At 62.5% G+C, this 113972-nt stretch carries 102 protein-coding genes, 2 tRNA genes and 4 pseudogenes (2 of these 108 only partly in view); 57 read left to right on the top strand and 51 right to left on the bottom strand.

What is annotated here, in order from left to right; all coding sequences use genetic code 11:
- Both ON753_RS21945 and ON753_RS21940 read right to left on the bottom strand, forming a co-directional pair.
- A protein-coding gene (locus tag ON753_RS21945; RefSeq protein ID WP_265965464.1) for a YqaA family protein crosses the window boundary here: on the bottom strand, positions 1-190 show its 5' portion. It extends 389 nt beyond the left edge of the window; the window shows 190 of its 579 coding nt (coding positions 1-190); its start codon is at positions 188-190; its stop codon lies off the left edge, out of view.
- 198 nt (positions 191-388) lie between these two features.
- Positions 389-473, bottom strand: a tRNA-Leu gene (locus tag ON753_RS21940).
- Positions 474-750: 277 nt separating this feature from the next.
- Here ON753_RS21940 and ON753_RS21935 point away from each other — a divergent pair.
- From ON753_RS21935 to ON753_RS21920, 4 genes are all read left to right on the top strand, one after another.
- The gene (locus ON753_RS21935; protein WP_265965462.1) at positions 751-1305 is read left to right on the top strand and encodes a cupin domain-containing protein; all 555 of its coding nucleotides are present in this window, start codon (positions 751-753) and stop codon (positions 1303-1305) included.
- 252 nt (positions 1306-1557) lie between these two features.
- On the top strand, positions 1558-3117 hold the full coding sequence (locus ON753_RS21930) for a CYTH and CHAD domain-containing protein (RefSeq protein ID WP_265965459.1): 1560 nt from the start codon (positions 1558-1560) through the stop codon (positions 3115-3117).
- 80 nt (positions 3118-3197) lie between these two features.
- Entirely contained in the window at positions 3198-3728 is a 531-nt protein-coding gene (locus tag ON753_RS21925; RefSeq protein ID WP_265965457.1) for a dihydrofolate reductase family protein, read from the top strand.
- Between the two features lie 194 nt (positions 3729-3922).
- The gene (locus ON753_RS21920) at positions 3923-4663 is read left to right on the top strand and encodes a dienelactone hydrolase family protein (protein WP_265965455.1); all 741 of its coding nucleotides are present in this window, start codon (positions 3923-3925) and stop codon (positions 4661-4663) included.
- 178 nt (positions 4664-4841) lie between these two features.
- Here the strand turns inward: ON753_RS21920 and phnF are convergent, their stop codons facing one another.
- Positions 4842-5585 (bottom strand): phosphonate metabolism transcriptional regulator PhnF, encoded by a 744-nt coding sequence (gene phnF, locus ON753_RS21915; RefSeq protein ID WP_265965453.1) that lies wholly within the window; start codon positions 5583-5585, stop codon positions 4842-4844.
- Positions 5586-5716: 131 nt separating this feature from the next.
- On the opposite strand from phnF, the gene phnG reads away from it, so the two are divergent.
- The 10 genes from phnG (at position 5717) to phnN (ending at position 13427) form a co-directional block, all read left to right on the top strand.
- Entirely contained in the window at positions 5717-6190 is a 474-nt protein-coding gene (gene phnG / locus ON753_RS21910) for a phosphonate C-P lyase system protein PhnG (RefSeq protein WP_265965451.1), read from the top strand.
- Positions 6190-6813 carry a phosphonate C-P lyase system protein PhnH gene (phnH, locus tag ON753_RS21905; RefSeq protein WP_265965449.1) on the top strand — a complete coding sequence of 208 codons (624 nt, stop codon included), beginning with the start codon at positions 6190-6192 and terminating at the stop codon, positions 6811-6813. The genes phnG and phnH overlap by 1 nt, the downstream gene beginning before the upstream one ends.
- Positions 6814-6817: 4 nt before the next feature.
- Positions 6818-7942, top strand: coding sequence for a carbon-phosphorus lyase complex subunit (locus ON753_RS21900; RefSeq protein ID WP_265965448.1), 1125 nt, complete (start codon positions 6818-6820; stop codon positions 7940-7942).
- Positions 7939-8367 (top strand): FosX/FosE/FosI family fosfomycin resistance hydrolase, encoded by a 429-nt coding sequence (gene fosX, locus ON753_RS21895; RefSeq protein ID WP_265965446.1) that lies wholly within the window; start codon positions 7939-7941, stop codon positions 8365-8367. Before ON753_RS21900 ends, fosX begins: the two co-directional genes overlap by 4 nt.
- Positions 8364-9293 (top strand): alpha-D-ribose 1-methylphosphonate 5-phosphate C-P-lyase PhnJ, encoded by a 930-nt coding sequence (locus ON753_RS21890; protein ID WP_265965444.1) that lies wholly within the window; start codon positions 8364-8366, stop codon positions 9291-9293. The genes fosX and ON753_RS21890 overlap by 4 nt, the downstream gene beginning before the upstream one ends.
- Positions 9290-10078, top strand: a complete 789-nt coding sequence (gene phnK / locus ON753_RS21885; RefSeq protein ID WP_265965443.1) for a phosphonate C-P lyase system protein PhnK — start codon at positions 9290-9292, stop codon at positions 10076-10078. The genes ON753_RS21890 and phnK overlap by 4 nt, the downstream gene beginning before the upstream one ends.
- A gap of 11 nt (positions 10079-10089) precedes the next feature.
- Complete coding sequence (phnL, locus tag ON753_RS21880; protein WP_265965442.1) at positions 10090-10794, top strand: phosphonate C-P lyase system protein PhnL; 705 nt, start codon at positions 10090-10092, stop codon at positions 10792-10794.
- Between the two features lie 170 nt (positions 10795-10964).
- Positions 10965-11714 carry a DUF1045 domain-containing protein gene (locus ON753_RS21875; RefSeq protein WP_265965441.1) on the top strand — a complete coding sequence of 250 codons (750 nt, stop codon included), beginning with the start codon at positions 10965-10967 and terminating at the stop codon, positions 11712-11714.
- Positions 11711-12856 (top strand): alpha-D-ribose 1-methylphosphonate 5-triphosphate diphosphatase, encoded by a 1146-nt coding sequence (locus tag ON753_RS21870; RefSeq protein WP_265965439.1) that lies wholly within the window; start codon positions 11711-11713, stop codon positions 12854-12856. The genes ON753_RS21875 and ON753_RS21870 overlap by 4 nt, the downstream gene beginning before the upstream one ends.
- On the top strand, positions 12849-13427 hold the full coding sequence (gene phnN, locus ON753_RS21865) for a phosphonate metabolism protein/1,5-bisphosphokinase (PRPP-forming) PhnN (protein WP_323054770.1): 579 nt from the start codon (positions 12849-12851) through the stop codon (positions 13425-13427). Before ON753_RS21870 ends, phnN begins: the two co-directional genes overlap by 8 nt.
- A gap of 92 nt (positions 13428-13519) precedes the next feature.
- Here the strand turns inward: phnN and ON753_RS21860 are convergent, their stop codons facing one another.
- The 5 genes from ON753_RS21860 to ON753_RS21840 form a co-directional block, all read right to left on the bottom strand.
- A complete protein-coding gene (locus ON753_RS21860; protein WP_265965437.1) occupies positions 13520-16432 on the bottom strand; it encodes an AsmA family protein in 2913 nt (970 codons plus the stop codon).
- Positions 16433-16560: 128 nt separating this feature from the next.
- The gene (locus ON753_RS21855; RefSeq protein WP_265965435.1) at positions 16561-17718 is read right to left on the bottom strand and encodes a DUF1513 domain-containing protein; all 1158 of its coding nucleotides are present in this window, start codon (positions 17716-17718) and stop codon (positions 16561-16563) included.
- On the bottom strand, positions 17718-18791 hold the full coding sequence (locus ON753_RS21850) for an imelysin family protein (RefSeq protein ID WP_265965433.1): 1074 nt from the start codon (positions 18789-18791) through the stop codon (positions 17718-17720). Before ON753_RS21850 ends, ON753_RS21855 begins: the two co-directional genes overlap by 1 nt.
- Entirely contained in the window at positions 18791-20317 is a 1527-nt protein-coding gene (locus ON753_RS21845) for a di-heme oxidoreductase family protein (protein WP_265965431.1), read from the bottom strand. The genes ON753_RS21850 and ON753_RS21845 overlap by 1 nt, the downstream gene beginning before the upstream one ends.
- Before the next feature lie 123 nt (positions 20318-20440).
- Positions 20441-21703 (bottom strand): imelysin family protein, encoded by a 1263-nt coding sequence (locus ON753_RS21840; RefSeq protein WP_265965429.1) that lies wholly within the window; start codon positions 21701-21703, stop codon positions 20441-20443.
- Between the two features lie 312 nt (positions 21704-22015).
- Between ON753_RS21840 and ON753_RS21835 the strand changes: the two genes are divergently transcribed.
- The 3 genes from ON753_RS21835 to ON753_RS21825 all read left to right on the top strand — a co-directional run bounded on the left by ON753_RS21835 (position 22016) and on the right by ON753_RS21825 (position 23921).
- Positions 22016-22492: a tellurite resistance TerB family protein gene (locus ON753_RS21835; protein ID WP_265965427.1), complete on the top strand. Its 477-nt coding sequence runs from the start codon at positions 22016-22018 to the stop codon at positions 22490-22492.
- Between the two features lie 106 nt (positions 22493-22598).
- Positions 22599-23354 (top strand): glutamine amidotransferase, encoded by a 756-nt coding sequence (locus ON753_RS21830; RefSeq protein WP_265965425.1) that lies wholly within the window; start codon positions 22599-22601, stop codon positions 23352-23354.
- Between the two features lie 42 nt (positions 23355-23396).
- Positions 23397-23921 (top strand): DUF1697 domain-containing protein, encoded by a 525-nt coding sequence (locus tag ON753_RS21825; RefSeq protein ID WP_265965423.1) that lies wholly within the window; start codon positions 23397-23399, stop codon positions 23919-23921.
- A gap of 126 nt (positions 23922-24047) precedes the next feature.
- Here ON753_RS21825 and pyc read toward each other — a convergent pair whose 3' ends face one another.
- The gene (gene pyc / locus ON753_RS21820) at positions 24048-27491 is read right to left on the bottom strand and encodes a pyruvate carboxylase (protein ID WP_265965422.1); all 3444 of its coding nucleotides are present in this window, start codon (positions 27489-27491) and stop codon (positions 24048-24050) included.
- A 185-nt stretch (positions 27492-27676) separates the two neighbouring features.
- Complete coding sequence (locus tag ON753_RS21815) at positions 27677-27940, bottom strand: hypothetical protein (protein ID WP_265965421.1); 264 nt, start codon at positions 27938-27940, stop codon at positions 27677-27679.
- A 557-nt stretch (positions 27941-28497) separates the two neighbouring features.
- Here ON753_RS21815 and ON753_RS21810 point away from each other — a divergent pair.
- From ON753_RS21810 to ON753_RS21790, 5 genes are all read left to right on the top strand, one after another.
- Positions 28498-31629 (top strand): DEAD/DEAH box helicase, encoded by a 3132-nt coding sequence (locus ON753_RS21810; RefSeq protein WP_265965418.1) that lies wholly within the window; start codon positions 28498-28500, stop codon positions 31627-31629.
- The gene (locus ON753_RS21805) at positions 31629-32030 is read left to right on the top strand and encodes an RNA-binding S4 domain-containing protein (protein WP_265967229.1); all 402 of its coding nucleotides are present in this window, start codon (positions 31629-31631) and stop codon (positions 32028-32030) included. The genes ON753_RS21810 and ON753_RS21805 overlap by 1 nt, the downstream gene beginning before the upstream one ends.
- 222 nt (positions 32031-32252) lie before the next feature.
- Positions 32253-32585 (top strand): ferredoxin FdxA, encoded by a 333-nt coding sequence (gene fdxA / locus ON753_RS21800; RefSeq protein ID WP_265965415.1) that lies wholly within the window; start codon positions 32253-32255, stop codon positions 32583-32585.
- 474 nt (positions 32586-33059) lie between these two features.
- Positions 33060-33650 (top strand): CarD family transcriptional regulator, encoded by a 591-nt coding sequence (locus tag ON753_RS21795; protein WP_265965412.1) that lies wholly within the window; start codon positions 33060-33062, stop codon positions 33648-33650.
- Positions 33651-34117: 467 nt separating this feature from the next.
- A complete protein-coding gene (locus ON753_RS21790; protein ID WP_265965409.1) occupies positions 34118-34981 on the top strand; it encodes an RNA polymerase factor sigma-32 in 864 nt (287 codons plus the stop codon).
- 115 nt (positions 34982-35096) lie between these two features.
- Here the strand turns inward: ON753_RS21790 and ON753_RS26760 are convergent, their stop codons facing one another.
- The 3 genes and pseudogenes from ON753_RS26760 to ON753_RS21780 all read right to left on the bottom strand — a co-directional run bounded on the left by ON753_RS26760 (position 35097) and on the right by ON753_RS21780 (position 37324).
- Positions 35097-35993 carry a M48 family metalloprotease gene (locus tag ON753_RS26760; RefSeq protein ID WP_323054769.1) on the bottom strand — a complete coding sequence of 299 codons (897 nt, stop codon included), beginning with the start codon at positions 35991-35993 and terminating at the stop codon, positions 35097-35099.
- A 136-nt stretch (positions 35994-36129) separates the two neighbouring features.
- A pseudogene (locus ON753_RS26755) lies at positions 36130-36312 on the bottom strand (M48 family metalloprotease); the annotation flags it as partial.
- A gap of 289 nt (positions 36313-36601) precedes the next feature.
- A complete protein-coding gene (locus tag ON753_RS21780) occupies positions 36602-37324 on the bottom strand; it encodes a hypothetical protein (RefSeq protein WP_265965407.1) in 723 nt (240 codons plus the stop codon).
- A 415-nt stretch (positions 37325-37739) separates the two neighbouring features.
- Between ON753_RS21780 and ON753_RS21775 the strand changes: the two genes are divergently transcribed.
- Positions 37740-37816: transfer RNA gene (locus tag ON753_RS21775), tRNA-Arg, on the top strand.
- A 1120-nt stretch (positions 37817-38936) separates the two neighbouring features.
- On the opposite strand, the gene ON753_RS21770 is transcribed toward ON753_RS21775, so the two are convergent.
- Positions 38937-39617, bottom strand: coding sequence for a hypothetical protein (locus ON753_RS21770; protein ID WP_265965405.1), 681 nt, complete (start codon positions 39615-39617; stop codon positions 38937-38939).
- A gap of 485 nt (positions 39618-40102) precedes the next feature.
- Between ON753_RS21770 and ON753_RS21765 the strand changes: the two genes are divergently transcribed.
- The gene (locus ON753_RS21765) at positions 40103-40423 is read left to right on the top strand and encodes a hypothetical protein (protein WP_265965402.1); all 321 of its coding nucleotides are present in this window, start codon (positions 40103-40105) and stop codon (positions 40421-40423) included.
- Positions 40424-40584: 161 nt separating this feature from the next.
- Here the strand turns inward: ON753_RS21765 and ON753_RS21760 are convergent, their stop codons facing one another.
- Complete coding sequence (locus tag ON753_RS21760) at positions 40585-41769, bottom strand: MFS transporter (RefSeq protein ID WP_265965399.1); 1185 nt, start codon at positions 41767-41769, stop codon at positions 40585-40587.
- An 80-nt stretch (positions 41770-41849) separates the two neighbouring features.
- Between ON753_RS21760 and ON753_RS21755 the strand changes: the two genes are divergently transcribed.
- Complete coding sequence (locus ON753_RS21755) at positions 41850-42839, top strand: AraC family transcriptional regulator (protein WP_265965396.1); 990 nt, start codon at positions 41850-41852, stop codon at positions 42837-42839.
- Positions 42840-42986: 147 nt separating this feature from the next.
- On the opposite strand, the gene ON753_RS21750 is transcribed toward ON753_RS21755, so the two are convergent.
- From ON753_RS21750 to ON753_RS21735, 4 genes are all read right to left on the bottom strand, one after another.
- Positions 42987-44165 carry an AI-2E family transporter gene (locus ON753_RS21750; RefSeq protein WP_265965393.1) on the bottom strand — a complete coding sequence of 393 codons (1179 nt, stop codon included), beginning with the start codon at positions 44163-44165 and terminating at the stop codon, positions 42987-42989.
- Between the two features lie 117 nt (positions 44166-44282).
- Entirely contained in the window at positions 44283-44990 is a 708-nt protein-coding gene (locus ON753_RS21745) for a DUF6064 family protein (RefSeq protein WP_265965392.1), read from the bottom strand.
- A complete protein-coding gene (locus ON753_RS21740) occupies positions 44990-45916 on the bottom strand; it encodes an aldo/keto reductase (RefSeq protein WP_377047095.1) in 927 nt (308 codons plus the stop codon). Before ON753_RS21740 ends, ON753_RS21745 begins: the two co-directional genes overlap by 1 nt.
- Before the next feature lie 79 nt (positions 45917-45995).
- Positions 45996-46700, bottom strand: coding sequence for a phosphatase PAP2 family protein (locus ON753_RS21735; protein ID WP_265965389.1), 705 nt, complete (start codon positions 46698-46700; stop codon positions 45996-45998).
- Between the two features lie 493 nt (positions 46701-47193).
- On the opposite strand from ON753_RS21735, the gene ON753_RS21730 reads away from it, so the two are divergent.
- Both ON753_RS21730 and ON753_RS21725 read left to right on the top strand, forming a co-directional pair.
- The gene (locus ON753_RS21730) at positions 47194-47520 is read left to right on the top strand and encodes a hypothetical protein (protein ID WP_265965387.1); all 327 of its coding nucleotides are present in this window, start codon (positions 47194-47196) and stop codon (positions 47518-47520) included.
- Positions 47521-47524: 4 nt separating this feature from the next.
- Positions 47525-47944, top strand: a complete 420-nt coding sequence (locus ON753_RS21725) for a hypothetical protein (RefSeq protein ID WP_265965385.1) — start codon at positions 47525-47527, stop codon at positions 47942-47944.
- A 95-nt stretch (positions 47945-48039) separates the two neighbouring features.
- Here the strand turns inward: ON753_RS21725 and ON753_RS21720 are convergent, their stop codons facing one another.
- Positions 48040-48255, bottom strand: a complete 216-nt coding sequence (locus ON753_RS21720) for a TFIIB-type zinc ribbon-containing protein (RefSeq protein WP_377047094.1) — start codon at positions 48253-48255, stop codon at positions 48040-48042.
- A 222-nt stretch (positions 48256-48477) separates the two neighbouring features.
- Here ON753_RS21720 and ON753_RS21715 point away from each other — a divergent pair, with 222 nt between their 5' ends.
- A complete protein-coding gene (locus ON753_RS21715) occupies positions 48478-49566 on the top strand; it encodes an AI-2E family transporter (RefSeq protein WP_265965382.1) in 1089 nt (362 codons plus the stop codon).
- Between the two features lie 85 nt (positions 49567-49651).
- On the opposite strand, the gene ON753_RS21710 is transcribed toward ON753_RS21715, so the two are convergent.
- Both ON753_RS21710 and ON753_RS21705 read right to left on the bottom strand, forming a co-directional pair.
- The gene (locus ON753_RS21710) at positions 49652-49798 is read right to left on the bottom strand and encodes a hypothetical protein (RefSeq protein ID WP_265965381.1); all 147 of its coding nucleotides are present in this window, start codon (positions 49796-49798) and stop codon (positions 49652-49654) included.
- 155 nt (positions 49799-49953) lie between these two features.
- A complete protein-coding gene (locus ON753_RS21705; RefSeq protein ID WP_265965378.1) occupies positions 49954-50685 on the bottom strand; it encodes a FadR/GntR family transcriptional regulator in 732 nt (243 codons plus the stop codon).
- Between the two features lie 150 nt (positions 50686-50835).
- On the opposite strand from ON753_RS21705, the gene ON753_RS21700 reads away from it, so the two are divergent.
- The 3 genes from ON753_RS21700 to ON753_RS21690 are packed head-to-tail and all read left to right on the top strand — an operon-like array spanning position 50836 to position 53278.
- The gene (locus ON753_RS21700; RefSeq protein ID WP_265965375.1) at positions 50836-51630 is read left to right on the top strand and encodes a DUF2182 domain-containing protein; all 795 of its coding nucleotides are present in this window, start codon (positions 50836-50838) and stop codon (positions 51628-51630) included.
- A 10-nt stretch (positions 51631-51640) separates the two neighbouring features.
- The gene (locus ON753_RS21695) at positions 51641-52261 is read left to right on the top strand and encodes a DUF1326 domain-containing protein (RefSeq protein ID WP_265965373.1); all 621 of its coding nucleotides are present in this window, start codon (positions 51641-51643) and stop codon (positions 52259-52261) included.
- Between the two features lie 24 nt (positions 52262-52285).
- Complete coding sequence (locus ON753_RS21690; RefSeq protein WP_265965372.1) at positions 52286-53278, top strand: MDR family oxidoreductase; 993 nt, start codon at positions 52286-52288, stop codon at positions 53276-53278.
- A 16-nt stretch (positions 53279-53294) separates the two neighbouring features.
- Here the strand turns inward: ON753_RS21690 and ON753_RS21685 are convergent, their stop codons facing one another.
- Positions 53295-54200 carry a LysR family transcriptional regulator gene (locus tag ON753_RS21685; protein ID WP_265965370.1) on the bottom strand — a complete coding sequence of 302 codons (906 nt, stop codon included), beginning with the start codon at positions 54198-54200 and terminating at the stop codon, positions 53295-53297.
- A gap of 96 nt (positions 54201-54296) precedes the next feature.
- On the opposite strand from ON753_RS21685, the gene ON753_RS21680 reads away from it, so the two are divergent.
- From ON753_RS21680 to ON753_RS21650, 7 genes are all read left to right on the top strand, one after another.
- Entirely contained in the window at positions 54297-54911 is a 615-nt protein-coding gene (locus tag ON753_RS21680; RefSeq protein WP_265965368.1) for an FMN-dependent NADH-azoreductase, read from the top strand.
- Positions 54912-55120: 209 nt separating this feature from the next.
- Complete coding sequence (gene rpmI / locus ON753_RS21675) at positions 55121-55318, top strand: 50S ribosomal protein L35 (RefSeq protein WP_265965366.1); 198 nt, start codon at positions 55121-55123, stop codon at positions 55316-55318.
- Positions 55319-55343: 25 nt separating this feature from the next.
- Positions 55344-55703 (top strand): 50S ribosomal protein L20, encoded by a 360-nt coding sequence (gene rplT / locus ON753_RS21670; RefSeq protein ID WP_265965364.1) that lies wholly within the window; start codon positions 55344-55346, stop codon positions 55701-55703.
- 480 nt (positions 55704-56183) lie between these two features.
- Positions 56184-56456, top strand: a complete 273-nt coding sequence (locus ON753_RS21665; protein WP_265965362.1) for a hypothetical protein — start codon at positions 56184-56186, stop codon at positions 56454-56456.
- Positions 56457-56677: 221 nt separating this feature from the next.
- The gene (locus tag ON753_RS21660) at positions 56678-56995 is read left to right on the top strand and encodes a hypothetical protein (RefSeq protein WP_265965360.1); all 318 of its coding nucleotides are present in this window, start codon (positions 56678-56680) and stop codon (positions 56993-56995) included.
- Positions 56996-57181: 186 nt separating this feature from the next.
- A complete protein-coding gene (locus tag ON753_RS21655; protein ID WP_265965358.1) occupies positions 57182-58009 on the top strand; it encodes an IS5 family transposase in 828 nt (275 codons plus the stop codon).
- Positions 58010-58271: 262 nt separating this feature from the next.
- Positions 58272-59219, top strand: coding sequence for an IS110 family RNA-guided transposase (locus ON753_RS21650; RefSeq protein WP_265961312.1), 948 nt, complete (start codon positions 58272-58274; stop codon positions 59217-59219).
- Positions 59220-59352: 133 nt separating this feature from the next.
- Here ON753_RS21650 and ON753_RS21645 read toward each other — a convergent pair whose 3' ends face one another.
- Positions 59353-60738 (bottom strand): multicopper oxidase family protein, encoded by a 1386-nt coding sequence (locus tag ON753_RS21645; protein ID WP_265965356.1) that lies wholly within the window; start codon positions 60736-60738, stop codon positions 59353-59355.
- Between the two features lie 99 nt (positions 60739-60837).
- A complete protein-coding gene (gene ggt / locus ON753_RS21640; protein ID WP_265965354.1) occupies positions 60838-62433 on the bottom strand; it encodes a gamma-glutamyltransferase in 1596 nt (531 codons plus the stop codon).
- A gap of 382 nt (positions 62434-62815) precedes the next feature.
- Here ggt and ON753_RS21635 point away from each other — a divergent pair, with 382 nt between their 5' ends.
- Positions 62816-63250 (top strand): GlcG/HbpS family heme-binding protein, encoded by a 435-nt coding sequence (locus ON753_RS21635; RefSeq protein ID WP_265965352.1) that lies wholly within the window; start codon positions 62816-62818, stop codon positions 63248-63250.
- A gap of 14 nt (positions 63251-63264) precedes the next feature.
- On the opposite strand, the gene ON753_RS21630 is transcribed toward ON753_RS21635, so the two are convergent.
- Positions 63265-63735 carry a GNAT family N-acetyltransferase gene (locus tag ON753_RS21630; protein WP_265965349.1) on the bottom strand — a complete coding sequence of 157 codons (471 nt, stop codon included), beginning with the start codon at positions 63733-63735 and terminating at the stop codon, positions 63265-63267.
- Positions 63736-63806: 71 nt separating this feature from the next.
- A complete protein-coding gene (phaR, locus tag ON753_RS21625) occupies positions 63807-64394 on the bottom strand; it encodes a polyhydroxyalkanoate synthesis repressor PhaR (protein WP_265965347.1) in 588 nt (195 codons plus the stop codon).
- A gap of 282 nt (positions 64395-64676) precedes the next feature.
- Between phaR and ON753_RS21620 the strand changes: the two genes are divergently transcribed.
- Together ON753_RS21620 and phbB are read left to right on the top strand one after the other, a co-directional pair.
- Entirely contained in the window at positions 64677-65858 is a 1182-nt protein-coding gene (locus ON753_RS21620; protein ID WP_265965346.1) for an acetyl-CoA C-acetyltransferase, read from the top strand.
- A gap of 117 nt (positions 65859-65975) precedes the next feature.
- The gene (gene phbB, locus ON753_RS21615; RefSeq protein ID WP_265965344.1) at positions 65976-66704 is read left to right on the top strand and encodes an acetoacetyl-CoA reductase; all 729 of its coding nucleotides are present in this window, start codon (positions 65976-65978) and stop codon (positions 66702-66704) included.
- 44 nt (positions 66705-66748) lie between these two features.
- Here the strand turns inward: phbB and ON753_RS21610 are convergent, their stop codons facing one another.
- Positions 66749-67480: a DUF3299 domain-containing protein gene (locus ON753_RS21610; RefSeq protein WP_265965341.1), complete on the bottom strand. Its 732-nt coding sequence runs from the start codon at positions 67478-67480 to the stop codon at positions 66749-66751.
- A 247-nt stretch (positions 67481-67727) separates the two neighbouring features.
- Between ON753_RS21610 and ON753_RS21605 the strand changes: the two genes are divergently transcribed.
- A complete protein-coding gene (locus tag ON753_RS21605) occupies positions 67728-68369 on the top strand; it encodes a septation protein A (RefSeq protein WP_265965340.1) in 642 nt (213 codons plus the stop codon).
- 36 nt (positions 68370-68405) lie between these two features.
- Here the strand turns inward: ON753_RS21605 and ON753_RS21600 are convergent, their stop codons facing one another.
- From ON753_RS21600 to ON753_RS21580, 5 genes are all read right to left on the bottom strand, one after another.
- Positions 68406-68828, bottom strand: coding sequence for a hypothetical protein (locus ON753_RS21600; protein ID WP_265965337.1), 423 nt, complete (start codon positions 68826-68828; stop codon positions 68406-68408).
- Positions 68829-69119: 291 nt separating this feature from the next.
- On the bottom strand, positions 69120-69305 hold the full coding sequence (gene rpmF / locus ON753_RS21595) for a 50S ribosomal protein L32 (RefSeq protein WP_265965334.1): 186 nt from the start codon (positions 69303-69305) through the stop codon (positions 69120-69122).
- A 179-nt stretch (positions 69306-69484) separates the two neighbouring features.
- Complete coding sequence (gene mtgA / locus ON753_RS21590) at positions 69485-70198, bottom strand: monofunctional biosynthetic peptidoglycan transglycosylase (RefSeq protein WP_265965332.1); 714 nt, start codon at positions 70196-70198, stop codon at positions 69485-69487.
- Entirely contained in the window at positions 70191-71405 is a 1215-nt protein-coding gene (locus tag ON753_RS21585; protein WP_265965330.1) for an SAM-dependent methyltransferase, read from the bottom strand. Before ON753_RS21585 ends, mtgA begins: the two co-directional genes overlap by 8 nt.
- Before the next feature lie 126 nt (positions 71406-71531).
- Positions 71532-72755, bottom strand: a complete 1224-nt coding sequence (locus tag ON753_RS21580; protein ID WP_265965328.1) for an SAM-dependent methyltransferase — start codon at positions 72753-72755, stop codon at positions 71532-71534.
- Between the two features lie 254 nt (positions 72756-73009).
- Here ON753_RS21580 and ON753_RS21575 point away from each other — a divergent pair, with 254 nt between their 5' ends.
- A complete protein-coding gene (locus tag ON753_RS21575; protein ID WP_265967227.1) occupies positions 73010-73918 on the top strand; it encodes a polyprenyl synthetase family protein in 909 nt (302 codons plus the stop codon).
- Here ON753_RS21575 and ON753_RS21570 read toward each other — a convergent pair.
- The 3 genes from ON753_RS21570 to ON753_RS21560 are packed head-to-tail and all read right to left on the bottom strand — an operon-like array spanning position 73902 to position 76881.
- Positions 73902-74846, bottom strand: a complete 945-nt coding sequence (locus ON753_RS21570) for a prephenate/arogenate dehydrogenase family protein (protein WP_265967226.1) — start codon at positions 74844-74846, stop codon at positions 73902-73904. The two genes, ON753_RS21575 and ON753_RS21570, sit on opposite strands and share 17 nt — an antisense overlap.
- Before the next feature lie 17 nt (positions 74847-74863).
- Positions 74864-75994, bottom strand: a complete 1131-nt coding sequence (hisC, locus tag ON753_RS21565; protein WP_265965327.1) for a histidinol-phosphate transaminase — start codon at positions 75992-75994, stop codon at positions 74864-74866.
- On the bottom strand, positions 75991-76881 hold the full coding sequence (locus ON753_RS21560) for a chorismate mutase (protein ID WP_265965326.1): 891 nt from the start codon (positions 76879-76881) through the stop codon (positions 75991-75993). Before ON753_RS21560 ends, hisC begins: the two co-directional genes overlap by 4 nt.
- Positions 76882-77108: 227 nt before the next feature.
- Between ON753_RS21560 and metX the strand changes: the two genes are divergently transcribed.
- Positions 77109-78311, top strand: coding sequence for a homoserine O-acetyltransferase MetX (metX, locus tag ON753_RS21555; RefSeq protein WP_265965325.1), 1203 nt, complete (start codon positions 77109-77111; stop codon positions 78309-78311).
- Positions 78312-78315: 4 nt separating this feature from the next.
- The gene (gene metW / locus ON753_RS21550; RefSeq protein ID WP_265965324.1) at positions 78316-78948 is read left to right on the top strand and encodes a methionine biosynthesis protein MetW; all 633 of its coding nucleotides are present in this window, start codon (positions 78316-78318) and stop codon (positions 78946-78948) included.
- Positions 78949-78997: 49 nt separating this feature from the next.
- On the opposite strand, the gene ON753_RS21545 is transcribed toward metW, so the two are convergent.
- A complete protein-coding gene (locus ON753_RS21545) occupies positions 78998-79795 on the bottom strand; it encodes a class I SAM-dependent methyltransferase (RefSeq protein ID WP_265965322.1) in 798 nt (265 codons plus the stop codon).
- Positions 79796-79932: 137 nt separating this feature from the next.
- On the opposite strand from ON753_RS21545, the gene gloB reads away from it, so the two are divergent.
- The 3 genes from gloB (at position 79933) to ON753_RS21530 (ending at position 81548) form a co-directional block, all read left to right on the top strand.
- The gene (gloB, locus tag ON753_RS21540) at positions 79933-80715 is read left to right on the top strand and encodes a hydroxyacylglutathione hydrolase (protein WP_265965321.1); all 783 of its coding nucleotides are present in this window, start codon (positions 79933-79935) and stop codon (positions 80713-80715) included.
- Between the two features lie 119 nt (positions 80716-80834).
- Positions 80835-81056, top strand: coding sequence for a hypothetical protein (locus ON753_RS21535; protein WP_265965319.1), 222 nt, complete (start codon positions 80835-80837; stop codon positions 81054-81056).
- Positions 81057-81101: 45 nt separating this feature from the next.
- Entirely contained in the window at positions 81102-81548 is a 447-nt protein-coding gene (locus ON753_RS21530) for a cupin domain-containing protein (RefSeq protein WP_265965317.1), read from the top strand.
- Positions 81549-81919: 371 nt separating this feature from the next.
- Here ON753_RS21530 and ftsY read toward each other — a convergent pair whose 3' ends face one another.
- The 3 genes from ftsY to dapF all read right to left on the bottom strand — a co-directional run bounded on the left by ftsY (position 81920) and on the right by dapF (position 85485).
- On the bottom strand, positions 81920-83203 hold the full coding sequence (ftsY, locus tag ON753_RS21525; protein WP_377047374.1) for a signal recognition particle-docking protein FtsY: 1284 nt from the start codon (positions 83201-83203) through the stop codon (positions 81920-81922).
- A 105-nt stretch (positions 83204-83308) separates the two neighbouring features.
- On the bottom strand, positions 83309-84577 hold the full coding sequence (gene mtaB, locus ON753_RS21520; RefSeq protein ID WP_265965315.1) for a tRNA (N(6)-L-threonylcarbamoyladenosine(37)-C(2))-methylthiotransferase MtaB: 1269 nt from the start codon (positions 84575-84577) through the stop codon (positions 83309-83311).
- Complete coding sequence (dapF, locus tag ON753_RS21515; protein ID WP_265965313.1) at positions 84574-85485, bottom strand: diaminopimelate epimerase; 912 nt, start codon at positions 85483-85485, stop codon at positions 84574-84576. Before dapF ends, mtaB begins: the two co-directional genes overlap by 4 nt.
- A gap of 269 nt (positions 85486-85754) precedes the next feature.
- On the opposite strand from dapF, the gene ON753_RS21510 reads away from it, so the two are divergent.
- Complete coding sequence (locus tag ON753_RS21510; RefSeq protein WP_265965311.1) at positions 85755-86231, top strand: C40 family peptidase; 477 nt, start codon at positions 85755-85757, stop codon at positions 86229-86231.
- Positions 86232-86309: 78 nt separating this feature from the next.
- On the opposite strand, the gene ON753_RS21505 is transcribed toward ON753_RS21510, so the two are convergent.
- Positions 86310-86849, bottom strand: coding sequence for a L,D-transpeptidase family protein (locus tag ON753_RS21505; RefSeq protein WP_265965309.1), 540 nt, complete (start codon positions 86847-86849; stop codon positions 86310-86312).
- Between the two features lie 192 nt (positions 86850-87041).
- Here ON753_RS21505 and ON753_RS21500 point away from each other — a divergent pair, with 192 nt between their 5' ends.
- Together ON753_RS21500 and ON753_RS21495 are read left to right on the top strand one after the other, a co-directional pair.
- Positions 87042-87725, top strand: a complete 684-nt coding sequence (locus tag ON753_RS21500; RefSeq protein ID WP_265965307.1) for a response regulator transcription factor — start codon at positions 87042-87044, stop codon at positions 87723-87725.
- A 25-nt stretch (positions 87726-87750) separates the two neighbouring features.
- Complete coding sequence (locus ON753_RS21495; protein ID WP_265965304.1) at positions 87751-88257, top strand: Crp/Fnr family transcriptional regulator; 507 nt, start codon at positions 87751-87753, stop codon at positions 88255-88257.
- Between the two features lie 87 nt (positions 88258-88344).
- Here the strand turns inward: ON753_RS21495 and ON753_RS21490 are convergent, their stop codons facing one another.
- The 4 genes and pseudogenes from ON753_RS21490 to ON753_RS21475 form a co-directional block, all read right to left on the bottom strand.
- A complete protein-coding gene (locus tag ON753_RS21490) occupies positions 88345-89217 on the bottom strand; it encodes a protein-methionine-sulfoxide reductase heme-binding subunit MsrQ (protein WP_265965302.1) in 873 nt (290 codons plus the stop codon).
- Positions 89218-89424: 207 nt separating this feature from the next.
- Positions 89425-90030: a 3-isopropylmalate dehydratase small subunit gene (gene leuD / locus ON753_RS21485; RefSeq protein ID WP_265965300.1), complete on the bottom strand. Its 606-nt coding sequence runs from the start codon at positions 90028-90030 to the stop codon at positions 89425-89427.
- Positions 90031-90067: 37 nt separating this feature from the next.
- Positions 90068-91017, bottom strand: a pseudogene (gene argC / locus ON753_RS21480) (N-acetyl-gamma-glutamyl-phosphate reductase).
- A 193-nt stretch (positions 91018-91210) separates the two neighbouring features.
- Positions 91211-91777 (bottom strand): peroxidase-related enzyme, encoded by a 567-nt coding sequence (locus tag ON753_RS21475; RefSeq protein WP_265965297.1) that lies wholly within the window; start codon positions 91775-91777, stop codon positions 91211-91213.
- Between the two features lie 94 nt (positions 91778-91871).
- Between ON753_RS21475 and ON753_RS26865 the strand changes: the two are divergent.
- Positions 91872-96682: pseudogene (locus ON753_RS26865) on the top strand (NAD-glutamate dehydrogenase).
- A 314-nt stretch (positions 96683-96996) separates the two neighbouring features.
- Entirely contained in the window at positions 96997-98385 is a 1389-nt protein-coding gene (locus tag ON753_RS21465; RefSeq protein WP_265965295.1) for an MFS transporter, read from the top strand.
- A gap of 79 nt (positions 98386-98464) precedes the next feature.
- On the opposite strand, the gene ON753_RS21460 is transcribed toward ON753_RS21465, so the two are convergent.
- The 5 genes from ON753_RS21460 to htpX all read right to left on the bottom strand — a co-directional run bounded on the left by ON753_RS21460 (position 98465) and on the right by htpX (position 106800).
- A complete protein-coding gene (locus ON753_RS21460) occupies positions 98465-100576 on the bottom strand; it encodes a methyl-accepting chemotaxis protein (protein ID WP_265965293.1) in 2112 nt (703 codons plus the stop codon).
- Positions 100577-100749: 173 nt separating this feature from the next.
- Positions 100750-102366, bottom strand: coding sequence for a bifunctional phosphoribosylaminoimidazolecarboxamide formyltransferase/IMP cyclohydrolase (gene purH, locus ON753_RS21455; RefSeq protein WP_265965291.1), 1617 nt, complete (start codon positions 102364-102366; stop codon positions 100750-100752).
- Between the two features lie 73 nt (positions 102367-102439).
- Positions 102440-104140: a heparinase II/III family protein gene (locus tag ON753_RS21450; protein WP_265967224.1), complete on the bottom strand. Its 1701-nt coding sequence runs from the start codon at positions 104138-104140 to the stop codon at positions 102440-102442.
- A 209-nt stretch (positions 104141-104349) separates the two neighbouring features.
- Entirely contained in the window at positions 104350-105717 is a 1368-nt protein-coding gene (locus ON753_RS21445; protein WP_265965289.1) for an RsmB/NOP family class I SAM-dependent RNA methyltransferase, read from the bottom strand.
- Positions 105718-105870: 153 nt separating this feature from the next.
- On the bottom strand, positions 105871-106800 hold the full coding sequence (gene htpX / locus ON753_RS21440; RefSeq protein ID WP_265967222.1) for a zinc metalloprotease HtpX: 930 nt from the start codon (positions 106798-106800) through the stop codon (positions 105871-105873).
- A gap of 155 nt (positions 106801-106955) precedes the next feature.
- Between htpX and ON753_RS21435 the strand changes: the two genes are divergently transcribed.
- On the top strand, positions 106956-107219 hold the full coding sequence (locus tag ON753_RS21435) for a DUF1674 domain-containing protein (RefSeq protein ID WP_265965287.1): 264 nt from the start codon (positions 106956-106958) through the stop codon (positions 107217-107219).
- Positions 107220-107221: 2 nt separating this feature from the next.
- Here the strand turns inward: ON753_RS21435 and ON753_RS21430 are convergent, their stop codons facing one another.
- Positions 107222-107878 carry an SGNH/GDSL hydrolase family protein gene (locus ON753_RS21430; protein ID WP_265965286.1) on the bottom strand — a complete coding sequence of 219 codons (657 nt, stop codon included), beginning with the start codon at positions 107876-107878 and terminating at the stop codon, positions 107222-107224.
- A gap of 255 nt (positions 107879-108133) precedes the next feature.
- Here ON753_RS21430 and ON753_RS21425 point away from each other — a divergent pair, with 255 nt between their 5' ends.
- From ON753_RS21425 to ON753_RS21415, 3 genes and pseudogenes are all read left to right on the top strand, one after another.
- The gene (locus tag ON753_RS21425; RefSeq protein ID WP_265965284.1) at positions 108134-109885 is read left to right on the top strand and encodes a cation:proton antiporter domain-containing protein; all 1752 of its coding nucleotides are present in this window, start codon (positions 108134-108136) and stop codon (positions 109883-109885) included.
- Positions 109886-110067: 182 nt separating this feature from the next.
- Positions 110068-111290: pseudogene (locus ON753_RS21420) on the top strand (aminotransferase class I/II-fold pyridoxal phosphate-dependent enzyme).
- On the top strand, positions 111287-113972 hold the 5' portion of the coding sequence (locus ON753_RS21415) for a DNA translocase FtsK (RefSeq protein WP_265965283.1). 47 nt of this gene lie beyond the right edge of the window; 2686 of the gene's 2733 nt are visible here — the first part of the coding sequence; it begins with the start codon at positions 111287-111289; its stop codon lies off the right edge, out of view. Before ON753_RS21420 ends, ON753_RS21415 begins: the two are co-directional and overlap by 4 nt.

Below are 113972 nucleotides of genomic sequence, written 5' to 3'. Positions count from 1 at the left end.
CCGACGTGACGGTACAAAGCAGCGCGTACCACCAGGCCTTCTCCCGGCGGGCGATCACCATCGGGATCAGCAGGATGTCCGGCGGGATCGGAAAGACGGAGCTTTCGATAAAGGAAATGGACCCCAAAGCAGCGGGCGCGCGTGGACCGGCGGCAAGGGCAAGGGTCCAGTCATAAAGGCGTCTGATCATGGCGCTCCGCTCAATTGCGTCAACCTAAACTCATCAGGCTCTAACCGCCGCCGTGGCAAAAGTCACCTGCGGAAATCCGGGAGTCAGGGCTAAATCCCGTGCAAAGCGAAAATAAGTCCGAAAGGAGAAGAATTCGGGCAGGCAGTAGCCATCAACCCCGCGCTCAGGCAGACGATCGCCGCTAGCGCACTGTAAAGATGGTGCCCCCCGCCGGAATCGAACCGGCACTCCCGAAGGAACGGGATTTTGAATCCCGCGCGTCTACCAGTTCCGCCAGAGGGGCAAACTGACACCGGAGGGGTGCGTATCATGCAGCTTTTGAGGATGCAAGCGGATAGAAACACCGCGCCCTCAAACAATCCACCGGACTTCCGGGCGCCGCGGCCCGCGGCAATGGCCGGCGGGCCGACCGGATCGGGCCGGCGGTTAACCCTGCTTTTACCTTGAGGCGAAAAACTGCAACCTTTCCGCGCACGCCCTGTGAAAACCCGCCGAAAATTAAGACGGTTTCAATTCACCCGCTTCCAGATTGAGTCAAAATTTCCGGAAGGGATGAGTTTATGGCGATAACGGAAGACGCGACTTCGCACAAGAAGCACAAAGACCGGGCGACAGGCCGCTCGGACGGTTCACAAAGCCTTCCCGAAAAGCTCGGCTTTCTGTCAGCCCCGGAAGCGCGCAGCATTCCGCAGACCGGGATCTTCCAGTTCGCCCAGCTCGACAAGAATGTTCTTGAGCCTTCACCGATCAACCCGGACTGGATCCTGGAAGGAAATCCGGAGGCGATGTGCAAGGAGTTATCCTCCTTGAGTGATCATCGAGGAAATACCTGTCATTGGTCTTGTACCTCGGGAAGATTCGACTGGCACTACGGATGGGACGAGGCTGTGCTGTTCCTGGAAGGTCTCGCAGAAATCACGGATGAAAACGGCAACGTTTATGTGGGGCAGCCCGGCGTGAGCCTATTTTTCCCTGCCGGAACATCTGCGGTGTGGCACGTTCCGAACTACGTCCGCAAGATAGCCTTCAATCACAACCCGGTACCTCGGTACCTGCACATCTTGTCCCGCATCGTAGACAAGACCTGGTCGAAAGTGAAAAGAACGACAGGCTGAATTCCCCGACACGAGTTCGCCTACTCAATGGCCCGGATCGTAAACGCAAGCATCTGCGATTTATTCCGGACAAGTAATTTTTGCCCGTCTGATCCACCACACAGACAACTCAACGCCAGGGGTGAGATCGCAGGGCCATCGGCGTTATGCCGCTGCTTACTCACATCGTGCTGCGTGACTCGCTTGACCAAATGAGCCGCGTCTGCTCATCAAATGGTTCAATTCAACCGAAAGACGCCCTAAAACTGCGAGATGAGCAAATCGGGACGTGAAATCGAGCTCAAGCTCGAACTGGATCCGGCCGCGCAGGATGTGATCAAACGCACCGGCACGATCGAAGGCTTCGCCGCCGGGCGTGCGGTCAGCAAGACGCTGCGATCGATCTATTTCGACACGTCCGATCAGGCCCTGCGCAAGGCCGGGATCTCTCTCAGGGTGCGCAAATCGGGCCGGAGCTGGCTGCAGACGGTCAAGATCGGGACGGGCGTCAAGGGTGGATTGTCCTCCCCCGTGGAAGCCGAACATCCGGTCACGGGCCGGGCGCTCGATTTTTCCGTCATTGACGATCCAGCCGTCACGGACAAGCTGGCGGAAACGATCGGAACGGCACGGCTGACCGAATGTTTCGAGACGGTGATGAAGCGAACGACCCGGCAGCTCACCCGGCACAGCGACGGCGCAAGGATCGAACTGGCGTTCGATACCGGAACCATTCTTGCCGGCAACGGCAGCCAGCCGTTGAGCGAACTGGAAATGGAACTGAAATCCGGGCCCAGCCTTGCCCTGTTCGAGGCGGCAAAGGCCGCCCTGAAGGACGCGCCCTTCCGGTTCTCGCCCTTCAGCAAGGCCGAACGGGGATACCGGTTCGCGGAGGGCCGGGAGCTGCAGGAAGACGCGCCCTGTTTCGCCGGCTCGCTCACCCTCGCAACCGGGATAAGTGTCGAGATCGCCTTCCGCGACGTGCTGCGCTCCTGCCTGGCCCAGATTTCGGAGAACCGGCTGGCGGTGCTGGCCGGCGACCACCCGCAAGGTCCGCACCAGTTGAGGGTGGGCCTGCGCCGGCTGCGCAGCGCATTCCGCCTGTTCAAGCCGGTCCTCAATCCGGCGACGATGGCGCCCCTGGACCGGGTCGCCCGTGCCATTGCCGCCGAAGCAGGCGCGTTGCGCGACCTCGACGTGCTGATCGACGAGATCGTGACGCCGCTGGCGGAAAAGGCGCCGGAAAGCATTTCCTTCCAGGCGCTGCTCGAACACCTGAGCGCGTCCCGCGGCGACGAGGCCCGCGAGGCCTTGAGGGGCCATCTCAGGTCCGCGGAAGTCAGCGGCTTTCTGCTCGACCTTGCCGCCTATACGGAGTGCCGGGGCTGGCTCGATCCGCAAAATCTGGACCAGAGCGCGCTGCTTGCCCAGCCGATCGAAACCTATGCCGGCAGGGCCATGGCCAAGCAGTGGAAGAAGGTCCTCAAATACGGCAAGCGCCTGGAGGACCTCTCGATCCCCGAACGCCACGAAATGCGCAAGGCGCTGAAAAAGATGCGCTACGGCGTGGAGTTCTTCGGCTGCCTCTACCCGCGCGACAGGGTCAAGCCGTTCCTGAAGCGCATGAAAAAGCTGCAGGACGTTTTCGGCTATCTCAACGACGTCGCCATGGCCGAGAAGCTGCCGCAGACATACGGCACGTCCGGCGAACGGCAAGCAATCCAGGCGATCGGCTTCGTCATCGGCTGGCACGAAGCGCAGAGCCAGGCCATGTGGCAGCACGCCAGGGGCTACTGGGAAGACACCCGGAAAACACCGAAATTCTGGAAGTGAAGGCTTCGTTTTGTTCGGAGGCTCATCACTGCAACTCGTGGTAGCCTCGGAATCAGAATCCGGGAGGGAGATCTTGCAGCATGGCGAAGATTGTTTTCGGAATGAACCAGTCCCTGGATGGCTATGTCGATCACGAGGGATTTGCGCCTGATGCCGCGCTCTTCCGTCACTGGATCGAGCACGTGCGCGGCCTGGCCGGCAGTGTGTACGGCCGCCGCATGTACGAGATCGTGCGCTACTGGGACGAAGACCTTCCTGAGTGGGATGCGGAGCAGCGCGCGTTTGCGGAGGCGTGGCGGCGCCAGCCGAAATGGGTCGTGTCGCGCACGTTGAGCTCCGTCGGCCCCAACGCCACACTTGTCGGGAACGACGTCGAGGACGTGGTCCGTGACCTCAAGGCGCGACTTGATGGGGAGGTTGCGGTCGCCGGGCCAGATCTTGCGGGAAGCCTGACCGATCTTGGTCTCATTGACGAATATCGCCTCTACTTCCATCCCGTCGTTCTCGGTCGGGGCACGCCGTTCTTCGCCGGTCCCCGGCCGCCTCTCCGCCTTGTGGCCAGCGATCGGATCGGCGAGGAGGCGATCAGATTGACCTACGTTCCTGCTTGATCCGCAAGTCGACGACAGCCCGCGCCGAGGCCTCAAGGCCGCTTCCGGGTGGCCGGCTGTCGTCGCGGGGCTTTCCGGCGTGGGCCGCGCCACGCGCGGTGGAGCCAGTTGCCGGAAACAGCCTCTGGCCCATATTCCCCAATACCGCTGCCTGTTTTGATGCGGATGAAATCAATCTGAGATGGGGAACAAAGATGCGACTGAAATCGATTTTCCTGGCGTCACTCTTCTTTACCACGCCCGCGCTGGCGGAGGACGTGGCCTATGAGGTGGACGGCGAAGCGTTCACCGGATATTGGGCGGAAGCAGAAAGCCCCAAGGGTCTGGTGCTGATCGTCCAGGACTGGGACGGCATGAACGACTACGAGCGTCAGCGTGCCGATATGCTGGCCGAGATGGGCTACAACGCATTCGCCCTGGACATGTTCGGCAACGATACGCCCACCGAAACCATGGATCACCGGCGTGCCGCGACCGGCGCGCTCTACCAGGACCGGGAGCGCATGAGGTCGCTGCTACAGGCCGGCATCGAACAGGCGCAGGAACGCTCCAGCGTCGATCAGATGGTGGTGATGGGCTATTGCTTTGGTGGCGCTGTCACGCTCGAAATGGCGCGCAGCGACGACATGGCCGGGATGGCCAGCGGCTTTGCGACCTTCCACGGCGGGCTGTCGACCCCCGAGGGCCAGTCCTGGGATGGAGACGAGCCTCCGCTCCTGATAATGCACGGCGGTGCTGACACGTCCATCACATTGCCGGATGTCGCCACCTTCGCCAGCGAACTGGAAGAGGCCGGCAACACCTACACGATCGAGATCTATTCCGATGCCCCACACGCCTTCACGGTATTGGGCTCGGACAGCTACCAGGAGCGGGCCGATACCGCCAGCTGGAATGCATTTTCGGACTTTCTGTCCAAACAGTTTCCTGGCTAGCCGGTGATTTGCGGCGGCGTTCCGCAGTGTCGCAAGATTGCGGGGCGCCGCACGCCAGCCAGGGCCGGGTCGCCAGGCGCCGGCAAAGCGACATGGCATTACCGGAAGCCAGGCAAACCCGCTTCATCCATGGAGCGGTGACAAGCGAGCGAGACGGCGAACGTCCACGCGGCCTGGCTCACACCCCGCCTCCATCAACAACAAGCTGCATCCGGTCGGCGGCAAGGCGTGCGCGCGTGTACTGGATCGGGCGGCCCGCCATATCGAGGTTCAGGCTCTCCACAACAAGCACCGGCTGCCCGAGGGCAAGGCCGAGCTGCCGGGCGTCCCGGGCTTCGACGAGTTCGGCCGTGATCCGCGTCTCCTTGCGCCGGTAGTCGTCGATGCCGGCTTTTTTCAGCGCCGCGGTGATCGACCCGCTTTCCGCGTAATCGGCAACGAAATTCGGCACGCGGGCCTGTTCGAACCAGCTGGTGCCGACAATCATCGGCACGCTGTCGGCAACGCGCAGCGTCGCCACCCGCAAGAGCGGCGTGCCAAGCGGAACGTCGAGCTGGTGGGCGAGCAGCGCGTCCGCCTCCTCGATCTCCGAGCCGATGAGCCGGCCGCTCGGCGACCGGTCCTGCCCGGAAACAATCTCCGAAAAACGCGTGCGCGGGCCGATCGGATAGCTCAGCGGAGCCGAGGCGACGAATGTCCCGCGCCCCTGGTCGGCCCGCAGGATGCCTTCCGACGTCAGCGCGGCGATCGCCCGGCGCACCGTGTGCCGGTTGACGCCGAAACGCGCGGCCAGCTCGGATTCGGGCGGCAGGCGCCGGTCCTTCTCGAAGGCGCCGCTGACGATTTCCGCCTTCAGCGTTTCCATGATCTGGCGCCAGACGGCAATGCCCGCGCTGCGGTCGAATGTGGTGATCGTCGTCATGCTCTCGTCATCAAATTTCGGTACCCAGGAGTCAACCTGATTATTTGTATAGACAAATAGACAAATCGAGTCTAGACAATACGCAGATTTGGCGACCCACCAATGACCGCCCCAGCAAAAAGGCGCGCTTCATGACCGAAACCACAGCCCAAGATCCAACCAAGAACGCTTCTGATGCCCGCCGGAAGATCATGGCGGCCCTGGCCGCGGCAACGCCCGAAGCCGTCGCCGAGAAGTTCCAGGCCCTGACCCCGCCCGCCTATGAACTGGTGCGCCAGCCGGAAACCGGACTGGTGATGGTGCGAGGCCGCATGGGCGGAACGGGAAGCCCGTTCAATCTTGGCGAGGTGACCGTGACACGCTGCGTGGTCCGCCTGGAAACCGGGGAAACCGGCAGCGCCTACAGCCTCGGCCGAAACAAGCAGAAGGCGCTGCAGTCGGCCGTGATCGACGCCCTGTGGCAGCGCCCGGATGCGCGCGGGCGGATCGAAAAAGACGTCATCGCTCCGCTCGAAGCCGCCCAGGCGGACGCCAAAACGACCGTCAGGGAGGAAACCGAAGCGACCAAGGTCAGCTTCTTCACCATGGTGCGGGGAGACAACTGATGACCATGTCCCACGATACCGCAGCCGCCACGCCGCTTGCCCCCGGTTTTCAGGACCCGGTTCATGACGCGCAGGCCTGCTTCCGCGCTATCATGAACGCCATGGCCCGGCCGGGAACGCTTCAGGCGGCAACGGCGACCGGCCTGACACCCCCGGCGCCGCTCACGCCGGTCGCGGCCGCGCTTGCGCTCACCCTCTTCGACTACGACACGCCGGTCTGGCTCGACCGGTCGCTGATGAAGTCGGAAGCGGTGAAGGCGTTCCTGCGCTTCCACACCGGCGCGCCGATCGTCACCGAACCGGTGGAGGCGGCCTTCGCCCTGGTCGGCGACCCGCTTTCGATGATCCCGCTGGCAGGTTTCAACCAGGGATCCGCCGAATATCCGGACCGCTCAACAACCGTCATCCTCCTTGGCCAGGACTTCGGCGCGGCACAGACCGTGACGCTGACGGGGCCCGGCATCAAGGACAGCCGGACCTTCGCATCCGGCCCGCTGCCGCCGGTCTTCTGGGATCAGGTCATCAGCAACAACAAGCAGTTTCCGCGCGGCATCGACGTGATCTTTGCCGGCGGCGACCAGATCGCCGCGCTTCCCCGCTCCACCCGCATCACGGAAGGCTGACCCAATGTATGTTGCCGTCAAGGGTGGCGAAAAGGCCATCCGCAACGCCCACAACCTTTTGGCCAGGCGCCGCCGGGGCGACACGTCCCTGCCCGGCCTGACCCTCGAACAGATCGCCCAGCAGCTCTCGCACTCCGTTGCCAGGGTGATGGGCGAAGGCTCGCTCTATGACGAGACGCTGGCCGCGCTCGCGATCAAGCAGGCGCGCGGCGACCTGATCGAGGCCGCCTTCCTGATGCGCGCCTATCGCACCACCTTGCCGCGCTTCGGCTACAGCCAGCCGGTCGACACGGGCCGGATGCTGGTCGAACGGCGGGTGTCCGCCACCTACAAGGATCTGCCGGGCGGCCAGGTCTTGGGCCCAACCTTCGACTACAGCCACCGGCTCCTGGATTTCGCCCTCGCGGCCGAGGACGACGGCGTGCAACCGCCCGTCGAGACGGCACCGGCGGAAGACGAAAGCATGCCGCGGGTGACCGACCTTCTGGGTGACGAAGGCCTTATGGAACCGGACCCGGTCTCCGATGAGGACGCGCCTGTCGGCGATCTCACCCGCGAGCCCCTGGCCTTCCCGGCGGATCGGGACCTGCGCCTGCAGAACCTTGCCCGCGGCGACGAGGGCTTTCTGCTCGCACTCGCCTATTCCACCCAGCGCGGCTACGGCCGCACCCACCCCTTCGCCGGCGAGATCCGCTACGGCGAGGTGGAGGTCGAGTTCTTTGCCGAAGAACTCGGCTTCGCCGTGACGCTCGGCACCATCAAGGTGACGGAGTGCCAGATGGTCAACCAGTTCCAGGGATCAGCCAAGGCCGCCCCGGCCTTCACCCGCGGCTACGGTCTGGTATTCGGCCAGGTGGAACGCAAGGCCATGTCCATGGCCATGGTCGACCGGTCCATGCGCTGGCAGGAACTCGGCGAGGAGCAGGTCGCCCCGGCCCAGGACGTCGAATTCGTGCTCTCCCATTCCGACAACATCCAGGCGACCGGTTTCGTCGAACACCTGAAACTGCCGCATTACGTCGACTTTCAGGCCGAACTCGACCTGGTGCGGCGCATGCGTGCGGAATGGTTCGAGAAACGCCGTCAGCAAGTAGAAGACGGCGACGCCGCGCAGGAGGCCGCACAATGAGCAGCGGCCTCAGCCATATCACCTTCATCGTCAACGATCTGGAGCAAACGACCCGACTGCTGAAAGACGTGCTGAAGGCCAGGGAGGTTTACGCCAGTGGCGAGAATACGTTCTCCCTATCTCCGGAAAAATTCTTTCTGGTCGGAGATGTCTGGATCGCGATCATGAAGGGCGAAGCGTTGCCTGGGCGGACCTACAATCACGTGGCGTTCAAGATCGAGGACAGCGAGTTTGATGACAGGCTGGCCGCAATCGAGCGACTCGGTCTGGAAATCAAGCCACCCAGACCGCGCATCGAGGGCGAAGGCCGGTCCATCTACTTCTACGACAACGACAATCATCTCTTCGAGCTGCATACGGGCACGCTGGAAATGCGGCTCGAAAACTATCGCCAAATCCTGCAAGAGCGGAGGTCCGCCGAATGAATGGCACGGCTGAGATCTACGGCCAGGGGGAATACAACTTCGCCTACCTGGACGAACAGACCAAACGCATGATCCGACGCGCGATCCTGAAGGGCATCGCCATACCGGGCTACCAGGTTCCCTTCGCCTCGCGCGAGATGCCGATGCCCTATGGATGGGGCACGGGCGGCGTGCAGGTGACGGCCTCGATCCTGGGCAAGGACGACTGCCTGAAGATGATCGACCAGGGCTCGGACGACACGACCAACGCCGTATCCCTGCGCGGCTTTTTCGAAAAGACCGCCGGTGTCAAAACCACGTTCGAGACAGCCGAGGCGACCATCATCCAGACCCGCCACCGCATTCCGGAAAAGACGCTCACGGAAGACCAGATCCTGGTGTTCCAGGTGCCGATCCCCGAGCCATTGCGCTTCCTGGAGCCGCGCGAGACCGAGACGCGCAAGATGCACGCCCTGGAGGATTACGGCCTCATGCATGTAAAGCTCTACGAGGATATCGCCAGGAACGGCCACATCGCGACCACCTATGCCTACCCGGTCAAGGTGAACGGCCGCTATGTGATGGATCCCTCGCCCACGCCGAAATTCGACAATCCCAAGATCGACAACATGGCCGCGCTTCAGCTTTACGGCGCCGGCCGGGAAAAACGCATCTATGCCGTGCCTCCCTATACCAAGGTGAAGAGCCTCGACTTCGAGGACTACCCGTTCGAAATCCAGAAATTCGACAAGCCCTGCGGGCTGTGCGGTGCGGAGAATGTTTATCTCGACGAGGTCATTCTCGATGACAGGGGCGGGCGCATGTTCGTCTGTTCCGACAGCGACCATTGCGAGGAGCGCCGGGCCGAGGGCCATCTCGGCCCCATGGCGGCGGATCCCGCCGCGGCGCAGATCGGCGGCGCGAAGACAGAGGAGACAGCCGGATGAGCGTCTTTCAATCGGATGAACCGCTCCTGCAGGTTCATGACGTCACCCGCTATTACGGCGACCGGATCGGCTGTTCGAATGTCTCCTTCGATCTGTGGCCCGGCGAAGTGCTGGCGGTCGTCGGCGAGAGCGGATCGGGCAAGACGACCCTGCTCAACTGCCTTTCCACCCGCCTGGCACCGACCGCCGGCGCCATCGAGTACCGCATGCGCGACGGCACCATGCGCAATCTCTACCAGCTAACCGAAGCCGAAAGGCGCCTGCTGATGCGCACCGACTGGGGCTTCGTGCACCAGAACGCCGCCGACGGGCTGCGCATGAACGTCTCCGCCGGCGCCAATGTCGGCGAGCGGCTGATGGCCGTGGGCGAGCGGCACTACGGCAATATCCGCTCCACGGCGGATGACTGGCTCGGCCGGGTGGAAATCGAAAGCGACCGGATCGACGACGATCCGCGCTCCTTCTCCGGCGGCATGCGCCAGCGCCTGCAGATCGCCCGCAATCTGGTGACCCGCCCCCGGCTGGTGTTCATGGACGAGCCGACCGGCGGTCTCGACGTCTCGGTTCAGGCGCGCCTTCTGGACCTCCTGCGCCGGCTGGTGGCCGATCTCGGCCTGTCCGTGGTGATCGTCACCCACGATCTGGCCGTCGCCCGGCTGCTGTCGCACCGGATCATGGTGATGCGCCACGGCAACGTCATCGAAAGCGGCCTCACCGACCAGGTGCTGGACGACCCGCGCGAGCCCTATACGCAGTTGCTCGTCTCTTCCATTCTCCAGGTGTGAGGAAAATCCAGATGGCTGTCCGTCTCTATCTCAACAATGTCGGCAAGTCGTTCACCATGCATCTGCAGGACGGCACCGTCATTCCCGTGGTCGAAAAGGTCGAATTCTCGGTCGATGCCGGAGAATGCGTGGTTCTCGGCGGGCCGTCAGGTGCCGGCAAGAGCTCGATCCTGAAAATGATCTACGGCAATTACCGCTGCGACGAAGGCCAGATCCTGGTCACGCTCGGCGACGAAATCGTCAACGTGGCCGGCGCCCAGCCGCGCGAGATCCTGAAGCTGCGCGAAAATACCATCGGCTATGTCAGCCAGTTCCTGCGCACGATCCCGCGTATCTCGGCCGAAGATGTCGTCGCCGAACCGCTGATCGCCCAGGGCACGAGCGAGGCGGAAGGCGTCGACGCCGCCCGCACACTGCTCGCCCGGCTTAACGTGCCGGAGCGGCTGTGGGGCCTGCCTCCGGCAACGTTTTCCGGCGGCGAGCAGCAGCGGGTCAACATTGCCCGCGGCTTCATCGCTCACTATCCGATCCTGCTGCTGGACGAGCCGACCGCCTCGCTCGACGCGGCCAACCGCGCCGTCGTCGTCCGGCTGGTGGAAGAGAAGAAGGCCAGGGGCGTCGCCATGGTCGGCATTCTGCATGACCAGGACGTGCGGGAGGAAATCGCCGACCGCATTATCGACGTCACCCGGTTCAGCACGGAGGCCGCGGCCTGACGGGAACCGGAGAGGAAAGTCTTGCGGGCGGGCGCGAACTGTCACAGAAAGGGCGTCGCCCGTCTTTAGGCCGTCATGTCGCCAAGCCGCGATTTGTCCGGGCCACTTTTCTCCGGGCCATCATTTCGCGGACCCTTCTCGGGTCAACCCCATTTTAGAACCGTGACACCATGCGCTACGCCATCTATTTCGCCGCCGATGCCGACGACCGCCTGATGCAGCTGGGCAATGCCTGGCTTGGCCGCGACCCGTTCAGGGGAACCGACCTGCGGCAGGCGGCCATGCCCGGCCTGACGGCTGCGCAGGTTCAGAGCCTCACCTCCAGCCCGCGCCGCTACGGATTTCACGGCACGCTGAAGGCGCCGTTCACCCTCCGCGCCGGGGAGAGAGAACAAGCGCTCCTGGAAGCCTGCGAGGCCTTTGCCGGCGAGATTGCTCCCTTCAATATCGAGGGGCTCGATGTCAACCGGCTCGGAAAATTCCTGGCCCTGACGCCGAACCAGCCGGAAGCCGCGCTGAATGGTTTTGCGGCGCTGTGCGTGCGCAGCTTCGAGCCCTTCCGCGCACCGCTGACGGAGGCGGACCTGGAACGCCGCCGCAGGAGCGGGCTGACGCCCAGGCAGGACCTCTATGTGACCGAGTGGGGCTATCCTTACGTTTTCGACGAATTCCGCTTTCACATGACCTTGTCCAACAAGCTGGAGGATGAGGCGCAAGCCGGTCTGTTGGCGGACGCCGCCAGAACCTTTTTTGCCGAGGTAACAGGCCATCCGCGGCGCTGCGGCAGCTTCGGCCTTTATGTCGAGCCGGAAGCCGGCGCCCCGTTTGACGTGCATACGGTGTTCAGGCTCACCGGCACGACCGCACCTTTGGAAGCAGCCCCTGATGCCGGCCGCCTCACCCGCAAGGAGACCCTATGAGTACGCACCCGAAAGTCTTCAGGAACGCCAGGCTGGTTCTGGCCAACGAGGTCATCGACGGATCGCTGACGGTGGATGCGGCCGGCCGCATCGGCGACATCTCCGCGCCGACCGGAGCCGACGGACATGATTGCGAGGGCGACTACCTGCTGCCCGGTCTGGTCGAGTTGCACACCGATCATCTGGAAACCCACTACGCCCCGCGCCCGAAAGTCCGCTGGAATGCGGTTTCGGCCGTTCAAGCCCATGACGCCCAGATCGCCTGTGCCGGTATCACCACCGTCTTCGACGCGCTGCGGGTCGGCATGGATGAGGATGCGGATCTGCGCTACACGGACATGCGCATTCTGGCGGATGCGATCGAGACCGGCCAGAAGGAACAGCGCCTCAGGGCCGATCACTTCATCCACCTGCGCTGCGAAGTGTCCGCTCCGGACGTTCTGGAGGCTTTCAAGGTGTTTGAGGATGATGACAGCATCCGGCTGATTTCCCTTATGGACCACACGCCGGGCCAGCGCCAGTTCGTCTCGCTCGATTCCTACCGGATCTACTATCAGGGCAAGAAGGGCTTTTCGGACGCCGAGATGGACGAGTTCATCACGCGCCGTCAGGAACGCGCCAGCGGCCTGGCGCCGCAGAACCGCAAGGATCTCTCGGCCATTGCGGGCAAGCGCGGCATCACCATTGCCAGCCATGACGACGCCACGCGCGATCACGTCGACGAAGCCATCGAACTCAATACCAGGATCGCCGAATTCCCGACGACGTTCGAAGCCGCCAGGGCGTCGCACGAAGCCGGCATGGCGGTGCTGATGGGCGCGCCCAACGTGGTGCGCGGCGGCTCCCACTCCGGCAATATCTCCGCAGCTGAACTGGCGGAAGCCGGATATCTCGACGTGCTCTCCTCGGACTATGTACCGGTCTCGCTGATCCAGGCGGCCTTTCAGCTGGCCGAAGACATCGAGGCGATTTCCCTGCCGAAAGCCGTCGCCATGGTGACCTCGACCCCTGCAAGGGCCATCGGCCTCACGGACCGCGGCGTGCTGCAGCCGGGCCTCAGGGCGGACCTCATCCAGGTCAGGCTTGCGGGCGGCATTCCGATCGTCCGCGGGGTCTGGCGGGAAGGACGGCGCGTTGCCTGACACCGTGAAGGACACATCGGAAAAGCTCGGCCCGGGCCGCATGGTCCTGGTCGTCGGCCCCAGCGGCGCCGGCAAGGACACGCTGATGGCGGCGCTGAGGGATCGGCTGGAACACCGCGACGACGTTATCTTCGCCCGGCGCGCGATCACCCGCCCGGCCGACGCCGATGCCGAAGACCACGACACGCTGAGCCAGGCGGAGTTCGAGCGGCTGGTTGCCGCTGGCGAGGTCGCGCTTTCCTGGAAAGCCCATGGTCTCGGCTATGTCATCCCGAAACCCTATGACAATGTCATCGCCTCCGGCGGCACGGTCATCGCCAACGGCTCCCGCCGCGTCCTGAAACGGGCCGCGGAGAAATACGAGAACGCCTGCGTTCTCCTGATCACCGCCCCTGTCGAGGTACTGGCCGAACGCCTGGCGGCCCGGGGCCGGGAAAGCAGGGAAGACATCCTGGCGCGCCTGGAACGGGCTGACCTGGAGCCGGACAACGTTCCCAACCTGATCCGGATCGAAAACACAGGCACGGTCGAGACAGCCGTCGCGACGATGATGGACGCCCTGGGCTTTTAGAGCGTAACGCGGGACCAGCGGAACTAGTCCGGACGAATGCAGGGCAAGCTGCGCGCGGATCTGGAATGACGGTGTATCAACCGGGACGCGCTCTAATTCTCGTTCTCGTCCTCTTTCTTTTTCTTGCCCAGAAAGGTGCCCAGCAGACCGGAGGGCAGGCCGAAGCCTTCTTCAACGGCTTTGAGGACTTCCTCATCGTCCACCTCGCCGTCGATGACTTTCTGAACATCGATCTGCGTGTTTCCGCCGGTCGCGCGCTCGATGACCTGGTTGGCGGTGTCGACCAGTTGCTCCGACGGATCCTTTTTGCCCTGAAGGATCGAGATCAGTTCACCGCCGGATTTCTGCAGCTGCTCGTAGGCGGCTTCGGGATCTTCCAAGATCCCCTTTATGTCCGGATAGATGCGCGGATCACTCCACGAGCCTTCGATCACGATCGGCACGCCCAATCCGGCAAGTTTCTTGTCTTCGCCCTTGCGGCGCGGCTGCGGCGCCTGGCCCTGCAGGGTGGGCACGATTCTCGGTTCCACGCGCAAGGCAAGCCTTTTCGCCGGCATATCCGTCGTGCCCTTGCCGGTCATGTGCAGCAAGGGGCCGACAAGCAGCAGGTCTTCCGTCCGGGCGATGCCGTTTTCGATCAGGAAGGTTGCTTCGAGCGTACTGAAGTCGGTCTTCGCGGACGGGTTTTCCTGCCAGCCCAGCAGGGTGTCGATGGAAAGCCCGCGCACCATCTGGGGTATATTGATGCCGCGCAACGCGCCATCGGCGAACTGATAGCTCGCCGTGCCGTTCAATCCCTGGACGAGCGCCTGCTCGCTGGCGCCCTGCGACGTCACGTCGAGGTCGATGGCCGCCTTGCCCTCGATCCAGTCGAACTCCGCTGCGTCCCGCAGCAACGGATAGGCATTCAGTTGGGAGAGCGAAACCTTTGCGGCAATCTCGGGCGTTGCCGCCGCGCCGTTCAGCGTCACGGTGCCCGTGCCGGAGCCGCCATAAAGCGAGAGGTTCTCGAGATTGGCCGTCAGGACGCCGTTCTCAATGGTGGTCGAGAGGGCGCTTTCGTCGATCTTGATCTTGTCCCAGCGGATTTCGCGGGTGGTCACCTTGAAATCGACATCCACCGCCTGCAGGCCGGAGAAATCAATCGCCGCCGTGCTCCAGCCGGAGGGGCCGGATCTCTTGCCGCCATTTCCGCCGTTTCCACTACCACCGCCGGAAGACGAAGACGGCCTGGATGCGCCTTCGCCCGCTCCGGAAGGGTCGCCGAGATAGGGATCGAGAACCAGTTCGCGTAGCGCCAGACGTGCGGTGACCTTGGGCTTCTTGCCGAGCACGATCTTGCCGTTTGCCTCGCCCGACGTGTCGTCCAGCGTGAAGCGGGTTTCCTCGAACGTGATCGCCTCGCCCTGCATTCCGAAGATGCCGGACGCCTTGAAGGTCTTCAGACCGCCGCCCGCGCCGATCGGCTGGCCCATCCAGGCCATCAGCCCGCGCAGATCGGCCGTCTCCAGCCGCACCGCGCCGTCGAGATTTCCCGACATCGCCGCCCGGCCGTCAAAGCCGGCACTTACCCGGTTGCCCTTCAGGCTCACCGAGAGGGGAGCCGCGTCGCCCGCCAGCAGCCGCGCCGTGTCCGCCTCGCCCGTCAGGCTGAAGGCTTCCCCGCGCCAGGAGAGCGCTCCGCTCAACGCGATCGGCTCCTCGAGCCCCTGCAGATCCACCTCCATGGCGAGATTGGTCAGCCGGTCCGCTTCCGGGTCACCGCCGACGGCGGATGCCAGCCCGAGGCCCCCGATCTCGCCGTCCGCAATCGAGATGGAACCGTTGATATCGAGCCCGGCCACCAGTTCCTCGGCGGTCAGGCCGACGGTCTCAAAGCCAAGGTCGGCACTCAGTTTTCCGCTGGCCGGAAGATCCCGCCCGGCAAGCAGGAGCAGGTCGGCAATCGATCCGTCTTTCAGGATCAGCCGCCCGGATACCTCCGGCACCAGTCCGGCAAGATCGGCCTCCGCCGCGCCGCCGAGAGACAGCTGGCCGAGGGTGAGATGAAGATCGGCGACCGAAACCGCCGCTTCGGTTCCCGATACTTTCGCGTTCACGGTAAACGCACCCGGATCCGTGGCAAGCTCCTGTCCGGCAAGCGCGGCCAGTGCCTTCAGGGAGGGACCGGATCCTTCGACCGCCAGTTCCCCGCGCACCGGCGCCAGTCCGGTTTCACCCGAAACCTCTATCGTGTTTTCGCCGGAGGATACCGTCAGGTTGACCGGTGTTTGCTCGCCCGCCGCCAGACCAAGCGGATTGGTGAGGTGCCCGGCAACATTGAAGGGAATGTCCTGCAGCGTGAAGCTGGACGCCAGAGAAACGTCCCCGGCAAGATCCGGTGCCTGCAAGGTCAGGTTCAGACCGCCGATCCTGACCGGCTGGTCCGAGGATTGATCCCTGTAGGTGACCGTGCCGCCGGTGATCTCAAGGCTGTCGACGCCAATGCTCTTCAGATAGCCTTCCGAAACCTTCTGCTGTTCGGGGGCGGCGGGCGCCTCCTGCGGTGCCGTTTCGCCGGCTGGGGAGGCAACGTCTCCTTCGCCGGAAGCCGTGACCGCTTCCTCAAGCGGCAGGTCCTTGCGCGGCTCCCAGCTGGTGGTGCCGTCCGGCCCGACCTCCAGGTAGATGTCCGGCTTGTCGAGCGCGATGCCCGTCACCCGGATATTGCCGGATACGAGGCCGCCCCAGGCGAGACCGAACTCGACGCGCTCCGCCTTGGCAAATTCGATTCCGTCGGCCCCCGCCTCACCGGAGAGGCCGACATTCTCCGCGACAAGGGAAAAACCGGGCAGGAGCGACAGGGACACCGGCCCGTCCAGCCGGACGCGCCAGCCCAGTCGCTTATCGACTTCCGCCACGACCTGCCGCTTGATCTCGTCCTTGGGCAGGAATAGCGGCGCCACCAGAACGATGGTCGCCAGCACGAACACAAGGCTGCCCAGTCCGATCAAAAGCCGTCGCATATTCAGCGTCTCCCTTTCGCGAATCGGTCCAATGTAGACCAATCCCGGCGCAAAGATGCCTGTCGAATTTGACAAAAGCGGGAAAGGCACCTGCGTCGAGCTTTATCCGAACGCGGCCCGTATCTCAATCAGGACAAGGCAAACATGTGATTGTCCCAGGAAACGCCCGGCGGACGGGAAAGCACTTCGGCGGGCGCCGACGGACCGCTCACCAGCGACAGCGCACCGTTTCCATCCGAAATCAGAAAACTGCCCTGGTCGATCGGCGCGACGCCGCAACCGTCCGCGATCGCCTGGGCGCCTAGGAAGGCACCGGTGCCGGCGTGCCAGAACAGCGTTTGCCCGCCGCGCGGCGCCGAGGTTGCAATCACATCGCCCGCCGCATTCGCGGTGACCGAGCCGATGTAATTTTGAAGCCCTGATGCGACCGGTCCGGGAATGGCGGCCGGTATCGGGGCTTCATCGCGGGAAAAGACAGCAACCAGCGGCGGCGTCTCGCTCTCAGGTCCCTGGAATTGCCCGCCGACCCAGACCCGGCCGGCACCGTCCAGCGCCATGTGCCGGAGCGACAGTTGATGAAGCGAGGTCTCCAGCGCGTGGCTGGCGAGCAGATCCCCCGTCCCGGCGTCGAGAAAGACCACGGAGGGCGCCATCGTGCCGAGGTTCAGTTTCTCCCGTCCCCTCTCCGGATGGGTTTCGATGCCGCCATTGGCGACAATCAGCGTGCGGCCGTCGGCAGACAGAAGAATATCGTGCGGACCGACCCCATGGGTCTCCAGTTCGCCGACCCGGCGGGTCTCACGGCCGCTGGCATCGTAGACACCGATGACGCCCCGCGTTGCGGCATAGTCGTTCTCGACCGCGTAAAGCAGCCGGCCATCGGCGGAAAAGCAGCCGTGGCCATAGAAGTGGCGCCCCGGTTCCGATGTCAGCAGTTCCGGCCGGGTGTCGGCGAAGGGGCGGACGACGACCGCAAAGGTTCCGGGGCGCCTGGCAAAGGCGGCAAACCGGGACCGGTCCGGCGCGACCGCAATGCCGTGCCCTCTTCCGGGCAGGGAAATTTCGGCAAGGATCTGGCCGAGATCGTCCACAATGGCGATGCCGAAATCGCCATTCGCCTTTCGGAAGGCGCTGGCGAAGATCGGCACCCCCGCGGCGGCCTCCCGGCTCAACAGACTTTCAGCCAGCGTCGATCGGCCGAAGGCCGGCAGGGCCGCAAGACTGCCCAGCGCCGAAAGAAAACTTCGACGGGACAAGGCCCGTGCCGTGGAAGGCCGCTTTGCCATCAGTCACCGTCCAGCGAATTGAAGCCGCCCGCCAGCCCCAGGGCGCCGGCCAGTTCCAGCGCCACGGTGTCGCGGATGGATTTCACCGTGATCGCCAGCACGGCGGCCTGGTCGTAGCCGCCCTCTTCATCGAATGTCTGCCTCAACGGCGGCTCGAGCCTGTCCAGGTAGGTTTGCGCATTGTCGAATTCGAAACGCAAGGTGCCGGCGATCCAGCGGAAATCCTCAGGCGTCCTGCGCTCAAGGTCGAAGCCGAGGAGAGCATCGCGAATACCGCCGAGTTCGCTCGACAGGTAAAGCACGCCGTTGCCCGAGCGGGAAAACGGGAAACGATGCGGCCTCGCCTTTTCCGCGGATGCGCCGAGCGCCGGCAGAAGATCCTGGTCCCGCACGATGATCAGCCCGGTTACCAGCGCATTGAAGACCGTCTCCATCGCCTCCTTGGACGAGCGGAAGGCCTCGCTGTCCGGTCCGGCCGAAAGCAGCACGGCACTGTAGCCGTCCGGATCGGCCCAGGCAGCGGCGAGAGCGGCGGCGATGGAGGCGACGTTTTCGGAAATCGCCTGCGCGTAGCCGCAGGTGTAATCCCTGTCCGCGTCCGGCTGCCCCAGAACGACGCTGCCTTCCTTGTCGAACGCGATCAGTTGCAGGGCCGTCAGGCCCTGAACGGCAACGCTCTTGCTCTTGAGGCCGTCGGCCGAAAGTGCATCGGGTTGCTTTTCCGCGTAGATCTTGCGGATCTGGCGCTGCGCGATGCCGCGCGGATCCGGCAGAAAGGCGAGGCGGTTCAGCCGGTCGTCATCGAGCAGCGGACCGAACCTCAGGAAATGCACCCGGGCGAAGCCGCGCAGCGTTTGCGCATAAGCGGCCTTGAAGCTGTCGGCGGCTTGCGCATCCGTATCGCTGCAGACGGCGGCCACGCTCGCGGGAAGAGCCGCGGCAGCTTCGGCGAACTCCGCCGTTGCCGGACGGATGTAATTCGAAATCATCCGCTCCAGCGGCGGATTGAAATCCGCAGCCATGGCGGGCAGGGCTGAACACGCGGCAAGGGCCGCCAAGACAAGCTGGCGCATCACAAGGACTCCAGGAACCGGATGAGAGACTGGCGGTCCCCGGGCGTCAGCGCAACGACTTTGTCCCGGGCCTGGGCCGCTTCGCCGCCGTGCCACACAATGGCTTCCAGCAGATTGCGCGCCCGCCCGTCATGCAGGAACCGCGTATGATTGTTGACCGTGCGCGTCAGCCCGATGCCCCAGAGAGGCGGCGTGCGCCATTCACGCCCGCTCGCGTCTCCGACAGGGCGGTTGTCGACCAGGCCCTCGCCCATGTCATGCAGCAGCAGGTCGGTATAGGGCCAGATGAGCTGAAACCGGTGGGCCGGGTTTTCGGCGTCGCGGCTGGTCACGAATTTCGGGGTGTGGCAGGCAGGGCAGCCCGCCTCGTGGAAAATCTGCTTGCCTTTGAGGACCGCCGGATCGTCCACGTCGCGGCGCATCGGCACGGCAAGGTTCTCCGAATAGAAGGTCACCAGGTCCATGATCGGGTCCGGCACTTCGGAGAGGCCGAGACGCACCTGCTCACCGTGGGGCATGGCGCGGCAATCGATCTGTGCCTGGGTGCAGTCGCCGTAATTGTCCGGCGTGTCCGGCGAGCTTATGCCGATATCTCCCGAAAAGGCGGCCGCCGTCTGGGCCCGGATCGTCGGCGTCGAGGCCTTCCAGCCGAACCGGCCAATGGCGGTCTCGCCGCTCGCCGGATCCGGCACATGGCTGATCCTGCCGGAGATGCCGTCCCCGTTGGCGTCCTGCGGATCGGCCAGCGCCGCAATGTCGCCCGGGTGGATCGCCTGCAACAGGCCGAGCCCGATCATCGGCGGCGCCACGCGCGGGGACACCATCGTGTCCGCATGCATTTCGCCGTAGCCGAGGTCGCGGATGCGGTAGACCGGCTTTTGAAGGGTAACTGTCTCGCCGCCGTTCAGCGGCACCTCGATGTCTTCCAATTCGATATCGAACCGACCTTCCCCCTGAAGACCGGGCACGGCAAAGCCCTGGAACTGACCGCCATAGACCGGCTCTGGAACAAACAGGATCTTGCCGTCGGCAAGCGCCCGGCGCTGTTCGTCCGTCTGCGGGGGAATGGAAAGCCGCAGGAAAAGCGACACCGCTTCGTCCCCGGGACGCGGCGGGCGGCCGCGCCCGTCCTTCAGATGGCAGCCCTGGCAGGACCGGGCGTTATAGAGAGGCCCGAGACCGTCGGACGCTTGTGTGGAGGAAGGCGAAGACGCCCAGAGCTTCTTGAATATCCCGTTGCCAAGCTTGAAGGTCTGTTCTTCTTCGAAGGTGAGGTTGGCATTCGACAGGGAAAACGCATTCCGGTCCGGTCGCCGGGTCGACGTTCCCGCCCCGCCCTGCATCGGCTCGAACGATTCGGGCGTTTCGAAATCGGCCGGCGGCCGCAGCACGCTGGCGGCTTTTTCGCGGTCCGCGGGCGTCAGGTCGTCCCGGTGGGAGAGCGGTTCTTCTGCGGCGGCCGTACCCGCCGCAAGACAGATGATGACGGCGCCGAGCAAAGCGCCTGGATTTGGGAACACGCCCATTGTCGCATCCTGATTGTCCTCCGCGCTCTCCGTTCGCGGAAGGATTGACGGTCTGGCGGCAGATGGCCACCGCCTGACAGATGTACGCCGCGTCCCGGCAGGACGCAGGAAATTCCGGATGACTTACTGGAAGACGGCGGTCGGATTGTCCAGGCTGTCGGACCCTTCGAACGCGATGTCCTCGAGTTCCAGCGCCTTGACAACGCGCTCGATGGACCTGGTCTGGTCGATCAGGGCATCGATGGCGGCCTGGACGACGGCATTGCCCTCTTCATTGCCCTCGCCGATCATCTGGTCATAGGCTTCGCCGCCTTCCGCACGGGCCTTCATGGCTTCGAAGGCCGCCAGGGTTGCATCCAGCTTGGCCTTCATTTCCGCTGCCAGTTCCGGATCCTTGTCCTCCACCAGGCTCGCCAGCGACGGGCCGGAAACATCATTGCCCAACGGGCTCTTGTATTCGCCGAAATAGACGTTCCGGATGCCGACCACGTCATTGTAGTGAGACATGTGGGTGTTGTCGGAGAAGCAGTCGTGCTCTTCTTCCGGATCGTGCAGCATGAGGCCGAGCTTCATGCGCTCGCCCGCCAGTTCGCCATAGGACAGGGAGCCCATGCCGGTCAGGATGGTGGCAAGGCCGCCGGCATCGCCTTTGGCCGAGAGTTCCTTGCGGGCTTCCCCGCCGCGTGCCCAGGCGGCAGCCATTTCTTCCAGATCCGAGATCAGCAGATCGGTCGCGGCCTGCAGGTACTGGATGCGGCGCTCGCAATTGCCGCCGGTGCAGTTGGCCGGATCGAAATCGGTGGCCGGACGGTTGCCGGCGCCCGCATCGGTGCCGTTCAGGTCCTGCCCCCAGAGCAGAAACTCGATCGCATGATAGCCGGTGGCGACATTTGCCTCGACTTCACCTGCTTCCTGCAGACTGTCGGCCAGCAGGGCCGGCGTAATCGTGCCGGCGTCGATTGTCTCGCCGCCGACTTCCAGGCTCGGATTGGCGATCACGTTGGCGGTATAGAAGACGTTTGCTTCGGAATCTTCGCCGTAGGACGCGTCAACATAATCGATCAGTCCCTCGTCGAGCGGCCAGGCATTCACCTTGCCTTCCCAGTCGTCGACGATGGCATTGCCGAAACGGTAGGCTTCGGTCTGCTGATAGGGATTGCGCGCCGCGATCCAGGCAGCGCGGGCGGCTTCCAGGTTGGCTTGCGTCGGCTCGGCGACCAGCGCATCGACGGCGTCCTTGAGCGTCATGGCGCTCTCGAGCAGATCTTCATATGCGGCCTGAGCGACATCGCCATAAATCTTGAGGACCTCGGCAGGTGTTGCAGCCAGTGCCGGGGTAACGAACAAGGCTGTTGCGGCCATCAGGCCGAGCTTGAAGGAATTCATCGTCCCATCCCAATTTATTGAGCCGCCTGCTGCCTGGCGGGCGCCTTGCGCAGACGAATACTGAATGTTTTGCTGGTATCGAGCTACCATACACGCGTCGTGTCAAACATTTTATGAGGCTCCTAGTCAAGTTTTAAATTCGAAAGAAATCAATACTTTAGAATAATTCCAAAATACTGAGGTGGAAATGCCTGAAATTAAATCCCACTTCGGGAACCTAATGCGGTCTTCAACCCTTTGATGCTCAAGAAGGTTTGGTATAGCTATTGAACTGGCTGAAAAAAGGGCCGCCGGATAACGGGAATAACACTCATGCTCAACGCGCTGAAAAGCTTTGTCCGCGAACTGACTTTTGGCGACAGTGGTAACAAGACCTTTGCTGAAGACGACAAGCGTCTGGCGGCGGCCGCGCTGTTGTTCCACCTGATCGACATTGACGGGGTCATCGACGACAGCGAAAGCGAAAAGCTTCGCCAGATCCTGAAAAAACGCTACGAGCTGACCGACAAGGAAACCACCGAGCTGATCGCCGCCGCCAAGCAGCGCGACGAGGAAGCGGTGGATCTTTACGGCTTCACATCCGTCCTCAAGCGCACCACTGACGAAGACGAACGGCTCGCCATTGTCGAGATGATGTGGGAAATCGTCTACGCGGATGGCCACGTCCATGAGTTCGAGGACAACACCATCTGGCGTGTTGCGGAACTTCTCGGCGTGTCCACGCGGGACCGGATGACGCTGCGCCACAAGGTTGCCAACACGGCTCCCGAAGAAAACGAAACCGAGTAGCGGTTTTCGCAGTCTGCACCCGATTTTCGCTGACCTGCCGATAATTCGGTCAGGACGGCGGCCAGCAGGACTCGATTTTTGAGCCGCTCTGGATCATATTAAGATCATGTTCTTCCAAACTGATCTTGCGAAAAACCGTCCAAAGGTTCTGGTGGTTCTTCACCAGGAACACTCATCGCCCGGCCGGGTTGGCCACGAACTGGTCAAGCGGGGCTTTACCCTCGACATCCGCAAGCCGCGTTTTGGCGACATGCTGCCGGACACCTTGTCCCAGCACGCCGGCGCGGTGGTTTTCGGCGGGCCGATGAGCGCGAATGATCCCGACGCGTTCCTTCACAAGGAAATCGACTGGATCGAGGTGCCCCTGCGGGAGGAAAAGCCGTTTCTCGGCATCTGCCTCGGCGCGCAGATGATGGTAAAACAGCTCGGCGGAACGGTGACCGGCCACAATGACAGCCTGGTCGAAATCGGGTACTACCCGCTGCAGCCGACGGAGGCCGGACGGAACTTCATGGACTGGCCGAGCAAGGTCTATCAATGGCACCGGGAAGGCTTCAGCCTGCCGAAGGGCGCCGAGTTGCTGGCCACCGGCCCGACCTATCCCAACCAGGCCATCCGGTACGGCTCCTCGGCCTTCGGCATCCAGTTCCACCCGGAACTCACGCACCAGATGATGGTGCGCTGGACCACGAAAGGCGCCCCGCGCATGGAGCTCCCTGGTGCCCAGCAGCGCCGCGACCATTTCGCCGGCCGCTTCGTCCACGATCCGGCCGTCAGGAGATGGCTCGACAGGTTCCTGGATCTGTGGATCGGCACGGCGGAGGTGCCCGTGCAGCATGGCGTGCTGAAAGCGGCGGAGTGATCGGCCCCATTCCCTGCGGACCGATCAAAGCCGAGGCGAGAGATGACCGTATTTGTTGCGCTTCTGCGCGCTGTCAATGTCGGCGGGACCGGAAAGCTGCCGATGGCCGACCTCCGCGCGATCGCGGAAAGGCAGGGCTTCAGGGATGTCGCCACCTATATCCAGAGCGGCAATCTGGTGTTTCGTACCGAGCTGACGCGGCAGGAGGCGCAGGCCAGGCTCGAGGAGGCGCTTGCAGCTCATTTCGGCAGGTCCGCCGACGTCTTTCTGCGCACGGCCGAGGAACTCCAATCCCTCAGCGGCCGCATTCCCTTCGCCGATGCCGCGCCCAACCAGGTGCTGATCACCTTTCTGCCGGAAGAAGCGTCAGCCGATGCCCTGGAGCACATGATTGCGCCGGATGGAGAACAGGCCGCGGTGCTCGGATCGGAAATTGCCGTTCATTTCCCCAATGGCATGGGCCGTTCGAAACTGAAGCTCCCGGCGGTGAAACCGGGCACGGCACGCAACCTCAATACCGTGCACAAATTGCTGGAAATGGCGCGGCAGCTGGAAGGCGCCGCATAGCGGTTTTCGAGCTGCCCACCTGACGACTGACAGGCCCGGCCCGCACAATTGCCGAACCCGCCAATTCGTCATTCCCTGCCGGGCGTCTCGCCCGGCAATGCCGTTTCCAGGCTGGTCGCGCCGGCCTCAGCTTTCGAACACCACCAGAAGGTCTTTGGCGTCGATCTGTGATCCGGGGCTCACCAGAACCTCCTTCACCTTGCCGTCGCGTTCCGCATGAAGGGCCGTTTCCATCTTCATTGCTTCGATGGACACCAGCACGTCGCCGGCCGTGACGTCCTGACCCGCCGCGACGGCGACGGTCGAGATCACGCCCGGCATCGGCGCGCCGACATGGGCAGCATTGCCGTCCTCCGCCTTGCGCATGGCGGCGGCGCCGGTGGCGCCATGCGCGCGGTCCGGAACCTTGACGTTGCGCGGCTGACCGTTGAGCTCGAAAAAGACCTTCTTCTCGCCCTTTTCGTCCGTCTCGCCGATCGCCTGGCAACGGATGACGAGGGTCTTGCCAGGCTCCAGGTCAACGAAGATCTCGTCGCCCTGCTCCAGCCCATAGAAATAAACCGGCGTCGGCAGGACCGATGTCGGCCCGTATTGCTGCTGGGCCTTGTCGAAATCGGTGAAGACCTTGGGATACATCAGGTAGGAGGCAAGGTCGGTATCGCTGATGTCGCGTCCGGTCTTCTCCGCCGCCGTTCCGCGCTCCGCTTCCAGATCCGCATCCTTCAGAAGCGAGCCCGGACGGACCGTGATCGGCTTTTCGCCCTTGAGCACCTTTTTCTGCAGCGCCTGCGGCCATCCGCCCGGAGACTGGCCGAGATCGCCATGGAGCATCTGCACCACGCTGTCCGGGAAGGCGACGTCCTTGGCCGGGTCTTCCACTTCCTTCACGCTCAAGCCCTGGCTGACCATCATCAGCGCCATGTCGCCGACCACCTTGGACGACGGCGTCACCTTGACGATGTCCCCGAACATCATGTTGACGTCCGCATAGGCCTGGGCAACCTCGTGCCAGCGGGTTTCGAGGCCGAGGGAGCGTGCCTGTTCCTTGAGGTTGGTGAACTGGCCGCCCGGCATCTCGTGCAGATAGACCTCCGACGCGCCGAAGCGCAGATCGCTTTCGAAGGCCCGGTACTGGGTGCGCACGGCCTCCCAATAGAATGAGATCTGGCGGATCCTGCCGGCATCCAGCCCCGTGTCCCGTTCGCTGCCGCGCAAGGCCTCGACGATCGAACCGAGGCAGGGCTGGGAGGTGAGCCCGGAAAGCGCGTCCATCGCCGCGTCGACCGCATCCGCGCCGGCCTCGACCGCCGCCAGAACGGTCGCCGCCGAAATGCCGGACGTGTCGTGGGTGTGGAAGTGGATCGGCAGATCCACCTCTTCCTTCAGCGTCTTGACGAGGATCCTTGCGGCCTGCGGCTTCAGGAGGCCGGCCATGTCCTTGATGCCGAGGATGTGAGCGCCCGCGGCTTCCAGTTCCTTGGCGAGGCCGACATAGTATTTCAGGTCGTATTTCGGCCGGGCGCTGTCCAGCATGTCGCCGGTGTAGCACAGCACGCCTTCGCACAACTTGTTCGCTTCCTGAACCGCGTCCATGGAAACGCGCATGTTCTCGACCCAGTTCAGGCAGTCGAACACGCGAAACAGGTCGACGCCGTTCTCGGCCGCCTGGGCGACGAAGAACTTGACCACATTGTCCGGATAGTTGGTGTAGCCGACGCCGTTGGAGCCGCGCAGCAGCATCTGCAGCAGGATGTTCGGCGCCTTTTCCCGGATGTGGTGCAGACGCTCCCACGGGCTTTCCGTCAGGAAGCGCATGGCAACGTCGAATGTCGCCCCGCCCCAGCATTCCAGCGAGAACAGGGACGGCAAGCCCGACGCATAGGCTTCCGCGACGCTGACGATGTCATGGGTGCGCATGCGGGTCGCCAGCAGCGACTGGTGCGCATCGCGCATGGTCGTGTCGGTGATCAGTGCCCGCTTTTCCGCCTTCATCCAGTCGGCGAAGCCTTTCGGCCCGAGCTGATCGAGAAGCTGCCGGGTGCCGTAGGGCTTTTCATCGCCGAAATTCGGAACGATGGGCGCGGCGACGTCCTTCGGCGGCCGGGCCCGGTTCTTGGTTTCCGGATGGCCGTTGACGGAGACGTCGGCAACATAGGTGAGCAGCTTGGTCGCCCGGTCCAGGCGCCGCGTCTGCTGGAACAGCGCCGGCGTCTCGTCGATGAACCGGGTGGTATACTTGTTGGCCTTGAAATCCGGATGGCCGATGATGTTTTCCAGGAACACCAGGTTGGTCGCCACGCCGCGGATACGGAATTCGCGCAGGGCGCGGTCCATGCGCTTGCGCGCGTCCTCCGCCGTCGGCGCCCAGGCGGTGACCTTTTCCAGAAGCGGATCGTAGTAGCGGGTGATCACCGCGCCGGAATAGGCGGTGCCGCCGTCAAGGCGGATGCCGAAGCCGGTAGCGCCGCGATAGGCGGTGATGCGGCCATAGTCCGGAATGAAATTCTGGTCCGGATCCTCGGTGGTGATGCGGCACTGCAGGGCGTGGCCGTTGAGACGGATATCCTCCTGGGCCGGAACGCCGCTTTCCGGGGTGCCGATCCTGGCGCCTTCCGAGATCTTGATCTGCGCCTGCACGATGTCGATGCCGGTGACTTCCTCCGTCACCGTATGCTCCACCTGAACGCGCGGATTCACTTCGATGAAGTAGATCGCGCCGGTATCGGCATCCATCAGGAACTCGACCGTGCCCGCGCCGCGGTAATTCACGGCCTTGCCGATCTTGAGGCCGTAATCGCACAGTTCCGCGCGTTTTGCGGGATCCAGATACGGCGCCGGCGCGCGCTCCACCACTTTCTGGTGGCGCCGCTGAATGGAGCAGTCGCGCTCGAAAAGATGGACCAGACCGCCCTGGCCGTCACCCAGGATCTGCACTTCCACGTGGCGTGCGCTCTGGACGAGCTTTTCCAGATAGATCTCGTCCTTGCCGAACGCCGCCTTGGCCTCGCGCTTGGCGGCCAGGACTTCCTTTTCCAGCGCCGCCTCATCCGGGATGACGCGCATGCCGCGGCCACCGCCGCCCCAGGAGGCCTTCAGCATCACGGGATAGCCGACTTCGCTGGCCAGCCGCCTGATTTCGGCCGGATCGTCGGGCAGCGGCTCGGTTGCCGGCATGACCGGAACGCCGGCCTCGATCGCCAGATTGCGTGCGGCGACCTTGTTGCCCAGGCGGCGCATGGTCTCAGAGCGCGGACCGACAAACGTGATGCCGGCCGCCTCGCAGGCGTCCACGAATTCCGGGCTTTCGGACAGAAGGCCGTACCCGGGGTGAATTGCATCGGCGCCCGCAAGTTTGGCGACACGGATGATCTCGTCGATGGAGAGGTAAGCCTCGATCGGGCCAAGGCCCTTGCCGACCTGATAGGCTTCGTCGGCCTTGAACCTGTGCAGCGCCAGCTTGTCCTGTTCGGCATAGATCGCAACGGTCTTCAGGCCGAGCTCGTTTGCCGCCCGGAACACCCGGATCGCAATTTCGGACCGGTTCGCAACGAGAATCTTCTTGATCGCCAAACTCTACTCCCCCTCAGTTTACGCAAAACGAAAGCCGATTTCGGCACGATTTCTACTTTGGCCTGACGCGCTTGAAAAGGGGCAGAAGAGATGTCCTTTCCTTGAACATGACGAACATCTCTGTATCCGCACCCGCAACACCTGGAACATCTTGCCTTGCACCCACCCCAGGGAAGATGTTCTAACTATTTAATATCGATCAGCTTTTGCACGCCGAAGCGCCTCCGGCTGAAGGCCCGCCGATCCGGAAAAGGCGCCCCTTTCCGGTTCTGAATCCTGTTGCCGCACAGCATCAAAAAATTTTGCAACGCAGCAATCCCCCCCGCAGCTGCGCCCCGTGGATCGGGCGACAAGGCCCGGCCTGCCCACCCGTAACGCCCCGATGCGATCTCCGTTTCGCAGTGCATAATTGTCGCCTCACCGGCCCCGCACAGGCCGATCTGCGTCATTTCAGGACGCACTTCCGACCACACCCAGACAAATTAGCGACCGGAGACTAAATTTAACTGGGGCAGGCCGTCCTCCGGCCTACTAGATGTTGTGAGAACAAACGGGAAACCTGATTGAATCAGCGATTCGACCCGGATTCGTTCACCCTGTGTCCAAAGGTAAACCCCAACGTCGTGGAAGCCGGACACCGGTTATCGGGAATTTAATCATTGACAGACTTTTCCGTCGATCCGGCACCCCGTGCCGGCAAAGACTCAAACCCTTGACCGGATTCACGATTTGGTAGCGCCTGAGCGACTCCGAACCACATGTCGTAGGGAACAAAGCCTGAATCGTCCCGAGTCAGCGATTCGGTTCCTGTTTGTTCCAGAGTCGTTCTCCACAAGATATTTAAACGGACGAAAACGGCGCCTATATTCCAAAAGAATGGGGACACGACCCTCTCGCGTGTGTTAGACACGCGGCACCAGATATAGGCGCAAGTGCCATTTCAGATCGATCTCGATCACCGTGAACTGGTTCCGCCGCCGGAAGAAAGCCGATCACTACAGTTTCCATGTCCCGTCCTCAATTCCTGTCGTTGCCGCCGTCAGCACGGTCACGCACCGTGACTGCAGTCCTCGGTCCGACCAATACCGGAAAAACGCATCTGGCCATCGAGCGCATGCTTGCGCAGCCTTCCGGGCTGATCGGCCTGCCCCTGCGGCTGCTGGCGCGCGAGGTCTACGGCCGCGTTGCCGAACGCGCGGGCCCGGATGCCGTCGCGCTGATCACCGGCGAAGAAAAGATCATTCCGAAAAACCCGCGCTTCTGGGTATCGACCGTCGAGGCGATGCCCATGGACCTCAACACGGAATTCGTCGCCATCGACGAGGTCCAGCTTGCGGGCAACCTGGATCGCGGCCATGTCTTCACGGACCGCATCCTGAACCTGCGCGGCAAGTCCGAGACCCTGCTTCTGGGCGCCGCGACAATCCGCCCGCTGCTGGAAAGGCTGCTGCCCGGGCTCAACGTGGTCACCCGTCCGCGCATGTCCGTTCTGGAATATGCCGGCTCCAAGAAGGTCTCCCGCCTGCCGGCACGTTCGGCGATCGTCGCCTTCTCGGCCGACGAGGTCTATTCGATCGCGGAACTGCTCCGCCGCCAGCGGGGCGGTGCGGCCGTCGTCCTGGGTTCCTTGAGCCCGCGCACCCGCAACGCCCAGGTGGAGCTGTTCCAGAACGGCGACGTGGAACACCTGGTTGCGACCGACGCCATCGGCATGGGCCTGAACCTCGACGTCCATCACATCGCCTTTGCCGGCAACCGCAAATATGACGGCTACCAGTACCGCCAGCTGACCGCCGCGGAGATGGGCCAGATCGCCGGGCGCGCCGGCCGGCACACGAAAGACGGCACGTTCGGCGTGACCGGGCGGGTCGATCCGCTGGACGATCACCTGATCGAGCAGATCGAAAGCCACCACTTCGACACCCTCAAAGTGCTGCAATGGCGCAACACTGCGCTGGATTTTTCATCCGTCGACGCACTGCGCCACAGCCTGGATGTGGTCCCGAAAGAGGATGGTCTCGCAAGGGCGCCGACGGGAGACGATATCGCGGCTCTTGAACAATTGTTGCGCGATCCGGCAATATCCGACATGGCAAGGGGCGAAAAAGCGGTCGAATTGCTATGGGACGTGTGTCAGGTGCCCGACTATCGTAAGATCGCGCCGGCCAACCATGCGGAGCTGCTGAACACGATTTACACCCATCTGATGCAGGATAATGTCATTGCCGACGACTGGTTTACCCGTCAATTGGCCTTCGCAGACCGCACATATGGTGATATCGACACACTCGCAAACCGGATTGCTCACATCCGGACCTGGACTTATGTCGCCAATCGCCCCGACTGGCTGGCCGATCCGGCCCACTGGCAGGGCGAGACGCGCGGCATCGAAGATAAACTATCCGACGCCCTTCACGAGCGGCTGACACAGCGCTTCGTGGATCGGCGGACAAGTGTATTGATGCGACGTTTGAGAGAGAACGCAATGCTGGAAGCGGAAATTACATCGAGCGGCGATGTGCTCGTGGAAGGTCAGCACATCGGAAACCTGCTTGGCTTCCGGTTCGCGCCCGATTCCGCGGCCGAGGGCCCGGATGGCAAGACCGTTCGCGCGGCCGCGCAAAAGGCCCTGACGAGCGAGATCGAGTCCCGCGCTGAAAAGCTCGGCAAGTCCGACAATCCGGACTTCGTGCTGACCTCCGAAGGCGTCATCCGCTGGCGCGGCGAACCGGTGGCCAAGCTGGTGGCCGGTGAAGACGTGCTGTCGCCGACGGTGCTGCTCCTGGCGGACGAACACCTGACCGGGCCCGCCCGGGAAACCGTGCAGAACCGCCTGGACCTCTGGATCAATTCGCAGATCGGCACGCTGTTGAAGCCGCTTCTGGACCTGAAGGCCGGCGAAGGCCTGGAAGGCCTGGCGCGCGGTATCGCCTACCGTGTCGTGGAAGGCCTCGGCATTCTTGAGCGCCAGGAAGCAGCCGATGAAATCCGCCAGCTGGACCAGGACATGCGCGCCTCGCTGCGCAAGCACGGCATCCGGTTCGGCGCCTATACCATCTTCGTCCCGGCCCTGCTGAAACCGGCGCCGAGCCAGCTCCTGGCCCAGCTGTGGGCCCTCAAGCACGGTTCGCTGGACATGAACGGCATGGCCGAACTGCCGCAACTGTCGGCATCCGGCCGCACCTCCATCCCGGTCGATGAGACCATCGACAAGGCGCTTTACAAGGTCGTCGGCTTCCGGGTCTGCGGCCCGAGGGCCGTGCGCGTCGATATCCTGGAGCGCCTGGCCGACCTGATCCGTCCGCTGATCGCCTGGAAACCGCTCGACGCCGAAGTCAGCCCGCCCGAAGGCGCGATCGCCCAGGGCGGCGGCTTCACCGTAACGGTTGCCATGACCTCTTTGCTCGGCTGTGCGGGCGAGGATTTCTCCGCCGTTCTCAAGACCCTCGGCTACCGCATGGAGAGCAGGGAAGTGCAGCGGCCGGCCGCCGCGAAACCTGTGGCGACGCCAGCGGAACAGGCGAGCGCCGAGACGCCTGCCGAAACGGCTGAGGCAAGCCCGGACGCCGCTGAGACGGAGCCTGCCGAAGCGCAAGAAGCCGGTGCGGAAACCTCCGGCGAGGAAGCCTCCGCTCAGGAAGCTGTCGCCGCGGCGGTAGAATCCGCAGCCGAGACCACCGCTGCAGAGCTTGCCGTTGCCGAGACAGCCGTTGCCGAAGCGGATGCTCCAGCGGAAGCTGCATCCGAGGCTGCCGCCGAAACGGTCGTCGAAGCCGCTGTCGAGATAGCAGCGGAAGCCCCCGCGGAAGCTGCATCGGACGAACCCGCGGCCGAAGTGGAAACGGTCACCATCGAGATCTGGCGGCCAGGTCGTCATGACAGGCGCCCGCGCGGCCGTCCGGACCAGCGCCGCGGCGACAACCGCAAGGCCCAGGGCGAAAAGCGCCAGGGCCAGGGTCATCAGGGCAAGGGCGGCAAAGGCGGCCCCAATCGCAGCCGTGGCGGCCAGCCCGGCGGACAAAGAGGCTTTGAGGGCGGACAACGCCGCGACAAGCCCAGGGAAAAGCCGATCGATCCGAATTCACCCTTTGCCGCGCTGCTGGCGCTCAAGGCGGATATGGACAAGGACAAAAAGTAATTCCGACGCCTGATCCACAAGCTGCCGGCGGCAGCCTGCGCATCGACAAGTGGCTCTGGCACGCCAGGGTCACCAAATCCCGATCCCTGGCTCAGAAGCTGGCCACGTCCGGGCGTGTCAGGGTGAACAAGGACAAGATCTCCTCCGCCAGCAAGACGGTCAGGAGCGGCGATGTGCTCACCATCGCCCTCGAGCGGCGCGTTCTCGTGCTCAAGGTGCTCGCCCTCGGCACCCGGCGCGGACCGTACGAAGAGGCCCGCATGCTTTATGAGGATCTGTCTCCGCCGCCTGCCCCGAAAGAGGCCCCGGGTCCTGCCTCGCCCGCGCAGCGCGATGCCGGATCGGGTCGCCCGACCAAGCGCGATCGGCGCAAACTCGACGCCTTTCGCAACGACGACTGAAGCAGAATCCCGGATACCGCGCGAAAACAGAATAACTTTCTCTCATCGGCCCGATATGCGTCATCCTGGGCGCTTGCGTGTCTCGGCCAAAAACGATACCCAACAGCGGCAAGAGAATTTAACCTGCGCTTCCCGACGGGACGCAAGGCACTAAAATGGCTGCCGAAGGCATGCGAGGCTTGACCGTCATCGCGCCGCCGAACGGCGCCGAGTGAGGATCCGATGACCTACGTCGTCACAGACAATTGCATCAAGTGCAAATACACCGACTGTGTTGAAGTGTGCCCGGTGGATTGTTTCTACGAAGGCGAGAACATGCTCGTCATCAACCCGGACGAATGCATCGACTGCGGTGTCTGTGAGCCGGAATGCCCGGCCGAAGCGATCCTGCCGGACACGGAGCCCGGCCTTGAAAAATGGATCGAGCTGAACGCCGAATACTCCGAGAAGTGGCCCAACATCACGGAGAAGAAAGATCCTCTGCCCGAGGCGGAAGAGTTCGACGGCAAGGAAAACAAGCTCGCGCAGTATTTTTCAGCGAACCCGCCCGAGTGAGTCGCGAACTGCTAGCTGCGTCAGACTGACGCAAGCTGCTTGTGGGCAGTGCAATACGGCAGCCCTTCATAAGGGTTTTCAAGTACCTGCGGATTGGCGTGCCGCGGGTGCCCTGTGTGGTGTTTGTGCACCGCCTAAGCACAGCTCTTTAATTTTCCACAAGACTGTGCTATATATTACTTTAAGTCGCCACCCACGAGAACAACCCCCAAAACGGAGTCTTCGAAACGCGTCCCGGATCTTCAGAAACCGGACAGCGTGAGATCCCGGCAGCTTTCATGACTGACAAGGTTCTATAGTGGAAAGCAACGACTGACCAGCCCTGACACGCCGCGTTATCAACAGGCGTTCCATCATCGGATCGCACGGCAGGGTGCGTGTCACAAAAGAACAGGGGACCGCGACGCGGTCCGTCCCAGTTCTGACAGGCTAAGGTCTGACAGAACCAACAACTGCGCAGGAGAGAATACGAGCATGGCAATGAACACCAAAAAGACCGCGCAGCGTCAAGGGTTCAAAACCGGCGAGTACATCGTATACCCGGCTCACGGCGTCGGGCAGATTACCGCCATTGAAGAACAGAACGTTGCAGGTCACTCTTTGGAGTTGCTCGTCATCGTTTTTGAACAGGACAAGATGACCCTTCGTGTCCCGATTGCCAAGATCGCATCCGTCGGCATGCGCAAGCTCGGCGATCCGGCAGCGGTCAAGAAGGCCCTGGAAACCGTACAGGGCCGCCCGCGGGTCAAGCGCACCATGTGGAGCCGCCGCGCGCAGGAATATGAAGCGAAGATCAATTCCGGCGACCTGAACGCGATCTCCGAAGTGGTCCGCGACCTGTTCCGGTCTGACAGCCAGCCGGAGCAGTCCTATTCCGAACGCCAGCTCTATGAAGCTGCACTCGACCGTATGGCACGCGAAATCGCAGCCGTGAACAAATGTTCGGAAACCGAAGCGGTCAAGCAGATCGAACAGAACCTGGCTAAATCTCCGAGCCGCCTCAAGGCTGCAGCCGCCGCTGAAGCCGATGTGGAAGAGGAAGACGGCAAGGAAGAAGCCGCCTGACAACGGGGCCTCTGCCTCACTGGAAATTTGCAGGGCCCGGAGAAATCCGGGCCCTTTTTGTTGACGGGCCGCACCCAAGGCAAGATGATCGGTGCAACCCGTTTATGCTCGCGGTGATTGAATCAACCGGTCAAATGGAACCCTGGCAGCTTTCCGGCGTTCCACTAGTGCGCCTTTCAGCATTCCGGGGAATGCCGGCAGGACGCCCTAACACTTGAATATCGTTCAGCAATTGGACTTTCGATCGAATCGGTTGAACGTCTGCTGATCAAGGCCCACGACGGCGCCCGAGCGCCTCGTAACCGCTGCGGTTTCCGGCCGGATGATGCGAAATCGGGCGGTGCGGGCCACTGCTCGCGAACACATCACGCAGATGTGCAAAAATTCTGCCCCTGCGGTAGTCCGAAGTGCTCTAACCTGCGTATAGGTGTGAAATTACCCCCCGATTAGACATCGGAGCGTCGGTCATGTCCTTGAATGAAAAACGCAAGCTGGTTCAGGCAGCCATGAAAGCGCCCTACCTCACGCGTGAGGAAGAGCTGAAGCTGGCGATCCGATGGCGACATCAGCGGGATGAAAAAGCGCTTGAGAAGCTCTCCCTGTCTCACATGCGTCTGGTCATCGCGGTTGCATCCCGCTTCCGCAATTTCGGCCTGTCGCTCGGCGATCTGATTCAGGAAGGCCATGTCGGGCTGTTGGAAGCGGCCGCGCGCTTCGAACCGGAACGGGAAGTGCGGTTTTCCACCTATGCCACCTGGTGGATCCGCGCCTCGATACAGGACTATATCCTGCGCAACTGGTCGATCGTCCGCGGCGGAACCTCGTCCTCCCAGAAGGCGCTGTTCTTCAACCTGCGGCGGCTGCGCGCCAAGCTCTCCAACAATCAGACTCCGCTGTCCGACAGCGAGCTGCACCGGAAGATCGCCGACGCCATTGGCGTCAAGCAGTCCGATGTGGCCCTGATGAACGCGCGGCTCTCCGGACCGGACACCTCCCTCAACGCGCCGGTGACCGACAGTGACGGCTCGAGCGCGGACAGGCAGGACTTCCTCGTCTCCGACGCGCCCCTGCCGGATGAGATCGTCACCGGCAACATCGACGCGGAACGCCGGCACAAATGGCTGTCCTCCGCGCTTGAAGTGCTGAGCGAGCGCGAACTGAAAATCGTGCGTGAGCGGCGCCTCACCGAGGAAGGCGCCACGTTGGAATCCCTCGGCGAAAAGCTGGGCATATCCAAGGAACGCGTTCGCCAGATCGAAAGCCGGGCGATGGAAAAGCTCAAATCCGCCCTGCTGGCGGCACAGCCGGATCAGGCGGTGTATCGCGTCTGAATGCTTCGGATATCGCCTGCGAACAAATGCAATGCAGAGCCAGCCTCACCCGCCGTCCGGCTCGCCGACGGCGGGTGATGCGTTTGCGGGCGCGAGCCCACTCGAGCATTTCAGCCTAGTCGACCACCAATTTCACGGCTGTTCCCACCGGAATCGGCTTCTCGGCGCTGAGATCGTTCAGGATGGTGAAGAACTCCAGGCGCCGTGAAGGCTCGACGCCGCTCATGCCGATCGCCAGCTTGCGCGCGGTGTCGCCGGGCTTGGACGACACCACCTTGATCCGCAGCGACTGGAGGCGTGCCCTTTCGGTCGGTGTCAGCTGGCTGAAGCTTTCGACCGTCTGGTGGAAATCCTTGTCGAAGGTGTCGTTGGGCGACCGGCTGGCGAATATGAACCGGTAACCGGTTCGGCCGATGCGCAGCACCGCGATGCGGAAAGACCAGCCCTGGGTGATGGCCGAGCCTGTTACGCCGGGCAGTCCGTTGATCGTGGTCTGCCGCACGCTTTGCGGCAGGAGACCGTTGATCCAGCCGGAGGTCATATAGTCGACGAGATCGGAATAACCGCTGATATCCGCGCCGTCGAACCGGATCGCGGTCCCCTCGCCGTTGCTGGCAAGCACCGCTTCCGGGGAATTTTCGAGAATATAGCCCGAGGGAACCGTAAAGCTGATCCCCAGCGCCTTGTGCAGGAACGAGCGGCCGCGAACGAACCCCTCCAGGGGATCATCGCCGAAGAGCATGCCGTCGATCTGACTGAGATAGCGTTGCCGGTCCCGTTCGCCGATACCCGGCGCACCGATCTGGCGGGCCGAACGCACGGCAATCTGCAGCCGTTCGGGCGTCGAGGGATGCGAAGACAGGAAGTCCGGAGCGGAGGAAGATCCCTTGTCCGCCGACTGGTAAGCGGCAAAGGCCGCCATGGATCTCAGGAACCTGGATGCGGCATAGGGGTCGAAGCCGGCATTGGCCAGGGTTCTGACACCAATGGCATCGGCCTCCAGCTCCTGCACCTGGCTGAACCTTGCAAAGGAAAGCTGGGAGGAGACCAGCGCCTGGCGCGCTTCTTCCGAGATCCTGCACCACGTCGGTCAGGATCTTGTTGGCAAGCTGCTTTGCTTCCGCCCGTTCCTGGCGCTTGATGGCGTGATTGGCGGTGACATGGGCCATCTCGTGGGCCAGGACGGCGGCCACTTCGGACGTATCGTTTGCCAGGGCCAGCAGGCCGCGGGTGACATAAAGATAGCCGCCGGGCAGGGCGAAGGCGTTGATCGCCGGCGAATTCAGGATCGTGATCTTGTAGCTTTGCGAAGGATCGTCCGAGGCGGCCACCAGCCGGCCGACGACACTGGCAACGGCCCGCTCGGCACCCGCATCCTTGTAGACCCCGCCATAGGTGGCCACGACACGCGGATGCTCGCGCTCGCCGATATCATTTGCAAGGTTCGGACGCAGGGTTCCCGGAGCAACCGTGCCGACCGTCGCGCCGTCACCGAGAAACTGACAGGCCGAGACCAGAAGCACCAGGCCGCAAGCCGCCGCACCGCGCAGCCAGCCGCGCGGAACGCCGCGGATCACTCTCGCGGGCCTCCCGAAATGAGAGGGACGGAATTCGGTTCCTTTATCGGCCGCCACGTGCTGCCCTTTTATCCTCAAGTACCACCAACTGCTCCGGATGATGGAGCGCTATATGCGGGCCGTCCCATTGCTGCACGATGCCGCGCAATTCGACGCTTGCCCCGGCCAGAGCATCCACCTGCCAGCCCGACGGGGCAAGGGCTGCATCAAACAGTGCCTCGTCCGAGGCATTCAGCGTGACCGTAAAGTCTGTTTTCCAGTAGTTTCCGAAGTTTAGATAGCGGGTACGTTCCGTTTTTCCAAGGCTGACGATGCGTCCTGCCGCAATCACGTAATATCCCGTCATCTTCTTGAGCGGCTCCGGCCTCGCTGTCGAATAGATCGGCGCGGCGTTCTTGTCGCCCCACAGGCCGGCGCTTTTCGAACGGGCCTCCGCTTCGGCCTGCCGCAGGATCTCGGCGCAGGCGCCCTCTGCGCGATCGGGCGCAAACAGCGCTTCGCCCCGCAGCAACCGGACCGCCTGGAGGAGCTGTTTGCCTTTCCCGCCGTCAACGACGATCCAGGCCGGTCGCAGGCCCCAGCGGTTTTCTTCCCCGGCAGGCACCGCCTCGAGGCGCGGCGCTGCAGCCCCCGCCGTGTCGTCCCGGGCGCCGCTCGCATTCCGCGGCCGGTAGAGATCACCGGCGAAATAGCGCTCTCCCGAGGAAGCGAACACGCCGCCCTCCTCGTCGCGCACCACCGGGACGGATGTGGATCCGGCTGGCACACAGGCCTCATAGGCTGCCCGGTCGAGCGGCTTATCGCGGCTTTCCGCCAGAACTGACTGATTCGCGAATAGGACGCAGCTGACGCAAAGAACCAGCCTCGCACCGGCCAGCCTGACGCACCGTTCGTTTTCCCGGCTTCCAATATTGACTATCAAGCGCCCCCCGGACACCCTTTCCCGCATTCCCGCCGCCGACACAGTCAATCCGTCCCGGAACCGGCAAGCAGACGGTTGAGATGACCCGTTGCTAAGCAGCGAATAAGGCAAGTCCAAGACAGAACAGCAAAATACGCCCGATTTTCTGCCGCCATGCAATATTCACTGTCACTTTCTGCAGGATATTGCCCCACTTTGCTCGCTCACCCACCAGAGGGCTCGCAAAGCGCAACAAATCATGCTAAGCGACGCTTTCCATGGCCCCGTAGCTCAGCAGGATAGAGCATCAGATTCCTAATCTGAGGGTCGCGCGTTCGAATCGCGCCGGGGTCACCAATATTTTCTTTTATATTTCAGAAGCTTGTGGGTCGCATCACTGATGCGAGAAGCCATCAGTCTTGTAATTAAAAATCTATAATAAGGTGAAGAGGACGCAACTGATAGCAATTCATCCAGTTGATCAAGTGCACCTCTGAACCACCAAAGATAGAATTAGTGTGCTGATTTACTCAAAATAAATATAGCATTACAAATTTTGTTGTTTTTGCTGCTGTAAACTTTTAATACTTCCCAATCGACATGAACATTTGCTATATGTTTGATTTAGTGACTTTACTACGTGATGAAGTTAACCGATTTGAAGCCAATCTGATCACCTTTTGATTATTCAAGATTTTGGGGACGCCTCTAGCCTGCGAGACAGTTTCTCGATCAGTGGGCTTTGAGTTCAGATGATGAGTCACTGGCAATTTCGTTCGAGGATAGTCGAACTATGGGCTGGCCTCTGATCACGATCTCAGCACAGATACCACAAAAGCCGGATGAGAACCGGTGTCTCCTGCCTCATGCCATCTGTGGGCGCGACTTCCGCCGTCGATCAGGCAATCAACTCCACGGTAACGCACTATTACAACTGGAAAATGTTCGTGCCGTGGGGCACGGCTTTTCGATCTTGGCGCCAGGTCACGTATTGCATGTTTCGCCCATGCTTCCATGGTTACAAATGCATTCTCGGACGACAATATAGGTGGATTGTCCGCGAGATCGCGCTTGTGCACTTTTAGATGTTCGTGAAAAAGTCTATTCAGCGTACCTTCCGGTGACGGGGCGCCTTTTCCGTGCCCGAGATGGAGCAGCTTGCAAACTCCGTCAAACGTTGGCTCAAATTCCCGATCTTTGATCAAGTTGAATGCCTTTCTGCATTTGTGCCGCGGATGGCGCAGTATGACGTCTGCTAGGCAAAAGGAGCTCTAACGCGCTGTTTAAATTAGGCTGAGTCCGGCTCTATAACAAAGAGGCAAGCGCATGCTGAGCCCAGCTACGGTTTAGCATTCTCAGCTAGAACGAACTCAAATCGCCACTTGGGTTTGATTTGATCAGTTCCTCAGGCAAACCCGCCTGTGCCAGCGATAAGCGGACATTCGTTTGTGCGCGACGAGCTTCCACTGTGAGGTGCTCAATAGAACTCGATGTCCCGCGTTTGGTCGTCTGTACCGGCTACTTCGTGCCTGAGCGAACGCAAAATCTCGTCGTGGAAATACCTGGACCAGTGGTACGCATAATCTTCGCCCCACTCATCAAATCCTTCCTTTGAACTGGGCACTAATTCGATCACTTTTTCACTAAGATTCCCAGCCTTTAATAGTTTTCCCTTGTCTGGGAGTGGCGTGCTAAAGAGCTTCATCATCATCACTGCTTGTAGTATGATGTTCTCGTAGGCATCGAATATTCTCAGCGACTTATCGCTTAGATATAATCTAGGCATTGTCTTATCGATTTCTCCGAGCTGCTTCATCTTTCCGTCGACGTCAAACGGCTGAACCAGAGCCTCAATGAACTCGGTAATCTTGGTGTTGTTTCCGTCTTTCAATATCTGCTCGGTATTTAGAATGGTCATATATTCGACGAGCATTGTCAGTTGCGAAAGTACGTGTCTCGCCCGCAGTAATATTTCCGCCGCTTCTAGCCGTTTCGATTGGGTCGCTGAATCGCGCGCGCTCCTGGCTGCAACAAGAAAGGATCTTATTTGGTCTAATTCTTTCTCATTGTCACGAATGTCTGCTTTGAAAGATTCGAGTTTTTTATCGAAACGGTGTTCGACAGCCTTTGAGAAAAACTTGGCGATGGTCTCGCGCATTAAGAACCCGATAACTCCGATCAGGCCTGTACTGCTGATTACGCTAATCAACCAGTCTGCTAATTCTCCAGACACAAATTTACCCCGCAGCCATAATCGATGTGTTGACAGCTGGCTCGCCTTTGAAACGACAAGATATTCACGCTGTACGCTACTGTGATTCTTTATTTCTGATACCGACCCTTGAGGTGTCTTCTTTCATGTCTCACAGGACGACTGCACCTTACCCGAAATCATAACAGAGACCGGCCTATCGAACGCGACAAGGCTCTATCAAGAGCCTGAACGCACCAGAAAAACTGCTTGGGATCAAACCACTCCGTTGAGAGGTGGCCTGCCTCCGACATTGTGTCGATTTGGGTTACCCGGTATGGCTGAAACCCATGCGGATGGTTGCTTGGATACGGCAACCAAGAGCGCCACGCACTAAGTGCCGCGTGAGACATCAAATCATCGCGTGTCTGGCAGCTTCAAGAGGCCAACGAATGGATCAATCAAGTTTTTTATTTGCAATTGTTTTCTTCATTATATTTCTGGCTGTCGTCGTTGCCTTCATAAGGTGGCTGGTCGGAACGCAGAAGATTTTGGACAAACTTGCCGGCGTTGAAGACAAGATTTCAATTATCGACGTAAAGCTTGACGCGGTCCTGAATGACGTTGAAGCAGCTCATTCCTTGCAGATTGATACGGACAGTCGCATCGCCGATCTTCGCGACAAGGTACAGAACATTCAGGAAAACCTATACGACGTGATGCACACGATCGGCTACGACCCCATAGGTTCCAAGTCGCGGGAAACGGAATAACGCGAAGGCGGATCCCCCGTTTCCAAACTGGCCTGACCTAACGGGATGAACCGCCCTCGAACCGAACCGCTGCCATCGTGTCGGGATCGGCGGAGGAGAGGCGCATCCAATCAATGCAATCAGGCCCGCTGCGCCACAACGCAGCGGGCCTAATCACGATCCTACGCAGTTGCCAGAGTGCTGCGCGGGCGGCGGATGGCGAGGAGTATGAGCAGGGCCGCGGCGAACAGCGTGATGCTGCTGGCCATGAAGACGCTCGTTGCCCCGCTGGCATCAAAGATGGCACCGCCGGCGGCCGCGCCGGTCGCAATGGCAAGGTTGATGCCGGCAACGAGAAGACCACCTGCGGTTTCGGCCTGGTCCGGGGTGGTGCGCGTGAGCCAGGTCGACCAGGCGACAGGCACGACACCGAAGGCGAAGCCCCATACGGCGACCATGGCTGCAGTGGGCAGCATTACCGTACCCGACAGGACGAGCCCGGCACCCAGCAGCCCCATCAGCAGCGGAGAAGCGATCATTGCGAGGCGAAGGCTGCGGGCGATGAGAGGACCGGCGAGGAAGGTGCCGGCAAAATTGGCGATCCCAAAGCCCAGGAGGATCATCGAGACCGTGCCGATGTCGACCCGAGTGACGGTTTCGAGGAAGGGCCGGATATAGGTGAAGAACGCGAAATGTCCGGTGAAGACGAACGTCACCGCGATCATGCCCAGCCCGACGTTCGGACGGGAAAGGACTTCTCCGATGGTCCTGAGGCTCGACCGGCCGGTCGGTTTCAGACTTGGCAGGGTGGCGAACTGCACGGCCAGCGCCAGAAGACCGAGGGCTGCAGCGATGAGAAAGACGCTACGCCAGCCGATGATCTCCCCGAGAAAGCTGCCAACCGGGGCGGCCAGAACAGTAGCGCCGGAAACGCCCGCGAAGATGATGGATAGCGCGCGGGGCACATTCTCTTCCGGGACCAGCCGCATGGCGAGGGCGGTGGCCATGGTCCAGAAGCCGCCAAGCGAGATGCCGAGGAGCACGCGTCCGAGGAGCAGCAGTGGCAGATTTGGCGCGAAAGCGGCGATGAGGTTCGATGCAATCAGGAGGACCGACAGGGCGAGCAGGACGTTGCGGCGGTCGGCGCCGCGGATGATTGTGGACAGAAGGAGGCTCGTCATTAGCGCAACCGCGGCCGTGGCCGTGACCGCCTGACCGGCCATGCCTTCCGTGATGTTCAGGTCTGCCGCCATGGGAGTGAGGAGGCTGGCGGGGAGAAATTCGGAGGTGACCAGGCCGAAGACGCCCAGTCCCATGGAAAAGACGGCGCCCCATTCGGCTCGGGGTTTGCCGTGTGGCTCGTTCATCGGGAGAATCCTTTGTTGAGATAGATCGGGATCAACACGTAGGGTGGACGTCTCGGACGCGCTATGTCAGTAATCCCGGAATGCATGATCGAAAGTCTGAATCACTGTCCACAGCTGACAATCCGCGCATCTCCATGGATGTTGTGAGCGAACTGCTCATGGGCATGCGGCTGCTCGGGGTTCACTATCAGCGCGTCCTGGCCACGCCGCCGTTCGGGCTCCGGTTTGCGACCGTGCCGGGCCGGGCGCAGTTCCATTTCGTGTCGCGGGGTCCGGTCTATCTGCGCAATGCCCTGGGGGAGGTGCGGGCGATGCAGAGTGGCGACGCGGTGCTGTTGCCTCGCGGCGGCATTCATGCGCTTGTCTCTGACCCGGGCATTCCGGAAGAGGATATAGCACTCTACAAGACCGACCCGCTTTGCGGGAACATCAGCGGCATCAACGCATGTACAGCTGTGGAGGACCCATCGAGCAGCGCGTTGGTCTTCAGCGGATGCATGGAGTTCGACCTGGGCGGGATGCATCCGCTCGTTTCGCTTATGCCCGAGGCGATGTTCGTGGGGACTCTCCTGGACCGCTATCCGGAGCTTCTGCCCATGCTCGAGGCCATGGCGCGGGAGGCGGAGGCCGAGCGGGCCGGATATGCGGGAATCCTGGCGCGGCTGGCCGATGTTGTGTCGGCCTCCATCGTTCGGGCGTGGGTGGAATGCGGCTGCGGCGATGCGAGCGGATGGGTAGAGGCGTTGCGGGACCCAAGGCTTGGGCGGGTTATCGCGGCCCTGCATCGCGATCCCGGACGCAACTGGACACTGGCGGAACTGGCCGCTGAGATGGGTCGTTCGCGCTCTGTGTTTGCCGAGCGATTCATGACGGTTACCGGCATGACGCCAGTGCGATACCTCACCGAACTGCGCATGCAATTGGCGACGCAATGGATCGCACGCGATCACGTGCCGATCGACCGGGTGGCGCAGAAGCTTGGGTATAATTCACAAGCCGCCTTTAGCCGGGCCTTCAAGCGGGTCGTTGGCGTATCGCCGAGCGCAGTGCGGTCGCAGACCGGCGGGTAACTCCGACTGAACCGGAGGGGCACCAAATCCGTGCGACCGCAGCGACTGCATTCAACGCCGGCAAGCTGAGGCGCCTCCCGCTTCAAGGAACCAGCCGGCAAACTTCGCCAGCGGAATCAGTCAATTATACGAGCCTGGCAGCTGCGGTCAGCGCTCCGTCTTAGAAATATCACTGGCTTCGGAACCGTCCGCAGGCACCTCGGTGCGCGTGGTCTCGAACACCCATTCGCGCCAAATGGCGACGATCAGGGCCATCAGGACCGGGCCGACGAACAGGCCGAGGAAGCCCATGGTCTTCACGCCGCCCACGAGGCCGAAGAAGGTCGGCAGGAAAGGCAGCTTGATCGGGCCGCCGACCAGCCTTGGCCGCAAGGTCTTGTCGACGATGAAGAGCTCGGTACTGCCCCAGGCAAGAAGCGCGAGACCCGCGACCGGCGATCCGCTCGCCATGAGATAGATCGACACAAGGGTGAAGCAGAGCGGCGCGCCGCCGGGCACAAGCGCCATGAAGCCGGTGATAACGCCGAGCGTCACCGGTGACGGCACGCCGGCGAGCCAGTAGGCGGTGCCGAGCACGATGCCTTCGCCGATGGCGATCAGCGTCATGCCGGTGACGGTGGAGCCGATCGTTGCAGGAACGACCCGGGAAATCCGCGACCAGCGCGCCGGCAGAATGCGATCGCCGAGCATATCGAGCTGGGCAACGAACCGCTCTCCGTCGCGGTAGACGAAGAACAGCACGATCATCATGAACAGCAGCGTGAGGAACAGGTCGAAGAGCTCGGTCCCGGCTGCCAGCACCGCGCGGGAGATATTGCCGATATTGGCGCCGCTGACGATCTGCACCATCTCGCCGATCGCGCCCGGTTCGCCGATATACCGGCTCCACTGCCTGCTCAGCCATTCGCCGACGCCCGGCAGGGCGACGATCCATTCGGGCGTGGGTTCCCCCGTTTCGTTCGCGTGCACCGCCCAGGCGAACCAGAGGCGGACCTCCTCGATCGCAAAGCCGATCGCCAGGACGATCGGCACGATGAGAAAAGCGAGGATCAGAAGAATGGCGATGGTCGCGCCCGCTGTCCGGTTGCCCCCGACCTGCTTCAGGAGTTTCCTGTAGAGCGGCCAGCTGGCAAAGCCGATGACCAGCGCGGCAAGAACCGGAACGAGAAAGTCGCGAAAGAAATAAATCCCGGCGAGAAGGACAAGCACCAGAAGCCAGCGCGCCAGCGATATTGCCGGGATCAGGGCAGTGCGAGATGGCGCGGGCGCGCCAAGCCAGCGCGGCTCCGAGCGGCTCTTCGTAACGTCATCTTCGCGCTGATGCATAACCGGGAGGCTCCAAGGACACCGCGCATGAGAGCCACGGGACGCAAGATATTGCAAGAGCGAAACCTGCGCAGTTCTGTCGCGCGCCGCAGGCCGCACGCACAGCGAAGAATTCGGCTAATGCGGCCCGGTGTCCGTACCCTGGAATGGTTTTCGTGCAGAACTGCGGTTCAGCAGCAGCGCGAACAGCGCGCAGACCGCCGATGCCAGCACAAGCCGGCCCTCCCAGGTTCCCAGCGTTTCCAGCGTCGCCCAGCTGAGCAGGCACCAAAGAAACGGAACCGGCAGGAGCCACCATCGCTCCGCACCGCCTCTTGCCGCCGCCAGCAGCCCCAGTGTTCCGATCGCCGTCGGATCGGGGGCGACGGCAAACAGCTCGGACGTCCCGAGGGGCCGGCCGGCAGCCAGCGCGGTGAGCGGATGGATGGCGAGCGCATAGACGAACAGCAACAGGCCGAGAATGACGCCCGGGTCTTTCGTCACACGGAACGACAGGTTGTTGCGCATGCTGCCGATCACGAACAGCAGCGCGGCTTCCAGGACAAACAACGGCGCAACATAAGAAGCCGCCCAGTTGACCGTCCGGTAGCGGCTCCAGAAGAAGACCCAGGCGACGACGAGCCAGCCGGCGGCCAGTATCGCCGCGATCAGGCGATCGGCGACCGCCCTGCGCATCATTGCCAGAGCGAGGATTGCGGCCCCGAGGGCCAGTGCGGCGACGGGCCAGGGCCAGACGGCCGCGTTGGTGAGGGCGAAGAGACGCCAATAGACCTGCTCGGAAAAGAGCAGGAAATCTTCCGGCCGGTAGGTCCACCACTGCGACATCAGAGCTCTTGCACATAGGCTGTCATCCGCTCGCGCATCTTGCCGCCGGGCAGCGGACCGGATGCGGCCTGAACGTTCTCCCGCGCATGGTCCGGCTGCGTCGTCGCCGGAATGACGACTGTCACGGCGGGGTGCGAAAGGATGAATTTCAGGATGAACTGTGCCCAGGTCGAAGCACCGATCTCGCCGGCCCAGCCGGGCAGCGGACGGCCCTCCAGCCGCCGCGTGAGGCTGCCCTGCCTGAACGGCCGGTTGACGATGACGGCTATGCCCCGGTCCCGGGCAAGCGGCAGGATGCGCTCCTCGACCTCACGATCAAGCACGTTGTAGGTGACCTGGACGAAATCGAGCGGCTCAGCGCGCATGATCTGCTCGAACAGATCGTGGCGCCGGCCTTCCGATGTGGTGATCCCGACATGGCCTATCGTGCCGGACCGCTTCATCTCGAAGAGCTGCGGCAGATGCGCTTGCCAGGCGCGCAGGTTGTGAACCTGCATCAGTTCGAACCCGGGCACACGCCACTTGCGCCGGGATTGCTCGATCTGTGCCGGCCCTTCCTCGCCCGATGACGTCCATACCTTGTCGGCGGCGAACAGTCCGCGGGGCCGGCCGAGCTGTTCGAAGCCGTGGCCGAGCGTATCCTGTGACGACCCGTACATGGGCGAGGAATCAATGACGCGGCCACCGGCCTCGAAGAACGAACGCATCACCTGCGTCGAGCGCTGCAGAAGCACGGGGTCACGACCGACATTGAAGGTGATCCATGTGCCGAGGCCAACGGCAGGTATTTGCGCGCCGGTGGACGGGATTTCACGCATTGACGTGCCGGTCTGCGGCTGCGCAGGTTTTATCGCCGCGAGGGCGGAAGCCGCGAACGCACCTCCACCTGCAAGGACCGCTCGGCGTGTTGGGCGCTGATGAGACATGTTACAGCCAATTTGGTGCGCTTCGGCCGCAGGGCAAGTGAAGGGTGCAGGATCGGCGCACGGGATGAACCTGCGGGCCTCAGCCCGAGCCGCGCCTCAAGGTACCTCTGCGCTGCAGCCACAAGGTGGCGAGCCAGCACAGGAGCGCCCAGGCGGATCCGACGGCCCAGCCGGCCAGGACATCCGTCGGCCAGTGCACGCCGAGATAGACGCGGCTGATGCCGACGAGAAGCGTAATCAGCATGGCACAGGAGAGAATGTAGACCTTGACCGCCCACTGCGGGCGCAGGCGCGCGACCATGACGGCGAGCGTGAGATAGACCACAGCGGCCATCATGGAGTGTCCGCTTGGAAAGCTGGCGGTGACGACATGGTCGCCATGGGGAACGAGATCCGGGCGGGGCCTGTCGATGAGCACCTTGACCGCCGTGCTCAGGAGCTGGCCGCCGCCGACGGCGATGAACACCGCAAGCCCCGCCTTCGGCCGCGAGAGCATGAGGAAATAGCCGATCACCGCCAGCGTGACGAGCACAAGCACGCCGGTGCTGCCGAGCGCGGTGAAATCGCGCATCATGTCCTCGAACCATTGCGGGCCGAGCGGATCGGACGCGTCCTGCGGACTGCGCAGAAGAAGAAGCAGCGCTCGATCCACGGCCTGCGTGCTGCCCTCCGTCACCTCGTCGACGAGTTCGACGAATGCCCACAGGGCCGAGGCGGCGACCAGCAGGGCAAGGACGATTGGCCATTCCCGGCGGCTGATGCGGCTGATGAGATTTTCAATCAAGCTGGTCTCCGTCCCTGAAGGGCATGTCCGGAATTTGCCACAGTCCGTGCATGCTGCTCGCGATCGTGGCAAATTCACGGCGCAGGACGCGGCGCGGAGAATATTTTTCGTCTAATTGCGCGCGCCTGGCGAAAGAATATCATCTGCGCCGGACCGGGATCCGCCGGCGACGGGAGACACGTTCGCGAACGGCGTATTCAGACGGTCTGTTTTCGTCCGAAATTGCATTCGGACGGCTTTGGAGGGGTCTCCATGCGCCTGGATCGGTTCGTGGGTTCTGTGTCTTCGCCTTTCTTTCCGTGATCAAGCTCAGTTCAGGAAATGAACACTCCATGCCGGCTTTGCCGCCGGCACGGACAAGGGAAACGCACATCCCGAACCGCAGCGGCGTCCCTCCGTTGAAGGATGAATCATGCGCAACCTGCGCCCCGCTTTTCAGCAATCTCAATCAGTGAACCAACACCGGCACCGCATCCTGACATTCAGCAGCCTCATGCAAGTGGTATCGGCAACCGTGCTCATCGACACTCTGATCCTCGTCTTTGCCGGCATGACGGTCTGGGCGGTCGGAGGCTATCTCAAGCTCGCGCTCGTTCCGCTCGCCCTGCTGACGCTGGCGGTCGCCGTGCCGACGATGTGGGCCTGCGTTTCCGTGGCCGTGCTGGCCTTTGACGCCGAAACGAACCCTGAGAACCATTCCAGGAGTTCGCCGTCCTGGACACAGTTGCCGCCGGAGGATGACGGCACGGCGGCCCCCGGCGCATGGCGGCTCGGTCCGGATGGCCAGGCCCCGTCCCGCCACGGCGAACGGATCGGGTGACGCGATGCACGCCATCACGGGAGCCGTCCTGGCCGCCGCGGCCGCCATTCTCTTCGGCCTTGCCTATTACCTGTTCCGCAAGTCCATTGCCGGCCGCAGGATCGACGGCGAAGCCGTGGTCACCCTGGTCGGTCTGGTATGGACCACCCTTGTCGCATTCGCCATCGTGGAGCTGACGAAATTCGCCAGCGACTGGCGGGCCGAGGCCGCCGAGGTCGGTCTGCCCAGCGCCCTGGCGCTCGGCTTGCTCTGCCTTGCCGCCTTCGCACTGGCTTTCAAGCTCGTGCGCGCGGCCCGCAAGACGCGGACATTCGCCCCGGCCACACAAAACCCGGATATCGAAGCGGTTGCCGACAGGCTGGCAGCGGCCGCGGCAATTGCGCCGGTAAGCATCCGGCACGAGGGCGCCATGGCTGTTTCCTGAAGCGGCCTGGGCGCGTTTCGCCGTGCGGCTCCCGCATCATCATGAGTGTGCCGGTCTGCGTATCGGACCGGCACACTCGGCAGCCTACCGCGTCTTCAGAAGTCGAACAGGTCGCTCAGGAAAGACTCCTTTTTCTTGCGGTACGGCTTTTTGTCGTGGCCGTAGCTTTCCTGCCGGTGGGCTTCCTGCCGCGGCACCTGCTGCGGCGGGGGCGCCGACCGCTCGATGATCTTGTCCAGTTCACCGCGATCCAGCCAAACGCCGCGGCATTTCGGGCAGTAATCGATCTCAACGCCGCTGCGCTCGGTCATGACAAGGGTTTCATTGTCGACTGGACATTGCATCTGCGTGCTCTCCATCTGTTTCGTCACCGGAATTCCGTTCCCCATATGGTGTCATGAGCATTTTGTTCAATTCGAGACCCGTGGCGTGCGCAGACAGGCTTGTCCGCGGGGGTCGATCGCCCGGCTCGGAACAATGCCGGTTCCTGATCGTTTCACTTTACTTCAGGCCACTGGAAGGAATGGCACACAGTGACGGAAGGCCCCCTCTCCGACGAAGCCGGGAAAGCGCCCGCCAACCGCACCGACAAGGGCCCGAATCGGGACAGTTTTCTGCAGCGCGTGCTTGTCGTTGCGGTCATCGCCAGCCTTTTCTTCCTGGCGTGGCACCTGCGCCATACGGTCATCATCGCTTTTGGCGCGGTGGTCGTCGCGGCGCTGCTGCTTGCAGCCACCGACGCGACACGCCGCTTCCTCCCGCTCGGTCACCGTTGGTCGCTGGCAGTTGCGACCGGCGTCATCATCCTGGTGATCGGCGCGATCCTTTGGGTGGGCTGGCCGGACATCAGGAGCCAGTCATCGGGCCTGCTTCAGCAGCTTCCGCAGGCGGTCAACACGCTCGAGCAGCGGCTCGGAATTCAGATTGCCGGTTCAGGCGGGCGCCTCGGCGGAACTCTCGAAGGGGTATTCGGCAGGATCCTGCGGGATCTCGCCACCCTCGTTCAAACGGCGGCGGCGGCCGTCACGGGGTTCGTGCTGGTGACGATTGCCGGACTGTATCTGGCGGCCGAACCCGGGGTCTACCGGACCGGGCTCACGCTGCTGGTCCCGCCGGCACAGCATGACCGCGCCGGCAAGGCCCTGGACAGGACCGGGCGGGCCCTGAAGCTTTGGCTGATCGGGCAGTTGATTTCGATGCTGTTCGTCGGCGTTCTCGTCGGGCTTGGTGCCTGGGCCATCGGCCTGCCGTCACCACTCGCACTTGCGCTGTTCGCCTTCCTTACGGAATTCGTCCCCATGATCGGCCCCTTCGTCGGAGCCGTCCCCGGCCTGCTGCTCGCGCTCAGCCAGGACTGGGGCACGCTTGTGTGGGCGGCCGGGCTTTATCTCGCCGTGCAGCAGATCGAGTCCAACCTGATCTCTCCGCTGATACAGCGCGAGATGGTCAAGGTGCCGCCGGCTCTGTTCCTGCTCTCGGCGGTGGCAATGGGCGCGCTCTTCGGCGTTCCCGGAATCATTCTCGCAGGGCCGCTTACGGTCACCGTCTTCGTGCTCGTACGCACTCTTTACGTGGAAGAGGCTCTTGGCGAGCCGCTCGGACAGGAAAAGGGGAACCGCTGAACCGGCGGTGCTACTCGCGTTTCGTCAGCGGTACAAATCGCTCCGACCAACGGGCTTCATTTGCCGCTCATGCGACGCGTGCCGGTTACGGCGTCGCTGGCGTGTGGAGTGTCGTGATCGGGACGCCGGAGAAGGTGTAGACGTCGTTCAGCTCATAGCTCGGGTTCGTTGATTTGACGGCGGCGACACCGGCAAGCACGAGAACGACAACGGCTAGGTTCCAGAACTTCATCTTGAGTGCTCCTCAAATATGCGGCACGGCCCATACGGCTCCGTCCCGACCCGCCGAATCTCTTTCGACTTTAGTCTATATTATACTTTAGGAGCAGATGAAGCAATGCCGTAAGGTTATCAAGCTGGAAACGGCCTTGTTTTGAGGAGCTTCCTTCATGCTGTCGGGGGATTGCGGCGCTGGACCGCCAGTTCCCTGGTATAGGCCGACAGGGCGTCGAGCCGCGCGGCGGCTTCGGCGTCGTTGCGCGCTTCCAGCGCGTTTGCAAGTGCCTCGTGAATATCGGCGATCCGCTCGCGGTCGCGCAGGCGGTAGACCAGCATGTTCATGAGCGGCTGCACGGCTTCGAAAGCAGCCGAGAGCTGAAAGGTCAGGATCGGATTGCCCGCAGCCCGGGCGATGGTGGAATGAAACGTGACATCGGAGGCGCAAAACTCCTCGTCGCTTGTCTCCGGACCCCGCTGGCGGGCGATTTCCAGCCGCAACTCGTGAAGATGATCTTCCGTCCGGTTTTCCACGGCGAGGGGCAGCACGGCCCCTTCCAAGGCGAAGCGTGCTTCGATCGCATCCTCGAGCGGAATGTCGTTCATGCCGATCAGGAGCCGCGTCGTGGTCACCAGGTTGGCTTGCGCCTCTGCCCAGGTCATGCGGTTGACGAAGGCGCCTCCGGCCGACCCGCGCTCACTGCGGATCAGGTTCTGCGCGGCAAGGCGCTTGAGCGCTTCGCGGACGGTTGACCTGGACACGCCGAACCGTTCGGCGAGTTCGGCTTCGCTCGGCAAACGCTCTTCGCCGGCAAGGCGCCCTTCAAGAATAGCGTTGCGGATCGCATTGGCAATCTGAACCGACAGGTTTTCCTTCTGGATCGTGTTGAATTCAATGGCCAATGCGTCCCCCAGCAATTTCGCGGATGTGGAAATCCTAGGGTAAGGACCGCGACACGGTCAATCGGAAACAACTAAATGTCTGACAATTAAATGTTTGACATTTGACCGACTGCGGAACAGCCTAGGCGCCAACCGATCTGGGAGGAACGGGTGAAGACCCTTGAACGTCTGATGCATGGCCACGGCTTTCTGTGGCTGACATTTTTCGTCGCCGTTCTGGCGGCATGGGGCGCACTGTTCGTCATGCAGGTGCAGGTGGCCGCGCCGGCGGACTGGAGCAACCCCGGCATGGCGGCTTTTCTGCAGCTTTGCACCGGTCTTGCCGCCGAGACGGGGTATGCGTCCGCCATGCTGATGTGGTCGCTGATGGCTCTCGCAATGATGGCCCCGACCGCCTTTCCCGCCTTCCGAACCTATTCGGATCTCACCCGCACCAACGCCGCAAGCGCCTTGTCGCTGGCGGTCCTTGTCGCCGGATATATGACCGTGTGGCTGGGGTTTTCCGCGCTTGCGGCGCTGCTTCAGATCCGGCTTTCGGCGCTGGAGCTGCTTTGGCCGCTCGGCCGCTCGGCGTCGCCTGCCCTCAGCGGCGCGCTTCTGGTCCTTGCCGGGCTCTACCAGTTCAGTTCCCTGAAGGCCGCCTGCCTGAGCGCCTGTCAGAGCCCGATGGCATTCTTCATCGGCCACTGGCGGCCGGGAACCGCCGGCGCTTTGCGGCTGGGCCTGCGCCTCGGCGCGGTGTGCCTCGGCTGCTGCTGGGCGCTGATGCTGCTGGCCTTTGTCGGCGGCACCATGAATCTCACCTTCATGGGTCTGGCCATGGTGCTGATGACGCTGGAAAAGCTGCCGCAGATCGGCAGCAAGATCAGCGCGCCGCTTGGGGTTTTCCTTCTATTGGCAGGCGCGGTCGTGATCGCCCTGCCGCTTCTCACAACAATCATCTAGGGAGAAACAGATGTCCGTCTGGGCCATTCGCGGCGAATTGATCCTGAACTGCAATTGCACGGTTTTCTGTCCCTGCGTCGTTTCGCTCGGAAAACACCCGCCGACCGAAGGCTATTGCCAGGCCTGGGCTGGCGTCCGCATCGACGAAGGGCATTACGAAGGCGAAGATCTTTCCGGCCTCAACATCGGCCTGGTGCTGGAAATCCCGGGACTGATGGCCCGGGGGAACTGGAAGGCCGCCGCGTACATTGATGAACGGGCAAGCGACGCCGCCTATGACGGCCTTGTCAGGATCTTCTCCGGCGAGGCCAAGGGAACGACGGGGCTGTTCCGGGTCCTGGTCAGCGAGTTCCTGGGTGCGGTACGGGCGCCGGTGGAATACACGAACGAGGGCAAGAAGCGCCGCCTGATCGTCGGCAAGGCCATCAAGGGAGAAGTCGAGCCGGTGCGCGGCGCCAACCCGGATGAAGACATTGTTGTCAGGAACACCGAATATTGGATGGGGCCGGACATAACCGTCGCCACCGCCACGCAGGGACGGGTTCGGGCCTATGGCCGAGTCTGGGATTTCGACGGACGAAGCGCGGAAATCTGTCAGATCGACTGGTCGGGACCGCCCGCGGAAGCCTAGGGTGCTGGAACTGGAGGAAGATTGATGACGTTCAAAGCCCTCATTGTTGACAAGGACGCCGACGGCAAGACCCACGCGTCCGTGGAACAGATCGACGAAAACCGGCTGCCGGACGGCAACGTTACGGTGGCCGTCGAATATTCGACGCTGAACTACAAGGACGGTCTGTGCCTCGGCCCCGGCGGCGGCCTGGTGAAGACCTATCCGCACGTGCCGGGGATCGATTTCGCCGGCACCGTCGAGGAGTCGTCGGACGACTGGTACAGACCCGGAGACAAGGTGGTGCTCACCGGCTGGCGGGTCGGCGAAGCCTGGTGGGGCGGCTACGCCCAGAAGGCCAGCGTCAAGGGCGAGTGGCTGGTGCCGCTGCCCGACGGCCTGACCACGCGCAACGCCATGGCCATCGGCACGGCGGGTTTCACCGCGATGCTGGCCGTCATGGCCCTGGAAGAGCACGGGCTGAAGCCGGAAAACGGTCCGGTTCTGATCACCGGCGCAGCCGGCGGCGTCGGCTCCGTCGCAACCGCCATCCTGGCCAATCTCGGTTACGAGGTGGCCGCCGTAACCGGCCGGGAAGGCGCCTGGGACTATCTGAAATCGCTCGGCGCCAGCCGCATTGTCCCGCGTGACGATGTTGCCGAGACGGTCAAGCGGCCCCTGGAGAGCGAAACCTGGGCCGGATGCATCGACGCCGTCGGCGGAGCGATGCTGGCACGGATTCTGGGACAGATGAAATACGGCGCCTCCGTTGCCGCCGTCGGACTGGCGGGCGGAACGGCCTTGCCGGCGACCGTCATTCCCTTCCTGCTGCGCGGCGTCAATCTGCTCGGCATCGACAGCGTCATGAAGCCCTACGACGCTCGCCTGCGCGCCTGGGAACGGCTGGCAAAGGACCTACCGATGGAAAAGCTGGAATCCATGATCCGGCCAGCAACGCTTGAGGACCTGCCGAAGCTGGGCGCGGATATTCTCAAGGGCCAGATCAAGGGCCGCGTGGTCGTGGATGTGAACGCCTGAGCAACGAGCGGGCGGCTTACACTGCGGGCCGCCTGAATTCGTCTTTCAGGAAATCGATCATCACCCGGACCTTCTGCGGCAGGTAGGCGCGGCTGGGATAGAGGATCCAGGCCGCAGTATCGAAATCCGCCGCCGCACAGTCGAAGTCCGGGAAGAGATCCACCAGCCTGCCATCCTCCAGGTCCTTGGCGATCAGCCAGTCGGCGAGCAGAGCCGGCCCCATGCCGAGGCGCGCCGCTTCTCGCAGGGCGAGCGCGTTGGAGATGACGGTCTTGCCGGATACCTCGACGGTGAAAAGGCCCGATCCTTGCCGGCGGAAGCGCCAGGAGTGGCGAAAGCCCGGCAGGGCAAAGCGCAGGCAGTTGAGACCGGCGAGATCCTCCGGCTGCGAGGGCCGTCCGGCCCTGTCCAGATAGTCGGGCGCCGCCACCACCCGGTAGCGCGTCTGCAGCAGTTTAGTCGAGATCAGATCCCCTTTCGGCGCCGCCGCAAGGCGGACGGCAAGGTCCAGCCCTTCCGCCAGAAGATCCAGATTGCTGTCGGAAGGAAACAGTTCGACGGTAATCTCCGGAAAGCGATCCTGAAAGTCCGGCAGGACCGGCATGAGCCCCTCCTGCACGAAGGCAACGGAGGCGGTCAGGCGGACCGTTCCGCGCGGCCGGCCGCCCTTTGAGGTCACCTCCTCCCGCGCCGCATCCATTTCCTCCACCAGAGGCGCGACGCGGCTGAGGTAGCGGTCCCCCTCCTCGGTCAGCGACAGTTTCCGCGTGCTGCGCTGGAACAGCCTCAGCCCCAGGTCCCGTTCGAGCCCGGCCAGGGTGCGGGACACATTGGAAGCGTCGACATTCAGAGCGCGGGCGGCGCCCGCAATGCTGCCGAGATCGCGGACGAGAAGTACGGTTTTGAGAGCGTCAGTGTCCATTCATGCAGTTTACGCATGATTGACGTGCCATGCGGAGTGTTTTTCGCCAAATGCGTCAGAAATACCTTCGGGCCGTCATTCAAAGGAGGACCCGATATGACACTGCTCCTGCGCATCAATTCCAGTTCACGGAAATCCGGTTCCCATTCGGCCGCGGTTGCCGACCACTTCGAGGCGTGCTTCAGGGAACGGCATCCCGACTGCCGGGTCATCACCCGTAACGTCGCCGACAGTTCCATTCCGATCATCAGCCAGAAGACCATTGAAGGTTTCTATACGCCGCCGGAGGCGATGTCCGCCGAACTGCTGGAAGCGACGTCCCTCTCGGACGAGCTGATTTGCGAGCTCCAGCAAGCCGATACCCTGCTGATCGCCGCGCCGATCTACAACTTCACCGTTCCGGCGGCGCTGAAGGCCTGGATCGACCAGGTCGTGCGGATGGGCCATACATTCGCTTATGAGAACGGGAGCTTCTCAGGCCTTGCCAGAACCCGCCGGGCGGTGGTTGTCTGTGCCTATGGCGCCGAAGGTTATCTGGACGGCCAGCCCTTCGCCGCCGCCAATTTCGTCGAGCCGTATCTGCGCTTCCTGCTGTCGTTCCTCGGCATCAAGGACATCCGCTTCATTGCCGTGCAGGGAACGACGGCGGACCCGAAGACGGTTGCGGCACATATTGACGCCGCGAAACTGGAGTGCAGGCAGGCCGCCTGACCTGAAAATTGGTGGGGAATCCGGTTGCAATCCGCGGCAACCTCCCATATAAGCGCCCGGTCCAGAGTCGTCCGGCTCGTCGTGGGCCGGGTTTCTGTATCCTGATACAGGCCACTCCCACGACAACCAAGGGCATGCCGTGTCGGCTCTGAATGCACCAAGAAAAGGAGTGTCCGCCTATAGCGGACGCACAAAGGAAAGGATGCAAAATGCCCAAGCTGAAGACAAAATCCGGCGCCAAGAAGCGTTTCAAAGTGACCGCGACAGGCAAAGTGATGGCCGCACAGGCCGGCAAGCGCCACGGCATGATCAAGCGCACGACCAAGTTCATCCGCAACGCTCGTGGAACCACCACGCTGAGCGAAGCAGATGCACGGATCGTGAAGCAGTTCCTGCCCTACGCATAACGCCAGCCTGAAGGAGTTCACTTAAATGTCACGCGTCAAACGGGGCGTAACCGCCCACGCTCGCCACAAGAAGGTTCTGAAGGCTGCCAAAGGTTATTATGGCCGCCGCAAGAACACCATCCGTATCGCCAAGCAGGCCGTCGAGAAGGCAGGACAATACGCCTATCGCGACCGTAAGGCCCGGAAGCGCAATTTCCGCTCGCTCTGGATCCAGCGCATCAACGCTGCGACCCGTGAGCACGGCATGACCTACGGCCGCTTCATCGACGGCCTGAACAAGGCCGGCATCGAAGTCGACCGCAAGGTTCTGTCCGACCTGGCAATTCATCAGCCGGATGCCTTCAAGGTCCTGGTTGATCAGGCCCAGGGCGCACTTGCCGCCTAAGCTTCTGCCGATCAAGAAATTATGAAAGACGCGGTCCCCGGGGCCGCGTTTTTTTGTTGTCCGGATATATTCCGGTTCACGGCCGGAAACCGCAGCATGTGTGGTTCGGCCCGTGCCGCAGGATCGGGCCGCCAAGCCCGCAAGGCGGAGCGTCGCCCGCCGGCGGCTGGGACTGCCTCGCGAATCGCTCCGCCCGAGGCACCTGCCGACAATTCAACTTGAGACAACCGGTTACCAACGCAATCCCCGTTCCTCACCGGATCCGTCCCGTTTCAGACCAGATCGTTAACTTTTATTAATCCGGATCCGCAGAATTCTGCGGACAAAAGGTTAACGCGCATGTAAACTGGCATGGTGATTGCGACGTTTCAGACAAGGCAGCACTGAGCGTGCCATTTTGAAACAACAGGGCGTCAGAACGTGCGAGTGAACCCCATACCTTCGGCAGATCGTGCCAATGTGAGGCGGAAACGTCCCTTCATGGGAGAGACGGAAACCGAGCGCCAGACCGACTTTGCGTCTCATCTTCCGGTGCCGCTTCAGCCGGTGCTCGAACGCGAGCAGCAGGTTTTTTCCACGCGCTACCGCCCGAACTCGGTTTTTCTCGCCCATCTGATCGCGACCCGCGACGGTGAACCGCAGACCAGGGTCCGCAGGCGGGCCGAGCCTGTGCATGGCGTGAACACCTATCGTGCCGTGGCCGCCCTGCCGCGCCAGCGCGCCGCGGGCCATCTGCTCAAGACGGAGCGCTGATCCACGCGCAGTTTCCAATTCCAGAGTACCACTGGAGACCTTCAGCCCGGAGCTTGCTCCGGGTCTTTTTGTGGCGCTCGGCCAGACTTTCGCCAATCCCGCCAAAATGTGACCGGCGGCACAGTTCCCGCTTGCTGCTTCCCGTATGGTTTCATCAGATCCGGAATCCTCCGGACCTTCCGAAAAGTTTGGCCACGGACTGGCCCGCCACGGAGACCGACATGCAAGTGAGACCCGTTTCCGCTATCCACCCGCTGCGCATCCGGCCGAAGCCGGTGACCGCTCCCGCGTCACAGCCGGACATGAATGCCGCCTCCGGCACCCGGTTCTCCGATATCGGCATGGTCCCGGCATATATCGCCGCCGAGGTGCTCCGGCGCGACGCCCGTCAGGGCGCCCATGCCGAATACGCCACCCAGCTTCTGGCCGACCGTTATGCCGAGGAAAGGTCCTGGCTGGAACGCCAGCGGCACCTGGCGCAGTACGCGTCGGCAGCGGAAGAGGAAGACAGGTTCTGTTCCTATTCGGTGTCGATCTGAATGGCCACCGACCCGAGCTAGCTGCTAGCTTTCAGAAGGGTGTACATCCGAGCCGAATCGAGGAAGAACACGATTGAATATGCCTCGCCACAAAACAACCTCATCCTGAGAGACTGGCCCGAAATGTATTGAGTGATCCCGGTCGCTTGTGATTCCGTTATTGCGCTAACAGAACGGAGCTTCACCATGTGGACCGAGATCACCCGTGCCAACTATGAGCGTCGTGGCCAGCGTTACGCAAGCGATCTGACGAACGAAGAGTGGGATTTGGTCGCGCCTCATCTTCCGGAGAGGCGAGAGCGTGGGAGGCCGCGCACAACGTCGCTTCGGGAAGTGGTCAACGCGATCCTCTATCTGCTGCGTACGGGCTGCCCCTGGCGCTTTTTGCCAAGTGATTTTCCGCCGCGCTCGACTGTCCAGAGATACTTTTATGCGTGGCGTGACAATGAGTTATGGCGTGGGTTGAACCGGCGGATAGTGGAGCAGCACCGACAAGCGCAGGCACGCAGTGCCACTCCGTCCGCCGGTGTGATCGACAGCCAGAGCGTGGCAACGACCCAAGTCGGCGGGCCACGAGGCCTTGATCCCTTCAAGCGCATCAAGGGTCGCAAGCGTCACATCGTCACCGATACAGACGGGCTCGTTCTGGACGTTCTGGTGCATCCCGCCAATATCCAGGACGTGCACGCAGCTGTGCCGCTGCTGCAAAGCCTGCGGCGGATCTATCCCGATCTTACTCATATCTTCGCCGATCGCGTCTACCGTGGCCCGAAGCTTCTGGAAAAGCTCAAGGATTGCGGGCCATGGTCGATCGAAATCGTGCAACGGCCACCTGGGGTCAAGGGATTTGCGCTCCTGCCAAGACGATGGGTTGTTGAGAGAACCTTTGCCTGGTTCGGCCGACGCAGACGCCTCGCAAAAGACTTTGAAGCAAAACAGGAAACCCAAACCGCTTGGATCTATATCGCAAACATCGAACTAATCATCAGGCGACAGGCAAAGCTAACAAAATGAGTTTCGAGTCAGACTCTGAGGAGCCGCGCAAGCGGCGTCTCGAAGGATGGGCCGCTGGACTCGGAATATGCCGCCCATCCTTATCTGTTTGAGATTTGGTAGAGATGTTTCGGGAGGGCTGTTGCGCGCCCTCCCGAGCGGATCCGGAGACCGTACCATCCTTGGCATGTGATAGTCCGTTCGAAGCAAGGCTCCCGGCTCCGCTTTCCAGCTTATCCCGAATGGTTGCTCGCGCAAGAGTGCGTAGATAAGGCAGGGACAGATGGACGAGACGATCTCCTTTTCAGGAATAGATGTTTCCAAGGCCACATTGGATGTGCATGTACGGCCGGGCGGTAGCAGGGCACAGTTCGCCAACGACCGGGCAGGTTGGGCGGCGCTCGGTGCCTGGCTTTCGCCGTTTCAAGTCGAACGGGTCGTAGTGGAAGCCACTGGCGGCTATGAGCGCGGAGCCGTCCAGGCTCTGTTGCGCCAGGGGCACTGCGTTTGTGTGGTCAACCCGCGGCGGGTTCGGGATTTTGCCCGGGCCTGCGGGTATCTGGCCAAGACCGACCGGCTGGATGCAGCCGTGCTTGCCCATTTTGCACAAGTGTTCGATCCGCCGAGCGCATCCCTGCCGAGCGAGGCCCAGGCCAAATTGGCGCAATATGCCGCTCTCAGGGACACTTTGGTCGCCCAGATGACGCGTCTGTCAAATCAGTTCGCTCACATGGACGACCCGGATGTGGAGCAGCTGGTCCGGGAACTTCAGGAGACGACCAAGGCCAAGCTTGCGGATCTGGACCTCCTGATCCAGAGCTGCATCCAGGACAACGCCGATTTGCGTCAACGCTATGACCAACTAACGAGCGTGCCCGGCATCGGGCCAGTCGCCGCCGTCTTCCTTATCGCCTGCTTGCCCGAACTGGGCCAGATCTCCCGCCACGCCATTGCCGCCCTCGTCGGGGTGGCTCCTTTCGCCAGGGACAGCGGGAACTTGCGCGGCCAGCGAAGGATCGTCGGCGGCAGGGCGCCCGTAAGACGGGCCCTCTTCATGGCCAGCATGTCGGCCGTACGGTTCAATCCGGTGCTCAAACGTTTCTACATGCGCCTCATCGACAACGGATGCAGCAAGAAAAAGGCTCTCATTGCCTGCATCCGCAAACTCGTGACAATCCTCAACGCCATGGTCCGCGACAACAAACCATGGCAGCCTGCACTGCAAGAATAAACATGGTTGCTTCGAGACGGACCTGACGGTCCTCCTCAGGTTGAGGGTATCGTGAGGCGAGTCGGGATCAGCCCGCCATCCATCTCTTCAATCGTCCGATGCAATTCGAATGAATGCGCCTGAGATCGGGCGGCTAACCTTCCACCCTCAGAAACCCCGCCAGACCGGTCTTCTGATGCTCGATCACGTGACAGTGGAACGCCCAGTCGCCGGGATTGTCGGCGACGAGCGCGACATCCATGGTTTCCTCCTCCAGCAGCAGAGCCGTATCGGTCACCAGCGGCGGCAGTTTGCGCTTGTTGGAGCGGAGCAGCTGGAACGACAACCCGTGCAGGTGGATCGGGTGGGCATTGGGCGTCTCGTTGCGCAGCCGCAGAATGTAGGATTTGCCCAACTTCATTGTAGCAAGCGGATCGAACGGTCCGGGCCGGTCGCCGGGCCATGCGATACGGTTGATCGACCAGAACGTATAGCCGAGCGACCCGCACAGGCTCTGCTGCGGTGCATCGCCCTCCGGTGACCAGCCGAAGACGAAATCCAGGACCTCCGCATTGCCGAGATCCGGCACGGGCACGGGATTTTGGGGCAGCGGCCTCAGCTCCCTCAGGTCGCGCTCGGCGCTGGCCCCCTTCGCCCGGAACCGGGCGAGGACCTTGTCTCCGCTCGGCTTTTGCAGGAGGAGCGTTGCCACCTCGTCTTCACTGTCCGGAACCCGCAGGGCGATGTCGGCCCTTTGACCGGGGGCGAGCGTCAGCGCATTTGCGGGCAGCGGCTTCGGCAGCGGATTGGAATCGAGCGCAATCACTCGCGCCTGCGCGCCGGAAATCGCATAGGTCCCGACCCGGGTGAGATCCGTGACCGCAAGCCGCAGCCGGACGAGACTGCCGGCGTCCAGGTCATAGACCGGGCCGGTCTGCCAGTTCACGGTGGAAACCGTGCCCAGAGTGCCGCCGCGTGCGGCATTGCGGGCCTTGTAGAAGTCGATGAACTGGCCGTCGCCGCCGAGGCGGAAGTCGCGGATGTTCAGCGGCAGGTCCCGGTCGAAGCCCGGATCTTCTTCCTCTTCCACGACGAGCACGCCAGTGAGCCCGCGCGCGATCTGCTCCAGCGTATTGCAATGCGGGTGATACCAGAAGGTGCCCGCATCCGGCGGCGTGAATTCGTAGCGGAACGACTGACCGGCCTCGATCGGGTATTGCGTCAGGTAGGGAACGCCATCCATCCGATTGGCGAGACGCAACCCGTGCCAGTGAACCGACGTTACCTCGTCGAGCGCGTTTTTCACCTCGATCGCGGTTTTGCGGCCCTGCCTGAGCCGCAGCACCGGCGGCGGCCCGTCCGGCACGAAGCTCATCATGCCCTTGGTCGGGGCCTCCGGCAGGATGCCGTGATCGAGATAGGACAGGGCAAGCGCATGTTCGGCGGCCTGCGCCGTGCTTGCGGCAATGCCTCCGGCCGCAAACGCGGCCACGGTGCCTGCGCTGCCAAGCAGGAGCTCCCGCCGTGAAAGACCGGGCATGATGGAAAACCTCATCTGTTCCAGGCGCGTCCGTCCGCACTCAACACGCCGCGCACCGGCATCTCAAGGATCAAATTGACGCGGGGCCGGGAACAAGGGTCAGTATCCGGCCGCGTGTCCGTCCTTGCGCGGATCGGAGCCGGCCGTCAGCAGCCGCCGGGCCCTGTCGATCATGATCGCCTGGGACCCGCCGATCGGACCGCCGGCCGGGCCGACCTTGTGCCCCAGCGCCTTGAGGCCGTCGATCGTCGATGGCGGAACGAGTCTTTCCGCCTCCAGATCGTGGCTGTTCATGTCGAAGAACATGCGCGGAAAATCGATCGCCGCCTGAACATCCATGCCGTAATCGATGATGTTGGTCAGCACATGGGCGTGGCCGCAGGCCTGGTACTGCCCACCCATCACGCCGAAGGAAAGCCACGGAGCGCCGTCCTTGAGGACCATGGCCGGAATGATGGTGTGCAGCGGGCGTTTGCCGCCGTCGATCGTGTTGGCATGGCCGCGCGCCACCTTGAAGGACTTGCCGCGGCAATGCAGCAGGACGCCCGATTCCGGCGCCACGATGCCGCTGCCGAAATCGCTGAACAGCGAGTTGATCAGGGAAACCGCCAGGCCGTCCTTGTCGACGACGGTCAGGTAGACCGTATCCGTTTGCGGCGCGAGCCCGCTTTCCGGTACGGTGGCCATGCGCCCGGTCAGGGAAACCTGCTCGGCGAGCCTTGCCAGATACTCCTCGCCGACAAGGTGCGAATGGCAGATATCCATGTGGCCGGGATCGGTGACGAACTTGTCGCGCACCGCATAGGCGATCCGCGCCGCTTCCATTTCCAGATGGAAGCGCTCCGGCCCGAGCGGATCCATTTTGTCCAGATCGAAACGCTCCAGGATGCCGAGCATGATCAGGGCGATGATGCCCTGCCCGTTGGGCGGCAGCTCGGCGACCGTGTGCCCCTTGTAGTCCCTGAGCACCGGCGAGACGGCCGTGGTGTGACAGGCCGCCAGGTCGTCCCTGGTCATCAGGCCACCGCGGGATTGAAGCGCCGTGACTATGTCCTCGGCGATCGGACCGGAATAAAAGGCATCCGCCCCGCCTTCCCCAATGGCCTGCAGGGTGTCCGCCAGGCGCGGATATTTCAGGATTGTTCCGATCTTGGGCGACTCGCCGTTGATGAGATATCTGGCGGCCGAAACCGGATCGCTGGCGAGCTTGTCGACGTCGCCCGCCCAGTCGTGGGCAACGCGGGGCGCCACGGCAAAGCCTTCGTTTGCATAGTGGATCGCGCGTTTGAACAGGGATTTGAAACTCTTGGTGCCGTGGGCCTTGAGCAGCGTTTCCCAGGCCCGGATCGCGCCGGGAACCGTGACCGCGTGCGGAGAGGTATCCGTGATTTCGGAAACGCCAAGCTCCGCAAGCTTCTCCGGTGTCGCCGCGCGCGGTGCCGCGCCGGAGCCGTTGAAGCCGATCAGGCGCCCGTCCGGTTCCATGACGATGGCGAAACAATCGCCGCCGATCCCGGTCATGTGCGGTTCGACGACACATTGAACCGCCACGGCCGCAATGGCCGCATCCACGGCGTTGCCGCCGCGCTGCAGCACTTCGAGCGCCGCACTCGTCGCAAGCGGATGGGATGTTGAAGCCATTGCTTCACGCGCAAATACCGGTGACCGGCCCGGTGCCTGAAAATCGCGCTTCACTGAATTCCTCCCGCCAGAATCATCAATTCCTGGTTATCGATCTTTTCCAATTGGCCGTAGAAGCTTCTTGGTTATTGGGCATAGTCGCCAACTGAGTGGTCTGTTAGCAGATTCCAATCGCGGGCACATTAAGGAGAGTTGGCGAAATGCGCAAACCGACATCGGCCAATAAACGCCACGCTGCCCTGACGTAGCGAAAACACGGCCTTCGGCGGACCCGCTTGCCGGCTCGCCGATCGTCAAATGCGCGGCCTGGCCGATGTCTGCATCGCAGCGCGCCCTGCACATCCTGAAAGCGATCAACCTGCATCAAGGTCAGCGACCCGGAAGGCAGGCTGACTGGCCGACAACCCGATATGGACCATCAGATGGGGGAGAATCAATGACAATTGGTATTGCACTTTCAACTGCCGAAACCATCACTTCCGCCGCGCTGGAAAAGGCGGCGGAACTGAATCTCAAACCGCTGACCGTCGCCGTTCTTGACGCAGGCGGCCACACCGTCCTCCTGAAGCGGCAGGACGGTTCCTCGATCATGCGTCCGCAGATCGCCAGCGGCAAGGCAATCGGCGCCCTGGCCGTGGGAACGGGTACCAGGTGGCTCAACGCCAATGCGGAGACCCGGCCCCATTTCGTCAACGCCCTGAACGGTGTTTCCGGCGGCGCCATCGTGCCCGTGCCGGGTGGCGTGCTGATCAGGAGCGAGAAGGGCGAAACGCTCGGCGCCGTCGGCATTACCGGCGACACCTCGGACAATGACGAGGCCTGTGCCGTCGCCGGGATCGAGGCTGCCGGGCTCGTTGCCGACTGCGGCTGAGCGGCGCCTTGGAATTACCGGTCGAGCGCCTTGCGGAAAATCTCCAGAATGCCGTCGGGCGTCCTGACGGTATCGAGACGGTGCCAGTTCCTGCGAAGCAGCAGGGATTGCGCCGATCCGGTGGTTGAGAACAATTCGCTGAATCCGAGGCGCGCGGCCTGCTGTTCGGCCCCTTCGACAAGCCGTGTCCCGGTCCCCGAGCGTCTGAACCCGGAAGGAACGAGAAGGGCCGTCAGCCATGCTCCCGGATAGCGGTCGGATCCGGGCGACGTATCTCTCAAGGATACCGTGCCGACGGGAGTGGCCTGCCGATCGAGCGCAACCAGGCAAACCGGCAAGGCGTCCGGAACGGTCAGGTAGTCCGCAAGGTCCTGCCGCGCATTCCCCGGACCGTCCGGTCCATACCAGTCCTGCCACTCTTCCAGGTACCAGCGCTCTATCTGATCGGCGGCTTCCGGCAGGCAAGCCAATGGCACAACTGTCATGGGTCAAAACGCGTTGCAGCCCGGCGGCACCAAACGCGCGCGCCGGGATGAGGGAAAACGGGGTCAGTGAATCAGGATTTCTCGCTGAGCCGATTGATCTTCTTCTGCATTTCCTCGAGCTGGCGCTTCATGTCGTCCAGGTCGGCCGTCTCGGCCTTGCCCCCGGTCGCGGAACCTTCGGACGATGAATTGGGCGATCCGGCCTCGCCGGTCGGGAACGGCATGAACATCTTCATCGCCCGTTCGAACATTTCCGAGTTCCGCTTGACCTGCTCCTCGATGGCATCGAACGCCGTCGCGCCGAAGGCTTCGCTCATCTGTGAGCGCAGCTTATCCTGTTCCCTGGTCAGAGAGGTCATCGAGTATTCCAGGAAACTCGGAACGAGCCCCTGCATGCTGTCGCCGTAAAAGCGGATCAGCTGGCGCAGGAACGTGACGGGCAGCAGGTTCTGTCCCTTGCCTTCCTGCTCGAATATGATCTGGGTCAGCACGGACCGGGTGATGTCGTCCCCCGTCTTTGCATCATAGACGACAAAATCCTCCTCCCCCTTTACCATCACCGCCAGATCCTCAAGCGTGACATAGGTGCTGGTGCCGGTGTTGTAGAGCCGCCGGTTGGCGTATTTCTTGATGATTGTCGGCTCGTTGGTCTTGGCCATTCGTCACTTCCGCTTGTGGTTTCCCATTTGACGACAACGCTTTCGCAGACCTGTCATCTCCTCCGGATATGAGACTAAGCCAATCATATCCGGTCGTGCCACCATTTTTATTGCGGCAACGAAAGGATGATGCCGCAAATGCGAAAACAGGCCGCTGATTGGGATTCGCACGGTTGACACAAAACCCACCGCAGTTTCTAGTCCTTCAATTAATGGGGATCAAAGGTGCCTCAGCGGCACCAGTCTTCTAAGGTTATTTGGCCCTAAGTCTCGGAGAGTATCATGAGCGCTTCCACCGATATCGTCATTGTCAGTGCGACCCGCACGCCTGTAGGCAGCTTCAACGGCGCCTTTGCCAGTGTTCCCGCGCATGATCTGGGTGCCATCGTCATGAAGGCCGCCCTGGAAAAAGCCGGACTGCAGGGCGGCGAGATCGATGAAATCGTCTTCGGCCAGGTCCTGACCGCGGGCCAGGGCCAGAACCCCGCCCGGCAGGCGGGCATCAATGCCGGCATCCCGGAAAGCGCCACCGCCTGGACGCTCAACCAGGTGTGCGGCTCGGGTCTCAGGACCGTCGCCATTGCAGCGCAGCAGATCATGACCGGCGACGCCAACATCATGATGGCGGGCGGCCAGGAGAGCATGTCGCTGGCCCCGCATTGCGCGCACCTGCGCGCCGGCCACAAGATGGGCGACTACAAGATGATCGACACGATGATCAAGGACGGCTTGTGGGACGCGTTCAACGGCTACCACATGGGCCAGACCGCCGAGAATGTCGCCCAGAAGTGGCAGATCAACCGGGAGCAGCAGGACGAGTTCGCGTTGGCTTCCCAGAACAAGGCGGAAGCTGCACAGAAGGCCGGCAGGTTCAAAGACGAGATCACCCCCGTCACCGTTCAGGAGCGGAAGTCCGAGCGCGTGGTCGAGGATGACGAATATATCCGCCACGGCGCGACGCTTGAAAGCATTGCAAAGTTGCGCCCGGCCTTCGACAAGGACGGCTCCGTGACCGCCGCAAACGCTTCCGGCATCAACGACGGCGCCGCCGCGCTGATCGTCATGAGCGCCGCCGAAGCTCAAAAGCGCGGCCTGACCCCGCTCGCCCGCATCGCCTCCTGGGCAACGGCCGGTGTCGACCCGGCCATCATGGGCAGCGGCCCGATCCCGGCCTCCCGCAAGGCGCTGGAAAAAGCCGGCTGGTCCGCCGCCGATCTGGACCTGGTCGAAGCGAACGAGGCGTTCGCCGCCCAGGCCTGCGCCGTCAACAAGGACATGGGCTGGAATCCGGACATCGTGAACGTCAATGGCGGCGCGATCGCCATCGGCCATCCGATCGGCGCATCGGGCGCCCGCGTCCTCACCACGCTGCTGCATGAAATGGGCCGCCGCGACGCCAAGAAAGGCCTCGCCACCTTGTGCATCGGCGGTGGCATGGGCGTTGCCATGTGCCTGGAGCGCTGATCCGGATCGACTGCGCAGCTCATGGCCGGTCCGCACCGGCCATGGGACAAGAATTCGAAAGAATCAAGAATTTCAAAGAGCCCGAAGGGCCCAAAGCGGAAGTCAGGAGGAACGGGAATGAGCAAGGTCGCATTGGTCACAGGTGGAACCCGCGGGATCGGGGAATCAATCTCGCGCGGTCTGAAAGACGCGGGCTATACCGTGGCGGCCACTTATGCCGGCAACACCGAGAAAGCCGAAGCCTTCAAGGCCGAAACCGGCATTCACGTCTTTAAATGGGACGTCTCCGATCCTGAAGCCTGCGCGGCGGGCATAGCCCAGGTGGAAAGCGACCTGGGTCCGGTGGAAGTTCTCGTCAACAACGCCGGCATCACCCGCGACGGTATGTTCCACAAGATGGATTTCGATCAGTGGCGCGCGGTTCTGTCCACGAACCTCGATTCCATGTTCACCATGACGCGCCCGGTGATCAACGGCATGCGCGAACGCGGCTCCGGCCGCATCGTCAATATCTCGTCGATCAACGGTCAGAAGGGCCAGATGGGCCAGTCCAACTACTCCGCCGCAAAGGCCGGCGTGATCGGCTTCACCAAGGCGCTCGCCCAGGAGAACGCCTTCAAGGGCATCACCGTCAACTGCGTCTGCCCGGGATACATCAATACGGACATGGTGGCCGCCATGCCGGAAAAGGTGCTGGAATCCATCGTGTCGAACATCCCGGTCGGCCGGCTCGGCAAGCCGGAGGAAATCGCCCAGACCGTCGTCTACCTGGCCTCCGACGCCGCCGCCTTCATGACAGGTGCGGTGATGACCATCAATGGCGGCCAATACATCGCCAACGGCTGACGAAAACCCTGCAAATCCGGTAAAGGCGTCCTTCGCGGGCGCCCTTACTGCGGAGAATTCGTTCCCTGACTCCCCCTGAACAGGTTCCAGAGCCGCTGCGCCGGGTCGGGCCCGGCTTTCTCATCAAGGCTTCGAACCCCCGTGACCTCCATCTCGAAGGCCGCGATCATGTCGACGCGGCCATCCAGCAGCGTGATTTCCTGACGCGTCATTTGAAGCGACAGCCGCCCCGTCATCACCACGGGTTCATAGATGTATTCCCCCTGCCATTTCCCCGAGACCCGGTAGCGGACCATCTGGTTGGGATCGGGCGCCGGCATGTGGCTGCACATGCCCTGTTCCGGCACGAGATAGCCACTCGTCACCGCGCCGCCCGGGTCCTGGACCGGGATCACATAACCCTTGATCGCGATCTCCCGGCCCTCCAGAGCTGCATTTCCGGCCATGGCGGCGGCTGCGCGTTTCCTGGCGATGTCACGGCGATGCGAGAGCAGCCAGTCCGTCCTGACGCCGCTCGCCGCCAGCTTGGCCTCTTCCCGGCGCAGCTCCGCCTCCAATTGCGGGCGCTCACTTGGCGGGACATCCGGCGCGCCGAGCCTCCGGCGCAATTGCAGAACGGTGCCGAGCGACCTGAGCTCGCGCCCGCTCAACGCTTCGAACGGATCGTCGAACTGTGCGGCCGGGTCCTTCAGTTCGTCCCAGCCGATCAGCGCGGCGGCATGAGCCTGCGGAGCAAACAGCAGCACCATGACGAGTAACAGGATCGCGCGCTTCACTTATCCGGCCTCCATTGACGGCGGCTGATCCCCCAATAGGGGATCGCCTGGCAGGAGCGTCTGCTCCGACCTTCTCCTGTCACAGCTTGCCTGAGGTCACAACAGGCCTGTTTGCGCTTTCGGTGGATTGGCGGCGGGAAATTCGCACCGGCCTTGCCAGGTTCCGCCGCCTTTTGCACGGCCATGCCTTGACCCGGCTCCCCCTTGCCCCTATCTCCCAGAAAACAAAACATGCGAGCCAGGTGATATGGAATTCGAACACGCCCCGAACGACCCGACCCGCAAGGAACTGTCGCCGCTCCTCAAACTGGCGCTGGAACTGGGCCCGCTTGGGGTATTTTTCCTGTTCAACGCAAGAGGCGAGCAGATCTCCGCCGCGTTTCCCGCGCTGCAGGCCGTCGGCAAGCCGATTTTCCTGGCGACCGCCGCGTTCATGGTCGCAATCGCCCTGTCGCTTGTCGTGTCGCTGTGGCTGACCAGGCGGCTGCCGATCATGCCGCTGGTCTCCGGCGTGGTCGTGCTGGTCTTCGGCGCCCTGACGCTGTGGCTGCACGACGAGTTGTTCATCAAACTCAAGCCCACCATTGTGAACGCCTTGTTCGGCACGATCCTTCTGGGCGGCTTGCTGTTCGGAAAGGCCCTGCTCGGATATGTCTTCGACAGCGCCTTCAGCCTGACGGACGAGGGCTGGCGCAAGCTGACCTTCCGCTGGGGTGTGTTCTTCTTCGTGCTTGCGGCGATCAACGAAATCGTCTGGCGCAGCTTCTCGACCGACTTCTGGGTCAGCTTCAAGGTGTTCGGCATCATGCCGATCACCCTCATCTTCACCCTGACCCAGCTGCCGCTGATCCACAAACACGCTGTCACGGACGACGGCAAGGACGCCTGAAGCGTCCGTCTGCCGCCAGGGACGCGTCCTGCGCCGTCAGTGCGGCTCCCCGTGTCCGAAGGTGACGTCCCGGCGTGCCCCGGTGATGGCGACGGAAAAGCCTGCGATCACATCGATCAGGGAAATCAGCATCAGGATGAAGAACAGCGACGTGGCCGCCTGCTGCACGATCAGGAATTCCACCAGATAAGCCACGAACACCAGCACCGAAAACATGTGGTCCAGCAGCGCGGTGGAGCCGATCCGCGTGGCTTTCAGGATTTCGATGAAAAGGAAGAACAGAGCGCCCGTGATGAGGAGGTCGCTTGCAAGGAGCTGGAAGTCAACGCCGGAAACCATCCCGATGGTGATGACCGGCCGCGACCAGAACGCAGGATCCGCGGCGCCTGCCGTGAAGGCCAAGCCGTTGTAGATCAGCAGCGAAAACAGCGTGAACGGGAGAGCGGAGAAAAGACGCATCGAACGGCTCCTGAAGCAAATCACCCCAAAGGGCAAGTGATCGGCGAACTGACACGATATTGGCAGCCAATTCAAGGCAGCTGGAGCGTTTCTCGATAAAATCGAACCATGGGGGCGGAACACGCGCCCGGCAAAGAAAAAGGCCGGCCTGTCGAAACAGGGCCAGCCTCAATCCTGGTTTGCCATGTGGCGATCCGCTCCAGAGCATCCTGCGCTTGAGGCAAAAGGCTCTTTTCTTCCGAAAGGTCAGCTATCCCGCTTTCAGGCGCATTTGCCCGAAAGTGATCGGTGTTAAGCTTCTTCCTTCGGGGAGAGGATCTGACGGCCCCGATACATGCCGGTCTTCAGGTCGACGTGATGCGGGCGACGCAGTTCGCCCGAATCCTTGTCCTCGACGTAAGTCGGCTGCTTCAGAGCGTCCGTGGAACGGCGAAACCCACGCTTGGAGCGCGAAGTTTTTCTCTTTGGAACGGCCATTTTGTTTTTCTCCGTGGTCCATAACCGCGCGGCCCGGACCGGGTTAGCCCGGGGCGTGGCGTCACGCAACGTGTTGGAATGCGCGGCGTTATACAGGTAACGTCGACGTTTTGCCACCCCATAGACAAAAAATTCTTAGCCTGAAACACAGACAGGCTGCAGGGGCCCGAACATCGGGCCTATTTTCCCAGAACGCAATCGAAAATCGGGCCGGCAACTTTGACTCGGGCAAGGTTCGTTGCCGCCAGCCTGCGGTGTCCCGAGGAGGGCTTGGCCGAGTTCCGGCCCCTCGGATTTGGCAGCGCCGTTGCAAGACGCGCCGCTTCCACCTGGGACAGGTCCTTTGCCGGTTTGCCGAACCACGCCTGGGCGGCGGCCTCGGCGCCGAAGATGCCTTCCCCCCATTCCGCTATGTTCAGATAGATTTCCAGGATACGCCTTTTGGTCAGGATCGCGTCGAGCATCATCGCCAGGGGAAGTTCCAGCACTTTGCGGATGTAAGACCGCTCGCCCCACAAGAACAGGTTTTTCGCCGTCTGCATGGTGATGGTGCTCGCCCCGCGCGGGCGCTCCCCCTCGCTCAGGGCTTCGACCTGTTCATGCAGAACATCCCATTCCACGCCGTTGTTCTGGCAAAACCCGCTGTCCTCGGACGTGATCACCGACCTGATCAGACTAGGGGAAATCTCCTCCAGCGGCACCCATTGCCGGTCCACCCAGAGAAACTGCACGTATCGGCCGATCATCAGCGTGCTGATCGGCGGCACGACGGAATATATGACGGTCAGAACCGGCGGCAGGAGGATGAGAACGAGCAGCAATTGAAGGAACCGCTTGCGCGCGACACGCCAGAAGCCGCGCCCGCCTGCGGATGCCTTTCCCGTCCTAGCCATTCAGTTTCCGTTCGTTGTCGACAATGAAATCCCGGACGATTGGCACCGCGTCCCGCTCCTTCGACAGCAGAAGCTGGAACACCATGTTCGATCCATGCAGGAAACCCAGTTCAACGGCACAGAGATAAAACTCCCACATCCGGCAGAAGGTTTCATCGTAAAGCGCGGCAGCCTCGTCCCGCCTGGCCTCGAACCGCCGGCGCCAGTCGCGAATGGTGTAGTAATAGTGCAGGCGCAGGATTTCCGCATCGCAGACCCATAACCCGAGCCGCTCGGTGGACGCAAAAACTTCCGACAATGCAGGCACGTAACCACCAGGAAAAATATGCTTGCGGATGAACGGGCCTGTTGTTCCCGGAGGCGTCATGCGTCCGATGGAGTGAACGACGGCATAACCGCGCTCGGTCAGGCACTTGCGGATGCAGCCGAAATATTCGTCCAGATGACCGATGCCGACATGCTCCATCATTCCGACGGAGATGATGCGGTCGAAACGGCCTTCAAATTCCCGGTAATCCTTCAGCACGAAGGTCACCCGGTCCTCAAGCCCGGCAGCCCGCACACGCTCCTCGGCGATTTTCACCTGTTCCGGAGACACGTTCAGGGACGTGACGCGCGCGCCGGCCTGTGCCATGCGAATGGCCAGCGATCCCCAGCCGCCACCGATTTCCAGGACCTCCATGTCCGGCTCCAGGTTCAGCTTGGCGACCAGACGGGTCAGCTTCGCCGCCTGAGCCACTTCCAGGCTGTTGTCCGGGTGGGTGTAATAGGCGCAGCTGTAATTCAGGCCCTCGTCGAGAAACAGCCTGTAGAGATCCGTCGACAGGTCGTAGTGATGCCGGGCCTGCTTTTTCGCCCGTTCCACGCTGTTCTTCTGCTGATACCGCCGGAAAGTCTTCCACCCCTTGCGCAGCAGTCCCTGCACCGGGTTGGCCCCCAGTGGCGCCCGGTTGATGGAGAAAAGGAACATGAAGTCGTAGCAGGTCGACCCCTCTTCCATGGTAAGGGTGCCATCCATATAGGCTTCGCCTGCCGCAAGTTCCGGATTCAGAAAGAGCGACCGGTACAGCTTCTTGTCGTGAAGCCGGATGGTGACCGTCGGGCCGTCCTCGCCGGATCCAAATTCATGCACGGCTCCCTCGACATCGTATACCCGCATCCGTCCGCGTTTGACGAAGGAGCGCAGGAGGGTTGACAGCAGTCTCATAAGTTCTTTCTCCGCAAAGGGTTGGCGCAAAATTGCTAATTAAAAACGTCTCAGGCCATGTATTCAAGATCGGGCGCCGACGATACCAGGACCGGGTAGCGGGGGAACGCACCTTCCGTCCGTACCCTAGCTTTCATTATTCAGTTTTCGTTCGTTGTCGACGATGAAGTCCCTGATGATCGGAACGGCATCCCGCTGTTTCGACACGAGTAGCTGTGTCACCATGTTGAACCCGTGCACAAAACCCATTTCGACGGCGCAGAGGTAGAATTCCCACATCCGGCAGAACCGCTCGTCATAGAGCTTCGCGGCCTCGTCCCGCCGGGCCTGGAAGCGTCGTCGCCAGTCGCGGATGGTGTAGTGATAGTGAAGGCGCAGAAATTCGGCGTCGCAGACCCACAACCCGAGCCGCTCGGTGGCCGAAAAAATTTCAGACATCGCCGGCACGTAGCCGCCGGGGAAAATATATTTGCGGATGAACGGCCCCGTTGTACCCGGCGGCCTTATGCGTGCAATGGAGTGAATGACCGCATAACCGCCGCGCTCGGTCAGGCAGTCTCGCACCGTGCCGAAATAGTTATCGAGCTGCCCCACGCCGACATGTTCCATCATGCCGACGGAGATGATCCGGTCGTACTGCCCCTTGAATTCGCGGTAGTCCTTCAGCACGAAGGTCACCCGATCTTCCAGCCCGGCGGCCCGCACACGCTCCTCGGCGATTTTCACCTGTTCCGGAGACACGTTCAGGGACGTGACGCGGGCGCCGGCCTGTGCCATGCGAATGGCCAGCGAGCCCCAGCCGCCACCGATTTCCAGGACCTCCATGTCCGGCTCCAGGTTCAGCTTGGCGACCAGATGGGTCAGCTTCGCCGCCTGAGCCTCTTCCAGGCTGTTGTCCGGATGGGTGTAGTAGGCGCAGCTGTAATTCAGGCCCTCATCTAGAAACAGCCTGTAGAGATCCGTCGACAGATCGTAATGGTGGCGGACCTGCTTTTTCGCCCTTTCGACATCGTTCTTCTGCTGCCAGCGTTCCACCACCTTCCAGACCCTGCGCAGGAACGCTTGAACGGGATACCCGTCGAGGGGATCGATGTTGAGGAACACCACCGTCATGAACTCGTGGCACGTGGTCCCTTCCTCGAGGGTCAGCGTGCCGTCCATATAGGCTTCGGCGGCGGCAAGTTCGGGATTGAAGAAAAGCTTGCGGTGGAGTTTCTTGTCATGAAGCCGCAATGTTGCGGTCGGGCCGTCCTCGCCGGACCCGAATTCGTGAAGCGTGCCCGTCGCGTCATAGACGCGAAGGCGGCCGCGTCTGATTGTGGATCGAAGCAAGCTCGAGAGCAATTTCATCAGACAATTCTCCAGACACTCCAGATTGCCGTCACTCCCGGCCGTAACCGCTTGGCAGCGCAGTCGGAATGAGCCATTGTGTGGGGCGCAAGGAGTGCGCGCAAGCTGCTGCCGGCAACGCCTGATCCGCAGCTGGTGATTTTCCTTCCCATCAACAGGACCATTGGCAATTTTTTCGATTTCCCGCCTTGACGATACAGAGTTTTGGTTTCAGGGAAACCCGAACTTTGAAAAAGTTGTCCGCTGTGGAGCGCATGGTGACCTTTGATTTATCGCAGCACCTGGGGGTGCAGGCCGGACGCATCGAATCGATTCTGGACGGCATCCTGTCCGATGCCGCTCCGGAGCACGAGATCACCCGACCGCCGCGGCTTCTGGCCGCCATGCGCCACGGCGTCCTGAGCGGCGGCAAACGCCTGCGGCCCGTCCTGGTTCTGGAAACCGCAAACCTGTTCGGGCGCAATGACGCCGGCGTGCTGCAGGCGGCCTGCGCACTGGAACTCGTCCACTGCTATTCGCTGGTTCATGACGATCTGCCCGCCATGGATGACGACGACCTGCGCCGCGGCCGGCCGACGGTGCACAAGGCCTATGACGAGGCGGCCGCCATCCTGGCCGGGGATGCACTCCTGACCCTGGCGTTCGATGTCATTGCGCAAGACCCGGTCCACGCCGATCCGGCCGTGCGCCTTCGCCTGTCACGGGAGTTGTCCCGCGCGGCCGGGGTCGGCGGCATGGCGGGCGGTCAGATGCTTGACCTGCAGTCGGAACACACAGAGCGCACGGAAGCCGAAATCCGCCAGTTGCAGTCGATGAAAACCGGCGCCCTGTTGCGCTATGCCTGCCGGGCGGGCGCGGTGCTGGCCGACGCTTCCGCAGCCGATACCGACCGCCTGACCCGCTTTGGTGAGGTCATCGGTCTCGCCTTTCAGCTCGCGGACGATCTGCTGGATGTCGAGGCGAGCCAGGAAACGGTGGGCAAGGCGACCGGCAAGGATGCCGAGGCCGGCAAGGCGACGCTGGTCGGCCTCTGGGGGACGGACAAGGCACGGGCCGAACTCGCCCGGCTCCTGGGCGAAGCCGAAACGCTGCTCGGGCCTTATGGCGAAAAGGCGGACGTGCTGACCAGCCTTGCGGAGTTCATCGTCAGTCGGCCGAAATGAAGGGCTTGTCCTTGGCATGACGGCCGAAGTCCGGTTCGTCCATGTCCTGGCCCGCCTCGATGATCGACCGGCGGATGCTGCGGGTGCGGGTGAAGAGATCGAACAGCATGTCCCCGTCGCCCCAGCGGATGGCCCGCTGCAGGGCGGAAAGGTCTTCCGAAAACCGCGCCAGCATTTCCAGGATGGCATCCTTGTTGTTGAGGCAGACATCCCGCCACATGGTGGGATCGGAAGCGGCCAGACGGGTGAAATCCCGGAAACCGGACGCGGAGTACTTGATCACTTCGGACTTGGTGACGGTTTCAAGGTCGTCCGCCGTGCCGACGATGTTATATGCAATCAGATGCGGCAGATGCGAGACGATCGCCAGCACCAGATCGTGGTGTCTGGCATCCATCCGGTCGACATCCGATCCGCAGCGGCGCCAGAAGGCGGTGAGCTTTTCGAGGGCGGCCTGGTCGACATCTTCCGGCGGCGTCAGAATGCACCAGCGCTGCTCGAAGAGGGTCGAAAAGCCCGCATCGGGACCGGACTGCTCCGTCCCGGCAATCGGATGCCCCGGGATGAAATGCACGCCTTGCGGCACATGGGGCCCGACCTGATCGATCACCGACCCCTTTGTCGAACCGACATCCGTCAGGATCGCGCCCTTTTTCAGGGCCGGTGCGATCCATTTCGCCACTGCTTCATTGGCTCCCACGGGCACGCACAGGATGACGAGGTCGGCCCCATCGACCGCCACGGCCGCGTCAAGCGAATAGCTGTCACCAAGTCCGAGCTCTTCCGCACGCTGCAGGGTCGCGGGCGAACGGGTGGAAACGGCGATTTCCTTCACCAGGCCACGCTCGCGGGCGGCCTGCGCAAGGGAGGAGCCGATCAGGCCGATCCCGATCAGCGCCATGCGTTCGAATAAGGGAGCCCCGGTCATGTTTTCTTGTTCTGCTTTCACGCCTTGCCCAGAAAATCTTTGAGATGTGCAACAACGGTCCGGTTGGCCTCCTCCGAGCCGACCGTCATGCGGATGGCATTGGGCAGACCGTAATTGCCGACCAGGCGCAGCACGCAGCCGCGTTCCAGAAGATAGGCATCGGCATCCGTCGCCCGTTTGCCGTCTTCATCCGGGAAATGGATCAGCAGAAAGTTACAGACGCTCGGCGTGACCTTCAGGCCGAGCTTCTGCAGTTCCTCGGTCAGCCAGGGAAGCCACTTTTCGTTGTGTTCGACGGATCTGGCGATGAATTCACGGTCCTTGACCGCGGCAACGCCTGCGGCGATCGCCATGCCCGAGAGATTGAACGGCCCGCGGATGCGGTTCAGCGCGTCAATGACATGAGCCGGACCGAACCCCCAGCCGATACGCAGGCTGGCAAGGCCATAGATCTTGGAAAAGGTCCGCGTCATGAAGACGTTCTCGGCAGTGGCGGCAAGCTCGATACCGCTTTCATAGTCGTTCCGGCGGACATATTCGCCATAGGCGGCATCCAGCACCAGAAGCACCTGGGATGGAAGCCCGGCATGCAGACGCCGGATCTCCTCGAACGGCAGATAGGTGCCGGTCGGGTTGTTGGGGTTGGCGACGAAGACCATCCTGGTCCTCTCCGTCACCCGCGCCAGGATCGCGTCGACATCCGTCGTCAAATCGGTTTCCGGCGCGATCACCGGCGTTGCGCCTGCCGCCCGGATGGCGATGTCATAGACGAGAAACCCGTGTTCGGAATAGATCGCCTCGTCGCCCGGACCGAGATAGGCGTAGGCCACCATGCTCAGGACTTCGTCCGAACCCGCGCCGCAGATGATCCGGTCCGGATTGACGCCGTAAACCTCCCCGATCGCCGCCCGCAGCTCCGTCGATGATCCGTCCGGATAAAGCTCCAGGTTCTGCGCGACCGCTTCGATCGCCGCCTTTGCGGCGGCGCTGGTGCCGAGCGGGGTCTCGTTGGAGGAGAGCTTGTGCACGGTCTTGCCATGCGTGCCCTTGCTCTTGCCGGGAACGTAAGGGGCGATGTCCAGGACACCGGCTCGTGGCTGGGGGCGGTTCGCGCCGCCGGCTTTCGTTACTGTCGTCATCTCGTTCATTCCTGAGGCTCCTCGTCCCCGGCGCTGAAACCGGCCACCGGCTCGAAAGTGTCTTCCGGATCGCCGTTGCCGTCGATCGGCGCGGCATATCCGCCGACACGTCTCAGCACATCCGGCTCGGCCCCGGCTGCCACGCAAGCGGCAAGAACATCTTCTTCCGTCAGATCTCCCGAAATCGCCAACAGCGCATCGACGCCCCTGGCGGACCGGAAGAAGCTCAGCACCTCTATGCCCTCATCCATCAGTTTGCCGGGTAGAACATCGGACCAGCGGGCGTCATAAACCGCAACATCGGCTTTGTCGACAAGACTGTCGGCCCTGGTGAGAACCAGCGCCGGCAGATCCGCGGGCCGGTCCTCCAGAACAACGAAAGGCAGGCGGGCCTGGACGAGCGCCCCGGTTTCGCTGAGGCCCCGCCACCAGGGCAGCTCCGCCCGGTCGGTCAGGGCAACCAGCCCGAGGTCGCCATCGGAAGCCGCGACGGCACCGACGACATCGGCCGCATCGCTTGCCGCTACCAGCTCGATCGAAAATCCGAAATAGAACCGGGCAAGATCCAGCATGCCGATCAGTTCGGCGCTGCCGTCCAGATGCAGGCAGGCGTGCGCATGCAGCCCGGTGCAGGCGCAGATGATGTCGCGCCAGATATGCTCCACCGTCGACAGCGGCAGATCACCGTGATGGCGCTCGACCATCTGGCGCATCATGTCGGCGTCACGTTCGGGATGAAACACGGGGCGGGAGGCCCCTGCGGCCCCGGTCGCCGCGGCAAGCCCGGCTTCTGCCTGCGCGCGCTCCATCAGGGCATCGTGGATCCGCGCGTCGATCTCGTCTATACGCGTTCGCAATTCGTCCAGCGGCACTCCGCCGTCCGGCAGTCGGGACATAGTGAGGCTCCAGCCTTCCTTTTCGGTTCAGCGGCGCATAGTCATAGGCATGTGAACGCGCAAAGGCAAAAGAAAACATTGACTCGGCAAGCTTCGCGCGGCTAGGTCGCCTGTCTATCAAACGTCTTCAGAGGCAGGCGGAGGTGCTGGATCCGATCCCGGCCTCGAGACTTCCGTACCCGCCCGGAATTTCCTAAAAGGAACCGAAAAACCAACTCTTGGAGCCCATGTCCGCTGAACCATCAAATCCGGCCACGATTCAGGATCTGAAGATATCCGAAGCGGAGACGCCCTCCAGCAAGTTCGTGCGCTTTTCGGCAGACGAGCCGCTGGAGCTGGATTCCGGTGCCAAACTCGGTCCCTGGCAGATTGCCTATGAGACCTATGGCGAGCTGAACGCGGACAAGACGAACGCCGTTGTCGTGTGCCACGCGCTGACGGGCGACCAGTATGCCGCCTCCACCAACCCGGTGACCGGCAAACCGGGCTGGTGGAGTACGATGATCGGGCCGGGCAAGCCGGTCGACACCAACCATTATTTCGTCATCTGCGCAAACGTTCTGGGCGGATGCCTGGGCACCACCGGGCCGGCGACCACCAACCCGGAGACCGGCGCGCCCTACGGGCTGGATCTTCCCGTGGTGACGATCCGCGACATGGTGCGGGCGCAGGCACGGCTGGTGGATCACCTCGGCATCGACACGCTGTTCGCCGTAATCGGCGGTTCCATGGGCGGCATGCAGGTGCTGCAATGGGCGGTGAGCTACCCCGAGCGCGTCTTTTGCGCCGTTCCCATTGCCGCGGCCGCCCGGCACACATCGCAGAACATCGCCTTTCACGAGGTCGGCCGGCAGGCGATCATCGCCGATCCGAACTGGCGCGGCGGCAACTACATCCAGGAAGGCGTGCGGCCGACCAAGGGGCTCGCCGTCGCTCGCATGGCGGCGCACGTCACCTACATGTCCGACGAGTCCCTGCACCAGAAATTCGGCCGCAACCTGCAGGACCGGGACAGCCTGACCTTCGGATTTGACGCGGACTTCCAGATCGAAAGCTATCTGCGCCACCAGGGCATGACCTTCGTCGACCGCTTCGACGCCAATTCCTATCTCTATGTTACCCGAGCCATGGACTATTTCGATCTGGCGGACGAATTCGGCGGTACGCTGGCCAATGCCTTCAAGGGCACGAAGACCCGCTTTTGCGTCATGTCCTTCACCTCCGACTGGCTGTTCCCGACCTCGGAAAGCCGCCGCGTGGTCAGGGCCCTGAACGCGGCGGCAGCAAACGTCTCTTTCGTCGAGATCGAGAGCGACCGGGGGCATGATTCGTTCCTGCTCGACGTGCCGGAAATGTTCGCGACGATCCGCGGCTTCCTGACCGGAGCGGCCCGCGCACGCGGCGTGCCGGCGCCGGGCGAGGAGGTCTGATCCCGTGAACCTGTCCCCGATACAGACCAAGCCCGGCGAAACCCGCGGCGACCACAAGGTCGTCGCATCCCTGGTTCCCCACGGCGCCCGCGTTCTCGACATCGGCTCGGAAGACGGTGCGCTGCTCGATCTTCTGGCGCGCGAACGGCAGGTCGACGGACGCGGCATCGAGCTGTCCCAGGAAGGCGTGAACCGCTGCGTGTCACGCGGCCTCTCCGTCATCCAGGGCGATGCCGATACCGACCTGACCGACTATCCCGACCACGCATTCGACGTCGTGATTCTCAGCCAGACGCTGCAGGCGACCCGCGAACCCAAGCGGGTGGTGAGCGAGCTTCTGCGCATCGGCCAGCAGGTGATCGTCTCGATTCCGAATTTCGCCCATTGGCGCAACCGGGCACAACTGCTCTTCCGCGGCCGCATGCCGGTGACCAAGTACCTGCCTTACGAATGGTACGACACGCCCAACATCCATTTCTGTTCCCTGAGGGATTTCGTCGAGCTCTGCCGGGAACTGGATGCGAATGTCGAAAAGGCGGTCGCACTGAGCGGCAAGGGCAACAAGATACCGGTCAACGCGCCCTGGTGGGTCTGGAACCTTATCGCCGAGCAGGCGGTGTTTCTGCTGAAACGGTAGGGCACGGACCCCGTAAGATTGAATGCACCGGTCGCTGTGGAGCGCACCGTCAGTCAACACCGGCACAGGGCCGGCGCGGGCTTGCTCCATGAACCCTTCTGACCGGCTTCAGCCCGGTCGCGACGCCTTCGGGAATGAACACCGGGCGCGGCACCCTGAACCGGCTCTTCTTGCCGTTTACCGGCAGGCTCTGGTAGACGACCTTTTCCGCCTCCACGATCAGAACCCCGCCGAAGGCCGGCCAGATCCGGCGCCCGATGCCTTCCCATGTGCGTGCCGCCCGCAGGATGAACCGTGCCTTGGTGGGCGGCATGAACAGGGCTTCCTTGTCGTCCAGGATGTTGAACTGGCAGTTCTTGAAGAGCTCCTTCAGCTGCCCGCCCGAATAGGGACGGCCATAGCCGAAGGGCGACAATTCCGAATGCGCCCACAGGCCGCGCCGGTTGGGCACCACCGCGATCAGCCGGCCGCCGGGCGCCAGCACGCGCCAGGCCTCGCGCAGGACGGCCTCCGGATCGGAAGAATGATCCAGGACATGCACCAGCATAATGCGGTCAAAGAATACGTCGGGAAACGGCAATGCCGCATCCTCGACCAATGCGCAGGCGCTGGCGTGGCGCTCCCGCGGCCAGTGAACGGCTCCCTGAGGCGCCGGCATGGCGCAGATCGCCCGCTCGACCTGGTCGAGATAGGGGCGCATGAACGGCCCGGCATAGCCTACGCCGAGCAGGCTCTGCCCCGTCAGGTCCGGCCACATCTTGCGGATGGGCGTACCGATCAGCCCCCGCAGCAGCCGTCCGAGCGGTAAATCGTAGAAGGCACGCAGATGGACGACGTCGAGATACATCAAAACTCGCTCGGCGGATGTTGGTGGTTGCGATTGAACAGGGAACCGGGTGAAAGCGCAAGATCTCTTGCCTTGCTCCCGGCTCCTCTCTTTGCCACTCTGCGTTTCAACGAGTCAATCACTGCAAGGAGGCTTCCATGGCCCTGAGCGACACCACCGAAATCCGCCAGTTCACCTGCCTCAACGACAATTTCGGCGTGCTTCTTCACGACACGGCAAGCGGAACGACCATCGCCTTCGACGTGCCCGACGCGGCGTGTTACCAGCAGGTGCTGGAAGAAACCGGGTGGAAACTCAGCCACATCCTGATCACCCATCACCACTGGGACCATGTGCAGGGGCTCGGCGAACTGAAGCGGAAAACCGGCGCGGCCGTGATCGGGCCCGAACGGTCCCGGCAGAAGATTTCCGAACTGGACAGCACCGTCGAAGACGGCGACGATGTCTTGTGCGGCCCTTATGAGATCAGGGCCATCGCGACGCCGGGCCACACGCTCGACCAGATCTCCTGGCATATCCCCTCCGTCCGGGTGGCTCATACCGGCGACACGCTGTTTTCGCTCGGTTGCGGACGGGTGTTCGAAGGGGACAAGGAAATGATGTGGTCCTCGCTCGCCAAACTGATGCGCCAGCTTCCCGACGACACCACCATTTACTGCGGACACGAATATACCGACGCCAATGCCAGGTTCGCGCTGACGATCGATCCGGACAATCCGGATCTTCAGGCAAGGGCGCGGCAGGTCCAGGAACTTCGCGCCAGGGGCGAGGCGACCCTGCCGACCACCATGGCACGGGAAAAAGCGACTAATCCGTTCCTGCGTGCCGGAGAAGCCTCCGTCGCTGCCGCTCTCGGCATGGAAGGCAAACCCCCGGTTGAGGTTTTCACCGAGATCCGCACACGCAAGGACAACGCTTGAGGCGATTCCTTTGCCGAGAGTTCGCAATTGCGGCAACCTTAAGGCTTTTCCGCGCCCGCAGACTTAAAACCCCGAAACCCGCGCCCCATATGGAACCTGTCCCAGATCCTGAAAGGGCAATGACCATGACACCTGCGAGCGCCGAAAACTACCTTGGGCGATCTGCCGAACAACGTGCGAAGGATGTGGTCAGCCGCATCGTCAGCCAGACCGAGCCGATCCCCGTGCATTTGGGCGGCGGCCAGAAACTTGACCTGCAGGTCCTCTATGACGAAGTTGTCGCCGCCTTGCGCGAAACCATCGACGATCTGGCTTACTGTGCGGACAGCAAGGCATCCTGACCGCAGGATGCGCCGTTTCGCGCAAGCCGAAAACCCGGGAACCCGATGCCTGCCAGTTCCGACATGACCGCCGACGAAGTTGTCGCCCTCCTGAAAATGCAGCCGCATCCGGAAGGCGGGTTCTATGCCGAGACCTTCCGCGACCCTGTCACCGACGACACCGGCCGCGCCGCCTCCACCCTGATTTACTTCCTGCTGCCGGAAGGCGTGCTGTCGCGCTGGCACAAGGTGGACGCGGTCGAGACCTGGCACTGGTATGCGGGTAGCCCCCTGGAACTTTCCATCAGTCCGGACGGCCGGGAAAAGCAGGTCCTCACGCTCGGCAACGATCTCCTCACCGGCCAGCGCCCGCAAGGCATCGTTCCCCGCGACGGCTGGCAACAGGCGCGCTCGTTGGGCGTCTGGACGCTGGTCGGATGCACGGTGGCACCGGGCTTTCAGTTCGAAGGATTTGATATGGCGCCGGAAGGGTGGGAACCGGGAAGCGCTTAAGATCGCGCATATTTTCGAGGCCTACCTGCAGCCGGAGTAATGTCCGCGCAGGGAGGCCCCCACGGTGCGGCTGGATCGCATTGACGCTGTTTTTCGAAAAATTCGTGTTACGCCGGGAACCATTTTCCATTCCCGGAATTCTCCTTGCAGCATAAGGAGAGCGACATGCACGGCATCATCTATCTCATTGGCCTCATCGTGGTCATTGGTGTTCTTCTGTCCTTCCTTGGAGTGCTTTGATCCGCTATTGCTGCCCGCCCCTGGCAGCTTGGGCCGGATGCGACAGTCAACTTGCATAGCACGGTTCCCCCCAGCCGTCCGACTGCGCATCCGGCCCCATTTTCCTCCAATCGGAGTAAACGGCCGCGGCTTCAGGCCAATCCCGCGATGGCGTTGGCAAAATCCCTCGCCGAGAACGGCTCCAGGTCCGCGACCCCTTCGCCAACCCCGATGAAATGCACCGGCAGCCCGTGCTTTGCGGCGATTGCCACCAGGATGCCGCCCCGGGCCGTGCCGTCGAGCTTGGTCATGACGAGGCCCGTGACGCCTGCCACCTTGCCGAAGATCTCCACCTGGTTGAGTGCGTTCTGGCCCGTGGTGGCGTCCAGGGTCAGGAGAACCGTGTGCGGAGCGTCCGGATCCTGCTTCCTGATCACGCGGATGACCTTCTCCAGCTCTTCCATCAGCTCGGTCCTGTTCTGCAGGCGGCCGGCCGTGTCGATCAGGAGAACGTCGAAGCCCTTTTCGCGGGCTTCCTTCATGGCGTCATAGGCCAGTCCGGCGGCATCCGCGCCGATATCGCGGGCAATCACCTCGGCCCCGGTCCGCTCGCCCCAGATCTTCAGCTGTTCCACGGCGGCGGCGCGGAAGGTGTCGCCCGCGGCCAGCATCACCTTCTTGCCCTCCGAGCGCAGTTTCTGCGAAAGCTTGCCGATCGTCGTTGTCTTGCCGGTGCCGTTGACGCCGACCATCAGCACCACATGCGGTTTGAGGCCCGTGTCGAGATCGAGCGGCGTGGCTACCGGCGCCAGGACCTTTTCGACCTCCTCCGACAGGATCGCCCGAACCTCTTCCGGCGAAATTTCCTTGTCATAGCGGCCTTCGGAAAGCCGGTCGGTGATCGCCATCGCCGTTTCGACGCCAAGATCCGCCTGGATCAGCACGTCCTCCAGCTCTTCCAGCATGGAAGCATCCAGCCGGCGCTTGGTGAAAATGGAGGAAATGCCCTCGGTGAGCGACGAGGACGAGCGGGAAAGGCCCTTCCTGAGCCGCTGGAACCACGACGCCTTCGGTTCCTCGCCTGCCGGCGCAGGCTGCGGCTGCGGTAACTCCTCCGGATCAGGCTCGGCTTCCGGTGCGGCAAGGTCCGTGGACAGGATCTCCTCAGGCGCGGCCGGCGTTTCGGGGGGCGTGAAATCGGCCACGAGTTCCGGACCGGTTTCCATGCCGAGCGGCCCGCTCCGTTCGCTCATGGCGCTGACCGGCTCGACATCCATTTCGATCTCGCCCGCCTCGCGGGCGGCTTCACCGCCGTCGTCAACCTGTTCGGGCTCCGGGACGGCCGTCGCGTCGCGGCCCGCGGTTTCCTCATGGTCTTCCGGCTTTTCCTTGCCTCCGAAGAGCCGCCCCAGAAATCCGCGCTTTTTCTCGCTCATGAACCCGCCTTAAGAAGTGTTTGCTGTCGCACATCCGGACAGTGGCCCGAACAATGGCAACGTGTGGCCGGAAGTGCTCTGGCCGCCCTGGTCAGGTGGCGCTGTTCAGGCGGCCCTGGAAAGGGCCTCGCCCAGAAGATGACGCCCGGTATGGCCGATAATTCTGGTTTCGACAATCGTTCCGGCAGAACCGCCATCCAGTTCGACCTGGGTGAACTGCTCCGTGCGGCCGAGGCCTTCCTTTTCGATCAGCACCGGCCGGATCTTGCCGACCTCGTCTGTCAGGTGCCGGTTGAGCGCTTCCTCACCCTTTGCCCTGAGCCGTGCCCCGCGTTCCTTGACGAGGCTGCGCGGCAACTGCGGCATGCGCGCCGCCGGCGTGCCCGGGCGCGGCGAGAACGGGAAGACGTGAAGATGCGTCAGCCCGCATTCATCTATGATCTTCAGGGAATTGTGGAACATGTCTTCGGTTTCCGTGGGGAAACCGGCAATGATGTCGGCACCGAACACCACGTCCGGGCGCATGCGCCGCACCTCCTGGCAGAACCGGATCGTGTCGGCGCGCAGGTGCCGCCGCTTCATCCGCTTCAGGATCATGTCGTCACCCGCCTGCAGCGACAGGTGGAAATGCGGCATCAGGCGCGCGTCCTCGGCGATCACCCGCATCAGATCGTCATCCGCCTCGATCGAATCGATGGAGGAAAGACGCAGGCGCTTCAGTTCCGGCACCATCTTCAGGATCTTAGCGCTCAAGGTGCCCAGCTTCGGCGCCCCCGGCAGGTCCGCGCCATAGGAGGTGATGTCGACGCCGGTCAGCACGATCTCGTTGTAACCATTGTCGACCAGGCGCCGGATCTGGTCGATGACGACGCCCATGGGCACCGAACGGGAATTGCCGCGGCCATAGGGGATGATGCAGAAGGTGCAGCGGTGGTCGCAGCCGTTCTGGACCTGAACGAAGGCCCGTGCCCGTCCGGCCAGGCCGTCGATCAGATGCCCCGCCGTCTCTTCCACGCTCATGATGTCGTTGACGCGCACCTTTTCCGTCTCGGAAATGCCGAAGGCGGCCACATCCTGATAGGACTTGCGCTCCAGCTTTTCCGTATTGCCGAGCACCAGGTCGACTTCCTCCATCGCGGAGAAGGTTTCCGCCTCGGTCTGCGCGGCGCAGCCGGTCACGATCACACGGGCATCGGGATTGTCCCGCTTGGCCTTGCGCACGGCCTGGCGCGCCTGGCGCACGGCCTCGTTGGTGACCGCGCAGGTATTGATCAGGATCGCGTCCGTGAGACCGGCGGCCTCCGCCTCGCGCTTCATCACCTCCGACTCGTAGGAATTGAGCCGGCAGCCAAAGGTTACGACATCAACGGTCATGACGCGGCTCCTGCCTCGCGCGGTTCGTCGCCGGGGCCGGTCTTGCGCCACGAGAGCGTCTCCAGATCGACCTCGCCCTCGAACTCCACTTCCGTGGTGCCGGTCATCAGCACGTGGTGGTCGCTCTCGCGCCATTCGATAACGATCGGACCGCCGGGCAGATGAACCGTTGTCTTGCGGCCGGTCTTTCCGTCGCGCGCAGCCGCAACCCCGACGGCGCAGGCGGCCGTGCCGCAGGCAAGCGTCAGCCCGACACCGCGTTCCCAGACCCTGACGCGGATCTGGTTCTCGTCGAAGACATGCGCCAGCGAGATATTGGCGCCTTCCGGAAAGATCGGATGATGCTCCAGCAGCGGGCCGACCCGTTCCAGGTCATAAGCCTCGACATCATCGACCCAGAAGATCGCATGTGGGTTGCCCATGCTGACGGCTGCGGGCGTGTGCAGGATCGGGTCGTCGATCGGGCCGATCTGCAGTTCGATCGCGCGCGTATCGGCAAATTCCTCCGCCAGCGGGATCTGATCCCACTCCAGGCGCGGCTTGCCCATGTCGACGGTCACGCTGCGTGGGCCGGCCGCCTCGAAGGCGTGCAGCAGGCCGGCACTCGTTTCGATGGTGACCACGTCCTTTGCCGCCTCTTCCATCAGGAGACGGCCGATACAGCGGGTGGCGTTGCCGCAGGCGGAAACTTCGCCGCCGTCGCGGTTGTGGATGCGCATGAAGGCGTCGACACCGAGCGAAGACCACTCGACCGTGATCATCTGGTCGAAACCGATGCCGCTCTTCCGGTCACCCAGTTTGGCAATGGCGTCCCGCGAGAGACGCAGCGGCTGCTGCCGCGCGTCCCAGACCACGAAATCGTTGCCAAGGCCGTTCATCTTCAAAAAGGGTCTGGTTTCGGACGCCATGCCGGACGCACTTCATCTTGTGAGTTGGTGGAAACGAGCAGCGCGCATAGGCGCGCAATTAGCCCCTATATGGCGGAAAACGTCGGAAATTACCAGTGGGCTGCGGCGTCACGTCAGATATGCGTAAACAGCCATACTTCCCGAGCTGCCGAATTCGGGAATCTCGGAAGCGGAACGGGCTCTCAGAAATGTGATAAGTATTACAGACTAATTCGCTGTACTTTTTTAACGTTTACTGGCTGCGGGGCCGGCATTGAGGAATTAATACATTGACAGATATTTCAGAACAGCAAGCCGCGCGCTTGATCGCATATGCAACCCAAAGGCTCGGGCAAGTAGAAGGCGATGGCGAGTGCTGGACACTGGTCAATAACGGCTTTTCCAGTGTCGGCATCCACAAGCCATCGGCGACCTATGCCTGGGGGAGGGTCGTCGAGCAGTTGAGCAGCGCCCGTCCGGGCGATGTCTTCCAGTTCTCCAATTTCCGCGTGACCGTGAGAACCGAGAACAGTGACGGCTGGACGGAGAATACCCAGGAACGCGGCGCGCCCCGGCACACCGCCATTCTGGAGAGCATCGACAATGGCGTCGCGACCTTTCTGGAATCCAACGTCAACGACAACAGGAACGTTCAGCGGAACCGCTTCCATGTGAGGACGGCTGACCTGGACGACGGCAGCGGCGAGAAGACAACCGTGCGTGTGAGCGGCAGTTTCACCATCTACCGTCCGCAAGCTTCCGAGTGACGCCAACCGACCGGCCGCAGTTCTCACATCCTGCCGCTGAGTGCGGTTCGAGCCGTGTGAAACGCGCGGCAACGTTCGTCAGGCGCGGATAACCATTTCCGCGCCGGGGCCGATATTTGCCAGGATAAGGCGCATGTGCTGCGGCGACACCGCGACGCAGCCTTCCGTCGGCCGGTAGTCTTCTCGTGCGATATGGAAAAATATGGCGCTGCCCTTGCCCTTCACCGCCGGATGAATATTGCAGTCCAGCACGACGACGATGTCGTAGAGCCTGTCTTGCCGCCACATTGTCTCGTGGCCGGCGGCAAAGGGAAGCCGGACCGGCCGGTTGTAGCGCGGATGGGCCGGATCGTCGCACCACCCCGAGTTCGGCGTCAGCGCTTCGAGCGGCAGCGTCGTGGCCGGAGGCAGGCCCTTGTCCGGCCGGTAATAGACGTGAAGGAGTTCGAAACAGCCCGCCGGAGTGCCGCCGTCTCCTTCTTTTTTCCGGATGAGGATGCCCGAGCGGCCGAGCGCACACGGAACCGTGATCCCGCCCATCCGCAGGATCCCCCTGGTCCTGTCGCGCGGCAGGGCCCGAACGTCCAGGCAATCCGCAGGTTTCCGACGTATCTTCATGGCATGTCCGCTTGAGTGGGCCGATGCCCCTGAATGCCTTGATAACCCGCGCCTAACCCCCGCGTGAAGAAGAATTGACGAACCGGTGCTTGTATGGCGACTATTTCCCGCGCACATAAGGCACGAACGCGCTTGTGTAGTTTGCACAATACGGCGTGAACAGTTTTCGAAGTATTGGCGAGGACCGCGACCATGACCGCCCGCACGATCTTGATTGTCGATGATGACACCGAACTGCGCGAAGCGCTTGTCGAGCAGCTGTCGCTTTATGACGAATTCGAAACCATCCAGGCAGACTCGGCGAGTTCGGGCCTCGCCCTTGCCAAGGACGAACATGTCGACCTGCTTCTGATGGATGTCGGCCTGCCGGACATCGACGGACGCGAAGCGGTCAAGCTGATGCGCAAGAACGGCTTCAAGGCGCCGATCATCATGCTGACCGGCCATGACGGCGACAGCGACACGATCCTCGGCCTGGAGGCCGGTGCCAACGATTACGTCACCAAGCCGTTCAAGTTTGCCGTCCTGCTGGCCCGAGTGCGCGCCCATCTGCGCCAGCACGAACAAAGCGAGGACGCCACTTTCGCCATCGGCCGCTATTCCTTCCGTCCCGCAGCAAAGATCATGCAGGACGATGCCGGTTCGAAGGTGCGGCTGACGGAAAAGGAAACCTCCATCCTCAAGTTCCTCTACCGCGCCGGCGAAAAGCCGGTGACGCGCGACGTGCTTCTGCATGAGGTCTGGGGGTACAATTCCGGCGTCACGACCCACACGCTGGAAACCCACATTTACCGCCTGAGGCAGAAAATCGAGCGCGATCCGTCCAATGCCGAGCTCCTGGTTACGGAAGCCGGTGGATATAAGCTTGTGCCGTAGCCGGTATTCATCGTAAATCTTGGGCATGAGCCTTGCCCAAGACATTGCGATTCTCAAACAAATTCCGATGCTTTCGGACTTCACCGACGATCAGCTGCGCCTGCTCGCCTTCAGTGCCGAAAGCATGGACTATGGCCAGGGCCAGCGCCTCTTCGATCAGGGTGACCGGGCCGACGGCGGGCTTGTAATCACCGTCGGAACCGTCAGCCTTCAGACCAAGGGCAAGGACGGTTTCGAGGAGGTCGACCGGGCCGGGCCGGGCACGCTTCTGGGCGAGATCGCGCTGCTGGCCGAAAACAAGCGGCCCTGCCGCGCCGAGGCGATCGAACCGGTCAGCATCATCCGCATCCGCCGCGCCCTCTTCAAACGCATGATCCAGGAATATCCGGAACTGGCCCAACGCCTGTTCGACCAGCACGCGGCCCGCTACCAGAAGACCGTCACGCTGCTGCGCCCGATCGGCGAGAAAATGGCCGAGTTGGAACAGCTCAACGCCGAACGGCGGGTTAAGGACGACGAAAGGCAGTCGTAGGCGCTTTTCGCGCCGCGCCAGGGCTCTTCCGGATAGGATCGGGCTTTGCCTCGCCCGTTCTCGACTACGGCGAAGCAAGAAGCCCTCTCAGGCCCGCCGCAATCGCAGCTTGCCGCCGGCCTGCTCGCCGATCCATTGCAGGACCGGCGCCCCGCAGGCGCACAGGCCCGTGATGGCGACCCAGACCGCGGGGCGGATGCTGGTCGAAAGGTCGAAATTCGCGAGAAAGACCCGGTCCGCCGGAATTCCGGTCGCCAGCGCGTACCAGGCATATTCGATGGCGGCCGTGCCGATGGCGCCAAGCGCCGCGCAGGTGGCCAGCACAAACACGTTGGACAGCGGCAGTCCGGCCTTGGCCATAACCCTGTACACCATCAGCAACGCGAAGAGCCCGGCCATCAGCGTCGCTTCCGTCACATCCGATTTCGACTGCAGGAAGAAGTGAAAGAGGCCGAGGATCGCAATGGCGTAGACGAGGCTGTGCAGCCTCTGCCAGTTCCGCCCCAGCCTGCGGACCGCGCCGTCGAAAGACGTGGCGCCCAGAACCGCCAGTCCGGCCAGCGCGGTAAATCCGATGGTGAGATAGAATCTCAAGACGACTTCCGAGGCGACCTTGACGATGTTCCAGCTTTCCGACGCCGCATAGAAGCCGAGATGAAGCAGGGCATAAAAGAGCACCGAGACGCCGATCATGCGCCTGACGCCTGCCACCCTGTTCCACGAAAATATCCGCCGTACAGGCGTGACGGCCAGCGTGAGCAGCAGAAACCGGACAGCCCAGGTGCCGCTTTCATGCAGCGCCTGTTCATATGGCTCGGGGAAAACCGGACCGAAGGCGAGATCATAGAAGATCCTGCAAACCGGCAGCAGCAGAAGCAGGAACACCCCGAGCCGCAGTCCCGAAAGCTTTCCCCGCCGGTCGGTCCAGGGGGCATATTGAGCGAAAGACGATAAAACCATGCACTTGGATCTATTGCCGTGTGCCGGAAAATTCACTGCACAGCTTTTCAAGCCTGTGTGATGAAGACGTCAGGCCGCGGCTCGCCTGTGGTCAGCCCCGAAAAGGGACCAGGGACCACTTCCGGCGGGGCGAACGGACCGATCCACAGGTTTCGCACGCAATGGCGGCGGAAAGGCACTGGACCAGCAGCTTTCCGCTGGAGCGCATCACACCCAGGGGCGGCTTTCGTTCATGTTGCCTTCAAAGGCATCGATCGCATCGGCCTTCTTCAGCGTCAGGCCGATATCGTCGAGGCCGTTCATCAGGCAATGCTTGCGGAAGCTGTCGATGTCGAACGGGATGCTGCCGCTTTCCAGGCCCTGGATTTCCTGCTTGCCCAGGTCGATGGTCAGCGTGAAGTTGGATCCGCGCTCGGACGCCTGCAGCAGGCTCTCGAGCTGGTCCTCGGTGACCTGGATCGGCAGAATGCCGTTCTTGAAGCAGTTGTTGTAGAAAATGTCGGCGAAGGAAGTCGCGATCACGCAGCGGATGCCGAAGTCGAGCAGGGCCCAGGGCGCATGCTCGCGCGACGAACCGCAACCGAAATTGGCGCCGGCAATCAGGATCTTGGCGTCGCGGTAGGCCGGTTTGTTCAGAATGAAATCCGGATTTTCCGAACCGTCGTCGTTGGTGCGCATTTCGTGGAACAGCGCTGTGCCGAGACCGGTGCGCTTGATCGTCTTCAGAAACTGCTTCGGAATGATCATGTCCGTGTCGATGTTCACGATCGGCATGGGCGCCGCAACGCCGGTCAGGGTTTCGAATTTTTCCATTTATGTCTCCTGAAAGGTCAGCCGATGCCGGATCACCTCAAGCCGCGAGGCTCGTGGTCTGATCGACGCCGAGCATCAGATTGAGGTTCTGTACGGCCGCGCCGGACGCGCCCTTGCCGAGATTGTCGTAGACCGCGATGATCGCCGCCTGCGCGCGCGCGTCGTTGGCAAAGACGTGGAGGCGCATCACATTGGTGTCGTTGAGCGCCTGCGGATCGAGGAAGTCGGCCCGCTCCAGTGCTTCCAGCGGCGCAACTTCGACGAAACCGCCGGCGCTGCCTGCGAAATGGTCCGCAATCGCGTTGTGCAGCTCCTCGCCCGTCGGGACCTTCTCCAGGCCGGCAAGGTTCAAAGGCACCACCGTGAGCATGCCCTTGTAGTAGTTGCCGACCGTCGGCGTGAAAAGCGGCGCGGCATCCACAAGCGAATAGTCGGTCATTTCCGGCAGGTGCTTGTGGTTGAAGCCGAGGCCATAGGGCGCGAACACGTTGGCGCCTGCGCCTTTTTCCTCGTAATCGGCAATCATGCCCTTGCCGCCGCCGGAATAGCCGGAAATGCCGTGATAGAGGAACGGAAAGTCCGCCGGCAGCAGATCCGAGGCAACCAGCGGCCGGACGGCGGCGATCAGGCCCTGCGGCCAGCAGCCCGGATTGCTGACCCGCATGGCCGCCGCGATGATGTCGCCCTGGTCCGGGTCCATCTCGGCAAAGCCATAGGCCCAGCCGTCGGCAACCCGATGGGCGCTGGACGCGTCGATCACCCGCGTCGTGTCGTTCTCGATCAGCGCCACGCTCTCCTTTGCCGCCGCATCAGGCAGGCAGAGAATCGCGATTTCAGCCATGTTGAGATAGTCGGCCCGGGCCGCGGGGTCCTTCCGGCTTTTTCCGGAATGGAGATGAGCTCCAGATCGCCGCGCATGGCAAGGCGCTCGCGGATCTGCAAACCCGTCGTGCCAGCTTCGCCATCTATGAATACGCGCGCAACCATGGCCCGCTCCTCTCTAAAGGCATCCTGTGTTCGCAAGAACGCGGACAAGACGCTCCAACACCCTCAAGTCGATCAACTTTTCCGCATTCAGGTGCTTCAACCCACTGCAGGTCGATCTTGCCGAATTCATGAAATCGCAAGCGTCATACACCCAATTCTCAAGCTTGTCACCGCCGCGGAGCGTAGCAAGACCTCAACGGGCCATTGAATGATACTCATCATTCGGGCGCATGTCGGTCGCCGACGCCACCCGGTTGGTCATGTTGAAGAAGGCCGCGACGGAGGCAATGTCCCAGATGTCGCGGTCGCTGAAGCCTTGATCGCGCAGCCCCTGGCGGTCGCTTTCGACGATCTCCGCAGGCTTTTCCGTCAGCTTGACGGCGAAATCGAGCATGGCGCGCTGGCGCGCGCTCAAATCCGCGGCGCGGTAGTTCATGACCATCAGTTCGCCCAGCACCGGATCGCCGGAAAGTTCCCGCACCGCAGCACCGTGCGCGGTCAGGCAATAGAAACAATGATTGACGGAGGATACCGCGACGGCAATCATCTCACGCTCGAGTTTCGACAGCCCGCAATCCGCCAGCATGAGGTCGTTATACATGTCCGTAAACGCGCGCAGCTTCGCTTCGTCAAAGGCGTACGCCCTGAGCACGTTGGGGACCAGTCCCAGCTTTTCCTCGCATAAATCGAAGTATGCTTGCGTTTTTTCGCTTAAAGTTCCCACTGAATCGATTTGTAATGCCGTGACCTTGCTTGACAATTTGCTCCTCCCGTCCTGAAACCATTGTTGTCGCTGCCATAACTGACAATACCACGCGACAGAGCCATACCTAAGATCGCCCAAGGGGATTAATATGCCGGACAAACATGACGTCGAGAAATTGAAGCTCATCGACGCAGTCCACGCAAATCTGAGCAAGGAAGATCCTGACCTGGCGGAATTCTCTCGCGCCTTTTACGACCGCGCTGCAGCAGAAGATCTCGTCACCTACACGGCGGACGAGCTCACGGGATTTGTCCGCGACGCCTGGCAGGACTTCCAGCTCCACAAACCGGGAACCCACAGGGTCAGCATTTGCGACCCCTGCTTCAAGGCGAAGGGCAACAAGGCAAAGGCCCTGTCGGTGATTGAAGTCGTCAACGACAACATGCCCTTCCTTGTGGATTCGGTGATGGACGAGTTGCAGGAAAGCAAGCTGGAAGTCCATCTGGTCCTGCATCCGATCTTCGTGGTCGAGCGGGACGAGGACGGCAGGCTCAATTCGGCCACGGCCCGCAAGAAGCCGGCCAAACGCAACGAACGCCAGGAAAGCCTGATCCATATCCACATCAGCCGCATGGTTTCGGACGAGGCCAGGTCCGCCCTGCAGGAGCGGCTCGACAACGTTCTGAAATCCGTGCGCTCCGTCGTGACGGACTTCAAGCCGATGCAGGAGCGGCTGGCAGAGGCGATCGACACCTACAAGACGACCCAGATCCCCGGCAGCAGCGACGAGCTCTGGGAAGCGATCCATTTCCTCGAATGGATGGAAAACGACAACTTCATCTTCCTCGGCATGCGCGACTACACGTTCGAAGGCGGCGTTGAGGAAGGCGAACTCTCGCCGCATGAAGGCACGGGGCTCGGCCTTCTTTCCGATCCGGATGTGCGGGTCTTGCGGCGCGGCACCGAGTTCGTCCAGATCACCCCGGAAATCCGCGAATTCCTGAAAAAGCCCGAACCGCTGATCATCGCCAAGGCCAATGTAAAGAGCAACGTGCACCGGCGCGTCCACATGGACTATGTCGGTGCCAAGCTCTATGACGACGACGGCAACATGAAGGGCGAGTTGCGCATTGTCGGGCTGTTCGCCTCGACCGCCTATACGGAGCCGACCAGCACGATTCCGTTTCTCCGCCGCAAGGTCGCCAGCGTGCTGGCCCGCGCCGGATACGATTCGGAAAGCCATTCCGGACGCGCGCTCAAGAACGTGCTGGAAGCCTTTCCGCGTGACGAACTGTTCCAGATCGAACGCGAACGCCTTTACGATTTCGCCCTTGCCATCCTGCAACTGGACGAACGGCCGCGCATCCGCGTGCTGTCGCGTCCGGACAAGTTCGACCGTTACGTTTCCATCCTCGTCTTCGTTCCGCGCGACCGCTACTCGACGGAGGTCCGCCTGAATGTGGGAAGCTATCTCGCCTCCACTTACGAAGGGCGCGTATCCGCATGGTACGTGACCTATCCGGAAGGTCCGCTTGCCCGGGTCCATTACATAATCGGCCGCGACAAGGGCGAGACGCCGAAACCCGAGCAGGAAGAGCTGGAAGCCGCCGTTGCCGACATGGTACGCAGCTGGTCCGACAGCGTGCGTGATGCCCTGGCGAAGGAATTCCCCCGGCCCAGGCGCGCAAGCTCGCCGACCGTTACGCGCTGTCCTTCCACGGCGGTTACAAGGAAGTCTACAGCGCCCAGTCCGCGCTGCTGGACATCGTCAAGCTGGAAACGCTGTCGGATGCCAACGAAACGACCATCACGTTCCACCGCCCGTCGGGCACAGAGGAAAGCCGGCTCGCTCTGAAAGTGTATCACCGCGGTTCGCCCATTCCGCTGTCGGCCCGCGTGCCGCTTCTGGAAAACATGGGCTTCAGGGTCATCAACGAGCGCACGTACCGCATCACGCCTGCCGACGCTCCACTGTCCTATCTCCACGAGATGACGCTGGAAGCACGGTCCGGGGACCAGATCAGCTTTTCCGACCGGCTGCAGACGCGGCTGGAAAGCATGTTCATGGCGGTGTGGACCGGCAGGGCCGAAGATGACGGCTACAACCGCCTTGTGCTGACGGCCGAACTCGCCTGGCGCGACGTCGCCGTGGTGCGTGCCCTGTCGAAATATCTGCGCCAGGCGGGTGTCCGCTTCTCCGAAGACTATATGTGGTCGACCCTGAACAACTACCCTGGCATTGCCGCCAAACTGGTGGAGCTGTTCCACCTGCGGTTCAATCCGGATGTGACGGAAAAGGACCGGGAGCTGGGCACGGAACGCCTGGAGGGCGAATTGACCGCCGATCTGGAGGAGGTCGCCAGCCTCGATGACGACCGGATCCTCCGCCGCTTCCAGAATGCGATCGAATCCGTCCTGCGCACCAATTTCTATCAACTGGACAGCGACGGGCAGCCCAAGTCGACCTTCGCCTTCAAGATCGACAGCCGCGCGATCGACGGTCTGCCGCAGCCGCGCCCGTTCCGGGAGATATTCGTCTACAGCCCGCGCATCGAAGGTGTGCACCTGCGCTTCGGCATGGTCGCCCGCGGCGGCCTGCGCTGGTCCGACCGCCCGCAGGACTTCCGCACCGAGGTGCTCGGCCTCGTCAAGGCCCAGCAGGTGAAGAACGCCGTGATCGTGCCGGTGGGCGCGAAAGGCGGTTTCGTTCCCAAGAACCTGCCGCCGATAAGTGACCGGGAAGCCTGGTTCAAGGAAGGGACCGAGACCTACAAGATCTTCATCAACGCCCTGCTCGACGTGACCGACAACCTGGTTGACGACGAGGTCGTTCCGCCGGACCGGGTCAAGCGTTTCGATGCCGACGATCCCTATCTCGTCGTCGCCGCCGACAAGGGGACCGCAACTTTCTCCGATACCGCCAACCAGATTTCCGAGAGCCGGAACTTCTGGCTCGGCGACGCCTTCGCCTCCGGCGGCTCGGCCGGATACGACCACAAGAAGATGGGCATCACGGCCCGCGGCGCCTGGGAAGCGGTGAAGCGCCATTTCCGGGAGATGAACCGGGACATCCAGTCCGAGCCGTTCACCGTTGCCGGCGTCGGCGACATGTCCGGCGATGTCTTCGGCAACGGCATGCTGCTGTCGAAAACCATCAGGCTGGTCGCGGCCTTCGACCATCGGGACATCTTCATCGACCCGGACCCGGATCCGGCCAGGACATGGCAAGAGCGCAAGCGCGTCTTCGACATGGGCCGCTCGTCCTGGAAGGACTACAATACCGACCTGATCTCAAAGGGCGGGGGCGTATTCTCCCGCCAGCTCAAGTCCATCCAGCTGACGCCGGAAATCCAGGCGCTTCTGAGCCTTCCCGGATCGAGTGCCACGCCCCAGGAGGTGATGAGCGCCATTCTCAGGATGAACGTGGACCTGCTCTGGTTCGGCGGCATCGGCACCTATATCCGCGCAAAATCCGAGAGCGATGCGGATGTGGGCGACCGCGCCAACGACCCCATCCGGATCACGGCCAAACAGGTCGGCGCAAAGGTCATCGGAGAGGGTGCGAACCTCGGGCTCACCCAGCTTGCCCGGATCGAATACAACAAGAACGGCGGCCGCTGTAATTCCGACGCGATCGACAATTCCGCGGGCGTGAACTCCTCCGACATGGAGGTCAACATAAAGATCGCGCTCGGCGCCGCGGTCAAGTCCGGCAAGCTCACCGTCCAGGAGCGCAACCATCTTCTGGCCGAGATGACCGAGGAAGTTGGCGATCTCGTTTTGAGGAACAACTATCTCCAGACCCTGGCGATCTCCATGACCCGGCTGCGCGGCATGGAGGATTTCGGCTTCCAGGTGCGCATGATCCGCCAGCTCGAACAGGCTGGCCTTCTCGACCGTAGCGTGGAGCAGCTGCCCGACGAAGCAACGCTCGACGAGATGCGCAAGGCCGGTCAAATGCTCACCCGCGCTGAACTCGGCGTGCTTCTGGCCTACTCCAAGATCACCCTGTTCGACGAACTGCTCGACAGCCCGGTCCCGGACGACGATTATCTCGCCCGCGAACTTTTCCGCTATTTCCCGGACCAGATGGCGCTGTCCTACCAGGACGAGATCAGCGGACACCGGCTGCGCCGCGAAATCATCGCAACCATGCTGGCGAACTCGATGATCAACCGCGGCGGCCCGACCTTCCTCACCCGGCTGAGAGACCAGACCGGCGCGACGCCGGCGGAAATCGCGCTGGGTTTCGTCGCCGTCCGCAACAGCTACGACCTGACGGAACTCAACGCCGATATCGATGCGCTGGACACCAGGATCGACGGCAACCTGCAGCTGGAGCTCTATTCGGAAGTGCAAACGCTTCTTCTGGAGCAGGTGGTCTGGTTCAAGCGGAATGTCTCCTTCGAAAACGGCCTGTCCGCGGTGGTGGAACGGTTCTCGTCAGGCATCGTGTCGCTGCGCAGCCGACTGGAGACGGTACTGCCCGAACAACCGGCCGCCTTCCTGAGCGACAAAACGGAAGGCTATGTCGCCAAGGGCGTCCCCGAGGAGCTTGCCAAACGGATTGCCTGGCTCCAGGCGGAGACCGCCATTCCGGACATCGTCATCGTTTCGGAACAGACCGAAGCGGACCTGGACACGGCCGCGACGGCCTATTTCGAGGTCGCTCACCACTTCCGCATCAATACCATGCACGAGCTCGCCAACGATCTCGACGTCGATGACTACTACGACGGCCTCGCACTGGACAGGGGACGGGCGACACTCACCGCCGCCCATCGTGCGATTTCGATCGAAGCGGTGAAGGCCGGCGGCTTTCCGAACTGGCTCGATGTCCATGGCAAGGACATGGGCCGCAGGCAACGTATCGTCAGCGAGATCCTGGACGGCGGGTTGAGTGTCTCGAAATTCTCGGTCGCGGCCAGCCTGCTGGCGGAAATCTGCGGAACCTCCTGACGGAGGAAGACATCCAAAGAGCAAGGCCGGCGGTTCCCCTGCCGGCTGAGACCGGCAAACTTTCAGATCCTCATCCCGGACGCAGCGAAGCGGAGAACCGGGATCGGGGAGCCGAAGTTTGCCGGGCAACAGTTGATCGCTTTCAAGGTGCATGAGCACTTTTCTGTGTTCTTCGGAATGCAGGATGCTCTAGTGACTCTCCGGTTCCGGCTCGCGCTGCGCTTGGCCGGAATGACGACGGAGAGAACGTACTTTGTCAGCAGACGGCCGGCGGTTCCCCTGCCGGCTTTTCCGATGCAGGGGCTGAACGGACAATGACCACGGTTTTGGAAATCGGCTCCGGGAAGACTGACCAGCGCGCGGTGGTCTCCTGGGCGCTCTTCGATTGGGCCGCACAGCCGTTTTTCACGCTGATCACCACGTTCGTCTTCGCGCCCTTTTTTGCCACCGCCCTGGCCGCGACCCCGGCCGAAGGCCAGGCCCTGTGGGGCTATGCCACGGCAGCCGCGGGTCTCGGCATTGCGCTCGCCGCTCCCGTGCTCGGCTCCATTGCCGATGCCACCGGCCGGCGAAAACGCTGGATCCTCCTCTTTTCCGTGCCCTTTCTCGCCTGCTGCTGGGCATTCTGGTACGCGGCTCCCGGCAGCCCGCATGCGGTTGCCATCGCGCTGACGGCCTTCGCCATCGGCACGCTTTCCATCGAAATCGCCACCGTCTTCAACAACGCCATGATGCCCTCGCTGGTCCCGCCCTCGCGCATCGGGCGCCTGTCGAGCTTCGGCTGGGCCCTGGGCTATGCAAGCGGGCTGGCAAGCCTCGTCATTGCCCTCGGATTTTTCGCGGCGAACCCGGAAACGGGCAGGACGCTGCTCGGCTTCGAACCGGTCCTCGGCCTCGACCCCGCCACGCAGGAAGGAGACCGGGCAGTCGGGCCGTTCTCGGCGCTGTGGTATCTGGTCTTTGTCCTGCCGATGTTCCTCTTCGTGCCGGACACGCCGCACAGGGCAAAGATCGGCTCCGCGATCCGCCTGGGATTGTCCAGCCTTCGCGAAAGCCTCTCCCATGCCCGTGCGAACCGGAACATCTTCCTGTTTCTCCTGGCAAACATGGTCTTCAAGGACGGCCTGGTCGCCCTCTTCGCCTTTGGCGGCATCTATTCGGCCGGGCAGCTGGGCTGGGGGTCCATCGAAATCGGCACGTTCGGCATCATTCTGACCATCACCGGCACGCTCGGCCTGCTTCTCGGCGGCCCGATGGACGACCGGTTCGGCGCCCGCGCGGTCATCATCTTTTGCCTGATCGTCCTGATGATCTGCGGCCTCGGCCTGATCTCGGTCGACAGCACCACCGTGTTTTTCTTCATCCGAACCGAGGCCGCCCCCGAAGGCGCGTTCTTCGCCTCGCTGCCGGAGCAGGTCTTCATCGGCCTCGGCGGCCTGATCGGCGCCGTTTCCGGGCCCTTGCAGGCCTCCTGCCGCAGCCTGCTGATCCGTCTCGCCCCGCCGGACCGGATGACCCAGTATTTCGGCCTCATGGCCCTGTCCGGCAAACTCACGAGTTTCCTGGCCCCGCTCGCCGTCAGCGTCGTCACCTCCCTCACCAGCAGCCAGCCGGCCGGCATGTCGGTCATCCTGGTGTTTTTTGCGCTCGGCCTCGGCCTTCTCATGATGGTTACGGAAAAGCGGGCCGGGCATCGGGGTTAAACCCTTTTCACTCCGTGAACAAAAAACACGCCGGCTATGACACCGGCGCGTTCTCTTGGGCGGAAATTTCTAAACCCGGTCAGCCGACCTGGCGGACATTCTCCAGGAAGCTCTCGACTTCCTGTTTCAGCCGGTTGGCCTCGGTTTGCAGGACATTTGCCGATGCGCTGACCTGCCGCGCCGCGCCGCCCGTGTCGTCGGCGGAAGCCGCCACCTTGACGATGTTCTGGGCAACCTGCTGGGTGCCGTTCGAGGCTTCCTGGATGTTGCGGGCGATCTCGTCCGTGGCAAGGCCCTGCTGCTCCACGGAGGACTGAATGCTCGAGGAGATTTCGTTCATCTTCTCGATCGTTTCCGAAATGCCCTTGATCGCATCGACGGAGCCGGCGGTTTCGTTCTGCACCGACTGGATCTGGTGAGAGATCTCTTCCGTCGCCTTGGCCGTCTGGTTGGCAAGTTCCTTGACCTCGGCGGCAACGACCGCAAAGCCCTTGCCGGCCTCTCCGGCGCGGGCCGCCTCGATGGTCGCATTGAGGGCCAGGAGGTTGGTTTGCTCGGCGATGTCGGTGATCAGCTTGACGACTTCGCTGATGCGGTTGGCGGCTTTCGCCAGCCCCTCGATCTTGCTGTTGGTGGACTGCGCCTGGCTGACGGCATGAGCGGCGATTTGCGTCGACTGGGTCATCTGACGGGAGATCTCGTTGACGGAGGCCATCAGTTCCTCGGCGGCCGAAGCCACGGTCTCCACGTTGGAAGAGGCTTCTTCGGAGGCTGCAGCGACGGCGGTGCTCTTCTCGCTGGTGTCGTCGGCACCGGCCGTCAGCGAGACGGAGGCTGCGTTCAGGTCCTGCACCTGCGCCATAACAGTCTGGGTAAGCTCGGAAATCTGCCGGTCGAAACTCTGGGAGAGCTCGCTGATACGTTCGGCGCGCGCAATCTGCTGCCGCTGGATTTCCTTTTGCTCTTCGGAGAGCGTTTCCGCCTGCTGCGCCTTCTCGCGGAAGACCTCCAGCGCCTTGCTGATCTGACCGATCTCGTCTTCACGGTCCGTATCGTCGATCGGCGCGTCGTAACGCTGATCGATCAGGGCCTGGATGCTGCCGACGGCGCGTTCCAGCGGACGGCGGACGATGCGGTTGCCGACGAGATAGATGGACAGGGCAACGACGATGAGCAGGCCGACGCCGACGGCGACGATCATGGTCGTGATCTGCGACGATGCGGCGTTGAGGGTCTTGAGCGGAACGTTCACGACCACGGCGAGCTTCGAATCCGTTTCGCCGATGGAGACCGGTACGACGATGCGGCGAACATCCGCGCCCAGCGAGTTCGAATAGCCGTCATAGGAGAAAGGTTCGCCGTTCTTGACCGCATCCAGCAATGCGCTCTCCACGGCAAGGTCGGCCTCTGAGCGGCCTTCCGACCACGCCTTGCCGAGCACGGCCTGGTCCGGATGGGCAATCCAGATGCCCTCTTGCGACAGGAGATGGATCGAACCGGTCTCGAGCGGCTTCTGCTTGCCCAGTTCCTCCGAAAGCGGCGTCAGCAGAATGTCGCCGCCGGCAACACCGACCACCTTGCCGCCGTCGCGGATCGGCACGGAGAAGGAAACGCCGGTGACGGTCTTGCCGTCCGCTTCCCAGCTGTAGGGCTCGGTCACGTAGTCCTTGCCGCTGACATAGGCGCCGTTGAACCACAACTGGCTCGCGTCGCTCATGTTGCCGACCGCAATCTTTTCAATCGGCCGGTAGGCGAGGCTGCCATCGGCCTTGCGGAAATAATAGGGCTGCCACTCACCACCCTCGGCCCATGTCTCGTTGCCGACGAACTCCGCGTCCTTGCCGTCGAGCTGATTGTTGACCACGGCGCCCCAGGCGCCGGAAAGGTCCTTGTTGGTCAACGCCAGGTTTTCGACCACGGCGCTCCAGGCGTCCCGGTCCACGGAACCGGCCTTTTTCAGGCCACTGAAAGTGCTGGCCAGCGCCTGGGCGGATTTCAGTCCCTTTTCCAGGCCGCGTTGAACGAATTGGGCCTGTTCGTGCGCAACGGTTTCGGCTTCCGACAGCGCCAGTTCGCCGGTTATCCGGGACGCCTGCCATCCGATTGCGCTGATTCCGACCGCAAGTGCGACCGTCAGGGCGGTCGCACTCGCAGCGATCAGCTTGGTTGTGATTTTCGCATTCCTGAACACCTGGGCAGCCTCCGCAGATCGAAATAACCGGCAGATGAATGACCTGCCGTGCTTTGCGTCAGGCTACCCTAAGGTTGTTAACGAGCCCTTCCATGAGAAGGCAGCAATTTCAGCTACCTAAACGGATCGAAGGGGTGCTTGTGGCCGTGGTCCACACGGCCGCAGGCGTCCGTTCAGTGACGGAAATGCCGCATCCCCGTCATGACCATGGCAAGGCCCGCCTCATCGGCCGCGGCGATGACGTCGTCGTCGCGCATGGAGCCGCCCGGCTGGATGACGGCGGTGGCCCCGGCTTCGGCTGCGGACAACAGGCCGTCGGCAAACGGGAAGAACGCATCGGAGGCGACGACGCAGCCCTTGGTGAGCGGCTCGCTCAGGCCCGCGGCTTCCGTCGCATCCAGCGCCTTGCGGGCGGCGATACGGGCGGAATCCACCCGGCTCATCTGGCCGGCACCCACGCCCACGGTCGCGCCGTCCTTCGCATAGACGATCGCGTTGGACTTCACATGCTTGGCGACCCGGAAGGCGAATTTCAGGTCCGCCAGCTCCTGCTCGCTCGGAGCGCGCTTCGTCACCACCTTCAGGTCGAGATCGTCAACGACGCCGTTGTCGCGGGACTGCACCAGGAGACCGCCGGCGACCGACTTGACGAACAGCCCCTTTGCCCGCGCATCCGCCAGGCCGCCGGTGACCAGAAGGCGCAGGTTCTTCTTCGCGGCAATGATGGCGCGCGCCGCATCATCGGCGTCCGGCGCGATGATGACCTCGGTAAAGGTCTTGACGATTTCCTCCGCCGCTTCCACGTCGAGCGTCTTGTTGAGGGCGACAATGCCGCCGAATGCGGAAACGGGGTCGCAGCGCAGGGCCTTCTCGTAGGCTTCCCTCAGGCTCGCCCCTTCGGCGACGCCGCAAGGATTGGCATGCTTGATGATCGCGACGGCACTGGTGCGCGCCGGATCGAATTCGCTCACCAGTTCGAAAGCCGCATCCGTATCGTTGATGTTGTTGTAGGAGAGCGTCTTGCCCTGGAGCTGTCTGGCGGTCGCAACACCCGGGCGGTTCTCGCCGGTCTTGTAGAAGCCCGCGGTCTGGTGCGGGTTTTCGCCGTAACGCATGACCTCGGCGAGTTCGCCGCCGACGGCCCGGTGGGCAGGCGTTTCCTCGTCGAGCTGGTCCGCCAGCCAGTTGGAAACAGCGGCGTCATAGGCCGCCGTGCGGGCAAAGGCCTTCAGCGCCAGGCTCTTGCGCAGGGCCAGCGGCGACTGGCCGCCATTGGTGTCGAGCGCGGAGATCACCTGGTCGTAATCGGCCGGATCCGTCACCACCGTGACATAGGCATGGTTCTTGGCGGCGGCACGGGTCATGGCCGGGCCGCCGATATCGATGTTCTCGATGCCGGTGGCATAATCGGCGCCCGAGGCGACCACCTGTTCGAACGGATAGAGGTTACCGCAGAAGAGATCGATGCCGGTGATGCCGTGTTCACGCATCGCCGTCTTGTGATCGGCATCCTCCCGGATGGCCAGAAGACCGCCATGAACCTTGGGATGCAGCGTCTTGACCCTGCCGTCCATGATTTCCGGAAAACCGGTGACCTCGGAAATGTCCAGAACCGTCAGTCCCGCGTCCTTCAAGGCCTTGTAGGAACCGCCGGTGGAAACAAGCTCCACGCCGCGCTCGGCCAGCGCCTTGGCAAAGTCGACGAGGCCCGTCTTGTCGAATACGGAAAGCAGCGCGCGCTTGACGGGAACCAGTTCGGGAACGGGAACGGCTTTGGACACGATGGCCATGATTTGCCTCACGATTGGGAACGATCCGGGAGAGTTGGCGTCGCCCTATCACGTCTTCAGGCAAATCGGAAGATCATGGCTCGACTATATTGCTTTCCCCGTCTCCCAGGGGAAGCTCGTCCACTTCGTCAAAATCGCTGGTGCCCCGGCGGCTCAGCCGTGCCGTTGCCGTCTTGCGGAACTGCCAGGCGACGGAAGGGGCTTCCAGAACAGCGCCGTTGAGGACGATCTGCTCGCTCTTCCTGTGGCCGTAGACATCGGACAGATAGATGCTTTCCTCGACCGCAAGCTCGCTGCCGGGGGCCTCGAATTCCCAGGCCTCGCCATCGCGGCAGACCAGCAGCACCGCGCTTCCCCCGCGGATCATCGACGTACGGATGGCCGGGTGGAGATGGAAGCGGATCGCATAGCGGTGGTCCGGGTCGATGGATGCGACCCCCACGAAGGTGTCGATGCCGTCGAGCACGGTGCCGTCGCCCGAAAGACGCATGTCCCGCTCGTGCACGACATGGAATTCCGCGGCATAGCCGTCATGGGATGCGGTGATCCGGCTGCCCGCCTTGTCGTCCTCCCGCTCGACCGGAACGTTGACAGGCCCCCACAGGATGGGAGCGCCGAGCATGCGGCCGAACGGCTTTTCCGACAGGAAGTGACAGGACGAGGTGTCTTCGATGGTCGCCGTCGAATGGGCGGCGGTCGAGCGGGCGACCCTGCGCCAGAGCGGATTGGATTTCGGCGAAACGCCGCAATTGACCACGATCCGGTTGCCGCCTGAGGAGAATTCGAAGGAGAGGCATCCGGCATGGGCGTCACCCGAAACGGAAGTCGCCGGCGGCGGGCCGGTATCGATCAGGGTAACCGAAGCACCGCCGACAAGGCGCTGGTATCCGGAATGCGGCGCGTTGAGCGGCGGTGCGCCCCGGGCATCGTCATAGGCCAGGATCGTGGCCACCAGATCGCTCGGCGTGGAACCCATGCCGTTGAAATGGGCAAGGGCGCCATCTCCGTGGCGGAAGAACCGCAGAAGCGGCATCATCCGGTCGACCGACTGCAGCATGGCCTGGGGCATTTCCAGGCCCTGGGAGACGAATGCCTGCCGGATGGGCAGAAGGTCTGCGAGAATGTCGATCAGCGCCCGCGGGTTGCGGGAGATGTGGCCGCCGTCGGGCAGGATCTGCCGGTTGAGCTCATGTTCCAGCCGGCGGACGCTCTGGCGCGCGAAGCGCCCCTGATCCGCCATGGAAAGACACGCCGAGGCGATCGCCAGCGCGGCGTGCAGGCGGTCGACCCCGTCATCGGTTTCATTCATTGTCTGGCGCAGATAGCGCACCTGCCGGGCCAGCGACTTGACGAAACTCCTGTAGAAGTCGTGGTCCCCGTCCATGAGGATGAACGGCGAGTGCGCCAGCCAGGACAGGATCCGCCGGGTGACCACGGGCGCCTCCCAGCCGATATCGTGCCAGCGGCCGCTGAACTTGATCCAGTCTTCCACCAGCGCGCGGGCGTTCTGCCGCGCAATCTGGCTGTCGGCGGCGCGCAGGTCGCGCAGCCAGCCGAAACTGTGCAGCTCGCGCTGCCAGTCCTCATGCGTGGCCTTCAGCTCGAAGGGCGAGCGGCCCTGCGTCTCCACCAGATGTCCGGAAAACAGGAATCGCCCGCCATAGATGTCGGCCGCGTTGGTCGCGTCCGCGGTGCGCAGGTCCTGCGGTGCGATGAGCAGGCGCGAGGGCACAGCCAGAAACGGCTGCATGCGGAACATCGGTCCGCCATGCATCCATTTCAGGGAGCGTTGCCAAATATGCAGGGCCACAAGACGCCAGATACGGCCTCTTTCATTGAAGCTTGCGATATTCACAAAACCATCCCTGTGACTGATGGTTTATGCGCGACGATGGGAGTTCTCCGGTGTTACCTAATGAAAACGAAGCATTAAGGTTAGCATTTCATTTAGAGAATCATTGCAAATGAAGAGTTTATTCCGCGTTAAAACCGACGGAACCGGGCTGCGAAAAAACCGTCCATACCCGTTGATTCCGCTGCGGTACCCGCTTTATGGCACGGCAGACAGCGAAGATACCCCTCTTTCGTGACGCAATCGCCCAGGCCGCCGATCTCTTTCGGATCGATCGGCACCAGCCCGACCTTGCCCGATTGCCGCTCCACAAACGCCGCGGCCTGCGCTTCGCCCTCCTGCGGCTCCAGCGAACAGGTGCAGTAGACGATCAGTCCGCCGGGCTTGACCCAGGAAACGGTCCGGTCCAGCAGGTCGCGCTGAATTTCGCTCAGCTTTTCAACGTCGTAAGCTTGCTTGATCCAGGGCACATCGGGATGCCGCCGGATCGTGCCCGTCGCGCTGCAGGGGGCGTCGAGCAGGATGACGTCGAAGGGCTCCTGCGGTTCGAACGCCCTGGCATCGGCGGCAACCGTTGTGACGCTCAGTCCCAGGCGGGCCATGTTCGCCTCCAGCCGCTTCAGGCGGTTCCTGGAAATATCGACCGCCGTCACCTCGGCCCCCGCCGCGGCGAGTTGCGCCGTCTTGCCGCCGGGCGCGGCACATATATCGGCGGCCGTCAAACCCCGGACGTCGCCCAGGAGACGCGCCGGCAGGGCGGCGGCGGCGTCCTGGACCCACCATTCGCCGGCCTCGAAGCCCTCGAGCGCTTCGACAGGCCCCTTGCGGGTGAGGCGGACGCTGCCCGCCCCGACAACCTCGCCCTCGAGTTTTTTTGCCCAGCCTTCCGGGTCGGATTTGACGGTCAGATCGAGCCCGGCCTCGCCTTGATGGGCCCTTGCGATCGCGCCGGCGGTTTCCTCGCCATAGGCGCTGCGCCAATTTTCCAGCAGCCAGTCCGGCGTGTTGAGGCTGTCTGCCTCGAGATCCGCGGTCACCTCGTCCCGCTCCCGGCCGAGACGGCGCAGCACGCCGTTGACCAGGCCCTTGTAGGGTCGTGCGCGGCGGTCCGCCGCGGCATGGTCGACCGCAAGCGACACGGCCGCGCGGTCGGGAATATCGAGGAACAGCATCTGGGCGATCGCCACATGCAGGATGTCGACAACCCGGCCGGTCTTTTCCGGGATGCTGCGGTCGAGCAGCCGGTCGAGGATTTCCGAGATTTCCCCCCGGTGCCGCAGCGCCGCGCCGATGATGGCCCGCGCCAGCGCCCGGTCGTTGGCGGCAAGCTGCCGGAATCCGGAATGAGCCTCGAGCTCGCCATCCAGCGGCCGCCTCTTGTGGACCACGTTACCGAGAATATCGGCGGCCGCCTTGCGGACGGCAAAGCCGGGCTTGTGGGAGGTCTCCGGCGCCAGTTCGCCTGAAGGTTTCGGGTTCGTGTGCGGCCGTTTGTTCACGGAAATATCCTTGACCGGTCGCCGGTCCGCAGATGAGGCCGGCAGGTAAAAATCAAGCGCCGCAAACCGGTCGTCCGGTTGCGGCGCATTGGAGCGATCATACCCGCTCGCGCTGGCACAAGGCAAAGGGCTTTTTGCCCGGCCGGGCGCCGCCTATCCCCAAGGGCCCTTGGGGCGGCTTTCGCGGGACCCGGTTTGCGGCACGGCGGACGAACGGCCGGAGAACGACCGCCCGCCGGCTGCCGGACCCGCATTGGCCAGCTTGCGCAATTCGTCGATGCGGTTCTGGGTGTTCGGGTGGGTGGAGAACAGATTGTCCATCCGCTCGCCCGACAATGGGTTGATGATGAACATATGCGCCGTTGCCGGGCTCGCCTCGGCATCCGGATTGTGGATGCGCTTCACGCCGCCGGCGATCTTGCCGAGAGCAGACGCCAACCAAAGGGGCTGGCCGCAGATCTCCGCGCCCATGCGGTCGGCCGCATATTCGCGGGTTCGCGAAATCGCCATCTGCACGACCATCGCCGCAAGGGGAGCCACGATCATCATCAGCAGAACCCCGACGATGCCGAGCGGGTTGTTCCGGTTTCCGCCGAAGAAGAACGCGAAATTGGCAAGCATGGAGATTGCACCGGCAATCGTTGCCGTGATCGTCATGATCAGGGTGTCGTGGTTCTTCACATGGGCAAGCTCATGGGCCATCACCCCGGCGATTTCTTCCGCTGTCAGCATATCGAGCAGGCCGGTCGTGGCCGCCACGGCAGCGTTTTGCGGATTGCGGCCCGTAGCAAATGCGTTGGGCTGCGGATTGTCGATGAGATAGACCTTCGGCATCGGCAGGTCGGCATTGCTTGCCAGCCGCTGCACCATGCGGAAGAGCTCCGGCGCAGTGCGTTCATCGACTTCCCGCGCGTGATGCATGCGCAGGACCAGCTTGTCGGCATTCCAATAGCTGAAGAGGTTCATGGCCGCGGCAACGGCAAGGGCGATTATCATGCCGCCCTGGCCGCCGATCATGAAACCGATCCCCATGAAGAGGGCGGTCATCGCCGCCAGAAGCATCGCGGTGCGAACGTAGTTCATCGCAGCGTTTTCCGTTTCCTGTTCCCGATCTCCGGTCACCGGACCGGGAGCGCCCATCGCGCTCGGTTCCGGAATGAAGATGGGGACTGCTGCCATTCTTGGCAAGATTGCACTATATGGGTGACGAGACCGTAGTCCTAACGACAAGCGAAGCAATGACGCACAAACCTGAAGACCCGGCCACCGCCTATACCCAGTCCCAGGCGCCTTCCCTCAAGACGGAGGTGGAAAGCGCGCCGAAGAAGCGCTTCGAAGACCTGCCCCCCGCGGCCCAGCGCGCGCTGCAGGAAGCCGAAGAGCGGCGCAGGCAGATCGACGCGAAACAGAAAGCCATGGCGGCGGAGATCAACGGTCGCGGCGGGCTGGAGCCGACCCGCTATGACGATTGGGAGATCAAGGGCCTGACGGTGGATTTCTAAGGTCAGGCTTCCGCCAGCCTGCGCACCTGATCCGCCACCGCCCCTGCCAGAGCCGCCTGCGGCTCGGCATCGAAATGGATGGCGTCGACCCGGCTGGCGGAAATCACGGTGCCCGCATCGAAGAATGAGGCGCCGTATTCCGCCGCCTTTTCCCGGTAGCAGTCGGCCAGCCTGTGTGATTCCCGGTAGCTCTGCTCGCTGAACTGGGCTGCATAGGGCGTCCCTTCAATCGGCGCGAGCGGCGGCGGCGACATGAGCAGCACCTTCGGCGGCCGTCCCTCAACATCGTCGGTGGACCTGCGGACAAAATCCAGGAGGCGCCCGATGGCGATCGCGATGGTTTCGGCATTCATGCCGAATCGCGCCTGCAGGTCGTTCGTGCCGAGCATGAGCACCAGGATATCGATCGGCATATGCGTCTTGCGGACCGTTTCCAGATGCGCCAGTCCGTTCTTGTCGCCCTTCACCGGGTCTTCGAAGACTGTCGTCCGGCCGTTGACGCCTTCCTCGATCACATAGAAGCCCGGCCCGAGATCCTTCTGCATAAGGCGTGTCCAGCGGATATCGTGGCCGTACCGGGACCTGTCGAGCGGATTGAACCCCCATGTGAGGGAATCCCCGAAACAAACGACGGAAATCGGATCGTTTCTTGCCGGCATGGGAAACTCTTTTGAATCAAATGGAAATGCTCGGGAACGACACTAAGCAATATCCGGCAAGCCGACAATTGCATCTGTTGCCCAATGGTGTTCGGCTGCTTTTCTCCTCCCGGCCGGAGCGTGGGGCAGGGACGGGCCCTCGTCACGGAAATTGCAAGTCGTCACGCTTTTTCCGGAAAGTCACAGCAGCAACGTATACTTATAAAATGGATAGAAAGATCGACGCACCGAGCGCGGAAGGAGCCTGCAGCCGGAATGCCCCATAGCCCTCTTATACCGACGATCGTAATTGGACTGGTTCTGGCATTCATTCTGGGAACGCTCGCCAATCGCCTGCGCTTGTCGCCGCTCGTCGGCTATCTGCTCGCCGGTGTCGCTGTCGGGCCGTATACGCCGGGTTACGTGGCCGATCAGACGCTCGCGCGGGATCTTGCGGAGATCGGCGTCATTTTGCTCATGTTCGGCATTGGCATTCAGGTCGCGCCGAAAGAGCTGCTTTCGGTGAGAAGAATCGCGATCCCCGGCGCTGTCCTGCAGATTTTCGCTGCCACCGCATCTGGGGCGGGACTCGCCTGGGCCATCGGATGGCCGGTGGAAAGCGGCATCGTCTTCGGTCTCACTCTCTCGGTGGCCAGCACGGTGGTCGTGACACGTATTCTCGACGAACGCCGTCAGATCGACACCCAGGCGGGTCACATTTCCATCGGATGGCTCATTGTTGAAGATCTCGTCATGGTCCTCGCCATCCTGCTGTTGCCGACGCTTGCCGAAATTACAGGAAGCGCCGGCACCTCGGCCGGGACGCCTGTTGCAGTTTCCCTTCCGGCGATCCTGACCGGCATCGCGATCACGATCGGCAAAGCCGCGGCTTTCGTCGCCATCATGCTGGTGGTCGGGCAGCGGGTCATCCCGTGGATTCTTCATTACATCGCACATACCGGATCGCGCGAACTCTTCCGCCTTGGCGTGCTGGCGCTTGCGCTTGGGGTCGCGTACGGGGCAGCCGAACTCGTCGGCGTTTCGTTTGCCCTCGGTGCGTTCTTTGCCGGGTTGGTGCTGAGCGAGTCACAGCTCAGTCAGAGAGCTGCCGCAGAAGCACTTCCTCTGCGCGATGCCTTCGCCGTTCTGTTCTTCGTGTCGGTCGGCATGCTGTTCGACCCCACCATCTTCATCCGGGAACCCTGGCTTGTATTCGGTGTGGTGGTCGTCGTCACGGTGATCAAGCCGGCTGCGGCGTTCCTGGCGATGCATGCGTTTCGCTACCCGCTGGGTGTGGCCCTGACCGTTGCAGCGAGCCGGACCCAGATAGGTGAATTCTCCTTCATCCTGGCCGGTATCGGCGTCGGACTCGGTCTGTTGCCCGAAGAGGGACGTGATCTCGTCCTGGCGGGCGCCATGGTCTCCATCATCGCAACGCCCGCGTTCTTCCTGGCGCTCGACCGGGCAAAGCCGTTATACGCGAGTGCCGCCGATGCAGCTTCCGCACGCCCACCGGCGGAGGGACCCACCGAGACGGAGACCTTCTCCATCGGCGAAACGACACCGACGGACCTTGCGGATCACACCATCATTGTCGGCTTTGGCCGGGTCGGCAGTGTCATATGTGATGCTCTGCTGCACGAGGGCAGAAAGATTGTGGTGGTCGAAGAACGCCGTGCGCTCACAGCCCAGTTGAACGATCGCAAGATCGACGTGATCTGCGGGCATGCCCCGGCTCCGGACGTGATGAAAGCGGCAAACTTCGCCTCGGCTCAACAGCTGTTCATCGCCGTTCCCGACGGCTTCGAGGCCGGACAGATCGCCACTCAGGCCCGCTCCGCGAACCCGGGCCTGCAGATCATCGCACGTGCTCATTCCGACGAAGAGGCGGAACACCTGCGGAAATACGGTGCCGATATTGCCATCGTGGCCGAGCGTGAGCTTGCTCAAGCGATGCTGGCGCACGTCTCCACGAAATCCGAGGAGATCAAAGACCCGCATCCCGCGGCGCAAGAGGTCCGGAGTTAAGGGCCATTGCTGCCTTTGCAGGAACGACAGGAGATGGCTGCACAAAAGCGAAATCTGCCGAGTGCACATAAATCAGACAATTGCGTGAAAGAACCGCCGCCTGCACCCTTGGTTAATAAGAGATTTACCAAGGGGACGATAGGGTCGGGTCCAAGTTATGCGTATGGAATGCCGGATCATTCATGATTGCCAGCCCAACAGCCTATAAGCGCGGCGCCTCGCTGCCGAGCTCCAATCCCTTTCAGCGCCTTGCCGACCTCCTGGACGGCGAGACGCCGGGTCTCGACCCGATCATCATGACGATCGGCGAGCCGCAACATGCGATTCCCGATTTCACGGCGGAGGTTCTGGCCGAGAATATGGCCGGTTTCCGCCGCTATCCGCCGATCAACGGGTCGCCCGAGTTCCGGGCAGCGGTCGCCGCATGGCTCGACCAGCGCTATGACCTGGGCGGCATGATCGATGTCGAGCATGGCGTCCTGCCGCTGAACGGCTCGCGCGAAGGCCTTTCCTTCGGCGCCATTGCCGCCCGCGACCAGCTGGAGAAGGGGCTCGATCACCCCGTGGTGATTCTGCCCAATCCCTTCTACCAGACCTATGCCGCCGCGGCCCACGTGGCAGATGCCCGGGCGGTTCTGCTCGACGCGTTTGCCGAAAACGATTTTCTGCCGGATCTCGACAGTCTCGATCCGGACCTCCTCGACGAGACCGTCGCCTTCTACATCGCCTCGCCGACCAATCCGGAAGGCCGTGTGGCCGGCATTTCCTTCTGGCAGCGCCTGATCGCGCTCGCCCGCAAGCACCGCTTCTTCATCTTCGCCGACGAATGCTATTCGGAGATCTACCGCACGACGGCGCCCCCGGCATTCTGGAGGCGGCCAGGGCGCTGGGCGGCGATTTTTCCAATATTGTCGTGCTGAACTCCCTGTCGAAGCGCTCGAACCTCGCGGGCCTGCGCTGCGGGTTCGCGGCGGGCGATCCGGAGTTCCTGCGAAAATGGGCCCGGTTTCGCGGTCTTGCCGCGCCGCAGGTTCCCCTGCCCGCGCAGGCGGTCGCCGTGCGCGCCTATCAGGACGAGGCCCATGTCATCGAGAACCGGCGGCTATATAACGAGAAATTTGAAGTGGCAGAGCGGTATTTGCGCCCGATTCTTGGCCCGGTCACCCCAGAGGCCGGTTTTTTCCTGTGGCTGGACGTCGGCAAATGGGGCGACAGCGTCTCCGTGACGAGAAGGTTGTGGCGCGACAGCGGGGTCAAGGTTTTGCCGGGCAGCTATCTGGCATCCGATCAGGCGGACGGCAGCAATCCCGGTCGCAACTACATTCGCGTCGGTCTGGTCGCACCGTTGAAGCAGACCGAAATTGCTCTTGAACGATTGGCAAACTGGTTGGGGGACAACGCATGAGACGGGCCAGCGTAACGCGCGGAAACGGCCGCCGGTCTTCGGTCGATTTTCTGGACACCGAAAGCCCGCTGAAGCGCTTTCTCCGGCGGAACCTGGTCGGAGCGGCGGGCCTCGGCATCGTCGCGGTGGCCGCCATGCTGGCGGCCAGCCTTGCGACATGGTCGGTCAGCGATCCGAGCCTCAACCATGCAACCGAAGGCCCGGTGCGCAATGCGCTTGGCGCACCGGGCGCGATCCTGGCCGATATCCTGATGCAGACCATCGGCCTGGCAACGGCCGTCTTCCTGGTGCCGCTGGTGCTGTGGGGCTGGCGGCTTCTGACCGGCCATGCGCTCGGCATCGGCCGCAAGCGTCTCGTTTTCTGGCTGACCGGCTCCGCCCTGGCCGCCGGGGCCCTTGCCGCGCTGCCCGTGCCGGAAAGCTGGCCGCTGCCGACCGGCCTTGGCGGCTTCTTCGGCGACACGGTTCACCGCATCCCGGCCCTGATCACGTCCAACATGACGAGCGGCGCCGCGACGATATTCGGCAGCCTCGGTCTCGGCGTTCCGGCGGTCCTTCTTCTGCTGGCCGCGGCCGGCTGGCTCGGCCGGGCGGGAGAACCCGCCGTCCGCATCGAGCCATCGACTGCTCCGAAGGGCCACGGCAAGTCGATCGAGGACGAGCTTGGGCTCGACGAGGAGGAAGGCGAATCCCGCCTCAGCCTGTTCGCCAGCGCCCTTGTCGGCCAGATGGAACATTGGAGACTTCAGTCGATCGCCCAAGTGCGGCGCCTGGCCGGCCTCAAACGGTCGCAGCCGCGTCACGATGACGAATTCTGGGAGGACGACGACGCGGACGACGAACTTGGAGATACCCGCCAGGGCAGCCGGCTGAAGGCCTTCCGCCGCGCTCTGGCCGGCCGGCTGATGCCGGAAGTCGATGACGGTCTCGAGGAGCTCTACAAGCGCGGCCGCAATGCCGGCGATGAGGATCACGACGACCCCTATGCGGACGATTCTTACGATGACGAGGGCGACACCTTCGACCCGGACGATCTGTTGATCGACAAGGGCCCTGTCGCGGGCCGCCCGGCCGCTCCGGTCGGCATCGCCGCGCCGGAGCCGGCGGAGCCGGCCCCGCAATCCGGCCGCGTCATCCCCCCGGCCCCGCGCCCGAAGCAGAGCAAGCGGGCCATCGAAGAGGCGCAGCCGTCTTTCCTGGGCGCCCAGGAACAATACGAGCTGCCGCCGCTGCGCCTGCTGGCGGAACCGAAGACCGGCGGTAAGATACCCGGCCTGTCCGCAGATGCGCTGGAGCAGAATGCCCGCATTCTCGAAGGTGTGCTCGAAGATTTCGGCGTGCGCGGCGAGATCATCGAAGTGCGCCCGGGCCCGGTTGTGACCCTCTACGAGCTGGAGCCCGCGCCGGGGATCAAATCCTCGCGCGTGATCGGCCTTGCCGACGACATCGCCCGCTCCATGAGCGCGATTTCCGCGCGTGTCGCGGTGATTCCGGGCAAGAATGCCATCGGCATCGAACTGCCGAACGCGCGCCGCGAGACGGTCTATCTGCGCGAATTGCTGGCCGCCCAGGACTTCGAGAAATCCAAGGCCAAGCTGGCTCTGGCGCTCGGCAAGACCATCAACGGCGAGAGTGTCGTCGCCGACCTGGCGCGCATGCCGCACCTCTTGGTCGCCGGAACGACGGGATCGGGCAAGTCCGTCTCGATCAACACCATGATCCTGTCGCTGCTCTACCGGCTGACGCCGGAGCAGTGCAAGCTGATCATGATCGATCCGAAGATGCTCGAACTGTCCATCTATGACGGCATTCCGCATCTGCTGACGCCGGTCGTGACCGACCCGAAAAAGGCCGTTGTCGCCCTGAAGTGGACCGTCCGCGAGATGGAGGACCGCTACAGGAAGATGTCCAAGATGGGCGTGCGCAACATCGACGGCTTCAACACCCGCGTCAAACAGGCGCTGGACAAGAACGAGACCTTCACCCGCACCGTGCAGACGGGTTTTGACCGCGATACCGGCCAGCCCATCTACGAGGAGGAAAACCTGCCGCTCGAGCCGATGCCGTATATCGTCGTCATCGTCGACGAGATGGCCGACCTGATGATGGTCGCCGGCAAGGACATCGAGGGCGCGATCCAGCGGCTCGCCCAGATGGCCCGTGCCGCCGGTATTCACCTGATCATGGCGACCCAGCGTCCGTCGGTCGACGTCATCACCGGTACCATCAAGGCGAACTTCCCGACCCGTATCTCCTTCCAGGTGACGTCGAAGATCGACAGCCGCACGATCCTGGGCGAAATGGGCGCCGAGCAGCTGCTCGGCATGGGCGATATGCTCTACATGGCCGGCGGCGGCCGTATCCAGCGCGTCCACGGTCCGTTCGTCGCCGACGACGAGGTCGAGGAAATCGTCAAGCACCTGAAGGTGCAGGGCGCACCGCAATATCTGGAATCCGTTACCGAAGAAGAGGACGATACGGACAGCCCCTATGACGGCGGAGGGCTTGCGGGCGGCGATGACGGTAACGATCTGTATGACAGGGCGGTCGCCATCGTCCTGCGGGACAAGAAGGCCTCGACCTCCTATGTCCAGCGGCGTCTTTCGATCGGTTACAACCGGGCGGCATCGCTGATCGAGCGCATGGAGCAGGAGGGTCTGATCAGCCAGGCAAACCACGCCG

This window comes from Roseibium salinum, from assembly GCF_026240905.1.
Classification (GTDB): Bacteria; Pseudomonadota; Alphaproteobacteria; order Rhizobiales; family Stappiaceae; genus Roseibium; species Roseibium salinum.
Note: the sequence above shows the minus strand (reverse complement) of the source record. Positions and strands in the feature narration are given on the sequence as shown.

Excerpts from the sequence above, each read along its gene's own strand:
- ON753_RS21835 (WP_265965427.1), top strand. The coding sequence starts at position 22,016 with ATGCTCAACGCGCTGAAAAGCTTTGTCCGCGAACTGACTTTTGGCGAC.
- ON753_RS21900 (WP_265965448.1), top strand. The coding sequence starts at position 6,818 with ATGTATGTTGCCGTCAAGGGTGGCGAAAAGGCCATCCGCAACGCCCAC.
- ON753_RS21845 (WP_265965431.1), bottom strand. The coding sequence starts at position 20,317 with ATGGGCGTGTTCCCAAATCCAGGCGCTTTGCTCGGCGCCGTCATCATC.
- ON753_RS21685 (WP_265965370.1), bottom strand. The coding sequence starts at position 54,200 with ATGGACACTGACGCTCTCAAAACCGTACTTCTCGTCCGCGATCTCGGC.
- gloB (WP_265965321.1), top strand. The coding sequence starts at position 79,933 with ATGGCCCTGAGCGACACCACCGAAATCCGCCAGTTCACCTGCCTCAAC.
- fdxA (WP_265965415.1), top strand. The coding sequence starts at position 32,253 with ATGACCTACGTCGTCACAGACAATTGCATCAAGTGCAAATACACCGAC.
- mtgA (WP_265965332.1), bottom strand. The coding sequence starts at position 70,198 with ATGGCTAGGACGGGAAAGGCATCCGCAGGCGGGCGCGGCTTCTGGCGT.
- ON753_RS21570 (WP_265967226.1), bottom strand. The coding sequence starts at position 74,846 with ATGACCGGGGCTCCCTTATTCGAACGCATGGCGCTGATCGGGATCGGC.
- ON753_RS21830 (WP_265965425.1), top strand. The coding sequence starts at position 22,599 with ATGTTCTTCCAAACTGATCTTGCGAAAAACCGTCCAAAGGTTCTGGTG.
- ON753_RS21495 (WP_265965304.1), top strand. The coding sequence starts at position 87,751 with ATGAGCCTTGCCCAAGACATTGCGATTCTCAAACAAATTCCGATGCTT.
- ON753_RS21545 (WP_265965322.1), bottom strand. The coding sequence starts at position 79,795 with ATGTATCTCGACGTCGTCCATCTGCGTGCCTTCTACGATTTACCGCTC.
- ON753_RS21760 (WP_265965399.1), bottom strand. The coding sequence starts at position 41,769 with ATGAACGAGCCACACGGCAAACCCCGAGCCGAATGGGGCGCCGTCTTT.
- ON753_RS21815 (WP_265965421.1), bottom strand. The coding sequence starts at position 27,940 with ATGACGCAGATCGGCCTGTGCGGGGCCGGTGAGGCGACAATTATGCAC.
- ON753_RS21690 (WP_265965372.1), top strand. The coding sequence starts at position 52,286 with ATGACGTTCAAAGCCCTCATTGTTGACAAGGACGCCGACGGCAAGACC.
- phnL (WP_265965442.1), top strand. The coding sequence starts at position 10,090 with ATGGCTGTCCGTCTCTATCTCAACAATGTCGGCAAGTCGTTCACCATG.
- ON753_RS21535 (WP_265965319.1), top strand. The coding sequence starts at position 80,835 with ATGACCATGACACCTGCGAGCGCCGAAAACTACCTTGGGCGATCTGCC.
- ON753_RS21825 (WP_265965423.1), top strand. The coding sequence starts at position 23,397 with ATGACCGTATTTGTTGCGCTTCTGCGCGCTGTCAATGTCGGCGGGACC.
- ON753_RS21650 (WP_265961312.1), top strand. The coding sequence starts at position 58,272 with ATGGACGAGACGATCTCCTTTTCAGGAATAGATGTTTCCAAGGCCACA.
- ON753_RS21505 (WP_265965309.1), bottom strand. The coding sequence starts at position 86,849 with ATGAAGATACGTCGGAAACCTGCGGATTGCCTGGACGTTCGGGCCCTG.
- rpmI (WP_265965366.1), top strand. The coding sequence starts at position 55,121 with ATGCCCAAGCTGAAGACAAAATCCGGCGCCAAGAAGCGTTTCAAAGTG.
- hisC (WP_265965327.1), bottom strand. The coding sequence starts at position 75,994 with ATGAACGAGATGACGACAGTAACGAAAGCCGGCGGCGCGAACCGCCCC.
- ON753_RS21580 (WP_265965328.1), bottom strand. The coding sequence starts at position 72,755 with ATGAAATTGCTCTCGAGCTTGCTTCGATCCACAATCAGACGCGGCCGC.
- ON753_RS21645 (WP_265965356.1), bottom strand. The coding sequence starts at position 60,738 with ATGCCCGGTCTTTCACGGCGGGAGCTCCTGCTTGGCAGCGCAGGCACC.
- ON753_RS21500 (WP_265965307.1), top strand. The coding sequence starts at position 87,042 with ATGACCGCCCGCACGATCTTGATTGTCGATGATGACACCGAACTGCGC.
- ON753_RS21605 (WP_265965340.1), top strand. The coding sequence starts at position 67,728 with ATGGAATTCGAACACGCCCCGAACGACCCGACCCGCAAGGAACTGTCG.
- leuD (WP_265965300.1), bottom strand. The coding sequence starts at position 90,030 with ATGGAAAAATTCGAAACCCTGACCGGCGTTGCGGCGCCCATGCCGATC.
- ON753_RS21430 (WP_265965286.1), bottom strand. The coding sequence starts at position 107,878 with ATGCCGGCAAGAAACGATCCGATTTCCGTCGTTTGTTTCGGGGATTCC.
- ON753_RS21795 (WP_265965412.1), top strand. The coding sequence starts at position 33,060 with ATGGCAATGAACACCAAAAAGACCGCGCAGCGTCAAGGGTTCAAAACC.
- ON753_RS21620 (WP_265965346.1), top strand. The coding sequence starts at position 64,677 with ATGAGCGCTTCCACCGATATCGTCATTGTCAGTGCGACCCGCACGCCT.
- ON753_RS21920 (WP_265965455.1), top strand. The coding sequence starts at position 3,923 with ATGCGACTGAAATCGATTTTCCTGGCGTCACTCTTCTTTACCACGCCC.
- ON753_RS21680 (WP_265965368.1), top strand. The coding sequence starts at position 54,297 with ATGACACTGCTCCTGCGCATCAATTCCAGTTCACGGAAATCCGGTTCC.
- mtaB (WP_265965315.1), bottom strand. The coding sequence starts at position 84,577 with ATGACCGTTGATGTCGTAACCTTTGGCTGCCGGCTCAATTCCTACGAG.
- ON753_RS21725 (WP_265965385.1), top strand. The coding sequence starts at position 47,525 with ATGCACGCCATCACGGGAGCCGTCCTGGCCGCCGCGGCCGCCATTCTC.
- ON753_RS21710 (WP_265965381.1), bottom strand. The coding sequence starts at position 49,798 with ATGAAGTTCTGGAACCTAGCCGTTGTCGTTCTCGTGCTTGCCGGTGTC.
- ON753_RS21750 (WP_265965393.1), bottom strand. The coding sequence starts at position 44,165 with ATGCATCAGCGCGAAGATGACGTTACGAAGAGCCGCTCGGAGCCGCGC.
- dapF (WP_265965313.1), bottom strand. The coding sequence starts at position 85,485 with ATGGCGTCCGAAACCAGACCCTTTTTGAAGATGAACGGCCTTGGCAAC.
- ftsY (WP_377047374.1), bottom strand. The coding sequence starts at position 83,203 with ATGAGCGAGAAAAAGCGCGGATTTCTGGGGCGGCTCTTCGGAGGCAAG.
- ON753_RS21465 (WP_265965295.1), top strand. The coding sequence starts at position 96,997 with ATGACCACGGTTTTGGAAATCGGCTCCGGGAAGACTGACCAGCGCGCG.
- ON753_RS21660 (WP_265965360.1), top strand. The coding sequence starts at position 56,678 with ATGCAAGTGAGACCCGTTTCCGCTATCCACCCGCTGCGCATCCGGCCG.
- ON753_RS21755 (WP_265965396.1), top strand. The coding sequence starts at position 41,850 with ATGCATGATCGAAAGTCTGAATCACTGTCCACAGCTGACAATCCGCGC.
- ON753_RS21745 (WP_265965392.1), bottom strand. The coding sequence starts at position 44,990 with ATGTCGCAGTGGTGGACCTACCGGCCGGAAGATTTCCTGCTCTTTTCC.
- rpmF (WP_265965334.1), bottom strand. The coding sequence starts at position 69,305 with ATGGCCGTTCCAAAGAGAAAAACTTCGCGCTCCAAGCGTGGGTTTCGC.
- ON753_RS21435 (WP_265965287.1), top strand. The coding sequence starts at position 106,956 with ATGACGCACAAACCTGAAGACCCGGCCACCGCCTATACCCAGTCCCAG.
- ON753_RS21585 (WP_265965330.1), bottom strand. The coding sequence starts at position 71,405 with ATGAGACTGCTGTCAACCCTCCTGCGCTCCTTCGTCAAACGCGGACGG.
- phnH (WP_265965449.1), top strand. The coding sequence starts at position 6,190 with ATGACCATGTCCCACGATACCGCAGCCGCCACGCCGCTTGCCCCCGGT.
- ON753_RS21870 (WP_265965439.1), top strand. The coding sequence starts at position 11,711 with ATGAGTACGCACCCGAAAGTCTTCAGGAACGCCAGGCTGGTTCTGGCC.
- rplT (WP_265965364.1), top strand. The coding sequence starts at position 55,344 with ATGTCACGCGTCAAACGGGGCGTAACCGCCCACGCTCGCCACAAGAAG.
- ON753_RS21765 (WP_265965402.1), top strand. The coding sequence starts at position 40,103 with ATGGATCAATCAAGTTTTTTATTTGCAATTGTTTTCTTCATTATATTT.
- fosX (WP_265965446.1), top strand. The coding sequence starts at position 7,939 with ATGAGCAGCGGCCTCAGCCATATCACCTTCATCGTCAACGATCTGGAG.
- ON753_RS21450 (WP_265967224.1), bottom strand. The coding sequence starts at position 104,140 with ATGCATGGCGGACCGATGTTCCGCATGCAGCCGTTTCTGGCTGTGCCC.
- ON753_RS21560 (WP_265965326.1), bottom strand. The coding sequence starts at position 76,881 with ATGTCCCGACTGCCGGACGGCGGAGTGCCGCTGGACGAATTGCGAACG.
- phnK (WP_265965443.1), top strand. The coding sequence starts at position 9,290 with ATGAGCGTCTTTCAATCGGATGAACCGCTCCTGCAGGTTCATGACGTC.
- ON753_RS21860 (WP_265965437.1), bottom strand. The coding sequence starts at position 16,432 with ATGCGACGGCTTTTGATCGGACTGGGCAGCCTTGTGTTCGTGCTGGCG.
- ON753_RS21770 (WP_265965405.1), bottom strand. The coding sequence starts at position 39,617 with ATGCGCGAGACCATCGCCAAGTTTTTCTCAAAGGCTGTCGAACACCGT.
- ON753_RS21425 (WP_265965284.1), top strand. The coding sequence starts at position 108,134 with ATGCCCCATAGCCCTCTTATACCGACGATCGTAATTGGACTGGTTCTG.
- ON753_RS21850 (WP_265965433.1), bottom strand. The coding sequence starts at position 18,791 with ATGCGCCAGCTTGTCTTGGCGGCCCTTGCCGCGTGTTCAGCCCTGCCC.
- ON753_RS21935 (WP_265965462.1), top strand. The coding sequence starts at position 751 with ATGGCGATAACGGAAGACGCGACTTCGCACAAGAAGCACAAAGACCGG.
- ON753_RS21840 (WP_265965429.1), bottom strand. The coding sequence starts at position 21,703 with ATGAATTCCTTCAAGCTCGGCCTGATGGCCGCAACAGCCTTGTTCGTT.
- purH (WP_265965291.1), bottom strand. The coding sequence starts at position 102,366 with ATGGCCATCGTGTCCAAAGCCGTTCCCGTTCCCGAACTGGTTCCCGTC.
- ON753_RS21695 (WP_265965373.1), top strand. The coding sequence starts at position 51,641 with ATGTCCGTCTGGGCCATTCGCGGCGAATTGATCCTGAACTGCAATTGC.
- ON753_RS21890 (WP_265965444.1), top strand. The coding sequence starts at position 8,364 with ATGAATGGCACGGCTGAGATCTACGGCCAGGGGGAATACAACTTCGCC.
- ON753_RS21655 (WP_265965358.1), top strand. The coding sequence starts at position 57,182 with ATGTGGACCGAGATCACCCGTGCCAACTATGAGCGTCGTGGCCAGCGT.
- phbB (WP_265965344.1), top strand. The coding sequence starts at position 65,976 with ATGAGCAAGGTCGCATTGGTCACAGGTGGAACCCGCGGGATCGGGGAA.
- ON753_RS21720 (WP_377047094.1), bottom strand. The coding sequence starts at position 48,255 with ATGACCGAGCGCAGCGGCGTTGAGATCGATTACTGCCCGAAATGCCGC.
- ON753_RS21740 (WP_377047095.1), bottom strand. The coding sequence starts at position 45,916 with ATGTCTCATCAGCGCCCAACACGCCGAGCGGTCCTTGCAGGTGGAGGT.
- ON753_RS21575 (WP_265967227.1), top strand. The coding sequence starts at position 73,010 with ATGGTGACCTTTGATTTATCGCAGCACCTGGGGGTGCAGGCCGGACGC.
- ON753_RS21875 (WP_265965441.1), top strand. The coding sequence starts at position 10,965 with ATGCGCTACGCCATCTATTTCGCCGCCGATGCCGACGACCGCCTGATG.
- ON753_RS21925 (WP_265965457.1), top strand. The coding sequence starts at position 3,198 with ATGGCGAAGATTGTTTTCGGAATGAACCAGTCCCTGGATGGCTATGTC.
- htpX (WP_265967222.1), bottom strand. The coding sequence starts at position 106,800 with ATGAACTACGTTCGCACCGCGATGCTTCTGGCGGCGATGACCGCCCTC.
- ON753_RS21635 (WP_265965352.1), top strand. The coding sequence starts at position 62,816 with ATGACAATTGGTATTGCACTTTCAACTGCCGAAACCATCACTTCCGCC.
- phnG (WP_265965451.1), top strand. The coding sequence starts at position 5,717 with ATGACCGAAACCACAGCCCAAGATCCAACCAAGAACGCTTCTGATGCC.
- ON753_RS21600 (WP_265965337.1), bottom strand. The coding sequence starts at position 68,828 with ATGCGTCTTTTCTCCGCTCTCCCGTTCACGCTGTTTTCGCTGCTGATC.
- ON753_RS21630 (WP_265965349.1), bottom strand. The coding sequence starts at position 63,735 with ATGACAGTTGTGCCATTGGCTTGCCTGCCGGAAGCCGCCGATCAGATA.
- ON753_RS21930 (WP_265965459.1), top strand. The coding sequence starts at position 1,558 with ATGAGCAAATCGGGACGTGAAATCGAGCTCAAGCTCGAACTGGATCCG.
- ON753_RS21730 (WP_265965387.1), top strand. The coding sequence starts at position 47,194 with ATGCAAGTGGTATCGGCAACCGTGCTCATCGACACTCTGATCCTCGTC.
- ON753_RS21790 (WP_265965409.1), top strand. The coding sequence starts at position 34,118 with ATGTCCTTGAATGAAAAACGCAAGCTGGTTCAGGCAGCCATGAAAGCG.
- phnF (WP_265965453.1), bottom strand. The coding sequence starts at position 5,585 with ATGACGACGATCACCACATTCGACCGCAGCGCGGGCATTGCCGTCTGG.
- phaR (WP_265965347.1), bottom strand. The coding sequence starts at position 64,394 with ATGGCCAAGACCAACGAGCCGACAATCATCAAGAAATACGCCAACCGG.
- metX (WP_265965325.1), top strand. The coding sequence starts at position 77,109 with ATGTCCGCTGAACCATCAAATCCGGCCACGATTCAGGATCTGAAGATA.
- ON753_RS21810 (WP_265965418.1), top strand. The coding sequence starts at position 28,498 with ATGTCCCGTCCTCAATTCCTGTCGTTGCCGCCGTCAGCACGGTCACGC.
- ON753_RS21855 (WP_265965435.1), bottom strand. The coding sequence starts at position 17,718 with ATGGCAAAGCGGCCTTCCACGGCACGGGCCTTGTCCCGTCGAAGTTTT.
- ON753_RS21665 (WP_265965362.1), top strand. The coding sequence starts at position 56,184 with ATGGGAGAGACGGAAACCGAGCGCCAGACCGACTTTGCGTCTCATCTT.
- ON753_RS21490 (WP_265965302.1), bottom strand. The coding sequence starts at position 89,217 with ATGGTTTTATCGTCTTTCGCTCAATATGCCCCCTGGACCGACCGGCGG.
- ON753_RS21530 (WP_265965317.1), top strand. The coding sequence starts at position 81,102 with ATGCCTGCCAGTTCCGACATGACCGCCGACGAAGTTGTCGCCCTCCTG.